The organism is Xanthomonas graminis pv. graminis (genome assembly GCF_030168915.1).
Taxonomy (GTDB): Bacteria; Pseudomonadota; Gammaproteobacteria; order Xanthomonadales; family Xanthomonadaceae; genus Xanthomonas_A; species Xanthomonas_A translucens.
Genome location: NZ_CP076255.1, coordinates 4,567,970 through 4,650,277, shown reverse-complemented (window position 1 = coordinate 4,650,277; position 82,308 = coordinate 4,567,970). Strand labels below are relative to the sequence as shown.

The window sequence follows — 82,308 nt, the reverse complement described above, 5'->3', positions numbered from 1 at the left end:
CAGATGTAATTCATTGAGAGACCAGGCGTGAGGCGCGAAACATCGCGGCGCACTCGGCCGGTGAAAAGAGGAAAGCAGATGGGCCAGACTACCATCGGCACGCGGGGTCGGGAATGGTTTTCCCGCATCTATTCACAGATTCATCCACAGGCTGCGCGTGGCGCCCCTCTCGGCGCCGGTGAAAGAGCAGTTGACCGCACCCCGGTTGGTTCTATAGAATTTCCGGTTCTTTCCGCCTCATTCAGAACAGAGCGCCCCGATGGCCACCAAGCGCACATTCCAGCCCAGCAACCTCAAGCGCAAGCGCGACCACGGCTTCCGTGCCCGGATGGCCACCGCCGACGGCCGCAAGATCCTGGCCCGTCGCCGCGCCAAGGGCCGCAAGCGCCTTAGCGCTTGATTGCGTCGCCGCCCCAGGCGGCGCCTGCAATCCGGACCGTGAATCATCCCGACCCGCGTAGGCGATTTCCTCGCTCTGCGCGGGTCCGCACGTCTGCGGAATACCGCGTCGTGTTCGATGCCGCACGCCGCTGCTCCGAACCGCTGATGAGCCTGCACTGGCGCAGCGCGGACCACCCCGCGCGGCTCGGCTTGGCCGTGTCGCGCAAGGTCGACAAGCGCGCCGTGGTCCGCAATCGCATCAAACGCGTCCTGCGCGACGCCACGCGGCATCTGTTGCCGTGGCTGGCGCCGGGCGACTATGTGGTGGTGGCGCGCAGCGCCGCCGCCCAGGCCAGCGGCGAACAGCTGCGTCAGGCCTATCTGCGCCTGCTGCGTCGCGCTGGTGCATTGCCGGCCCCGGCTGCGGACGGCACAATGCCGCCGCCCCTGCCTCCTTCTTCCCCCACTTCCAAGTCAGAACCCGTTTCTGGCTGAGCCGAGCTTGCCTGTCCGATGAACCAGACCCGCCTTTTCCTGATCTTTGCCTGGCTGATGGTCGCGGCCCTGTTGTGGATGGAGTGGAACAAGGAGCACGCCGCGCCTGCGGCCGATGCGACCGCCATTGCGGCCACGACCACGGTGCCGCCCGCGCAGGACGCCGATGCCGGCGCCAGCGCCACCCCGGCCGTGCCGCGCGCCACCGAATCCGGCGCTGCAGTCGTGCCCGGCGCCGCCAGCGAGACCGCCGCGCCAGCCGCCGCCAGCGCCGCGCCGCGGGTCACCATCACCACCGACGTGCTGCACCTGACCCTGGACGGGCGCAGCGTGTTCGATGCGGATCTGCTGCTGTTCCCGCAGACCAAGCAGCCCGGCAGCCCGCCGGTGGCGCTGCTGACCGAGGACCCGGTGCATCCGTATACCGCCACCAGCGGCTGGGTCGGCGAAAACAACGCGCCGTCGCCGGGCCTAGGCGGCTTCCGCCCCGAGCAGTCGGGCAAGGACTACGTGCTGGCCAAGGGTCAGGACGCGTTGCAGGTGCCGTTCGTATGGAACGGCCCGGATGGCATCACCATTCGCCGCGTCTACACCGTGCAGCGCGGCCACTACGCGGTGCAGATCAAGGACGAGATCATCAACCAGGGCAGCAAGCCCTGGCAGGGCTACGTGTTCCGCAAGCTGAGCCGGGTGCCGACCATCGTCAGCCGCGGCATGACCAACCCGGATTCCTTCAGCTTCAACGGCGCCACCTGGTTCAGCGCGCAGGACGGCTACCAGCGCCGTGCGTTCAAGGATTTCCTGGAAGACGGTCCGCTCAACCAGACCATCAAGGGCGGTTGGATCGCGGTGTTGCAGCATCACTTCTTCACCAGTTGGATCCCGCAGGCCGATCAGGATGCGCTGTTCGTGCTATCGAATGATGGCCCGCGGCATGTGGTCGAAGTGCGTGGCCCAGGTTTTACCGTCGCGCCGGGTGGACGCGCTAGTACTGAGGCGCGGCTGTGGATCGGCCCCAAGCTGGTTAATCAGATTGCTAAAGAGCAGGTGAAGGGACTGGATCGCGTGGTCGATTACAGCCGCTACACGCTGCCCGCATTGTTGGGACAGGGCCTGTTCTGGATCCTCAGCCATGTGCACACCCTGCTCGGCAACTGGGGCTGGTCGATCGTCGGCCTGGTGATCCTGCTCAAGCTGATGCTGTATCCGCTGTCGGCCGCGCAGTACAAGAGCATGGCCAAGATGCGCAAGTTCCAGCCGCGCATCCAGCAGCTCAAGGAACGCTACGGCGACGACAAGCAGAAGTTCCAGACCGCGATGATGGAGCTGTACAAGAAGGAGAAGATCAATCCGATGGGCGGCTGCCTGCCGGTGCTGGTGCAGATGCCGATCTTCTTCGCGCTGTACTGGGTGCTGGTGGAATCGGTGGAGCTGCGCCAGGCGCCGTGGTTCGCCTGGATCCAGGACCTGACCGCACGCGATCCGTACTTCATCCTGCCGGTGATCAACGTGGCGGTGATGTGGCTGACGCAGAAGCTGACGCCGTCGCCGGGCATGGACCCGATGCAGGCGCGGATGATGCAGTTCATGCCGCTGGTGTTCGGCGTGATGATGGCCTTCGTGCCGTCGGGCCTGGTGCTGTACTGGGTCACCAACGGTTCGCTGGGTCTGTTGCAGCAGTGGTGGATGACCAAGCGTCACGGCGAGGCGGCCACTGCGGGCGCCAGCGCCAAACCACCGGCCAAGACCAAGAAGTAGATTCAACAACGCCCGCCGCCAGGCGGGCGTTGCGTATGCGGCCGCGGCACTGCGCGCTCGCCTGTCCTGCCACCTCTCTGGAACTGCAACCGAGCGATGCCTCGGCGGCCTACGCGCGCAGCCAGCTGCAGACGTTGTAGCCTGCAGCGCCGCCGGGACCTTCTTCGCCATGCCGCACGCTGCCGATACCATCGCCGCCATCGCCACCGCCCCAGGTGCGGGCGGCGTCGGCGTGGTGCGCGTGTCCGGGCGCCTGGCCGCGGCGATCGGTACCGGCCTCGGCCTGGGCGCGCTGCCGCCGCGCACGGCGCGCTATGCGCGCTTTCGCGATGCGCATGGGCAGACGCTCGACGACGGCATCGCGCTGTGGTTCCCGGCGCCGCGCAGTTTCACCGGCGAGGACGTGCTGGAACTGCAGGCGCACGGCAGCCCGGTGCTGTTGCGGCAACTGGTGGTGCGCTGCTGCGAACTCGGCGCGCGGCCGGCGCGGCCGGGCGAGTTCAGCGCGCGCGCGTTCCTCAACCGCAAACTGGACCTGGCCCAGGCCGAGGCGATCGCCGATCTGATCGCTGCCGGCGACCTGCGCGCGGCGCGCGCGGCGCGCCGATCGCTGGACGGGGTGTTCTCGCGCCGCGTCGAGGCCCTGGCCGAGCAGCTGCTGCGGTTGCGCATCCACACCGAGGCGGCGATCGATTTCGCCGACGAATCGCTGGACACGCTCGGCGGCGACCAGGTCCGCGCCGGTCTGGCGCAGGCGCGCGCGGACCTGGCGCAGCTGCTGCTGGACGCCGAGCGCGGCCGGCGCCTGCGCGACGGCCTGCACGCGGTGCTGGTGGGGCCGCCGAATGCCGGCAAGAGTTCGTTGCTCAACGCGCTGGCCGGCAGCGAACGCGCCATCGTCACCGACATCGCCGGCACCACCCGCGACACCTTGCGCGAGACCGTGCGCCTGGACGGCGTGGAACTGACCCTGGTCGACACCGCCGGCCTGCGCGATGGCGGCGATGCGATCGAGCGCGAAGGCATGCGCCGCGCGCGACTGGAGCTGCAGCGCGCCGACCTGGCGCTGATCGTGCTCGACGCGCGCGCTGCGGACGCTGGCCGCGCCGCGATCGCCGAGGCCATCGCCGACGTGCCGCAGCGGCTGTGGATCCACAACAAGAGCGACCTGCTCGACGCCGTGCCCGAGTCCACAGGCGACAGCGTCTACGTTTCCGCCAGCACCGGCAGCGGTCTCGGACGGCTGCACGCGTGCCTGCGTGCGATCGCCGGGCAGGCCGCCGGCGACGGCAGCGATGGCGAATTCTCCGCGCGCGCGCGCCACGTGGAGGCCTTGCAGCGCGCCGCAGAACACGCCGCGGCCGCGGCCGCCGAACTGGGCTACGAGCGGCTGGAACTGGCTGCCGAGGAACTGCGCCTGGCGCACGCCGCACTGGGCGAGATCGTCGGCCATCTCAGCGCCGACGATTTGCTGGGGCGGATCTTCTCCAGCTTCTGCATCGGCAAGTGAGGCCCGCTGTGGGCGTTCGTCCTGCCACGTCATGCGTTTGCAGCCTGGCCGACCAGGCGGGCGTTCCCGGCATCGCCGCGGACACGTTCGTCGCGGTGGATGGCCGTCGTCGTTCATTCCGAGCATAGGCCGCTGTCGGTCAAACGGCGCAGCAGGGCAGCGGACTGTGGCGGTCTAAAAAAGCAATCAGGTGCCTGGTAGAGATCGCCGCAGGGCGATACACACGGCACTTTTCCCGCCCCTGATTATCTCAAGGTAAGCACCATGTCCGCTCCGTGCCCGCTGGCGCATTGAGCGGGGACGGGTCCGCGCCGCTGCCGCGCGCCTGTCCGCGCACGATTCACTCCAGTTCGGCCACGCGCGCGCTATAGGTCGCGCCGTCGCGGCGCACCCGCACCGGGCCGCCGAACACTGCCGACAACGGCGCATCGGCCAGCAGTTCATCGCGCCTGCCATCGGCATACACGTGACCGCCACGCAGGAGGATCACCCGCTCGATCTCCGGCACGATCTCCTCGATGTGGTGGGTCACCAGCACCAGGGTGATGCCCTGGTGTGCGAGGCCGCGCATCGTCGCCAGCAGGTGCTGGCGCGCGATCAGATCCAGCCCGGTGCTGGGTTCGTCCAGCAGCAGCGCCTGCGGCCGGTTGACCAGCGCGCGCGCGATCAGCACGCGCCGGGTCTCGCCGGCCGACAGCTCCGCATACGGCCGCTGCAGCAGCGGCAATGCATGCGCCAGCTGCAGCGCCTCGCGTGCGCGGTCGCGCATGGCCTGGGTCACCTCGCGATGCGGCGGCACCACGTAGCTGGCGAAGAACCCGGACAGCACCGCGCTCTCCACGTCCAGCCCAGGCATGTCGGCGAGATTGACGCTGAGGTCGCCGCTGACGATGCCCAACTGGCTGCGCAGCCGGTCCACCTGCCAGCGGCTCTGCCCCAGCACCCGCACGGGGGCGGCTTCGCCGGCGCGCGCCAGCGGATACAGCTCGCGCGTGATCAGCTTGATGAACGAGGATTTGCCGCAGCCGTTCGGGCCGAGGATCGCGGTGTGCTGGCCGAGCGCGATGCGCAGGCTCAGTTCGTGCAGCACGCGCACCTGGCCGCGCACCACGCTGGCGCGGTCCAGTTCGATCAGCGGCGCGGCGGCCGGCATGGGAGTTGCATCGGGGATGGCGACGGACATGGAAGTGAAACCGTTCTGAGATCAAGAGCGCGCAGCGGCTGAATACCGTACGCAGGCGATGGGTGAAGTTTGCCGCCACTGCCCCCATCATGTCTCCATACCAACCTGGCGCACGCCTTCACCGGCCTGGAGTTCTGGCAATGTCCGACGCGATCCTCGACTTCCTCACCACCGGCATGCTCGACGTCGGCTGGTGGGGCATGCTGGCGGTGCTGTTGGTGTTCACCCAGCTGACCATCTTCGCGGTGACCTTGTACCTGCACCGCAGCCAGGCGCATCGCGGCGTCGATTTCCATCCGCTGCTGTCGCACTTCTTCCGCTTCTGGACCTGGTTCACCACCTCGATGATCACCAAGGAGTGGGTGGCGATCCATCGCAAGCACCACGCCAAGGTCGAGACCGACGAGGATCCGCACAGCCCGCAGACCAAGGGCATCGGCCGCGTGTTCTGGCGCGGCGTGGAGCTGTACCGCGAAGCGCGCGCCATGCGCGGCGACATCGAGCAGTACGGCAAGGGCGCCCCCGACGATTGGATCGAGCGCCGCCTGTACACCGCGCACGCGAACTGGGGGCCGATCGCCCTGTTCGCCTTCAACTTCCTGCTGTTCGGCCTTCCCGGCATCGCCCTGTGGGCGTTGCAGATGGCCTGGATCCCGTTCTGGGCGGCCGGCGTGGTCAACGGCCTCGGCCACTGGTGGGGCTACCGCAACTTCGAATCGGCCGACACCTCGACCAACCTGACCCCGTGGGCGCTGTGGATCGGCGGCGAAGAACTGCACAACAACCACCACGCGTTCCCGAGTTCGGCGCGCTTCTCGATGCGGCGCTGGGAACTGGACATCGGCTGGGTCGCGATCCGCGCGCTGGCCGCATTGCGCCTGGCCAAGATCCTGCGCGTGGCGCCGACCCTGGACGTGCGCCCGAACATCGCCGTGCCCGATGCCGACACCCTGCGCGCGCTGCTCTCGCACCGCTTCCAGGCGATGACCGACTACCAGCGCAACGTCTTCACCCCGGCGCTGAAGGAAGAGGCCGCGCAGGCCGGCGCCAAGCTGCGCCAACTGCTGCCGCGGCGCCTGCGCAAGGGTTTGGTCGACGACGGCCGCTGGCTCAAGCCGGACGCGCGCGAACAGCTGCAGCACTGGGTTGCGCAGCGCCCGCGCATGCGCACCCTGGTCGAACACCGCGCGCGCCTGGCCGCCCTGCTGGAAGCGCGCAGCCACGACGCCAGCGAACGCCTGAAGCAACTGCAGGCCTGGTGCCACGACGCCGAGGCCAGCGGCATCGCCGCCCTGCAGGCCTATGCGGCCCGGCTGAAGGGCTACGCGTTGGCATGAGGCGCGGTGTCCCGCAGCCGTTTCGCGAACGCCGCCTCGTGCGGCGTTCGTCGTTCATGGCAGCGCTCGTTCTGCTGGCCACGCTCGGCGCGGCGATCGACACCGTCAGCGCGCAAGTCGTCGATACCACCGGCAGCTATCTGCAACGCATGGACCGCGACGGCGACGGCCGCGTCAGCCTGGACGAATACCTGGCCTGGATGAGCTACGCCTTCGACGCCCGCGACCTCGACCACGACGGCGTGCTCAGCCCCGCCGAACTCCCCGGCGGCCGCGGCAAGCCGATCAGCCGTACGCAGCACCAGGCCACCCTGACTGCCCGCTTCCGCAAGCAGGACAGCAATGGCGATGGGTACCTGAGCGCCAGGGAGTTGGCGGCGCCGCCGCAGTGAAAAACGCAAAACCGGAATCGACCAAGCGTGGATGGCTGCTGCCCACCTCCAGTTTCCAATGGCGCTGTGGGGTGTGGCGACAACGTCGGATTCCACCGGCTAAGCTTGTCGATCGCACGCCACCGCACTCCAGCACCCAGCCCATGCCCGAACTCCCCGAAGTGGAAACCACCCGACGCGGCCTGGAGCCGCATCTGCTGGGGCGGCGCATCCACGGCGTGATCCTGCGGCGGCCGGACCTGCGCTGGCCGATCCCGCCGGAGGTGGCGCAGCTGCTGCCGGGGCAGCGCATCGATGGCATCCGCCGCCGCGCCAAATACCTGCTGATGGACACCGACGCCGGCAGCGCGCTGCTGCACCTGGGGATGTCCGGCAGCCTGCGGGTGTTGCCCGGGGACACGCCGCCGCGGGCGCACGATCACGTCGATATCAGCCTGGAAGACGGGCGCGTGCTGCGCTTCAACGATCCGCGCCGCTTCGGCTGCCTGCTGTGGCAGGCGCCGGGCCAGGTCCACCCGCTGCTCGAGGAGCTGGGGCCGGAGCCGCTGTCGGACGAGTTCGACGGCGATTATCTGTTTCGGCGCAGCCGTGGCCGCAGCGCGCCGGTCAAGACGTTCTTGATGGACCAGCGCGTCGTGGTCGGGGTCGGGAACATCTATGCCGCCGAAAGCCTGTTCCAGGCAGGAATCAGTCCGCTGCGCGAGGCCGGCGAGGTCTCGCGGGCACGCTATGCGCGGCTGGCCGAGGCGGCCAAGGCGATCCTCGGCTATGCCATCGGCCGCGGCGGCACCACCTTGCGCGACTTCATCAGCCCGGACGGGGCGCCCGGCTATTTCGAGCAGGAACTGGCGGTCTACGGCCGCGAGGGCGAGGCCTGCAAGCGCTGTGGGCGGCCGCTGCGCCACGCCAGCATCGGCCAGCGCGCCAGCGTCTGGTGCGGGAGCTGCCAGCGCTGACGGACGGCCGCCCCTGGCCGCCGGCGCGCGCTATAGTCCGCGCGACTCCCGGCCGGAGGAGAGACCGCCGTGGTAGAGATCGCCCCCGAGATCACCGGGTGGCTGGATGCCGCGCGCGGCGGCGACCGCGCGGCGCTGGATCGCGTGCTCAGCATGCTCTACCAGGAACTGCACAGCATGGTCCGGCGCCAGTTGGCCGGGCAGCAGGCGCAGACCCTTGATGCGACCTCGCTGGTCCACGCGTCCTATCTGAAGCTGCTCGGCGCGCACGGCATGGCCCGTTTCGACGGCCGCGCGCACGTCTTCGCCTACGCCGCCTCGGCGATGCGCAGCGTGGTGGTGGATTACGCGCGCAATCGCCTGACCCGCAAGCGCGGCGGCGATCTCAAACGCGTTGCCGAGATCCACGAGGACAAGGGCGGCACGCTGGCGCACGAGGTGGCGGCGCTGGGTGCAGCGTGCGGCGTTCCGGCGCTGTTGACCGCTGCGCGCTGAGTCCTGACCGGGCGGCGACGCGATGCCGGTCGCTCCCGGCGCAGCGTCCCTCGCAGCCTGCCGTTGCTGCCGTCACCTCATCGCCGAGAAGCGGCGCAACGGCGGCACCTGCCGCAGCGATTTCGCCGCCCGCACCGGCTCACTGTCGCCACGGCCATGCAGTCGCCACAATCGGGTTCCCTTCCTCGATCGCAGGTCCGTCATGCGTACCGACAAGCAGAATGTGCGGTGGCAGTCGTGCGCGCTCGCGCTCGCGCTGGCGGGCGCAGGCGCGACCGGCAGGGCCGCGACGCCGGCAATGCCCACCGCTGCCGACGCGAACGCGCCGTGGGTCATGGACAACGGCGTGGTCCGGCTCACGGTCACCCCGACCCTGGGCGGGCGCGTGCTGGGCTTCCAGCGCAGCGACGGGCCGAACCTGATCAAGGTCGGCGCTGCGGTGCAGCGCCAGCCGCTGCCGACGGTCAGTGCGGCGGCCGACGACATTCCGTATTTCGGCCACGACGTCTGGGTCGGGCCGCAGAGCGCCTGGTGGCAGCACCAGCACGCCAATCCGGTGCGGCGCGCGGCGCATGCGAACTGGCCGCCGGACCCGTACCTGAGCTTCGCCACCACCACCGTCACCGCGCGCGCGCCGCGGCGCCTGCAACTGCGCGGCGTGGACAGCCCGGTCAGCGGGGTGCGGCTGCACAAGACCTTCGCCGTGTCGCCGCAGCGCGCCGACAGCGTGCTGCTGCAGGTGCAGGCGCGCAACGTGCGCAAGACCCCGCTGGCCTGGGATCTGTGGTTCAACACCCGGGTGAGTTCGGCTACGCGGGTGCTGGTGCCGGTCGCGGCGGCCGCCGACATCCGCGTGCAGCCCAGCGATGGCGCCGGCTACGCGCCGCCGCAGTACGTGCTGCAGGACGGGCTGATGGCGCTGGCGGCCGCGCCGCCGGGTAGCGCCGGACAACGCGGCAAACTGCTGCTGCAGCCATCGGCGGGCTGGATCGCCGCCTTCGCCGGCGGCCAGGCCTGGGTGATCCGCTTTTCGCATCAGCCTCGCGCACGCATCCATCCCGAGCAGGGCCAGGTCGAGTTCTACCTGGATGCGCCGGCCTCCGATGCGGGCGGCGGCCTGCTGGAAATGGAAGTGCACGCGCCATACCGGACCCTGGCGCCAGGCCAGAACATGCAGGCCGAGGAGCAATGGACGTTGCTGGACTACGCCGGCGGCGACGACCCGGCGCAGCAGCGCAGCTTCCTGTGCCGGCACGCCGCAGCGCTGGCGCTGCAAGGCGCGTGTGCCGCGCCCTAGCCCTCGCGTTTCACGCTGCTTGTCTATGATGGACACCCTTTCCGTTTCGATACGGCCCATGCAACGACGCGATTTCCTCAAGAACGCCGCCGCCGCCTTCGCCGCCATGGGCCTGCCCGCGATACCGATGCTCGGCCAGGCCGCGCCCGCGGTCGGCCTGCGCCGCCTCGGCAAGCCGCAGCCCTTCGACTACGCCTGGCTCAAGGGCCACGCCCGGGCCATGGCCCAGGCGCCCTACCAGAGCCACAAGCGGGTGCTGCCGGGACCGCTGGAATCGCTGAACTGGGACCAGTACCAGTCGATCCGCTACCGCCAGGACCATGCGTTGTGGGCGGTGGACAACGCGTCGAAGTTCCAGGCCAAGTTCTTCCACCTGGGCCTGTACTTCAAGTCGCCGGTGCACATGTTCGACCTGGTCGACGGGCAGGCGCAGGAACTGGCGTACGACGGCGCCGCGTTCGATTACGGCAAGAGCGGTCTGCAGGGCAAGCACCTGCCCCAGGAACTGGGCTTCGCCGGCTTCCGCCTCAACACCAAGCAGGACACCGACCGCGACTTCGCCGCGTTCCTCGGCGCCAGCTATTTCCGCGCGGTAGGCAAGGAAGGCCAGTACGGCCAGTCCGCGCGCGGCCTGGCGATCGATACCGGCACCGGTGGGCCGGAGGAATTCCCGGACTTCATCGCCTATTGGCTGGAGCAGCCCAAGGCCGGTTCGGACACCGTGGTGGTGTACGCGCTGCTGGATTCGCCGAGCGTGGCCGGCGCCTACCGCTTCGCGATCACCAACGGCGACGTGTTGCTGATGGATATCGACAGCGCGCTGTATCCGCGCAAGACCATCGAGCGGCTGGGCCTGGGGCCGTGCACCAGCATGTATCAGGTCGGCGAGAACGACCGCCGCATGGACTGGGACTGGCGTCCGGAAATCCACGACACCGACGGCCTGGCGATGTGGACCGGCGGCGGCGAGTGGATCTGGCGACCGCTGTGCAATCCGCCGCATCTGCGCTTCAACATGTTCGTCGACGAGAACCCGCGCGGTTTCGGCCTGCTGCAGCGCGACCGCAACTTCGACCATTACCACGACGATGGCGTGTATTACGAGAAGCGCCCGTGCCTGTGGGTGGAGCCGAAGCAGGGCTGGGGCAAGGGCTCGGTGCAGCTGGTGGAGATTCCCACCATCGACGAGACCTTCGACAACATCGTCGCGTTCTGGAATCCGCAGGACAAGCCGCAGCCTGGGCAGGAGTTGCTGTTCGGTTATCGGCTGTACTGGGGCGCGCAGCCGCCGGCGGCCTCGCCGTTGGCGCTGTGCGTGGCTACGCGCACCGGCCTGGGCGGCGTGGTCGGGCAGAAGCGCAGCCATTTTTCCTGGCGCTTCGTGGTCGACTTCGTCGGCGGCGAACTGGCCAGGCTCGGTAAGGACAAGGGCGCCAAGGTCGAGGCGGTGCTGCAGCTGAGCCGCGGCAGCACCGAGATCGTCTCGGCGCGGGCGCTGCACGAACTCTCCGGCTATCGCGCGATGTTCGACGTGGTGCCGCCGGACGAGGGCACCCAGCAGATCGACATCCGCCTGTTCCTGCGCGCCGGCGGCAAGCCGCTGACCGAGACCTGGCTGTACCAGTGGACGCCGCCGCCGGCGGCCGAGCGCAAGCTGTATTGAGGGTGGCCGGCGCTGTCGCGTCATCAGCCGCAGCGCCTCGCCGCGTGCAGTGCCCGGCTCCGCTCGTCGCGGCTGAAGCCGCTCCTACAATGGCCTGCGGATAGCCGGCTGGGTGCACTGTAGGAGCGGCTTCAGCCGCGACAACTTCCGAAGTCGGAAGGCCCGCCGCTGCGCACGTCGCGACTGAAGTCGCTCCCACAAAAGCGCGCGGCCAAGGTGCTGGGTGCACTGTAGAAGAGACTTCAGTCCCTGCGCTTTCTCGCGGCGCTACGCGGTGGCTGGCTTCGCTCGTCGCGGCTGAAGCCGCTCCTACAAAAGCTTGCGGTCAACGCGTCGGGTGCACTGTGGGAGGGCTTCAGCCCCGACGCGCGACGTGTCCGGCATCGCGCGTTGCGGCGCACTCAGGGCTTGGCCGGTTGCTGCGGCTTCGGCGCGGTGTCCTGGGTGATGTCCTCGACCTCGCCGATATCCACGCGGCCCGGCGTGCGCCCGTCCCAGACCCGGTCCTGCAATTTCCAGTACGCGGCCGGTTCCCAGAATTCCTTGGCGTAGAACACTTCCGGATCGATGCTGCCGCCGCGCGGGCCGTTGATCTGCACGCCGGAGGCGCCGGAGTGGCCGAGCATGCTGCCGGTGCTGCGCGCCGCAACACCGCTTCCTGGCGCGGCTTGGCCGCCTGGTCGCCGTACTCGGCCAGCATCTTCTTGTCCTGCTTGATCGCGCGCTGCCGCTCTTCGGGCGTCAGCTGGTTCCAGTACTCCATCTTGCGCGTGGTGAAGGCGTCGTAGCCGCGCTCGGAGGCCAGCGCCATCCACAGGAACCCCAGCGCCCGATCCTGCGCCACGCCCTGGCCTTCCCAATACATTTCGCCCAGCCGCGCCTGCGACGGCTTGTCCGCATAGCGCGCGGCGAGCAGGTAGTGCTTCTTTGCCTCGGCGAACTCGCCCTTCTTGTCGGCGCGGATACCGGCGCGGCGATAGAACAGGTCCAGGTGCGCTTCGAGGAACCCGTCGGTCATCACCTGCGCCGGAATGTCGTCGAAGGTACGGGCATTGTCGGCGGCGGCAGCCGGGCCGGACAGCGCCAGCGCAACCGCAATGACCAGCGCCGTGCAGCCGGCGGCGGCATATTCCTTGAACTGATGCATGTCTCTCTTCCCATGAGTACGATCGCCGCAGAGTTTAGCCGCGCGCTGCGGCGGCGATCCATAGACGAATGGCCTATGCGGCGGACGCCGTGCAGGCGCCGTCAATCGCCATTCATGGTCGGCGCATCCGCGCCCTGTCGCCGTGTTGACGCGGCGGCTGTCCGCACCAGATCAGTGCATCGCGCTCGCGGCCGTGGTCGCCTACGCATGCGCCCAAGGCCAGCGCTGACCGGGCGAGCCCTGCGTGCGCAGGCCCGATTCCGCGCTGCGCTACAGCCGCAGTGCGATCTGCAACGGGTCGATGCGGCCTTCGCCGCGCATGATCTTCTTGAATTCGGCGCGGCTTACCGACACGTAGCGCTCGTTGCCGCCGATCTCCACCTGCGGGCCGTCCTGCACGGCGTGGCCGTCGGCGTCCACGCGCACGGTCATCGTCGCCTTGCTGCCGGTGTGGCAGATGGTCTTGATTTCCTGCAGCTCGTCGGCCCAGGCCAGCAGGTACTGGCTGCCTTCGAACAGTTCGCCGCGGAAATCGGTGCGCAGGCCGTAGCACAGCACCGGGATGCGCAGCCGGTCGACCACCTCGCTGAGCTGCCAGACCTGCGCGCGGCTGAGGAACTGCGCCTCGTCCACCAGCACGCAATGCAGCGCGCCGTCGCGGGCGATGGCGTGCTGCAGCAGCGCCAGCAGGTCGGTGTCCGCCACGAAGGTGTTGCCGTCCGCGCGCAAGCCGATGCGCGAGGCGACCACGCCGCTGCCGTCGCGGTGATCCAGCTGCGGGGTCAGGATCGCGGTGCGCATGCCGCGCTCGCGATAGTTGTGCGCCGACTGCAGCAGCGTGGTGGTCTTGCCGGCGTTCATCGCCGAATAGTAGAAATACAGTTTCGCCATGGTCAGATTCTAGCGCGGCGGCGCGCCGCGCCGCAGGCCGCAAGCGGCCGGCAAAACCGGTTCAGCACCGGCGCCGCGGCGCGGCCATCGGCGCAGGCCGGCGCCCGTTACAATGCGCGGCCCAGGGAAGTCTTCATGCACGGTCTCAATCCCCCCCAACGCGCCGCGGTGCTGCATTGCGAAGGCCCGCTGCTGGTGCTGGCCGGCGCCGGCAGCGGCAAGACCCGCGTGATCGTGGAAAAGATCGCGCACCTGATCGCCACCGGCCGCTACCCGGCCAAGCGCATCGCCGCGATCACCTTCACCAACAAGTCGGCCAAGGAAATGCGCGAGCGCGTGGCCAAGCGCATCCGTGGCGATGCCGCCGACGGCCTGACCATCTGCACCTTCCACGCGCTGGGGCTGAAATTCCTGCAGATCGAGCACGCCGCGGTCGGGCTGAAGCGCGGCTTCTCGATCTTCGACGCCGACGATGCCGCCGCGCAGATCAAGGACCTGATGCACGGCGCCAAGCCCGATGCGATCGACGACGCCAAGAACCTGATCTCGCGCGCCAAGAACGCCGGGCTGTCGCCGGAGCAGGCGATGGCCGCGGCGCGCAGCAACCGCGAGCAGGAAGCGGCCAGCCTGTACGAGCGCTACCAGGCGCGGCTGAGCACGTTCAACGCGGTGGACTTCGACGACCTGATCCGCCTGCCGGTGCAGGTGCTGGAGGAGAACGAGGACATCGTCATGGCCTGGCGCGAGCGCATCGGCTACCTGCTGGTGGACGAGAGCCAGGACACCAACGACGCGCAATACCGGCTGCTGACGATGCTGGCCGGCCCGCGCGGCAACTTCACCTGCGTGGGCGACGACGACCAGAGCATCTACGCCTGGCGCGGCGCCAATCCGGAAAACCTGATGCAGATGGGGCGCGACTATCCGGCGCTGCAGATCGTCAAGCTGGAGCAGAACTACCGCTGCTCCAACCGCGTGCTGCGCGCGGCCAATGCGTTGATCGCGCACAACCCGCACGAACACCTGAAGACCCTGTGGAGCGACCAGGCCGACGGCGAGCGCATCCGCGTGTGGGAATGCCGCGACAGCGAGCACGAGGCGGAGAAGGTCGCCGCCGAGATCGCCTACCTGGGCACCGCCAAGCAGGTGCCGTGGAGCGATTTCTGCATCCTGTTCCGCGGCAATTTCCAGTCGCGGCCGCTGGAAAAGGCTTTGCAGATCGCCGGCGTGCCGTACCACATCACCGGCGGCACCGCGTTCCTGGAACGGCAGGAAGTGAAGGATGTGCTGTCGTGGCTGCGCCTGCTGGTCAATCCCGACGACGATGCCGCGTTCCTGCGTGCGGTGCAGGCGCCCAAGCGCGAGGTCGGCGCGACCTCGCTGGCCAAGCTGGCGGAACTGGCGTCGGCCAAGCATCTGCCGATGTCGCGCGCGGCCGAGTCGATGGGTGCGCTGCAGCAGTTGCCGCCGCGCGCGGCCAACGGCCTGAGCGATTTCGTCGATACGCTGCAGGAGTTGCGCACCGCGGCGCTGACCCTGTCTTCGGCCGACGTGGTGCGCCAGCTCGCCGAGCAGTCCGGGCTGATCCGCGAACTGCGCAGCCAGTGCAAGGACGAAGCCACCTTCCAGCGCCGCCGCGGCAACCTGGAAGAACTGGCCAAATGGTTCGAGGGCGGCCCGCGCGGCGCCACCGTCGGCGACCTGTCCGCGCAGCTGGCGCTGCTGTCGCGCAACGACAAGGACGACGGCGGCAACCAGGTGCGGATGATGACGATGCATGCGTCCAAGGGCCTGGAGTTCCGCTACGTGTTCATCGTCGGCTGCGAGGACGGCGTGCTGCCGCACGAGGTCAGCCTGGAGGAGGGCAACCTGCAGGAAGAGCGGCGCCTGCTGTACGTGGGCATCACCCGCGCCAAGGAACAGCTGTGGATGAGCTACAGCAAGCTGACCCGCAAATTCGGCGAGCACATCCGGCTCAAGCCCAGCCGCTTCTTCGCCGAGATCCCGGCCGAGGAAATGCAGCGCGACGGCGCCGACCCGGTGGCCGACGCCGAGCGCAAGAAGGAGCGCGCCAATGCGGGGCTGGCGGCGATCCAGGCATTGTTCGATTGAAGGCGGGGATTGTGGATTGGGAAGTGGGGATTCGTAGCGGCGGTGGTGTGTCGCACTGTGCGTGGCAGGCCTGAGTGAAGTATTTCCCGTCCCCCGTTGGGACCACGGCTGCCTTTTCGGGGGAGGGTGTCCCGAAGGGGCGGATGAGGGTACGGGCGAAGCCTGGCGCACCTAAACCTAGCGAGACGCTTCGCGCCGTACCCTCACCCCCAACCCTTCTCCCGAGGGGACCTGATTAGCGCTGTGTCTCAGCTGGTGATGCTGCCTTGGTTTAGAAATGCAGGTTCTTCAGTGAGATACGGCGATGACGCTCAATCGGATCCAGTTCCAAAAGGGGCTTTCGATTCCGGCTTTTCTGAGCCGCTACGGCTCCGAGGCGCAATGTGTCGAGGCCTTGGTTCAGGCCAGGTGGCCCAATGGCTTCGTGTGTCCGCAGTGCGGACACACGCATGCCAGTGGCTTTGAGCGGGGACGCCAGCACCTGTGGCAGTGCGCGCGCTGCCGGGTACAGACCAGCTTGACCGCCGGCACGCCCATGGCAGACACCAAGCTTCCCTTGCGGGTGTGGTGGCTGGCCATCTATCTGGTGAGCCAAGCCAAGAACGGAATTGCTGCGCTGGAACTGGCTCGGCAACTGGGCGTGTGCTATCGCACTGCATGGCGGATCAAGCACAAAGTGATGTCGGCGATGGCCGATCGTGAGCAGTCACGCCGGCTCGACGGAGAGGTCCAGATCGATGATGCCTATCTGGGCGGCGAACGCGCCGGTGGTCCAGGCCAACCGCAGTGGCGCAATAAAGTGCCGTTTATTGCAGCGGTTTCCCTGCATCAAGGGCGCCCGCGCTATCTCCGCCTGGATGTGGTCTCCAGCTTCCGAAGAAGCGTCGTGCACACGTGGGCTCAGCAGGCACTGGCACCGGGCACCCATGTCGTCAGTGATGGGCTGACAGCGTTCACCGGTGTGGGCTGGGCAGGCCTGACCCACGATGCCATCGTGACCGGAAGCGGCCGCAAAGGCGTCCAGCAGCCTCGTCTGCGTTGGGTCAATACGATCCTGGGCAATCTCAAAACGGCGCTTAGCGGCACCCACCATGCGGTGGACTTCCCCAAATACGGCGCGCGCTACCTGCATGCGCATGCCTACCGCTTCAATCGCCGCTTCAACCTGGCCGCCATGGTGCCGCGCCTGGCCAGTGCCCTGGCCGGCGCGGGAAGGCTCACAGAGCAGCAACTGCGTACGACAGCTGAGACACAGCGCTAATCAGGCCGAGGGGAGAGGGGCTCAAAAACAGGTGCTTGTACATGGCCGGCCGAGTGCACTGTAGGAGGGGCTTCAGCCCCGACGCTTTTTCTCAACATTGCAGGATTACGGCGTCGCTCGTCGCGACTGAAGTCGCTCCCACAAGAAGCGGTGTTGCCAGAGGCTGCGGCTCTTTCAAGTGCAGCCGATTGGCTGGCGCTCGCCGGTAGCCGGCCGGGTGCACTTTGGGAGGGACGTCAGTCCCGACACTTTTCACTTGGCTGTGGGATCGCTGGCTTCGTTCGTCGCGACTGATGGCCCAAGGCCACCCAGAGTCGCTCCCACAGAAAAAGCAGAGGCTGCTTTCGCAGCCTCTACATGCATTCATCCGCCGCGCGGCTTACGACGACAGATGCTCGATCGCCGCGACGCTGCCGAGGCGGTCGCCCAGGCGCTTGAGCAGGGCCAGGCGGTTGCCGCGCAGCTCTTGGTCGTCGACGTTGACCATCACCCCGTCGAAGAACGCGTCCACCTGCGGCCGCAGCCGCGCCAGGAAGTTCAGCACGGTGACGTAGTCGTGCTGGCGCAGCGCACCGTCGGTTTCCACGATCGCCGCTTCCACCGCTTCGGCCAGTGCGCTTTCGGCCGGTTCGCGCAGCAGGGTCGCATCGATCTGCGCCGGGATCGCGCCGTCGGCCTTGCGCAGGATGTTGCGGATGCGCTTGTTGGCCGCGGCCAGCGCCTCGGCCTCGGGCAGCGTGGCGAAGAGGCCGATCGCCTCGATGCGGCGGTCGAAGTCGTAGAGCGATCCGTGGGTGGCGATCGCGGCTGAAGCCGCTCCTACAGAAACCGCCGCGCTCCCTGTAGGAGCGGCTTCAGCCGCGACCGCGAACAAGGCCGCCACGGCATTGAAATGCGTCGCCGGGACGCCCTTGTCGGCGTAGTAGCCGCGCAGGCGGTCGAGGATGAAGTCGTAGAGCTCGCTGCTTTTGGGCGCCAGATCAGGAATGGTGAATCGCCGCGCCTGGATTTTTGAATTTTCTGGAGGAACTTCTTCTGCAGTGACACCACTTTCACCGAGATGCGACTTGACCGCCTTGGGCTCGAGAGGTGCACTGTTGATCAAAGCGTTGTATGCCGCATTCAAAGCGCGTACTAACAACCCGCGCACATCCACATCAAACCCACTCTCAATCACCGTCCGTGCCAACCCCAGCGCATTGCGCCGCAGCGCGAACGGATCCTTGTTGCCGGTCGGCTTCAGCCCCGCGGCGAAGCCACCGGCCAGCGTGTCCAGGCGCTCGGCAATCGCCAGCACCTTGCCCAGCGGCGACAGCGCGATGTCGTCGCCGGCGAAGCGCGGCTGGTAGGCCTCGTCGATCGCCAGCGCGATCTCGCCCGGCTCGCCGGCGGCCTTGGCGTAGTGGCGCCCGGCGATGCCCTGCAGTTCGGGGAACTCGTTGACCATGCGCGACTGCAGGTCGTTCTTGCTCAACTCGGCGGCGCGGCGCGCCTGCGCGGCGTCCACGCCGACCAGCGGCGCGATCGCCTCGGCCAGCGCGGCCACGCGCTGCACCTTGTCGGCGATGCTGCCGAGCCTGGCCTGGTAGGTCACGCTGGCCAAGCCTTCGCCCATCGCGATCAGGCCCTGCTTGAGGTCCTCGTCGAAGAAGAACTTGGCGTCGGCGAAGCGCGGGCGGATCACCCGCTCGTAGCCCTTGGCCACTTCGGCCACGTCGCGCGAAACGATGTTGGCGATGCCGATGAAGTGCTCGGTCAGCTTGCCGCCGTCGTCGAGCACCGGGAAGAATTTCTGGTTGCTCTCCATCGTCTCGATCAGCGCTTCCTGCGGCACCGCCAGGAACGCCGGTTCGAAATGGCACAGCACCGCCGACGGCCATTCGACCAGGTTCACCACCTGCTCCAGGTTGTCGTCGGAAATGCGCGCGCTGCCGCCGGCCTGGCGCGCGGCCTGCTCGACCTCGGCGACGATGCGCGCGCGGCGCGCGTCCGGATCCACCAGCACCTGCGCGGCTTGCAGCGCGGCCACGTAGTCGCCCGGCTGGGCCAGCGCGACCGGCGCGTCGTGCAGGAAGCGGTGGCCGCGGCTGACGCGGTCGGCCTGCACGCCGAACAGCTGCACCGGCACCACGGCGTTGCCGAACAGCAGCACCAGCCAGTGCACCGGCCGCGCGAAACCGTAGTCGTGGTCGCCCCAGCGCATCGGCTTGGGGATCGGCATCGCCGCGATCGCCTCGCGCAGGATCTCCGGCAGCAGCGCGGCGGTCTGCGCGCCCGCGGTCACCGCACGGTGCACGAAACGCTCGCCCTTGGCGTCGCTGGTGCGCTCAAGCGCGGTCCAGTCGATGCCGGCCTTGGCGGCGAAGCCGGCCAGCGCCTTGGTCGGCTGGCCGTCGCCGTCCAGCGCAATGTTGAGGTAGGGGCCGAGCACTTCCGAGCGCTGCTCCGGCTGCTCGGCGGCCACGCCCGGCAGCAGCACCGCCAGCCGCCGCGGGGTGGACAGCGGCTTGGCGTCGCCGCGTTCGACCGCGATGCCGCGCTTCTCCAGCCCGGCGATCACGCCATCGAACAAGGCCTGCGCCAGGCCCGGCAGCGCCTTGACCGGCAGTTCCTCGGTACCCAGTTCGATCAGCAGGGGATGCATGCTCATATCACGTCCTTACGGGTCGCCAGCAGGTCGCCGCGCCCAATCGATTTGTCTTTCGACTTGCCGCGGCCATCGCGGTCGTCGCCATTGATCGCCAGTAGCCATAGCCCAGCCACCGGCAGCAAAAGGAATCCAAACAGGAACCAGCCCAGCGCGCTGCGTCCGTGCTGCTGCGCCCACCAGGCGCAGAAATAGCCGAACGCCAGCGGCGCCGACCACAGCCACCCCAGGACCAGGAGCAGTTCGCTGTTTGGCCGCATCGGCCGCAGCCTCAGCGCTTCACGCCGGGGAAGCCCAGCTTCTCGCGTTGCGCGTGGTAGGCCTTGGCCACCGCCTGCGCCAGCGCGCGCACGCGCAGGATGTAGCGCTGGCGTTCGGTCACCGAGATCGCGCGGCGCGCGTCGAGCAGGTTAAAGGCGTGGCTGGCCTTGGTCACCTGCTCGTAGGCCGGCAACGGCAGGCCGAGCTCGACCAGCCGCTGCGCTTCGCGCTCGCAGGCGTCGAAGCGGTGGAACAGTTCGGCCACGTCGGCGTGCTCGAAGTTGTATGCGCTCTGCTCCACCTCGTTCTGGTGGTAGACGTCGCCGTAGGTCACCGGCGCGCCGTCCGGGCCGTAGGTCCACACCAGGTCGTAGACGTTGTCGCAGTTCTGCAGGTACATGCACAACCGCTCCAGGCCGTAGGTGATCTCGCCCAGCACCGGCTTGCATTCCAGGCCGCCGGCCTGCTGGAAGTAGGTGAACTGGGTGACCTCCATGCCGTTGAGCCACACTTCCCAACCCAGGCCCCAGGCGCCGAGCGTGGGCGATTCCCAGTTGTCCTCGACGAAGCGCAGATCGTGCACCAGCGGGTCGATGCCCAGCGCCTGCAACGAGTCCAGGTACAGCTGCTGGATGTTGTCCGGGTTCGGCTTCATCGCCACCTGGTACTGGTAGTAGCGCTGCAGGCGGTTCGGGTTCTCGCCGTAGCGGCCGTCGGTGGGACGGCGGCACGGCTGCACGTAGGCCGCGTTCCACGGCTCCGGGCCGAGCGCGCGCAGGAACGTGGCCGGGTGGAAGGTGCCGGCGCCCACTTCCAGGTCCAGCGGTTGGATCAGCACGCAGCCGTGCTGCGCCCAGAACTGGTTGAGGGTCTGGATCAGACCCTGGAACGTGATCGGAACGGACCGGGAGACGGGCATGCAGCAAAGGCCGGCAAAGGGGGTGCGCTAGTATAGCGATCGACTTGCGGGGACTTCCGCGCACCGGACCTGACCATGGATTCGCGACTTGCCGCGCAGCCGCCCGCCGTGCCTGTACCCGCCACCGTGTCGCTGCCGCCCGGGCGGCTGAGTTTCGAGCGCGTGGCCGCGGCGCTGCTCGCCGACGGCCTGGTCGCGCCGGGCGAACGCGGCCGCATGCAGTTCTCGGCGCAGTCCGCGCGCACCGTCAGCGACGTGCATCCGCTGGTGCTGTTGTCCAACCTGAAACTGGCCGCGATCCGTCCGCCCGGCAGCGAGCTGGGCCTGGAACGGCTGACCGAATGGCTGGCGCAGCGTTGCGGCCTGCGCTACCTGCGCATCGACCCGACCCGGGTCGACGTGGCCGCGGTCACCGCGGTGGTCTCGCATGCCTACGCGCGCCGCCACCGCATCCTGCCGCTGGCGCTGGACGGCGAACGCCTGCTGGTGGCGACCAGCGAGCCGCTGGCGCTGGACTGGCTGGCCGACGTGCAGCACCTGGCGCGGCGCCGGATCGAGATCGCGGTGGTCAACCCGCTGGACCTGCACCGCTACACGATGGAGTTCTTCGGCGTGACCCGCTCGGTGCGCGGGGCCAAGGACGGGCGCAACGAGCAGAGCAGCGGCCTGCACAGCTTCGAGCAGCTGGTGGAACTGGGCCGCGGCGGCGACGTCAACGCCGACGACCACCACATCGTGCACATCGTCGACTGGCTGCTGCAGTACGCCTACGAGCAGCGCGCCAGCGACATCCACCTGGAGCCGCGGCGCGAGGCCGGGCGCATGCGTTTCCGCATCGACGGCGTGCTGCACAAGGTGTTGGAAGTGCCGCCGGCGGTGATGACCGCCATCGTCAGCCGGATCAAGGTGCTCGGGCGCATGGACCTGGCCGAGCGCCGGCGCCCGCAGGACGGGCGCATCAAGACCCGCTCGCCGGGCGGGCGCGAGACCGAGATGCGCCTGTCCACCATGCCCACCGCGTTCGGTGAGAAGTGCGTGATGCGCATCTTCGACCCGGACGCGGCGTTCAAGAGCGTGGACCAGCTCGGCTTCAGCGTGCAGGAGGCGGCCGGCTGGAAGGCGCTGGTCGAACGTCCGCATGGCATCGTGCTGGTCACCGGCCCCACCGGCTCGGGCAAGACCACCACGCTGTATTCCACGCTCAAGCGCCTGGCTACGCCGGACGTGAACGTGTGCAGCGTCGAGGACCCGATCGAGATGATCGCGCCGGAGTTCAACCAGATGCAGGTGCAGACCAACATCGACCTGGACTTCGCCAGCGGCGTGCGCACCCTGCTGCGGCAGGACCCGGACATCATCATGATCGGCGAGATCCGCGACCTGGAAACCGCGCAGATGGCGGTGCAGGCCTCGCTGACCGGACACCTGGTGCTGTCCACCCTGCACACCAACGACGCGCCCTCGGCGATCACCCGCCTGCTCGACCTGGGCGTGCCGCACTACCTGCTCGCCTCCACCCTCAACGGCGTGCTGGCGCAGCGCCTGGTGCGCACGCTGTGCAGCCACTGCAAGCGCCCGCACGCGCTCAACGACCTCGAATGGGACGCGCTGCGCGCGCCGGGCGAGGCGCTGCCGGACGAGGTGCAGGTCCACGCCCCGGTCGGCTGCCTGGAATGCCGCCGCACCGGCTATCTGGGCCGGGTCGGCCTGTACGAATTGCTGCCGGTGACGCCGCGCCTGCGCACGCTGATCCGCGCCGACATGGACCTGGCCGGCTTCAGCCGCGCCGCGCAGGCCGAGGGCGTGCGCAGCCTGCGCCGCGCCGGCCTGGAAAAAGTCGCCGCCGGCCTGACCACCATCGAGGGAGTGCTGTCGGTGTTGCCGCCGCGCGAGTGAGACGCGCGCGTCTTGCCGCACCGATGCCGTCGTCGCACCGGGTACGCCAGGCGCCAGCGTGCGGGCCGGTCACACATGCCGGGTTCGCTGGCCGGCGGCCGCAAACGACTGTCGTGCAGCTGAATTGAGAGGCGCGATCGTGGCGCAGTGCGCCGCCGGCTTGGAAAAAGCCGCGAAGGTCTGTCTACAATCGGGTCACCCCCTCCGAGTTGCCGCCTGCCGATGACGCCTGCGCCCTTCCTGATCCTCGAAACCGGCCAGCCGGTGGCGACGATGCGGCGCTACGGGCGCTTTGCGCACTGGATCCGCGTCGCCGCCGGCCTGGCCGCGCGCGACACGGTGGTGGCCGATGTCGCCGGCGGCGCCGCGTTACCGGCGCGCGACGGCTTCGCCGGGATCATCGTCACCGGCTCGGCCGCCTTCGTGACCGACCGCGCCGACTGGAGCGAGCGCTCGGCCGACTGGCTGCGCGAGGCCGCCCACGCCGGCACCCCGCTGCTGGGCATCTGCTATGGCCACCAGTTGCTGGCGCATGCGCTGGGCGGGGAAGTGGCCTACAACCCGGCTGGGCGCGAATCGGGCACCGTGCATATCGATCTGCACCCGCCGGCATTCGACGATCCGCTGTTCGCCGGCCTGCCCGAACGCTTCCCGGCCCACGCCACGCACCTGCAGACGGTGCTGCGCGCGCCGGCCGGGGCCACCGTGCTGGCGCGCTCGGCACAGGACCAGTGCCATGCCTTCCGCTGGGGCGAGGCGGCCTGGGGCGTGCAGTTCCATCCGGAATTCGCCACCCATCACATGCGCGGTTACGTGCACGCCCGCGCCGAGTGTCTACGCAGCGCCGGCCGCTGCGCCCGTACCATCGCCCGCGAGGTCAGCGCCGCGCCATCGGCGCGCAAGCTGTTGCGGCGCTTCGTTCAGCACGCGCGCGGCCAGCAAACCGCCGGCGGCCAGGCAAAACCGCGATAATCTGTACACGCGCCGCGCTGTACGGCGTCCCCCACTTCGGATTGGCAATGATCGAGATTCGCAAGCTGCCGGCTTCGGCCGGCGCGGAATGGCTGTTGAGCGGGATTGCGCTGCTGCGCCGCGCGCCGCTGGCGTTGGGCCTGCTGGGCGTGATCTGGGGGCTGGCGGCGTTGCTGGCGCTGCTGCTGGGCGCGCTGAACCCGACCCTGGGCATGCTCGCGCAATTGCTGCTGGGCCTGGCCGGGCCGCTGCTGTTCGGCGGGCTGGTGTGGGCGGTGCGCGAGGTGGACCAGGGCCGCACCGCGCAGCCGGCGCACCTGCTGCAGGGCCTGCAAGACGGCCGCGCGCCGCGCCTGCTGGTGGCGCTGCTGCCGCAGGTGCTGGTCGGCCTGGGGCTGGGGGCGCTGGCGCTGGTGGTGGTCGGCCAGAGCGGCTGGGAGCAGCTGGGCACGGTGATGAACAAGCTCAACGAACTGGGCCAGTCCAGCGCCCAGCCGGATCCGGCGCAGGTCGAGCAACTGGTGGCCACGCTGCCGGCCATGCGCATCCTGCTGTGGCTGCTGCTGGTGTTCGTCGGCTTCGTGGCGGTGACGCTGACCCTGTTCGTGCTCGCCCCGCAGGTGATGTTCGATGGCCGCAACGGCCTGGCGGCGATGCGCAACAGCCTGCGTGCCTGCCTGCACAACGTGCCGGCGATGCTGGTGTTCTTCGTGCTCGCCTTCATCGCCATGTTCGCGCTGTATTTCGTGCTGGCGCTGGTGGTACTGCTGGTGCAGGCGCTGGCCGGGCCGACCATCGCCGCCTTGATGGCGCAATTGCTGCTGATGGCGCTGGCGATGCCGACGCTGGCCGGCGCGGTGTACGCGGCGTGGAAGCAGATGTTCGTGCACGGCGGCGATGCCGCGCCGGCGGTGCCGCCACCGCCTTCGAATGTGTTTGCGGCTTGAGGCTGGGAATCGGCAACGGCGAATCGGTAACGGCAACAGCAGGCGGCCCTTCGGGGCCGCTTCTGTTTTGCGCGATGTGCGGGCGCGATCCGCTGGCTGCTGCGGCACTGGCGGTGCCTGCTGGTGCGGAAGGGTTTCGGCCCCGGCGCACCACGCCGTTCCCGTTGCCTATTCCCTGGCCTCGATTTCCGGCTTCTTGGTCACCGCACTGGCGGCGATGATGCCGATCTCGTACAGCAGGCACATCGGGATCGCCAGCATCAGCTGCGAGACCACGTCCGGCGGGGTCAGCACCGCGGCCAGCACGAAGATGCCGACCACCGCATAGCCGCGGCCTTCGCGCAGTTGCTGCGGGGTGACCCAGCCGAGCAGGGCCAGGATCACCAGCGCCACCGGCAGCTCGAAGCTGGCGCCGAAGGCGAAGAAGATCGCCAGCACGAAATCCAGATAGGCGCCGGCGTCGGGGGTGAGCTGGATGATGTCCGGCTTGAACGTGGTCAGGAAGTGGAACACCGCCGGCAGTACCAGGAAATAGGCGAAGGCGCAGCCCACGTAGAACAGCAGCACCGCCGAGGCCAGCAGCGGCAGCGCCAGGCGTTTCTCGCGCTGGTACAGGCCCGGGGCGACGAACGCCCAGGCCTGGTACAGCAGCCACGGCACGGCGATGAACACGCCCACGAAGAAGGTCAGCTTGAGCGGGGCGAACACCGCGCCGGCCGGGTGGGTGGCGATCACGCTCTGCCCGATCGGCAGCTGCGCCAGCATCGGCGCGGCCAGCCAGGTGTAGATGCGCTTGGAGAAGGGCAGCAGCACCAGCACCACCACGCCCAGGCCGAGCAGCGCGCGCACCAGGCGTGCGCGCAATTCGACCAGATGCTCGATCAGGCTGCTTTCGGCTTCCGGATTCATCGGCGTGGCTCAGGATCGGCGCTGGGCGGTGTGGTGCAAGGCGCCGGCGGTGCGGGGGCCGGGTCGTGTGCGGCGGGTGAGGTCGGGTCGGCGGGTACCTGCGCATGCGTGGCCGGTGCCGCCGGCGCGGTGGCCGGCACTGCGCCGGCGGGAGCGGACGCGCCGGGCGGCGGCAAGGGTTCCGCCGCTGGCGCCGCTGCTGCCGGCGATTCGATGGCGGCAGGCACCGCGTCGGCGCGCGGTTCCGGCGCGGTCGGGTCGATCTCGCGGCGCAGCGCGTCGGTGTCGCGCTGCAGCTGCTGGCCGCTGTCGCGCAGCTGCGATTCGGCCTGGCGCAGCGAGGCCTGCACGTCCTGCAGGCTGCGCTTGAGTTCCTCGGCTTCCAGTTCGCGTTCCAGTTCCTGCTTCACCGAATCCCATTGCGCGCGCGCGCGGCGCACCCACAGGCCGGCGAAGCGCGCGGCCTTGGGCAGGCGTTCCGGGCCGAGCACCACCAATGCCACCACTGCGATCAGCAGCAGTTCGCTGAATCCGATATCGAACACGCCGACGGCTTCCTATTCAGCGCGCGTCGCGGTCGCGTTCGGCCTGGGTCTGGTGGGACGGTTCGCCGCTGCGCGACTCGTCGCCGAGCTGGCCGGCGGGTTTGTCCTCGTCGCGCATGCCTTTCTTGAATTCCTTGACTGCACTGCCCAGATCCTTGGCGCCGCTGGTCAGCCGCTTGGTGCCGAACACCAGCAGCACGATCACCAGCACCACAAGCCAGTGCCAGATGCTAAAACCGCCCATGATCCGCTCGCAGAGAAGTCGTAAGGAACAAGCAGGATAACGCACCGCGCCGCGGTGCGTTCAGTGCCGCCGATTCTAGTGGTTGCCGTCCAGCGACTCGGTGCGGATCTCGCCTTCGGACACCGGTTGGAAGCCCTGCTGCGGCGGCGTCTGCGGCGGCGCCTGCATGGGCGCGGTGCTGGCACCGTCGGCGGGGGGTTCGGCGACCGCTGGCGCTGCGGCCTGCGCAGACGCTTGCGGGCGCGGCGGCGGCGCGGCGCTGGCGGCGGTGCGGGCGCCGCCGCTGTCGGTGCCGCGGTTCTGCCGCGCCGCGTAGGTGGCTTCCTCGAGCTTGTCGCGGAACGCGACCACGTCGTTGGACGGCAGGCCGGTGGTGCGGCCTTCGAAGATCATGCGCGGGGTGGTGTTGCTGCCGTATACGTTGAGATCGGCGGCATCGTCGATCTGCAGCGCCGCGCCGTCCAGCGCCACGCCGGCGAACAGGCCGCGCGCGCGCGACCACGACCAGATCTCGGCCTTGAGCTGGCCGTCGGTGGCCGCGGAGGCATTGCGCCCGACCGGGCCGGCGGCGACGCCGGCATCGGCGCCGAGGGTGAACTTGCCGTTGACGATGTTGTCCAGGCTGCGGTCGTTGCGGAACACCAGCACCACGTCGGAGGACTGCACGCCGACCTGGAAGCCGATGCTGCCGCCGGTGAGCTTGACGAACACCGGGTTGGACCAGGTGCCGTCGGGACGCTTGACCGACATCAGGCCGTGGCCGCGGCGGCCGCCGATGACCAGGCCGGCCTTGAGCGTGTCCGGGATCACCACGATCGCGCGGCCCTCGTCGAGCAGCTTGTCGGGGATGGATTGCTCCGGGATCTGCTGGATGTCGGTCAGCACGCGCAGCGCGTTGCGGGCGCGCTCGTCTTCTTCCGGGCCGGCCACGGCGTGACCGACGAACAGCGTGGTACTCAACAACAGCGCGAGGCGCGGCAGGCGGGGCATGGCGGGCTTCCGAAATAGGTCCGCAGCAAGATACTGCAAGTCCTTGAATCTAGTCACAGCGCAATGAATCGGCAATGAGCGCGTGAGGCCACCATGCGCGCTGGCGATCGTTGCGATCGACCGCATCGCCACGCGCGCGGCGGGCGCCTCTGCCACAATGCACGCATGATCGACGCCCCCGAGACCGCCGTACTGGTGGTGAACCTAGGTACGCCCGAGGCGCCGACCGCGCCTGCGGTCGCCCGCTACCTGGCCGAATTCCTCGGCGACAAACGTGTGGTCGCCATCCCCAAACTGTTCTGGTGGCCGCTGCTGAACTGGGTGATCCTGCCGCGGCGCTCGCCGCGCTCGGCGGAGAAATACGCGCTGGTGTGGCTGCCGGAAGGTTCGCCGCTGGCGGTGTATACCCGGCGCCTGGCCGAGGGCATGCAGCGTGAATTGCCCGGCCACCGCGTGGCCTGGGCGATGCGTTACGGCACCCCGGCGCTGGCGCCGGCACTGGACGCGCTGCGCGACGCCGGTGTGCGCCGGATCGTGGTGCTGCCGCTGTACCCGCAGTATTCGACCACCACCACCGCCTCGATCGAGGACGTGACGCAGGCCTGGCAGGCGCGCAATCCGCAGCTGCCGGTGACCCTGATCGAGGACTATCCCACCGACCCGGCCTGGGTCGAGGCGGTGGCCGACAGCGTGCGCGCGCACTGGGCGCAGCACGGCCGCGGCGAGACCTTGTTCTTCTCCTTCCATGGCCTGCCGCAGCGCGTGGCCAACAACGGCGACCCGTACCCGCAGCGCTGCGAGGCCAGCGCGCAGGCGATCGCCGCGGCACTGGGCCTGGGCGCGGGCGAATGGCAGCTCGGCTACCAGTCGCGCTTCGGCGCCGAGCGCTGGCTGCAGCCGTATGCGGAGCCGAGCCTGTGGCAGCTGGCCGAGCAGGGGACCAAGCGGGTCGATGTGATCTGCCCGGGCTTCGCCACCGACTGCCTGGAAACGCTGGAAGAAGTGGCGATGGGCTTCGTCGAGACCTGCGCCGCGCGCGGCATGCAGGTGCGCTACATCCCCTGCCTCAACGACGCTCCGGCGCACGCGCGCGCGCTGGCGCAACTGGCCGCCCGCGCCGCATGACGCTGCGCACGTTCGCCTGCCCGTCGCGGGTGGGCACGCTGGCCGGGCTGCGCAGCGGCGATCCGCACGGCCCCAAGCTGCTGGCGGTGCATGGCTGGCTGGACAACGCCGCCAGCTTCGTGCCGCTGAGCGCGCAGCTGCCGCAGCTGGACCTGGTGATGCTGGACCTGCCCGGCCACGGCCACAGCGTGCCGTTGCCGGCCGGCGCCGACTACCTGCTGACCGGCATGCTGCATCCGCTGCTGGACGCGGCCGACGCGCTGGGCTGGCAGCGCTTCGCGCTGATCGGCCATTCGCTGGGCGCGGCGATCGCCAGCACCCTGGCCGCGGCGGCGCCGCAGCGCATCGAGAAGCTGGTCGCGATCGAGATGCTCGGCGGCCTGGCCGAGACCGTGGAAGGCACCCTGGAACGCCTGCGCGACAGTGTCGCCGTGACCCGCCGCGACACCGCCTCGCCGCTGCGCCTCTTCCCCGACCTGACCGCGCCGGTACGCGCGCGGATGCTGGCCAACCAGCTCAGCGAGCCGGCGGCGCGGCTGCTGGTGGAACGCGGGGTCGAGGCGGTGGAGGGCGGTTACGTGTGGCGCAGCGACCGGCGCCTGACCCTGCCCACTGCGGTGCGGCTGAGCGAGGCGCAGGTGCAGGCGCTGCTGGCCGGCATCGACTGCCCGACGCGGGTGATCTACGCCGACCCGGCGCAGCCGTACTTCCCCGAGGCGTTGCGCAACGCGCGTGCGGCGCGGCTGCGCCACGGCCGCGTGCACGTGGTGCCGGGCACCCACCACCTGCACATGGAGCAGCCGGCCGCGGTGGCGGCGCTGTTGCACGACTTCTTCTGAGCCGGCGGCCGGCGCCATGCGGGGGAGCGGTCGGATGGCAGCTGAATGCGGCGCCGACACAAGGCTCGTGAAGCTTGTGTGTAGAAAAAATTTCGCTTAAGTTCCCGCCACGCCTGCCGACAAAACAGGCATAGACGCGATACGTCTTGCGTACGCGGCCCGATCCCGGCGTCCTGACATGCCGGCGTAGCGCCGTTCGGACCGTATCGTTCGCTGGCGCCGGAGGTCGCGCCAGGTGTGAGGTAGGCGGGGAGAGGGGGCCTGCCGGGCGCTGCGCATGGAGTGCTTCTTCCGCAGCGCTGAGGCGAAACCCGCCGATGGTCCGCTGCGTTGCAGCGCGACTCAGCTCAACAGCCGCCGCAATTGCGCCTTCAGGCGCCGTCCCTGCGCATGGAAATAGTCGCGCTCGGCCCGCCAAGCCGGGAACCGCGCTTCCACTTCGTGCCAGAACGCCGGCGAGTGGTTGGCCTGCAGCAGATGGCACAGTTCGTGGACCAGCACGTACTCGAACGCCGACGGCCGCCCCAGCACCAGCGCCAGGTCCAGCGCCATCGAGCCGTCCGGTGCCAGCGAGCCCCATTGCGAGGACATCACCTTCAGCCGCACCCGCGCCGGCGCGCGCGGCAGCGACGGCAGGTACCTGGGTAGCCAGCGGCCGACGTCGGCGCGCGCCTGCGCTTCGTAGAACTCGCGCAGCGCGCGCGCAATCGCCGCATCGGTGGCGCGCGCGGGCAACTGCAGCAGCGCCCCGTCGGCATCGACCTGCAGCCGCGCGTAGCGGCCCTCGCTCCAGCGCAGCGGCAGGCGTTCGCCGCGCAGCGGCAGCCAGCCGGGCACGCCGCGCTGCAGGCTCGGTTCGTCGTCTTCGGCCTGGTAGCGCGCCAGCTGCTCGCCGAGCCAGTGCCGGTGCTCGAGCAGGAAACGCTCGCCGGCCACCAAGCTGGCGCGCAGCGGCAGGGTCAGGCGCGCGCCGCGTTCGTCGACGCTGAGCTTGATCCGCCGCGCACGCGGGTCGCGCACGCGCAGCACTTCGATCTCGCGCTCGTCCAACTGCAGGCGGACGAGGTCGCGTTCGACGGCCACGGCGGGCGGCGCGAGCAGGCGACGAAGGAAATCGGGCATGCACACAGCATACCGCTCATGCACGCGCGCCCGGTGACAGCGCGCACCGATCGTGGTGCATGCTTCAGCTGAACTCCCGCGGCAACTGCCCCGGACCGTTTGATGGAACCGAGCAGTGCACGCCGCGGCCCTGCAGGAGCGGCTTCAGCCGCGACGAACGCAGCCAGGAGGTTGTCCGGCTTCGGCAGGTGCCGGTCGGGGCTGAAGCCCCTCCTACAGTGCATCCAGCCAGCAGGCGCACGGCTTGTGTAGGAGCGGCTTCAGCCGCGACGAACACAGCCAGGAGGTTGTCCGGCTTCGGCAGGTGCCGGTCGGGGCTGAAGCCCCTCCTACAGTGCACCCAGCCAAGCAGGCGCACGGCTTGTGTAGGAGCAACTTCAGCCGCGACGAACGCAGCCAGGAGGTTGTCCGGCTTCGGCAGGTGCCGGTCGGGGCTGAAGCCCCTCCTACAGTGCACCCAGCCAAGCAGGCGCACGGCTTGTGTAGGAGCAACTTCAGCCGCGACGAACGCAGCCAGGAGGTTGTCCGGCTTCGGCAGGTGCCGGTCGGGGCTGAAGCGCCTCCTACAGTGCACCCAGCCAGCAGGCGCACGGCTTGTGTAGGAGCGGCTTCAGCCGCGACGAACGCAGCCGGGAAATGGGCCGGCTGCGGTGCCGGTCCGGGCCGATGGCTCCAGGCGCGATCCGCCGGGATGTGCCGGCCTCGCCTCAGGTCTCCGCCTTGCTCAGCTTCAACGCCTCTTCCAGCAACAGGAACAGGCGCCGCACTTCGGCGCTCATCAGCGCGAAGCGCGCGTCCAGTTCGGCGCGTACGCCGTCCTGGTCGGCGTTCTCCAGCTGGTCCAGGGCGCCGTCGAGGAACTTCAGCTTGCGGATCACCAGGTCGTCGCCGAGCACGAAGGAGACGTGGTCGTCCAGGATCAGCGCCAGCTTGGTGACCTGCTTGCCGGCTTCCAGGTGCTTGTCGATCTCGTCGCAGCGCAGTTCCTGGTGCTGGCACTTGACCACCGCGCCGCCCTCGATCGGATCCTTCATCTCGCACTCCTCGCCCAGGTTCAGGCCTTCGGGCAGGGGCTCGCCGGCGATCCAGCCGGTCAGGATCGAGCGCGGCGCCACTTCCGCGTTCAGCGGCAGCGCCGGGAAGCTGCCGAGGACGCCGCGGATCTCGGACATCACGTTCTCGCCGGTCTTGCGGCTGGAGGTGTCCACCGCGACGTAGCCGTGCTGCAGGTCGAGCATCGCGTCGGTGCGCGAGGACTTGACGAAGGCGCGCGGCAGCAATTCGTGGATCAGGTCGTCCTTGAGCCGCTTGCGCGCCTTGCCGCCGGGCCGGCGCCCTTCCTTCTCCTCGATCTCGGCGACCTTGCGCTCGAGCAGGTCGTTGACCACCGAGCCGGGCAGGATCTTGTCCTCGCCGCCGACGGTCAGCCACAGGAACTCGGCGATGCGGTGCGACAGCACTTCGCGCTCGTCGCGGCCGAACGGGGAGATGAAGCCGCGCGAGCTCATTTCCAGCGGGCCGACCGGCTTGAGCTGTACCTCCGGCAGGAGCTTGTCGATCTCGGACAAGTCGAGGGTGGTGGGGAAGCGGAACAGGGTCAGGTTGCGAAAGAACATCGAGCATCCAGCAGAAGGAAACGGAACGGCCCGGCGCCGTGCGCAGGGTGGGCGGCGGGCATTGTCGCATCGCTCCCGCCCGGATACCGCAACGCGCGGTTCAGCGGCGCGCGCGCAGCGCCGGCGGCGGCCTCACGCGTCTTCGTCGAGCGGCCAGGCCGTGGCCGCTGCGGCGTCGGCAGCGCCGAGCGTGCGGAAATCGAACAGCGCCGGGTCGGCCAGCTGCGCCGGCTGCACGTTGCCCATGGCGCGCGCGATCTGCTCGATGCGGCCGGGATGCTCGCGGTCCCACTGCTGCAGCATCCGCCCGACCTGGCGCCGCTGCAGGTTTTCCTGGCTGCCGCACAGCGTGCACGGGATCAGCGGGAAGCCGCGCGCCTGCGCGTAGTCGGCGATGTCGGCCTCGCGCACATAGGCCAGCGGCCGGATCACCACGTGGCGGCCGTCGTCGCTGCGCAGCTTCGGCGCCATCGCGGCGAGCCTGGCGTGGAAGAACAGGTTCATGAAGAAGGTGGCGACGAGGTCGTCGCGGTGATGGCCCAGCGCGATCTTGCTGATGCCGTTTTCGGCGGCATACCGGTACAGCGCGCCGCGGCGCAGCCGCGAGCATAGCGAGCACATGGTCTTGCCCTCGGGCACCACGCGGCTGACCACCGAATAGGTGTCCTGCTCGATCACATGCCAGGCCACGCCGAGCGCGCGCAGGTAGTCGGGCAGCACCTGCGCGGGAAAGCCGGGCTGCTTCTGGTCCAGGTTCACCGCGACCAGTTCGAACGGCACCGGCGCCTTGCGCTGCAGCTGCAACAGGATGTCCAGCAGGGTGTAGCTGTCCTTGCCGCCGGACAGGCACACCATCACCTTGTCGCCGGCTTCGATCATGCCGAAATCGGCAATGGCCTGGCCGACCTGCCGGCACAGGTGCTTGCCCAGCGCCGACGGCGTGCGCCGTGCGCGCGGGGCGGGATCGGCGAGGCGTTGCGGCTGGGGCAGGGACGTAGGTGTCATCGGCGCGCATTGTAGTCGGCGCGCGCCACGGATCGCGTCGCCTGGCGCCGTGCAGCGCCAAGCGGGAAGGTCGGCGCGCGAGTGTGCTGGCGCGCACGCTGTGCGCAACGATGGCGCAGCGCAGCAAGCGTTTCGCCGATGGGCTGGGTAAAGTCCGCCTATCCCCCGGCTTGCGAACCGCATCTGATGGCCCCGTCGGCTTCCCTCTGCAGCGCCGCTTTTTTTAGCGCGGTTTCTGGTAGCGCTACCATAACGTCGCGTATGGCGCGGCGCGCGAGGCGATCAGGTTGCCGAGCGGAACCGTATGTTGGATCCTGCGTCGCTGTCCAGGGCTGCGCCTGCATCACCCGCAGCACGGCTGCGCTGGCCGACCACGGCGATCGCGCCGCGCGCATGCCGGTGCCGGCGCCCCTGTCTCCCTTCGCGCCCGCGTCCCTCCCGCCGATCGCCGCCGCTGCGGCAGCGCGACAGCAACGCGCATCCTCTTCCTCCCACTCGACAGGATTCCCTTTCCCATGAGCCACTCCCCCTACATCGGCGCCAAGGAATACTTCCCCGGCATCGGCCGCATCGCGTTCGAAGGCAAGGCCTCGGACAACCCGCTGGCGTTCAAGGTCTACGACGCGCACAAGCGCATCGGCGACAAGACCATGGCCGAGCACCTGCGCTTCGCCGTCGCCTACTGGCACAGCTTCTGCGGCAATGGCGCCGATCCGTTCGGGCCGGGCACGCGCGCCTATCCGTGGGACGCCGGCAGCGATGCGCTGGGCCGCGCCGAGGCCAAGGCCGATGCGGCGTTCGAATTCTTCACCAAGCTCGGCGTGCCGTACTACTGCTTCCACGATATCGATCTGGCGCCGGACGCGGACGATGTCGGCCAGTACGAGAAGAACCTCAAGCACATGGTCGGCATCGCCAAGCAGCGCCAGGCCGACACCGGCATCAAGCTGCTGTGGGGCACCGCCAACCTGTTCTCGCACCCGCGCTACATGAACGGTGCGGCGACCAACCCGGACTTCAACGTGGTCGCGCGCGCGGCGGTGCAGGTCAAGGCCGCGCTGGATGCCACCGTCGAGCTGGGCGGCGAGAACTACGTGTTCTGGGGCGGCCGCGAAGGCTATGCCAGCCTGCACAACACGCAGATGAAGCGCGAGCAGGACAACATGGCGCGGTTCCTGACCATCGCCCGCGACTACGGCCGCAGCATCGGCTTCACCGGTAATTTCCTGATCGAGCCCAAGCCGATGGAGCCGATGAAGCACCAGTACGACTTCGACAGCGCCACGGTGATCGGCTTCCTGCGCCAGCATGGGCTGGACAACGACTTCAAGCTCAACATCGAGGCCAACCACGCCACGCTGTCGGGCCACAGCTTCGAGCACGACCTGCAGGTCGCCTCCGATGCGGGCCTGCTCGGCAGCATCGACGCCAACCGCGGCAACCCGCAGAACGGCTGGGACACCGACCAGTTCCCGACCGACCTGTACGACACGGTCGGGGCGATGCTGGTGGTGCTGCGGCAGGGCGGGCTGGCGCCGGGCGGGCTGAACTTCGACGCCAAGGTGCGGCGCGAGTCGTCCGATCCGCAGGACCTGTTCCTGGCCCACATCGGCGGCATGGACGCGTTCGCGCGCGGGCTGGAAGTGGCCCATGCGCTGCTGACCGCCTCGCCGCTGGAGCAATGGCGCGCCGAGCGCTACAGCAGCTTCGACAGCGGCGCCGGCGCGGCGTTCGCGGCCGGCAACAGCACGCTGGCGGAGCTGGCGGCGCACGCGGCCAAGGCCGGCGCGCCGAAGCAGGTCAGCGGCCGCCAGGAAGCCTACGAGAACCTGATCAACCAGTATCTGATCCGCTGATGCGGACGCTGCCGCCCGCCGTCGTGTCAGCGCCGTTCGGGGCGCGCGGCGGCCGGTGCGGCGACCGAATCGCGCTTGATCAGCTGATGAGCGAGCACATGATCGATCTTCGTCCGAGCCGTGCGTTCCTTGCTGCGGATGCTGCGCAACAGGATGTCGATCGCCGCATCGGCCATGGCCGCGATCGGCTGGCGGATGGTGGTCAGCTCCGGCCACACGGTGGTCGCGGCGGAGGTGTCGTCGAAGCCGACCACCGACAGGTCGCGCGGCACCTCCAGGCCGCGCCGGTGCGCGACCGAGATCGCGGCGGCGGCCATGTCGTCGTTGCTGGCGATGATGGCGCTGGGCCGATGGCGGCCAGACAGCAGTTTTTCGGCGGCGTCCAGGCCGGAGCGGTAGGTGTAGTCGCCCGGCTGCAGCAGGTGCCGGTCCAGGCGCAGGCCGGCCTGGGCCAGCGCCGCCTGGAAGCCTTCGAAACGGCGCGCGCTGGCCGACAGGTTGGAGCGGCCGGCGATGTAGCCGATGCGGGTGTGGCCCTGCGCGATCAGGTAAGTGGTGATGTCCTTGCTGGCGTTGAATTCGTCGATGCGCACGCAGGCGACCTGGTCGCTGAAGCGGTCGGAGGCGATCGCCACCACCGGCACCTTGGCGCGTACCAGCTCGCGGATCGCCGCATCCGATTCGCACAGCGGCGGCGGCAGGATCACCCCGGCCACGCCGCTCTTGACCAGCTTGCGTGCGGCCTTGCGTTCGGCTTCGGCGCCGAGGTCGTCCCAGTAGTCCATCACCACCTGGATCGAGGTGCGCGAGGCCGCGCGCAGCACCCCGACCAGCAGTTCGCCCAGGTAGGCGCCGCTGGGATTGCTGTAGATCAGCGCGACCCGGGTGCTCTGCGCGGCCGCCAGCGCGCTGGCCGCCAGGTTCGGCGTGTAGCCGAGCGTATCGACCGCGCGCATGACCTGCTCGCGGGTGCTGTCGCGTACGTTGCCCTGGCCGTTGATCACCCGCGATACGGTCATCGGCGAGACCTTGGCCAGTGCGGCCACCTCGTCGATGGTCACGGCGAGGCTCTTGCGGCGAACCGATTTCCTGACCTTCTCCAAGATGCGCCTCTTCGTTGGCTTGCGGGCGTGGATCGCGACCGGGAACGTGCTGCGCCAGCCGCGTCTGCGGCGCCGCCGCGACACGGTGTGGATCCCGCCACGAGTGAGGCCTGCATGGTACCGGGAAGCCGGGTGAGCGGCGACCGCAGGGGTGCGCCGGCAGCGTGCCAGCGGGCGCGCGCATGAGCGGCCACCGGTGGTTGCGCGCGCTGCAGCGTCGGCGCCCGCGACGCGGCGCCTGGCTGCGCAGCGCCTGCCTGTGGCTGGCGCTTCTGGTGCCGATCGCCGTGGCGCAGGCCGAGGACGGCTACGACCTATGGTTGCGTTACCAGCCGCTGGCCGAGGCGCAGGCCGCGCCGTGGCGCGCGGCCGCCACGGAGTTGGTGGCCGGCGCCGATACGCCGATGCAGCGCGCCGCGCGCGACGAACTGCGCCGCGGCCTGGGCGGCCTGCTCGGCGCCGCGCCGCCGCTGGCGGCAAGCGCAGACCGTGCCGGCGCGATCGTGCTCGGTACCCCGGCCACGCCGGCGATCGCGCGGCTGCGGCTGGACACGCGCGGCCTGGGCGAAGAGGGCTACCTGATCCGCAGCGTGGTGGTCGATGGCCGCCCGCTCACCGCCATCGTCGGCGGTGGCGAGCGCGGCGCGCTGTACGCGGCGTTCCGCTTCCTGCGCCTGCTGCAGACCGGGCAGGCGCCGGCGCCGCTGGCGTTGCGCGATGCGCCGCGGGTGAAGCTGCGCGTGCTCGATCACTGGGACAACCTGGACGGGCTGGTCGAACGCGGCTACGCCGGCGCTTCGCTCTGGGACTGGCAGAAACTGCCCGATTACATCGACCCGCGCTACACCGACTACGCACGCGCCAACGCCTCGATCGGCATCAACGGCGCGGTGCTGAACAACGTCAATGCCAAGGCAGTGAGCCTGACCGCGGCCTACCTGGACAAGACCGCGGCGCTGGCCGCGGCGCTGCGCCCGTACGGCATCCGCGTCTACCTGAGCGCGCGCTTCAGCGCGCCGATCGAGATCGGCGGGCTGCGCAGCGCCGATCCGCTGGACCCGGCGGTGCAACGCTGGTGGCGGGCCAAGGCGGACGACATCTACGCACGCATCCCCGATTTCGGCGGCTTCCTGGTCAAGGCCAATTCCGAAGGCCAGCCCGGCCCGCAGGACTACGGGCGCAGCCACGCCGACGGCGCCAACATGCTCGCCGACGCGCTGGCGCCGCATGGCGGGGTGGTGATGTGGCGTGCGTTCGTCTATTCGCACGCGCAGCCGGACGACCGCGCCAAGCAGGCCTACCGCGAGTTCGTGCCGCTGGACGGCAAGTTCCGCGGCAACGTGGTGGTGCAGGTCAAGAACGGCGCCATCGATTTCCAGCCGCGCGAGCCGTTCCATCCGTTGTTCGGCGCGATGCCGAAGACGCCGCTGATGCTGGAATTCCAGATCACCAAGGAGTACCTGGGCTTCGCCACGCACCTGGTCTATCTGGGTACGCTGTACCAGGAAACCCTGCAGGCGGACACGCGGCGCGGCAAGCGCGCGACGGTGGCGCGGGTGGTGGAGGGCGCGGTCGACGGGCATGCGCTCAGCGGCATCGCGGGAGTCGCCAATATCGGCGCCGACCGCAATTGGTGCGGCTCGATCTTCGACCAGGCCAACTGGTACGCGTTCGGACGGCTGGCCTGGGATTCGCAGGGCGATGCGCAGGCCATCGCCGAGGACTGGGTGCGGATGACCTTCGGCAACGAGCCGGCGTTGGTCGCGCCGGTAGTCGGCATGATGATGGCCTCGCGCCAGGCGGCAGTCGATTACATGACCCCGCTCGGCCTGCATCACCTGATGGGCCGCGGCCACCACTACGGGCCGGCGCCGTGGGATGCGGGCAGCGCGCGCCCGGACTGGGACCCGGTGTACTACCACCGCGCCGACCGCAACGGCATTGGTTTCGACCGCAGCGCGACAGGCAGCAACGCGGTGGCGCAATACGCGCCGCCGCTGGCGCGCCGCTTCGGCGACGTGCGCACGGTGCCGGAAGACTATTTGCTGTGGTTCCACCACGTCCCCTGGGACCATCGCATGGCCTCGGGGCGGCCGTTGTGGCAGGAGCTGATCGGCCGCTACGACCATGGCGTGGCCGAGGTGGCGCGGATGCGCGCGACCTGGGCCGGGCTGGCGCCGTACGTGGATGCGCAGCGCTATCGCCAGGTCGCCGATTTCCTGTCGATCCAGCAGCGCGAGGCGCAGTGGTGGCGCGATGCCAGCATTGCGTATTGGCAAGAGGTGTCCGGACGCGCGCTGCCGCCGGGCACCGCGCCGCCGCCGCATCCACTGGCGTATTACCAATCGCTGTCGTTTCCGTACGCACCGGGAAATCCGAAATGACGCCGCACCGTTCCGCTGTCCACATCGCCCGCCGCCTGCTGTTGGCGGCGCTGTGCGTGCCTGCGTTCGCGCATGCCGACGACGCACCGTTGTTGAATGCCCTGTTCCAGGACCACGCGGTACTGCAGCGCGACGCGCCGATCCGCGTCTGGGGGCAGGCCGCGGCCGGCGAGACGGTGACCGTGCAGCTGGCGCAGCAACGCGGGCAGGCGCGCGCCGACCGCCAGGGCCGCTGGCAGGCGCAGCTGGCGCCGCTGCCGGCGGGCGGGCCGTACGTCTTGCAGGCCAGCACCGCGCATGGCCGCGTGCAGCGCGCCGACGACGTGCTGCTCGGCGACGTGTGGCTGTGCTCGGGCCAATCGAATATGGAACTGCCGGTGCAGCGCACGCTGGATACACGCAACGAGATCGCCGACGCGCAGCAGCCGGCGATCCGCATGTTCAAGGTGCCGGCGCAGTCCAGCCCGACCCCGCAGGCACAGTTCGGCGGTGCGGCCGCATGGCAACCGACCACGCCGGAGACGGTGGGTGCGTTTTCCGCGGCCTGCTATTACTTCGCCCGCGAACTGCGCAAGACCGTGGACGTGCCGATGGGGTTGATCAATGCCTCCTGGGGTGGTTCGCAGATGCAGGCGTGGATCGGCGACGCGGCGCTGCGCAAGGTGGACGGCACTGCGCCGGCGCTGGACGTGCTGGCGCGCTACGCCACCGATCCGCAGCAGGCGGCGCCGCGCTGGGGCACATTGTGGGAAGCGTGGTGGCGCGCGCACGGCCGCGGTACGCCGTGGCAACCGGACGATGCCAGTGACGACTGGCGCGCCGCACCCGCGGCGCTGGGCGCCTGGGACGACTGGGGCGTGCCGCAGCTGGTCAATTTCAACGGCATGGTCTGGTACCGCAGCACGGTCACGCTGAGCGCAGAGCAGGCCAGGCAGCAGGCGACGCTGGCGCTGGGGCCGGTGGACGAACTCGACCAGACCTGGGTCAACGGCCAGGCGGTGGGCAGCAGCTACGGCGCCGACCAGCCGCGCAGCTACCGCCTGCCGCGCGGCGTGCTGCACGCTGGCCGGAACACCGTGGTGGTCAACGTGTACAACAGCTACCGCCGCGGCGGCCTGCTCGGCGATGCGCAGGCGCAGCAGCTGCAGCTGGGCGACGGCAGCCGGGTGGCGCTGGCCGGATGGCAGTACCGCAGCGTGCCGCCGCAACTGGGCACGCCGCCGCGCGCGCCGTGGTCCTCGGCCGCGGGCCTGACCACGCTGTACAACGGCATGATCGCGCCGCTGGGCCGGGTCGGCCTGCGCGGCGTGCTGTGGTATCAGGGCGAATCCAACACCGGCGATGCGGCCGGCTATCCGGCATTGCTCGACGCCTGGCAGCGCGACTGGCGGCAGCGCTTCGCCGCGCAATTGCCGCTGCTGCTGGTGCAGCTGGCCAACTACGGCGCGCCGCCCACCCAGCCCGGCGACAGCGGGTGGGCGCAGCTGCGCGAGGCGCAACGGCGCTTCGTCGCCGCCGACCCGCATGCCGGCCTGGCGGTGGCGATCGACATCGGCGACCGCTACGACATCCATCCGGCCAACAAGCAGGAACTCGGCCGGCGCCTGGCGCGCGCGGCGCGGCACGTGGTCTACGGCGAGGCATTGGCGCCGTCCGGGCCGGTGCCGCGCGCGCTGCGCCGCGACGGCGCTGCGCTGGTGGTCGATTTCGACGACGTCGATGGCGCATTGCAGACCTACAGCGCGGCCGCGCCGATCGGCTTCGAACTGTGCGGCGCGGCGCCCGGCAGCTGCCGCTACGCGCAGGCCGAACTGCAGGGCCGCAGCGTGCGCCTGCCGGTGCCGGCCGGCACCGCGCCCACCCGCGTGCGCTATTGCTGGGCCGACAGCCCGGTGTGCACCCTGTTCGACCGCGCCGGGTTGCCCGCCGGTCCGTTCGAACGTTCCCTCCCCCCAAGCGAGTGACCCCCGATGACCCAGACGTCCGACAACGCTGCTTCCGCCCAAGGCTCGGCCCGCGATCGCGAGATCGTCGAGGCGCGGGTGATCGTCACCTGCCCGGGGCGCAATTTCGTGACCCTCAAGATCGTCACCCGCTCCGGCGTGTACGGCCTGGGCGATGCCACCCTCAACGGCCGCGAACTGGCGGTGGCCTCCTACCTGCAGGACCACGTGGTGCCGAACCTGATCGGCCGCGATGCCGGCCGCATCGAGGACATCTGGCAGTTCTTCTACCGCGGCGCGTACTGGCGGCGCGGCCCGGTGACGATGACCGCGATCGCCGCGGTGGACGTGGCGCTGTGGGACATCCTCGGCAAGATGGCCGGCATGCCGCTGTACCAGCTGCTGGGCGGGCGCTCGCGCGAGGGCGCGCTGGTCTACGGCCACGCCAACGGCCGCGACATCGCCGAGACCAGCGAGGAAGTCGCCCGCTTCCGCGAACTCGGCTTCATCGCCATTCGCGCGCAGTGCGGCGTGCCCGGGATCAAGAAGACCTACGGCATTTCCAGCGGCGGCAAGCCCTACGAACCGGCCGAGAGCGAGCTGCCGACCGAGACCGTGTGGTCCACCCCGCGCTATCTCAGCGTGGTGCCGAAGCTGTTCGAACAGCTGCGCGCCGACCATGGCGACGAGATCGAACTGCTGCACGACGCGCACCACCGGCTGACCCCGATCGAAGCGGCGCGGCTGGCGCGCGATCTGGAGCCGTACCGGCTGTTCTGGCTGGAAGACGCCACCCCGGCGGAAAACCAGCGCGCCTTCGAGACCATCCGCCAGCACTCGGTGACGCCGCTGGCGGTGGGCGAGGTCTTCAATTCGATCTGGGACTGCAAGCACCTGATCGAACAGCAGCTGATCGACTACATCCGCACCACCATCGTGCATGCCGGCGGCATCACCCATGTGCGCCGGCTGGCCGACTTCGCCGCGCTGCACCAGGTACGCACCGGCTTCCACGGCGCCACCGACCTGTCGCCGGTGTGCATGGGCGCGGCGCTGCACTTCGACACCTGGGTGCCCAACTTCGGCATCCAGGAATACATGTTCCATTCCGACGAAGCCAACGCGGTGTTCCCGCACGACTACAGCTTCCATGCCGGCCGCCTGCATTGCGGCGAGACGCCCGGGCATGGCGTGGACATCGACGAAGCCCTGGCCGCACGCTATCCGTACGCGCCCAAGCAGCTGCCGGTGGCGCGGCTGGAAGACGGCGCGATGTGGGACTGGTGAGGCGCATGCGCTGGGGACGCGCACTGCTGTGGGCGCTGCTGGGAATCGTGGCGATGCAGAGTGCATCGGCGCAGCGCGGGCGGGCCGCCAACAGTGCCGAATTCGATTGGTTCGAATACCGCGGCGACGATGCGGTGTTCGCCACGCCGCTGCCGCCCGGCCACTACCGCAACCCGGTGCTGGCCGGCTTCCATCCCGACCCCAGCGTTGTCCGTGCCGGCGACCGCTACTACCTGGTCAATTCCAGCTTCGCCTATTTCCCGGCGCTGCCGGTGTTCGAGAGCCGCGACCTGGTGCATTGGCGGCAGGTCGGCAACGTGGTCGAGCGTGCCGGGCAGCTCGATTACGACGGCTTGCGCGTGTCGCGCGGCATGTTCGCCGCCAGCATCGCGCAGCATGACGGCCGCTTCTACGTGGTCGGCACCGCGGTGGACAGCGGCGGCAACTTCATCGCCAGCGCGGACGATCCGGCCGGGCCGTGGTCGCCGTTGCACTGGCTACCGGACATCGACGGCATCGACCCGTCGCTGTTCTTCGACGACGACGGCAGCGCCTACCTGCTCAACAACGGCCCGCCCGACGGCGCGCCGCTGTACGAAGGCCACCGCGCGATCTGGATGCAGCGCTTCGACCTGGCGCGAATGCAGCCGGTCGGCCCGCGCCAGGTGTTGGTCAATGGCGGCACCGACCTCGCCAGCAAGCCGATCTGGATCGAAGGCCCGCACCTGTACAAGCGCGACGGCTGGTACCTGCTGTCCTGCGCCGAAGGCGGCACCGGCCCGCAGCATTCGCAGGTGGCGCTGCGCAGCCGCACGCCATGGGGGCCGTACCTGCCGGCGCCGCATAACCCGATCCTGACCCAGCGCGACCTGCCCGCCGAGCGCGCCGACCCGATCAGCAACGCCGGCCATGCCGACCTGGTCGAAGGCCCCGACGGGCAGTGGTGGGCGTTGTTCCTGGCCAGCCGCCCGTACGCGGGCGAGCGCTACAACACCGGCCGCGAGACCTTCCTGCTGCCGGTCAGCTGGCACGACGGCTGGCCGTCGATCCTGCCCGCCGGGCAGCCGATTCCCTACATCGCGCCGGGGCCGCCCGGGCTGCGTGCCGACGCCGATACCGCGCCGCTGAGCGGCAACTTCACCTGGCGCGACGATTTCGATGCGCCGCGCCGCGATCCGCGCTGGCTATTGCTGCGCACGCCAAAGCGCGACTGGCTGGACCTGCGCGCGCGCCCGGGCTGGTTGACGCTGCAACCCGATACGCAAGGCCTGGACGGCAGCGGCAATCCGGCATTCCTGGCCTACCGGCAACAGCACATGCGCTTCGAGGCCAGCACCGCCGTACAGATACCGGCGCAGCCGGGCCTGGTCGCGGGCCTGGCCGCGTTCCAGAATGCCGATGCCTGGTACGTGCTCGGCGTGCGCCGCCGCGGCGCGCGCGCCGACGTGTTCCTCGACAAGCGCGACGGCAAGCGCACGACCACCGTCGCGCGCAGTACGGTCGATGCCACGGGCGCGCTGCGCCTGAAGATCGCCGGCGACGGCGGCCGCTATGCCTTCGCCTTTGCCGCCGATGGCCAGGACTGGCAGTGGCTGCGCCGCGACGACGATGCGGCGATGCTCAGCACCGCCGTGGCCGGCGGTTTCACCGGCACCACCCTCGGGCCGTACGCCCGCCGCGAACCGGATCGATCCAGCAAGGAGTAGGCAATGCACACCGAGACTGCGCCGTACCAAGGACGTGGCCGCCGCCTGGCGACGCTGGCGCTGCTGTTGGCCATCGCGCCGTGCGCGGCGCCTGCCGCCCAAGCGCCGCCGTACCTGGACACCCAGCGCAGCTTCGAGCAACGCGCCGCCGACTTGGTGTCGCGGATGACGCTGGAGGAAAAGGCCGCGCAGATGCAGAACGCCGCGCCGGCGATCCCGCGCCTGGGCGTGCCGGCCTACGACTGGTGGAACGAGGCGCTGCACGGCGTGGCCCGCGCCGGCGGCGCCACCGTGTTCCCGCAGGCGATCGGCATGGCGGCCACCTTCGACCTGCCGCTGATGCACGAAGTCTCCACCGCGATCAGCGACGAGGCGCGCGCCAAGCACCACGAGGCCCTGCGTCACGACCAGCACCAACGCTACCAGGGCCTGACCTTCTGGTCGCCGAACATCAACATCTTCCGCGACCCGCGCTGGGGCCGCGGCCAAGAGACCTACGGCGAGGATCCGTTCCTCACCGCGCGCATGGGCGTGACCTTCGTGCAGGGCCTGCAGGGCGAGGGCGCGGATGCGCCGAAGAACGCGCAAGGCGAGGCCTACCGCAAGCTGGACGCCACCGCCAAGCACTTCGCCGTGCACAGCGGCCCGGAGGCCGACCGCCACCACTTCGACGCGCACCCCTCGCAGCGCGACCTCTACGAGACCTACCTGCCGGCGTTCGAAGCGCTGGTCAAGCAAGGGAAGGTGGATGCGGTGATGGGCGCCTACAACCGCGTGTACGGCGAATCGGCCAGCGCCAGCAAATTCCTGCTGCGCGACGTGCTGCGCGACAGCTGGGGCTTCGACGGCTACGTGGTGTCCGACTGCTGGGCGATCGTGGACATCTGGAAGAACCACAAGATCGTCGCCACCCGCGAGCAAGCCGCCGCGCTGGCGGTGAACAACGGCACCGAACTGGAATGCGGCGAGGAGTACTCCACGCTGCCGGCCGCAGTGCGCAAGGGCCTGATCAGCGAAGCCGACGTCGACAAGGCGCTGCAGAAGCTGATGTATTCGCGCATGCGCCTGGGCATGTTCGATCCGCCGGACATCCTGCGCTGGGCGCAGATTCCCCTCTCGGCCAACCAGTCGCCCGAACACGACGCACTGGCGCGGCGCACCGCGCGCGAATCGCTGGTGCTGCTGAAGAACGACGGCGTGCTGCCGTTGTCGCGCGCGAAGATCAAGCGCATCGCCGTGATCGGCCCCACTGCCGACGACACCATGGCGCTGCTCGGCAACTACTACGGCACGCCGGCCGCGCCGGTCACCGTACTGCAGGGCATCCGCGAAGCCGCGCCCGACGCCGAAGTGCTTTACGCGCGCGGCGCCGACCTGGTCGAAGGCCGCGACGATCCCGCCGCCACGCCGCTGATCGAACCGCAATACCTGCGCCCGTCGGCCGATTCGCCCGAGCGCGGCCTGCGCGGCGAATACTTCCGCAACCGCGACCTGTCCGGCACCCCGGCGCTGGTCCGCACCGATGCGCAGATCGGCTTCAAGTGGGACCGCGGCTCGCCCACCGACAACCTGCTCGCGCGCGGCGAAGCCGGCCCGGACCAGGCCATCCCGGCGGACAACTTCAGCATCCGCTGGAGCGGCACGCTGGTGCCGCCAGCCACCGGCACCTATCACCTGGAAACCGCGGCCGACGACGGCGTGCGCCTATACCTGGACGGCAAGCGCGTGATCGACCGCTGGAGCGCCAGCGACCGCCTGCATGTCGACGGCGTCGATGTGCACCTGGAAGCCGGTCGCAGCTACGATCTGCGCCTGGAGTACTACGAAGGCGAGCGTAACGCCGGCATCCGCCTGGCCTGGCGCCAGCCCGGCGCCAAGCCGCCGCTGCAGGACGCGCTGGACGCCGCGCGCCGCGCCGACGTGGTGGTGTTCGTCGGCGGCCTCACCGGCGACGTGGAAGGCGAGGAGATGAAGGTCAACTATCCCGGCTTCGCCGGCGGCGACCGCACCGACCTGCGCCTGCCCAAGCCGCAGCGCGAGTTGCTCGAAGCGCTGCACGGCACCGGCAAACCGGTGGTGGCGGTGCTGACCACCGGCTCGGCGCTGGCCATCGACTGGGCGCAGCAACACGTGCCGGCGATCCTGCTGGCCTGGTACCCCGGCCAGCGCGGCGGCAGCGCCGTGGCCGACGTGCTGTTCGGCGACGCCAACACCGGCGGCCGCCTGCCGGTGACGTTTTACAAGGAAAGCGAAAAGCTGCCCGCGTTCGACGACTACGCCATGCGCGGCCGCACCTACCGCTACTTCGCCGGTACCGCGCTGTACCCGTTCGGGCACGGCCTGTCGTACACGCAGTTCGCCTATTCCGACCTGCGCCTGGACCGCAGCAAGCTGGTAGCCGACGGCAGCCTGCACGCCACGCTGAAGGTGAAGAACACCGGCCAGCGCGCCGGCAACGAAGTGGTGCAGCTGTACCTGCACCCGCTGTCGCCGCAGCGCGAACGCGCGAGCAAGGAACTGCGCGGCTTCCAGCGCATCGCCCTGCAGCCCGGCGAAACCCGCGAAGTGCGTTTCGCCATCTCCCCGCAGAGCGACCTGCGCCTCTACGACGAAGCGCGCAAGGCCTACGTGGTGGACCCGGGCGACTACGAACTGCAGGTCGGCGCCTCCAGCAGCGACGTACGCGCACGCCAGCGCTTCAGCGTGCAGCCGTCGCCCGCCGCGGAGGCAAAGCCGCACCCGTGACCGCGATCGGTGGTGCGAGCCGTCAACGCTCGCACCACCGAAGCCGTAGCCGTGGATGGCCGAGGTCAGCCCCAAGCACGTTACCGACCATGCACCGGCCCCACGCGATCCCCTGTAGGAGCGGCTTCAGCCGCGACCGCCTCACCGACCATGCTTAAGACCGAAACCGCCCTCCTGGATCTCCCGTGACCGAACCACGCCTCACCGCTGCCACGCTCCCCAACCTGCCGCCGGCCATCGCCCGCCCCACCTACGCCCTGGACCGCACCCGCATCGGCATCGTCCACCTCGGCGCCGGCGCCTTCCACCGCGCCCATCAAGCGGTCTACATCGACGACCTGCTCGCCAACGAACCGGACTGGGCGATCAGCGCCGTCTCCCTGCACAGCCCGCAGGTGCGCGACGCCCTGCGCCCGCAAGACGGCCTCTACACCCTCGCCCTGCTCGACGAACCACCCCAGCTGCGCATCATCGGCGCCATCCGCGAAGTGCTGTGCGCGCAGGACCAGCAGTCCGCCGTCCTCGCCCGCCTGGCCGACCCGGCGGTGCGCCTGGTCACCCTCACCGTCACCGAGAAAGGCTACTGCCTGGCCGGCGAACACCTCGACGTCGCTCATCCGGACATCGTCCACGACCTCGCCGCCGCGCACGCCCCGCGCAGCGCCATCGGCTACCTCGTCGCCGGCCTGCGCGAACGCCAGCGCCTGGGCATTGCGCCGTACACCGTGCTCAGCTGCGACAACCTGCCCGACAACGGCGGCAAGCTGCGCCGCGCCGTGCTGCAGTTCGCGCACGCCGTCGACCCGACCCTGGCCGCCTGGATCGAAACCGAAGCCAGCTTCCCGCGCTCGATGGTCGACAGCATCACCCCGGCCAGCGACGACGCCCTGCGCGAACGCGTCGCCGCGCAACTGGGTTGCCACGATGCCTGGCCGATCCAGCGCGAGCGCTACAGCCAATGGGTGATCGAAGACCGCTTCTGCAACGGTCGCCCGGCCTTCGAGCGCGCCGGCGTCACCCTGAGCGACGACATCGCCGGCTTCGATCGCGCCAAGCTGCGCCTGCTCAACGGCCCGCACTCGGCACTGGCGTATCTGGGCGCACTGCTCGGCCTGGACACCGTCGCCGACGCCATGCGCCACCCGCAACTGGCCGCCTTCGTCGAAACCCTGATGCGCGACGACATCGCACCGACGCTGCAACCGACGCCCGGCTTCGACCCACAGCGCTACACCGGCGCCATCCTCGCCCGCTTCCGCAACCCCGCCATCGCCCACCGGCTGGCGCAGATCGCCTGGGATGGCTCGCAGAAACTCCCCGTCCGCCTGCTCGGCACCATCGCCGATGCGCTGGCCGCCGGCCGCCGCATCGACCGCCTGTGCCTGCCGATCGCGGCGTGGCTGCAGTTCGTGCGGCGGCAGGCGCGCGATGGCGTGGCGCTGGTGGACCCGATGAGCGACGTGCTGACCGAGATCGGGCGCGGCGCAACCGGCGACGCGGGGCACGATGCGGGCGTCTTCCTCGCGCTGGATGCCGTGTTCGCGCCGCTGTCGGGCGATGCGCGCTTCGTGGAGGCATTGCGCAGCGCTTATGCTGCGCTGGGCGACGGAAGTCCCGCGAGCACACGACAAGCACTCGTGCCGACATAAATTCCGTAGGCCAACAAAGGGGCCAGAGGATATATGCGTTTGAAATGCATATTCCCTCTGGCCCTGAGGTTTCCAACGGGGGGCCAACAACCGGACCGGAGGAGGTATGCGTTTCAAGTGGGATATTTCCTCTTGCCCTTTTGTTTGGCTGCTTGATTGGCGTGGGTTCGGGCGCCGGAGTTAAGCTATCCAACCTCCCGACACCCGAGTGTGGGCCATGGATTCCTTTCACCAGGGACGCTGCATCGCTAACGCACTTCTAACAGGCGCACTGCTGTTGGGATTGGCCGCGTGCGCAGAGTCGTCCAACGCACATCAGGAGAAAGCTATGAAGGAAGCGAGCTCCACCGATATTCAGCGTGAGCAGGACCGCGTCGCCGCAATTGTCGATGCCGCCGCTCCTGAGAGATCGGCACCTGCGGAGCAGTGGAAGGGCTATCCCGAGCTTTCGTCTGGTCCCGAGCTCACGCCCAGCCAGCTGTTGCAGCAGGTCCAGGCGATGGCCAAGGCCTTCCGCGTTTACCACGATTCCGACCCGAGGAAGGTGGAACAGGTGCTGGGCATGGCATTGCCTCCCGACGCGAAGCAGGAGCGGAACGGCGTGAGCGGGCGGGTGGGAACGGGAAGCTACTCCTGGGCGGTCTGGAAGCCGTATCCAGAGAGTCCCGGCCATATTGTCGAGCTCACTCTGACGCAGCACGCTTGCCTGGCTTACGACGCAATCAAAGCCCCGTTGATCGCGAGCGGCTTCCGCATCTACGTGCCCACGTTCGGCGACGACAAGCGGATCTCGTTTGATAAGGAGGTGGGGCCTTCGCTGGGCCTTTTCATCGCAGCAACGCCCGACCGTCGGGAATCGCCGACGTGCGTCACCGTGGTGAGCTTCGAGCTGGATCGCCGCGATGCTTGACCCCCGCATCGAGCGCATGCTCCAAGAAACCGAACGGCAATCTTCATTGTCCCCGGGGGCTGCTCGCGATCTCCGGGAGGCGGTGGAGTCGTCGCCTTATTTGATCGAGGTGATGACCAAGGCCATGGACAAGGGCGATCTGGCGCATATCAGCGTGTCGAAGACCCCGAACGAAGGGGGGCACTACAGCCATGACACGAAGTCGATCAGCATCAACGCCGATGTATTCTTGAGGACAAGACCGGAAGAGCGGGTGGATCAGCTGACCGGCATCTTGGGGCATGAAACGGGTCACGCGTTGATGGCCCGCTCCAACGAGATCAGCACCTACAAGCTCTCCTATGGCATCGAACAGTCCCTCAGAGAGGGCAGACGCTATGGTGATGCCACCGTCGATATCACCCCACTGGCAAAGGACTACATCCAGGCATCGCGCCAGAACGAAGCGTTAGCCGAACTGGTCTCAATGAACTCGGTCGCTAGCCGTGTCAAGCACCAGCACCCCAACGCAAGCGAGGGCTACTTGTTGCGGCGGATGGAGCCCACCACCCCATGCGTCACCAACGGCCGATTGGAACCGGGCATACGTTTGGACAGCGAGGGCATCCAGCACACCGACAACCGCATCAACAGTCCTGCGGTGGAGGCCGTGGCCGTCTGCCAGTTCGATCGGTCCGGCAACAGCCTGGGGGCGCTCGGCCAGTCCGATTACAACGCTTTCTACTTGTCCTACATCGTGTCCGCTGGCGCTGCCGTGTCCCGTGACTTGGACCGTGGTTCTACTCAGTCGATTCCGAGCCTTGGGTTAAACCTGAAAGAGCTTGGCAGTTCGGCGGAAGAGATCCAGGCGGCCGGCATCGCCCTGGGTGGGCAAGGCAGGGCATTCGGCTTCACAGACACGTCCGGAGGGCAGCTGCGACCGGTGGAAGTGCGCCAAATGGGGCGCGATGGCGCCGGCCAACCGGACATCGACCCCCAAGCTGTCTCTCGCGACCAAGCTGTGTTGGCTGACAACCCCGCGCATCCAGATCACCCCACCTACCAGCAGATCCATTCCTGGGTCAGTGGAACCGGGAACTGGAACGAGCAGGAGAGCCGCAACGTCACCGCAGCGCTCTACAAGCAGCAGGCCGAAGATCCGCTGGTGAAGCGGGTTGATCGTGTGACCGGCGCGCTGGGCAAGGACGGGGCCGAGAACGTGCTTGCGGTCTACGCGCCGTTTGGCGACAAACTGCCGATGTTCCATGCTCGGGTCGATGGACGCGAGGCGGCCCAGCAGCCGGCGGAGCAGAACCTTGTGCAGGCCGAGCAAATCAGGATCGAGCAGGTCCGCCAGCAGCAAGTGGAGATGAGCAAGCAACAAGCCCCGCAGCAAGAGCAGGGGCCGCGGATGACGATGTAGCATTCTGAATATGTTCGTGGAATGAAGCACTTCACTGGGCCATGATGCGAGCGGGACAATAGGGTTGGAGGAAATATAGGATTGAGCTGGATATTTCCTCTGGCCCCGTTGTTGGCTGTCGATGGCCATCGTGCCGGCCAGGGCAAATGGTCTGGATGGAAGATGTGTTTGGAACGGATATTTTCTCTGGCCTCATCATTGATGGTGGCTAGAGAATTAATTGGAACACTTGATTTGAGTCCATTGACAGGGTTCCGCGGCCGGTCGCATGATTGGATTGTTGCGGCACATTCCGCAGCCGGGATTGACAGCCTGAAACCACAAGGCGCACCAGCGCCCATTGCTCGATGTCGGCGCTTTTCTTTTGTCCGGCTTTTGGGATGGGTCGCGTGCTCGCCCTTTGGCGGGCGGTGTGCGGAGGCCGAAAGGTCTGCCGGTTCCTTGTGGCCGGTCTGTCAACCGCGCACCGTCCGCCACCTCGGTTGACAGCGAGTAGGTGGATTCCTCAGCACACAAGGAGTCCGACATGCACCGTTTCAACAGAACCACCTTCACTCCCCCCAAGGCAGCATCCGCGTCGCGTACACCCAAGCGCCGCGCTCGATCAGCCGACACGCAGGCCGCTGAGCACCCGGCGACCGCCGATGCCTCCCCATTCGTCGCACCCGCCGCGTCGCGCCTGCGCTTCCGCGTGCCCGAGCGCTGCACGATGGGTTACCAGCATTACGATGTGCGCCGCGCCGAGGACATCGTCGGCTGCGCCGTGCCCAAGCTGCGCCTGTCCGGGCGCTGGCTGGAGCAGTACGGTTTTGCTGTGGGCGATGCGTTGCGGGTGACGGTGGGGCGCGGGGTGTTGTTGATCAGCCGCGTGCCGGCTGCGGTCGTGCCATCGGCGCGGGCTGTGGGCAAGAAGAAGTCGCGGGCAGCGCGCGCCGCTCCAAATCCGCTGCGATCCAAAGTCTGACGCCATTGGTAGGCGCACGCGCGTGTTGCGTGCGCCGCCGGGGCCACGCCAGCGTCGCGTTAGGCGGCGACTGGCGTGGTGGTGGTGGTCGGTTTCTTGCAGTGATGGCGCCGGCCTCGATGCCGAGTGTCACGCGGCATTGCCAAGACCGAAACATCGCTCTGTTCCTGGGAATCGTTGGATTGCAGAGCGTCCACTGCGGATGCCTGCCGTGAACGCAGCAGCCTGACGCGGCGTGCAAATGCCTCGGTCGGATGTCCCCTCATCCGGCGCTGCGCGCCACCTTCTCCCGGTGGGAGAAGGGAGGGGCTTTGTCGGGGTCTTGCCGCGATTGATGACCTGGGTCCACTCGGAACCCTTCCTGCAAAAGCGCCGCCGCCGCTACGGCGCAAACCCCAACCCCGTCGCCTTCACCCGCACCCGCGCCAGGATCGTGTGCGAGGTCATGTACAGGGTGCGGCCGTCGTCGCCGAAGGCGCAGTTGGCGACGGGGCCGCCGGTTTCGATGCGGCCCAGGCGGCGGCCGTCGGGCGCGAACACCAGCACGCCGCCGGGGCCGGTGGCGAACAGGCGCCCGTCGCTGGCCACGGCCATGCCGTCCGGCAGGCCGGGGTTGGCGTCGCCGACGATGTCGGAGGCGTCGGCGAAAATGCGCTTGCCGGTGACCGCGCCGCGCGCGTCGAGCGTGTAGGCGGTCCAGATCGGCCGCGCCGGGTCGGAGTTGGCCACGTACAGGGTGCGTTCGTCGGGCGACAGGGCGATGCCGTTGGGCAGCTTCAGGCTATCGTCCAGCAGGTGCACGCTGCCGTCGGGGTCCAGCCGGTATACGCCGTTGAAGCGCAGTTCCTTGACCGGGGAGGTGTCGCCGCCCTTCAGGCCGTACGGCGGGTCGGTGAAGAACACCACGCCGTCGCGGCGCCGCACCAGGTCGTTGGGGCTGTTGAAACGGTGGCCGTCGTAGGCGCTGGCCAGCGGGGTCTTGCGCCGCGTGGCGGGATCGAGCCGGGCGATGCTGCGGTTGCCCGAATCGGCGAGCAGCACGCTGCCGGACGGTTCGGCCTGCAGGCCGTTGGCGCCGGCCTCGCGCAAGGCCTCCAGCGGCGGACCGGCGTAGCCGGACGGCTTGAGGAACACCGACAGGCCGTCGCGCTCGGACCAGCGGTACATGGTGTTCTGCGGCACGTCGTTGAACAGTAGGTAGCCGCCGTCGCGCACCCAGGCCGGGCCTTCGGACCAGGTGAAGCCTTCGGCGATGCGCTCGATGCGCGCGTCCGCGGCCACCGTGTCGCCGAACGCGGGATCGAACGCGGTGACATGGCCGATCACCGGAAAGGGCGGCGCAGGCGCCTGGCGCGTCGCACAGCAGGCAAGCAACACCAGGACGGCGGCGGCAAGCAGGACGCGGGCCGGAAATCGCATCGGAGCATTCCTGGGTGGTGTGGGGGCGATGATGCCATCTGCCGGGCGCGTGCTCTTCACCTCCGCGCGCACGCGCGACTGGGTATGCTCGCGGCCACGGTGGCGTCTCCCAGTTGCAAATCCCGGCCACCGCCTAAGGAGATGGGTGATGGCGAACGACGATGAACTGAAGAAGACGGTGGACACGGTTGACGCGACCGACGCCAAGCCGGGCCAGGCGCAGCGGCAGACGCTGGACAACACGCCCGAGGCGCGGGTGGAGCAGCCGTCCGGGTTCGAAGCGCACGCCGCCGCGCCCGCGCCCGCGGCCGAGCCGACCGGTGCCGACCGCGCCCTGCACGACAAGGTGCGCAGCGGCGTGGCCCAGGCCGAGCAGGCGCTGGGCAAGGACTGGGACGACAACAGCGAGCGCCTGACCGCCAGTCTGACCCTGCTGGCCAGGCAGAGCGGCTTCAGCGAGCGCGACCAGCTGTCGGTGGGCTTCAACCGTCCCACCGCGGCGCTGCAGGGCGGCGAGCTGGCGTTCGTGTACCGCGACGGGGCCACGGCGTCGCCCGATCCCTATGCCAACCGCGCGCACATGACGACCAGCGAGGCGATCGCGCGGCCGGCGCAGGAAACCTACCAGCAGTTGCAGGCGTACACGGCGCAGCAACAGGCCACGCAGGCGCAGACCCAGGCTCAGTCGCCGCAGGTGCCGACGCGCTGAGTCGGCAGCGGCGCCTCGGCTCTGGCAGCCGTGCGGCCAGCTGCCTGGCAAACGCCAGGGCGCGCCCTGGTGGTGGCGGCTGTTGCGGCTGCGCCAGCGGGCGCGTTATTGCGCCTGCGCCTGGGCCGGCACCGCCAGCACCGCGTCGAACGCAGGCTTGGGCTTGCGCTCGCGGTCGAACAGCAGCGGATAGTTGCGGCGCCCCGGCACCGGATAGTCGTTCTTCCACGACATGCCATCGTCCACGCCCCACAGGCTGACCCGGGCCAGCTTGTCGCGCTTGCGCCAGAACAGTTGAAACAGTTCGGCGTAGCGATCGCGCAGCCGCGCCTGCACGTCCGCCGGCAGGCCGTCGCGGTACGGATCGAGGTAGCGCTTGAACTCGGGCAGCTGGAACTGCTTGTGCGCCATGCCGGTGCCGATCACCTGGCCTTCCTTGGTCAGCGGCAGCACGTCCACGTCCAGTTCGGTGATCATCACCTTGACCCCGAGCGCGGCGTAGGCGTCGATCGCCGCCTCGATGTCGTGCAGGCTGGGGTAGTCCAGGCCCCAGTGGCCCTGCATGCCGACGCCATCGATGCGGATGCCGGCATGCTGCAGCATCTTCACCATGCGCACGATGCCGTCGCGCTTTTGCGGGCGCCAGGCGTTGAAGTCGTTGTAGTACAGCTGCGCATCCGGCGCGGATTGCGCGGCGACGCGGAACGCCTGCCGCACCAGCTCGTCGCCGTCGCCGACGCGCTCCACCCACTTGGTGTTGCGGTAGCTGCCGTCCTCGTCGATCACTTCGTTGACCACGTCCCAGGCCTGCACCTTGCCGACGTAGCGCCCGGCCACGGCCTGGATGTGTGCGCGCATGCGTTCGAGCTGCGCGTCGCGGCCGTTGGGCTTGCCCTGCGCATCGACGAAGAACCAGTCCGGGGTCTGGTTGTGCCAGACCAGGGTGTGGCCGACCACGAACATGCCGTGGCGGCGGCCGTAGTCGACGAAGGCATCGGCGGCGGCGAAGTCGAAGACGCCGGGACGCGGATTGACCACTTCGGCCTTCATGGCATTCTCGGCGGTGATCGCGTTGAACTGCCGCGGCACCAGCGCGGCGGAGGCCGCGTCCTTGCCGGAGACGATGTCGGCGTTAACCGCGGTGCCGATCAGGAACGCGCTGGCGTAGGCGTCCTTGAGGCCGCGGGTGGTCGCCGCCGCCGGCGTGCCTGCAGCGGTGGCGGCAGCATCGGCCGCCTGCGCTGGCGCAATGCCGCACAGACCGGCCAGTAGAAGCGCCGCGAGCAGGGGCTTGCGCAGGGCCGGCATGGCGTTGGTCATCGTTCGATGCTGGCGCTCGAGTGCGGCGCGCTCACAGCCGGTACGCCCGCTTCGGCAAGCGGTAGGCCAGGTCGAGCGCGACCTCGGCGGCCTCGTCCTCGTCGAGGCGATGCTCGGCCACAAGTTTGGCCAGGAACGCGCAATCCACGCGGCGGGCGACGTCGTGCCGCGCCGGGATCGACAGGAACGCGCGGGTGTCGTCGTTGAAGCCGACCGTGTTATAGAAACCGGCGCTGGCCAGGGTCTGCTCGCGGAAGCGCCACATGCCTTCGGGCGCATCGTGGAACCACCAGGCCGGGCCGAGCAGCAGCGCCGGATAGTGCCCGGCCAACGGCGCCAGTTCGCGCGCGTAGGTGCTCTCGTCCAGGGTGAACAGGATCAGGGTGAAGCCCGGGGTGTTGCCGAAGCGGTCCAGCAGCGGCTTGAGCGCGTGCACGTAGTCGGTGCGCAGCGGCAGGTCGGCGCCCTTGTCGCGGCCGTAGCGCGCGAACAGGGCGCGGTTGTGGTTGCGGAAGCAGCCCGGGTGCAGCTGCATCACCAGGCCGTCGTCCACGCTCATCGCCGCCATTTCGGTCAGCATCTGCGCGCGGAACAGTTCGGCATCCTCGGCGCTGGCGCCACCGTCGCGCACGCGCGCGAACAGGCGCGCCGCTGCGGCCGCGGACAGGTCGGCGGTGGCGGCGCTGGGATGGCCGTGGTCGGTGGAAGTAGCGCCCATCTGCGCGAAGAACGCGCGCCGCTGGCGATGCGCGCGCAGATAGCCGTCCCAGGCATACACGTCCTCGCCGGTGAGCTCGCCGAAGCGGCGCAGCGCGTCGGGGAATTGCTCGTGCTCCGGATCGATCACCGCATCGGGGCGGTAGGCGGTGATCACCCGTCCGCTCCAACCGCTGGCGCGGATCGCGGCATGCTGCTGCAGCGGGTCCAGCGGCGATTCGGTGGTGGCGATCACCTCGATGCCGAAACGATCGAACAGCGCGCGCGGCCGGAACGCCGCGGTCTGCAGCGCCTCGCCGATGCGGTCGTAATACAGGTCGGCGCTGGCCGCATCCAGCCGCACGCGCAGGCCGAACACCTCGTGGAACACATGGTTCAGCCACAACGCCGAGGGCGTGCCGCGCAGCAAGTGGAAACGCTCGGCGAACACGCGCCAGGCCGCGCGCGGGTCCACCGCGGCACGGCTGCCGTCGGCGCGCGGGATGCCCAGCGCGTCCAGGTCCACGCCCTGGCTGTAGAGCATGCGGAACACGTAGTGGTCGGGCACCAGCAGCAGTTCGGTGGCGTTGGCGAACGCTGCATCCTCGGCGAACCAGGCCGGGTCGGTGTGCCCGTGCGGGCTGACGATGGGGAGCGCGGCGACCTGTGCGTACAGGCGCCGCGCGATCGCCCGCATCCCTGGCTCCGGCGGCAGCAGGCGGTCGGGGTGCAGGGACAGGGCGGGTGAGGACATGATGGAGTCTAGGTCCGGGAAATGGACAAGGTTAACGCGCCGCGTTACGGCTTGCCCGCCACATAGCTGCGCAGCCAGGTCAGTGCCGGGCGTTCGCTGTTGTCGTCGCGCACCAGATAGGCGCCTTCCTTGTCGCGCCACAAGCCGCGGCGGAAGCCCCACAGGGTCACGCCACGCACGCTCGGGTGCTCCCAGAACAGCGGGAACACGCGCTGGTAGTTGGCCAACTGCTGGGCGTCGGTCGGCCCGTCCAGGTCGAACTCGGTGACGTAGATCGGCAGGCCGGTCGTGGCCAGCAGGTCGAGGTTGGCGCGATGCACCGGAATCGGCGCGTACGGTTCGGTCTCGAAGGCGTGTTCCTGCAGGCCGATCGCATCGATCAGGTGTTCCTGCTGCAGCAGCTGGATGGTGTGCAGGTACTGGCGCGTGGCGTTGTTATCGCTGGTGATGCCGAAGTCGTTGATCATCAGCTTGGTCCTCGGGAAATACTGCCGTGCCAGACGGAACGCCTGCAGCACCCAGTCAACGCCGGTGCTGCCGGTGCCGCCCAGCGCCTGCAGGTAGTTGCCGCTGTCGCTCTTCCTGTTGTCGGGCTGATTGTGGCCCGGCAGGGTTTCGTTGGCCACCTCAAGCAGATCGATGTCCGGATAACGCTGCGCGACCGCGGCGAACCAGTGCTCGATGGCAGCGCGCTGCTCTGTCGGCGACAGGGTCCGCATCCATAGCGGCTGTTGGGCGCCCCAGACCATCACGTGCATCTGGAACGGCATGTTGTTGCGCTTGGCCAGGTTGTAGGCTTCATCGAGCGCGCCCCAGTCCATGCGCCCGCGGACGGCTTCCACGCTGCCCCATTTGCCGGCATTCTCGGGGGTGACCTTGTTCCAGTAATTGGTGAAATCCCGTGCCTGCGGCGGACTATAGGCGCTGCCCAGGAAGCGCTGTTTGCCGGCCGCGATCGGCGCGGCGCCCGCTGCAGCGGAACAGACCAGCAGTAACGCAAACAACAGCGAAGTCAGTGTTTTCATCATGGCACCTCGATGGTTGTGGTGGTGGGTGGGGGTGGGGGAAAGGGTGGGGAACGATCTAGGCAGGTTCTTGCAGCCGCGCCGGCTGCAACCGCGGCGCCAGCCATTGCAGCAGCGCCAGCGCCAGCAGGTAGGCCGAGCCGGCCATCAGGAACACCGGCACATAGCTGCCGGTGGCCTGCAACAGGAAGCCGATGAAGGTGGCGATCAGCATGCCGCCGACCGCCCCGGCGAAGCCGCCGATGCCGACCACGCTGGCCACCGCATGGCGCGGGAACATGTCCGAGGTCAGGGTGAACAGGTTCGCCGACCAGCCCTGGTGCGCGGCGGTGGCCAGGCCGATCAGGCCCACCGCCAGCCACAGGTTGTCGGCGCGCGCGGCGAACACGATCGGCACCACGGCCAGCGCGCAGATCAGCATCGCGGTCTTGCGTGCGCGGTTCACGCTCCAGCCGCGGGCGATGAAGCGCCCGGCGATCCAGCCGCCGGCGATGCTGCCGACGTCGGCGAGCACGAAGATCACGATCAGCGGCGCGCCGAGCTGCAGCAGGCTCAGCCCGTACTCGGCATGCAGGAACTTGGGCAGCCAGAACAGGAAGAACCACCAGATCGGGTCGGTGACCAACTTCGCCACCACGAACGCCCAGGTCTGGCGGTGGCGCAGCAGCTGCGCCCAGCTCAGCCGCTGCAGCGGTTCCGGCGGATCGCTGCGGATATGCGCCAGTTCCGCCGCGCTCAGCCGCGGCTGCTGTTCCGGCGCGCGGTAGTTCAGCCACCACACCAGCAGCCAGGTGGCGCTGAGTGCGCCGGTGAACAGGAACGCCGACTGCCAGCCCCAGGTGCTGGCGATCACCGGCACCAGCAGCGGCGCGACGATGGCGCCGATGTTGGAACCGGAATTGAAGATGCCGGTGGCCAGCGCGCGCTCGCGCCGCGGGAACCATTCGGCCACGGTCTTGATCGCCGCCGGGAAGTTGCCCGACTCGCCCAGGCCCAGGAAGAAGCGCGCGATCGCGAAACCGACGACGCTGGTCGCCAGCGCATGGCTCATCGCCGCCAGGCTCCAGATGCCGATCGCCAGCGCATAGCCGGCGCGCGTGCCGAAGCGGTCGATCACCGCGCCGCTGCACAGCAGGCCCAGCGCGTAGGCGGCCTGGAAGGCGGTGACGATGTAACCGTATTCGATTTCGTTCCAGCCGATGTGTTCCTGCAGGAACGGCGCCAGCACGCCGAGCACCTGGCGGTCGATGTAGTTGATGGTGGTGGCGGCCAGCAGCAGTGCGCAGATGCGCCAGCGCATGCGGCCCAGGCGCGCGACGGTGTTGTTCACGCCCGGCGCCGGGATCATGGCCATGCCGCCGGCACGGCGGCAGCGAGGTGCGCCGCGCTGGAGGTGCACGTCTGTCGGGTACTGCAATGCAGTATGCAATCTGCGCTGTGTCCGGCTCGGTGCATTCGCTTCGATCCTCCAGGGCGCGGCGCTCGCCGCGGTTTGGTAGCGCTATCATTAACATGCCGGCGCAAACGATCCATCGTGCACAGCAACACGAAACACGGTGGCGAGATGCGAAGCGTGATGTGGATCCGCCAGAACTGGGCACAGGTTTTCAGTAATGTATCGATGCTGTCCGGCATTATGTTACCGTGCAGCGTGACAGCCATCTTGTTAGCGCTACCATCCGCGGCCACGGCCCATGACATGGGCATCCGAAGTTGCTGCACGTTTTTCCGTCGCTCGGGCAATTCGTCGGCTGGCCGCTCCGCGTGGCATCGCAGGGCCGCAGGTCACCTGTTTTGGGGAGAATCACGGTGAAGAACAGTTACGCGCGCACCACGTTGTCGCATGCATTGGCCACCGCATTGCTGGGCATGGCGGCCGGCAGCGCCTGGGCGCAGGCCGCGCCACCGGCGCAGGCGCCCACAGCGACGCAGGCGGCCCCTGCGCCCGCCGCGGCCGGCGACGAGACGGTCAAGCAGCTGGATACGGTCACCGTCTCCGGCTACCGCCGCAGCATCCAGTTCTCCACCGACGCCAAGCGCGATTCGGTCACCTTCAGCGATACCGTGTTCGCCGAGGACATCGGCAAGTTCCCGGACATGAACATCGCCGAGTCGCTCAACCGCATCCCCGGCGTGCAGCTCTCGCGCGACGTCAACGGCGAAGGCCTGAACATCGCCATCCGCGGCCTGGGCACCAGCTTCACCAAGACCACGCTCAACGGCGCCAGCATCGCCACCGCCTCGATCGGCATCAACGCGCAGAACCAGAACCGCGAAGTGGATCTGAATCTGTTCCCGACCGAGTTCTTCACCCAGCTGACGGTGAGCAAGACGCCCACCGCGAGCATGCTCGAAGGCGGCGTGTCCGGCGTGGTCGACATGCGCAGCGCGCGGCCGTTCGACCGTCCCGGCACGCACCTGACCTACCAGTTGCAGGGCGACTGGAACAGCACCAGCGAAAAGACCAGCCCGCGCGGCGCGCTGATGGGCAGCTGGACCAATGAAGCCGGCACCTTCGGCGCGCTGTTCGGCGTGGCCTCGGTGCGCAGCAAGCTCGGCGTGGAAGGCTTCGAGAGCATCGGCTGGACCAACCCCGGCCTGACCTACGCGCAATGCGGGCTGACCCCGCCGGCCGGCACCCCCTCGAGCAACCAGCCGGCCGCGTGCAACGCCAACGGCGGCGGCAACTGGCGCATTCCCGACACCGTGCCGGTTACCGCCGGCGCCGGACTCACCCCGGGAGAGAGCATCGACGCCGCCTGGCTGCTGGCGCACAACCCCGGCCTGAGCATCGCGCAGATCAGCGACGCGCTGATCCCGCGCCTGGGCCGCCGCGTACAGATGCAGGGCGACCGCGACCGCGACGCGTCGGTGATGTCGCTGGAATGGCGGCCCAGCGACACCGCGCATTTCTACCTGGACACGCTGTTCTCCAAGGCCAAGCGCACCACCGAGCGCACCAGCATGAATCTGATCGGGCGCAACGGCAACATGCTCCCGTTGGACATGCAGCTGGACGACAACAACGTCGTCACCGATGCCACCTTCACCAATGCGCAGTACTTCCTGGAAGCGCGGCCGTACCGCGAACAGGTCAAGTTCTGGAGCGTCAATCCCGGTGCCGAACTGCTGTTCGGCGCCGACCAGGACATCAAGCTCAACGTGCAGGCCAATGCCACCCGCAGCTGGCTGTACCGGCAGTCGCCGAGCGTGCTGGTGACCTCGCCGTTCACCACCGTGGACTACCGCAACAGCGGCGGCGACCAGCCGTCGATCACCAGCCCGTTGGACCTCGACGATCCGAACCTGGGCTGGAGCTGGACCGGCGGCCGGCTCAACATCAGCAACGAGAAGCGCGAGACCGAGACCCGCGGCGCGCGCGCCGACCTGCAGTTCGGCGAGGACAAGCGCAACATCAAGGTCGGCGTCGCCTACGACCAGGCCGAGCGCCGCATCCGCGGCTTCGACAACAGCACCGCATGGGAAACCCTGGTCTGCCGCGGCGCGGCCACCACCTGCACCGGCGGCGCCGGTTCGCTGATCCCGCAGTCGGCGCTGGCGTCCTACCTCAAGCCCGGCCCGGGCGGCTTCATCACCGTGGACTTCGACCGCTTCCTGCGCGACAGCGGCTACTACGGCCTGAGTGCCAGCGCGCCGGAGACCAACGCCGCCAACACCGGCGCCTCCACCGGCGGCATCCTGGAAAAGAACTGGGGCTTCTACGTCGAGACCAACGCCGAGACCGACGTGTGGAACCGCGCGCTGCGCTTCAACGCCGGCGTGCGCTACGTGACCACCGACCAGACCATCAGCGGCCCGGTCACCATCGGCGGGGTGCGCCGCTACCAGGTGCTGAACTCGAACTACAACGAACTGCTGCCCTCGTTCAACCTGGCCTGGGACGTGGCCGACAGCGTGGTGCTGCGCCTGTCCGGCTCGCGCACGCTGACCCGTCCCGATCCCAGCGCGATGCTGCCCAACACCAACTTCAGCGATCCCTCCGCGCAGACCGCCACCCAGGGCAATTCGAACCTGGCGCCGTACCGCTCCACCAACGTGGACATCGGCGGCGAGTGGTACACCGGCGGCGAGGGCTTCGTCGGCCTGACCCTGTTCGACAAGCGCATCGACGGCTTCACCGTCAACGGCGTGCGCCGCATCCCGTTCCTGGACCTGGGCGTGGACTACAACAACCTGAGCGCGACCCAGCAGGCCGCGCTCGACCAGCGTGGCGGGCCGAACGCGGCCACCGTGGACGTGCAGACCCAGGTCAACGCCGACGGCACGCTCAACATCCGCGGCCTGGAAGCGATCTGGGTGCAGCCGCTGGACCGCCTGCTCGACGGGCTGGGCTTCAGCCTCAACTACACCCACGTCAAGCAGGAGTCCGAGGGCGACGGCATCCAGGCGGTGGCGGTGGGGGTGGCGCCGAACCTGTGGAACGGCACCGTGTACTGGGAGAAGAACAACGCCTCGGTGCGCCTGTCCTACGCCTGGAACGACGACATGATCATCTCCGGCGCCAACCAGAACGGCATTCCCGACGCGCGGCTGATGGCCGATGCGCGCGGACAGCTGGACCTGTCGGCCAGCTACACGCTGGCGTGGATCCGCTCGGCGCCGCAGATCACCCTCAACGTCACCAACCTCACCAACGAACCGCTGCGCACCACCTTCCAGTATCCGAACGCCACCTACGACCTGTACCAGCCCGGCCGCACCATCATGCTCGGCATCCGCGGTTCGTTCTGATCCTGCGCGCCGGCGGCGTGGTCTCCTCGGGGCCGCGCCGACCGGCGTGCAGATTCGCCGTACCCTTGTCCTCCGCCCCCTCTCCCGGCGCAGAGGGCAGCACGCTCCCCCCGCGACTCCCAGGCCCATGACCAGCACGCACCGCCTCCCGCTCAGCGAAAAGATCGGCTACAGCCTGGGCGACCTGGCCGCCAACCTGATCTTCCAGACCCTGATCACGTTCCTGGCGTTCTTCTACACCGACATCTACCGCATCCCCGCCGGCACCGCGGCCACGCTGATCTCGGTGGTCGGCCTGTTCGGCGCCTTGGTGTTCACCCCGCTGGTGGGCATCCTCGCCGACCGCACGCGCACGCGCTGGGGCAAGTTCCGGCCGTGGATCCTGTGGACCGCGCTGCCGTTCGGCGCGATCTCGCTGCTCGCCTTCAGCACCCCGGCGCTGAGCGCGCAGGGCAAGGTGGTCTACGCGTTCGTGACCTACAGCTTGCTGGTGCTGATCTACGTCGCCAACAACCTGCCGTATTCGGCGCTCAGCGGCGTGCTCACCGGCAACATGGAGCAGCGCAACAGCCTGTCGGCGTACCGTTTCTTCGCGGTCACCATCGCCCAGTTCGTGATCCAGGTGCTGCTGCTGCCGCTGGTGCTGATCCTGGGCAACGGCGACAAGGCGCAAGGCTTCCAGCGCACCATGGCGCTGTTCGCGGTGGTCGGCACGCTGTGCTTCCTGATCACCTTCCTCAGCACCCGCGAGCGGGTACTGCCGATCGCCGCGCAGCGCTCCAGCGTGCGCAAGGACCTGGGCGACCTGGTCGGCAACAAGCCGTGGCTGGTGATGCTGGCGCTGACCATCCTGGTGTTCGTCAACCTGGCGATGAAGGGCGGCATGTACGTGTACTACTTCAAGTACTACCTGGATGCGGCGGCGCTGACCCGCTTCCTCGACCAGGCCGGGTTCAACGGCTTCATCGCCGGCATCAACGGCTTGCTCGCCAGCGCCGGGCTGACCGCGCTGCACTGGCCGCAGGACGCGCCGACCTCCGCCTTCAGCGTGTTCAGCGCCGGCGGCATCCTGGCGATGATCGTCGGCATCGCCTGCTCCAAGCGCCTGGCCGACCGCTACGGCAAGCGCAACGTGTTCGGTGCGGCGCTGCTGGTGTCCACGCTGTTCCTGCTGGCGTTCGCGGTCTATCCGCCGCAGGCGATCGGCCTGGTGTTCGGCTCCTACGTGCTGCACGGGTTCTTCTACGGCATCACCATCCCGCTGTTGTGGGCGATGATCGCCGACGTGGCCGACTACTCGGAGTGGAAGAACCACCGCCGCGCCACCGCGATCATCTTCTCGGCAATGCTGTGCGGGCTGAAGGTCGGCCTGAGCGTCGGCGGTGCGCTGGTCGCCGGCCTGCTCGCGTTCTACGGCTACGACGCCGCACTGCCGCAGCAGAGCGCGGCGGTGACCGGCGGCATCCGCCTGGCGGTCAGCGTGTACTGCGCGATCCCGTTCCTGCTCGGGGTGGCGCTGCTGTTCCTGTACGAGATCGACAAGGCGCTGGAATCGCGCATCGAACACGAACTGGACGCGCGCCGCCTGCAGGCCGCCGCGCTCGGCAACTGACGTTTCTTCCCCTCACGCTAGGTACGCCATGTCCGCCGACACCGATGCCGCAGACCTGCAGAGGCTGGCCCGCAAGGCCATCTCGCAGCCCCTGGTCACCCACATGTACACCGCCGATCCGTCGGCGCACGTGTTCGAGGGCGCGTTGTACATCTATCCCTCGCACGACATCGACGCCGGCATCGCCTTCAACGACGACGGCGGCCATTTCGACATGGAGGACTACCACGTGTTCCGCATGGACAGCGCCGACGGCCCGGCGGTGGACTGCGGCGTGGCGCTGCACGTCAGGGACGTGCCGTGGGCCGAGCGGCAGATGTGGGCGCCGGATGCGGCGTGCAAGGACGGACGCTATTACCTGTATTTCCCAGCCAAGCGCGCCGACGGCATCTTCCAGATCGGCGTGGCCATCGGTGCGCGCCCGGAAGGGCCGTTCACTGCCGAGCCGCAGGCCATGGAAGGCAGCTATTCGATCGATCCGGCGGCGTTCGCCGACGACGATGGCGCGCATTACCTGTACTTTGGCGGGATCTGGGGCGGACAGCTGCAGAAATACCGCGACAACGTCTATGCGCAGGCGCACGAGGAACCGGCCGATGCCGCGCCGGCGCTGGGTCCGCGCGTGGCGCGGCTGCGCGCGGACATGACCCAGTTCGCCGAGCCGCCGCGCGAGGTCAGCATCGTCGACGAACACGGCCAGCCGCTGCTGGCCGGCGACCATGCGCGCCGTTTCTTCGAGGCGCCGTGGCTGCACAAGTACGGCGGCCGCTATTATCTGTCGTACTCCACCGGCAACACCCATCTGCTGTGCTACGCGATCGGCGATTCGCCCTACGGCCCGTTCACCTACCAGGGGCCGATCATGAGCCCGGTGATCGGCTGGACCACGCATCACTCGATCTGCGAATTCCAGGGCACCTGGTACCTGTTCTATCACGACGCGATGCTGTCCGGCGGCGTCACCCACCTGCGTTCGATGAAGCTCACCGAACTGCAGCACGATGCGCAGGGGCGCATCGCGCTGGTCCATCCCTACGGGCAGTAAGGCCGCTGCCGGGCCGGCGCGCCGATCCGTACCGCAGATGCGGACGATGGGAATTGGCGCCGCCTCCGCCGCGGCGCCGGGGACAGTGTGCCGGCAGCGCGCCGCGCCGACAAAGTGTCCGTCGCCGCCTACGGTGACGGCAGACCCGTTGCCTGTGTATGCTCGGAGCTCGTGGAAGACATGACGCCCGCCGAGATCTCCCTGCGCCTCGACGCCCTGCGTCGCGAGCACCGTGCGCTCGACGAACAGATCCAGCGCACCCCGGCCAACCTCGACGACGAGCTGCAGGCCAAGCGGCTGAAGAAGCGCAAGCTGCAGCTCAAGGACTGCATCATGCGCCTGGAAAACCTGCTGATTCCCGACGAACCGGCGTGAGCGCGGCGACGTTGTTCAGCGTCGGCCATTCCACCCGTCCGCTGCAAGCATTCCTGGACATCCTGCACGGCGCGCAGGTCACCCAACTGGCCGACGTGCGGGCATTCCCGTCGTCGCGGCGTTTCCCGCAGTTCGACGGCCGCGCGCTGGCGCACAGCCTGGCTGCCGCGGGTATCGGCTACCGGCACTTCCGCGCGCTGGGCGGGCGCCGCGCCGCGCAACCCGGCATCGACCCGCAGCGCAACGGCCACTGGCGCAGCGCCGGCTTCCACAACTACGCCGACTACGCGCTGGGCGCCGACTTCGGTGCGGCGCTGGCCGAGCTGCGCGCGCTCGGCAGCGTCGGCGCTTGCGCAGTGATGTGCGCCGAAGCCGACTGGCGCCAATGCCATCGCCAGATCGTTTGCGACCACCTGCTGCAGCATGGCCACCCGGTGATTCACCTGCTCGACGGCGGGCGCCGCGAGCCGGCCGTCCTCAATCCTGCCGCGCGCAGCGATGCGCACGGGCAATTGGTCTATCCGGCGGACGTCGCGCCTGCCGGGCCAGTCACTGGCGATCTGTTCGGCGGCTGAGCCATTCGCTCCGCACGCTGTCCTCTGTAGGAGCGGCTTCAGCCGCGACAGGGTCTTGCCGGGTGGTGTCTGTCGCGGCTGAAGCCGCTCCTACAAGTCTGTCGCTAGCGGCGAGAAAGCAGCATGCGGCCGCCTCAATCCTGCGGTACCGGAATCTCTTCCGGCTTCGCCGCCTCCGGGCTGACCCGTTCGATCGTATGGCGCAGTTCGCGGCCAAGAATGAACTTGGCGTCCTTGGCCCACGCGTCCAGGCGCTCGTCGAACATCAGCTTGCTGTTCGCGTCCGGCCACACCAGCTTCAGTTCGCGCAGTTTCTGGATGAAGCCGCGGAACAGGGTCTTGTCGAAGAACTCCGGCGCGGCCGGGGCGTACAGCAGGCTCAGGCGTTGCGCGGCCTGCTGGCACAGGCTTTCCAGTTCGCCGGCGCCAAGCTTGCCGGGGCCGTTCTTGACCAGCACCGAAATGGCGATGTAGTAACGCTCGAACGCCTGCTGCAGCGAATGCCCGATCGCGCGCAGGCGGAATACTTCGTCGGTCTGCCCGGTGTTGCGCGCCAGCATGCCGCCATCGTCGTCGTTGACCTGCAGCAACAACCCTTCGCGCGCGAACACCTCGATGGTGCGCTCGATGCGTTCGGCGAACTGGTCCTCGCTCCACGGCAGGAACAGCTCGGCCTGCAGGAACGGGTACACGGTGCGGCCCAGCCGCAGCAGGCCGGAGCGGCTCATGCGGCGGTTGTTCTGGAAGCAGCACGCCACCCACGAGGACGCGGTGAACAGGTGCAGCACGTTGTTGCGGAAGTAGCTCAGCAGCACCGCGTTGTCGCCGTTGACGCTGAGCACGTCGCCGAGCGGATGCGGCGTGCGGGTCAGCACGTTGATCTCTTCGGCGTGGGCGATGATGCGCTCGGGCGAATGCGGCGTGACGGTGACCCGGTCCGAGTACGGCAGTTCGGCCAGCAGTTTCTTGCACAGTTCGATCTGCGCGATCAGGTCGGCTTCGCCCATCGCGTGCTTGGGCGTGGACAGCAGCGCCAGCGCCAGCAGGTTGACCGGATTGACGTCGGCGGCGGCATTGATATGCACCTGGATCTGCTGCGCCAGCGCATCGACGGTGCCGTTCAACCAGTTCGGTTTCTCGTCCTCGCCCAGCGGCTGGCCGTCCCAGTCCGGCGCGCGCTGCGCCAGCACCTGGCGCAGCGCGATCGGCTCGCCGAAGTTCACCACCACCTGGCCATAGTTCTGCTTGAGCACCTTGGGGATGCTCCACAGCAGGCCCCAGATCGATTCCTTCTCCTTGGGCCGGCCGCTGAGTTCGTCGAGATAGCTGCTGCCTTCCATCAGCTTCTCGTAGCCGACGTAGATCGGCTGGAACAGCACCGGCTTGCGCGGCTGGCGCAGGAACGCGCGCAGGGTCATCGCGATCATGCCGCCCTTGGGCTGCAGCAGCCGGCCGGTGCGCGAGCGCCCGCCTTCGACGAAGTATTCGATCGAGTAGCCGCCGGCCACCAGCTGCGCCACGTATTCGCTGAGCACCGCCGAATACAGCGCGTTGCCGCGGATCGAGCGGCGGATGAAGAACGCGCCGCCCTTGCGCAGCAGGGTGCCGACCACCGGCAGGTTGAGGTTGATGCCGGCCACGATGTGCGGCGGCACGATGCCGCGTTCGTACAGCAGGTAGGACAGCAGCAGGTAGTCCATGTGGCTGCGGTGGCTGGGCACGTAGATCACTTCGTGCCCAGGCGCGGCTTCTTTCAGCTTGTCCAGGTGGTGCACCAGCACGCCGGCGTAGATGCGGTTCCACACGTGGGTGAGCAGGAAGCTGGCCGAGCGCACCACCGGGCTGGAGTAGTCGGCGGCGATTTCCCAGGCATAGGCGTGGGCCTTGCGCCAGGCGTCCATCGGCTTGCTGGTGTCGCGCTTGGCCTGCGCGGCGATCGCCTCGCGCACCGGCTCGGCGGCCAGCACCTGGTCCACCAGCAGCCGCCGGGTCGACAGGTCCGGCCCGATCACCGCCTCGCGGATGCGCCGGAAATGGGTGCGCAGCACGCGCTGCAGCTTGCGCACGGTGCGTTCCGGCGGCAGCCCTTCCTCGATCGTCAGCCGCATCGACACCGGCGGGGCGAAGCGCACGATGGTGCTGCGGCCGTTGAGCAGCACGCCGAGCAGGCGGCGGAAGCTGCCGACCAGCGCCCAGTTTTCCGAGAACAGCACCGCGAACCAGCCGCTCTGTTTGTCCGGGGCGCGGCCGACGAAGATCGACACCGGCACCAGGTGGATGTCCAGGTCCGGGCGTTCGCGGTGCGCCTGCAGCAGCTTGGCCAGCGAATCGGAATGGGTCTTGGCGCCGCGCTGCTCGGGAATCAGCGCGGTGCTGCTGCTGCGCCGCGACAGCGCCAGGTAGGCGCGCTTGCGCCCCAACGGGTCGCCGGGCAGCGGCACCAGCGGCGACGGCAGGCCGGCTTCGCGGCAGGCCTTGTCCAGGATCAGCGCGTTGGACAGGCCGTAGTCCTCCAGCACGTAGACCACCGGGCGGCCGTCGTCGTACTGGCCGGGTTCGGCCGGTTCGATGTTCAGGCCCAGCCACGGATCGGCCACGCGCCCGAGCAGGCGCGCCCACAGCGGCCGCTTGGCGGCGCGCGCGGCGAGCGCCGGGCTCGGCAGCGCGGCAGCGCCGGTGGCCGGCGGCACGCTGCCCGCGGCATCGCCACTGGCAGCGGGGGCGGGCGCGGACGCCGGGTCCGAGGCGCGCGCAGCCGCGGCGTCATCGGGGAAGGGGAGGGGGTTTTGTTCTGGCATCGACGGCATTATCGCTTAGCCGGCGTTGCGTGGTCGGCGGCAGGCGGCGCCGGGGGCTCGGCAGGGGCGGCGGCGGGTGCCGCGACGGCCAGCAGCGCGTCCACCGCGTGCAAGGTATCGCGCAGGTACCAGTGGCCGTGGCGGCGTACCAGCACCGCAGTGGTGTCGATCTGCGCGCTGCCCAGCGGGTACTGGATGCGCACCACGGCCTGGTCGCCCTGCTGGCTGACCAGCCCGGTGCGCAGTTCGCGCGCGCTGTCGTCCAGGTCCAGGCGGTAGCCGGCCAGCACCGTCTTCAGCTCGCCCAGGAACGGGCCGAGCCGCTGCAGGCTCTGCTCCATGCCCAGGCCGTGCAGGTCGGCGTCGCTGCGCAGGCCGGTGCGGCGTGCGGCGGCGCTGAGCTGCGCGATCGCCGCCTGCGCGCGCTTGCGCTCGGCCAACGGCGCGTGTTCGGCCCAGCCGCTCAGCCCCTGCACCAGCTGCACGTAGTGGCCGCGCTGCTCCGGCGTGTAGTCGCCCTGGTTGCGCAGGTACTGCACGCCGAACAGGCCCAGCGAGTGCGCGGCCTGGCGCAGGCTCGCGGTCTGCCCGCCGAACTGCGCGTCGAAGGCGCGCTGCAGCTGGCGCTCGGCGTCCGGCGCGGCCAGGCTGTCGAGCACCTCGGGCAGGCGCTCGGCCAGCGGCAGCTGGCTCAGCGGCCAGCGGCTGCGGTCCTCGCTCCAGGCCTGCTGCAGGCGTTGGTACTGCTCGGGCGGGACCGCGGCATGGGCATAGCCGGCCAGGTCGTTGCGCTGCAGCGTGCGCGCCAACTCGCGCACGGCCGCGGCCGGTTCGGCGCTGGCGCCGGGCAACTCGGCGGGGCTGCGCTTGCAGCCGGACAGGGCCAGCGCGGCCAGCAGCAGCGCTGGAACGACATGCAAGGGCGTGAACCGGGTCGGGCGTGGCGGCGACATACTCTATTCGGCTCGTTCCCCAAAACGTTCCGCATCTTGCTGGGCGCGCGCGATTCCGGCAAGCCGCGCCCGCGTGCGCTGCCGTCGCGGCGGTCGCGGGACGCGATGCCGATGTCGCAGCAGGACAATGCTTGACCCGATCGGCCTTGCCGAGACCTTGCCGAGACAACGCTATCGGCGCATTGTCGGCGGATAGCACCGTATGCCGCGCCATTGCGCAATGTTGCGGCGCATCATGTAACCGCTTGCAGTTGCTGTTAACGTCCGCCAACCTCGGCTTGAGGTGGTACTGGACGGGGGTCCCAGTGCGATACCCATCAAAAATTTTCCGCGCACTGCGTCACGCTGGCATCGCCCGTGGCGACGTAGCGCTGGGCAAGCCGTGGCGGACCCTGGAGGCACCCTGGTGAATCCGCGCATCGCACACCCGCCGGAACAGCGCGCAAGCATCACCATCAAAGACGTGGCACGCCTGGCCAACGTCTCGGTGGCGACCGTCTCGCGCACCATGAACGGCCACCAGCACGTGGCCGAACCGGTGCGCGCGCGCGTGCTGGAAGCCGCGCGCACCCTGCACTACGTGCCGCACCATGCCGCGCGCAGCCTCAGCAGCCGCCGCACCCACACCGTCGGCGTGGTCCTGCCCGACCTGCACGGCGAGTTCTTCTCCGAACTGATCCGCGGCATCGACCTGATCGCGCGCGAGCGCGGCCTGCACCTGCTGGTGTCCAGCTACCACGGCGAGCCGGAGGAGCAGCGGCTGGCGGTGCGGCGCATGCCCGGACGCGTGGACGGGCTGCTGCTCATGTCGCCGTCTCTGGGCACCGGTAGCGAGGACGCCGCGGACATGCTGCCCGGTGCGCTGCCGGCGGTGCTGATGAACTGCGCCGAGCGCATCGCCGACGCGCAGGTGCTCAACGTGGACAACTACGGTGGCGCGCGCGCGATGATCCGCCACCTGCTCGACAGCGGCCACCGCCGCATCGCCTTCATCGCCGGGCCGGACGACAACTTCGATGCCCGCGAACGCCTGCGCGGCTACCGCGACGAGTTGCGCGCGCGCTGCCCGCAGGTGCCGCCGCGGGTGTTGCCGGGCGATTTCGACGAAGCCTCCGGCTACCGCGCCGGGCAGGCGCTGCTGCAGGGCCAGCGCCCGGACGTGGTGTTCGCCGCCAACGACATGATGGCGCTCGGTTGCCTGTTCGCCTTCACCCACGCCGGCCTGCGCGTGCCCGACGACATCGCCCTGGCCGGTTTCGACGACGTGCCGATGGCGCGCTACGTGCACCCGGCGCTGACCACGATGCGCGTGGACATCGCCGGCTTCGGCGCGCGCGCGATGCAACTGCTGATCGCCGCGTTGGAACCGCACAGCGCGGCACCGGCCGCGGAAGCTGCGCTTGCCACCGATATCGTTCCGCAATTGATCATCCGCGCGTCCAGCGGCCAGCGAGGGACCGCCATGGACTGACACCGCCCATCGCGTTTTGCCGTCACTGTCTGCATCCAACTAGAAGAAACAACGAATGAACCCGTTTACTGCCCTGGGAGGGGTTTCTGTCATGAAGAGAAAGCGTTCCGCGTCCACTCTGCCCGCACGCAGCCTGCTGTGCTGCGCCCTGGCCACCAGCCTGTTCGCGACGATGCCGGCGATGGCGCAGACCAGCACCGCGATCCTGCGTGGCCATGCCCAGGCCGGCGCCGAAGTGGTGGTCACCAATGCCGCCACCGGGTCGGTGCGACGCACGCCGGCGGGCGCCAATGGCAACTACACCGTGATCGGACTGCCGCCGGGCAGCTATACGGTCGAGGCCAACGGGGTCAAGCGCAACGTGACGCTGCAGGTCGCCTCCTCGTCCACGGTCGATCTCGACGCCGGCACGGCCGCCGCGCCGGGTGGCGACGCCACCACGCTGAGCGCGGTCAACGTCACCGCGCCGCCGTCGCTCAAGGACGTCAAGACCTCGGAAGTGGGCAACGTGGTGTCGCTGCACCAGATCCAGCAGCTGCCGCAGGCCACGCGCAACTTCCTCGAGTTCGCCGACACCGTGCCGGGCATGGTGTTCCAGATCGACGGCAACGGAAATACCAAGCTGCGCGGCGGCGCCTCCAACGCCAGCGCCGGCAACCTGTACATCGATGGCGTCGGCCAGAAGAGCTACGTCAAGGGCGGCGGCATCGCCGGGCAGAGCGACACCCAGGGCAATCCGTTCCCGCAGCTGGCGATCGGCGAATACAAGGTCATCACCTCCAACTACAAGGCCGAGTACGGCCAGATCAGCGGCGCGGCGATCACCGCGGCGACCAAGTCCGGTACCAACGAGTTCCACGGCGAGGCGTTCTACCGCTATACCGACCAGGATCTGCGCGACAAGCGTCCGGACGAGCAGAAAAACGGCAAGATCGATTCGCAGACCAAGGAATACGGCTTCGCCTTGGGCGGCCCGATCATCCAGGACCGCATGCACTTCTTCGTTGCCTACGAGGGCAAGGACAACATCGCGCCCAAGAGCATCCAGGCCGATGCGAACGCAGGTTCCTACACGGGCTTTCTGCCCTCCAACCTGAGTAGCCAGTATGGCGCGGCGAACATGCCGTTCTCGGAAGACCTGTATTTCGGCAAGATCGATTTCGAGCCGACCGATCGCGACCGCATCGAGCTGAGCGGCCAGTACCGCGACGAAACCCAGGTCGCCAACGTCGGCGGCACCAGCGCTACCGACCACGGCACCAACAAGATCAACAAGGACAAGCGCGCCAGCCTGCGCTGGCAGCACAGCGCCGACAACTGGTTCAACGAGCTGATCGTCGGCACCGAGAACTCGGAGAACAACCCCACGCCGATGAGCATCGGCAACGGTATCGCCTACAAGTATCTCAACTACAACGACCCGAACATCGGCGAGTACACCTTCCTGGAAACCGGTTCGACTGGCGGCTTGAACGTGCAGCGCAAGAGCCAGAAGGGTTGGTCCCTGCAGAACGACCTGACTTTCACCAGCTTCCAGTGGCACGGCGAACACACCATCAAGATGGGCGTGAGCTACAAGGACATCAAGCTGACCTCGCAGGACGCGGCCGCGTTGAATCCGCAGTTCAGCTACTCGGTCGATGCCAATGGCATCGCCTCCATCCCGTACCGCGTGGATTTCGTCGCGCCGTACGCCACGCCGGGGCAGAAGGCTACGGTGGAATCGCCGTCCAAGCAGTACGGCATCTACATCCAGGACGATTGGGCCGCGACCGACAAGCTGATGATCAACGTCGGCGTGCGCTGGGACTACGAAAAGAACCCGGCCTATACCGACTTCGTCACCTCGCAGGACTTCGTCAATGCGCTGTACGCCGATGACCCGCAGAACCCGGGCCATCCGTGGGCCGACCGCCTGCTGCCCAGCGGCATCAATGTCGCCGACTACATCAGCACCGGCAACAACCGCAAGAACTTCAAGGATGGCTGGGCGCCGCGCCTGGGCTTCTCCTACGACTTCTTCGGCGACGAGAGCGCGGTGCTGCACGGCGGCGCCGGCCGTTCCTACGACCGCAACCTGTTCGAGCAGCTGGCGCTGGAAACCAGCAAGGCGGCGTTGTCGCCGGTAGTGGTCTACTTCAAGGACCCCACCGCCAGCGCGTGCTACAAGGCCGACCGCGCTTGCGCCGATTGGGATCCCCGCTACCTGCAGGGCGTGGACCAGCTGAACACCATTCCTGAGGTCAGCGGCAGCGCCGAACTGTTCATGTTCAACAACAAGATCAAGACCCCTTACAGCGACCAGTACAGCATCGGTATCAGCAACCAGGTCGGCGACTGGCTCACCGATGTGACCTTCCAGCGCATCCTCAGCTATGACGGCTTCGCGATGTCGCTGATCAACCGCTACCCGGACGGGTCTTACTTCGATGCCACCGGCAGCGCGCCTTGGGGCGAGCCGGTCCCCGGCTACCAGAACACGATTCTGGGCAGTAACGGCCTGGAGCAGCGCAGCAGCCAGGTGCTGTTGTCGGCGGAGAAGCCGTACACCAAGGAATCGGGCTGGGGCCTGACGCTGTCCTACACCCACACCAGCGCACGCCAGAATCGCAACATCGACGAAGCGTACGGGTTCGACAAGGCGACCATCCACGATTACCCGTTCGTGAAGTCCGATGCCGCGGCATCGCACCGCTTCGTCGCGTCCGGTTCGATCGACGGACCGTGGGGCATCACCTTCGGCGCCAAGGTCGTGTTGGCCACTCCGGAACCGGTCAATACCATCGCCTGCTTCGGCCACACCGATGCCGACGGCGCCACCTGCCAGCAAATCGGCTTCGTGCCGCCGGGCAGCGGCAAGTTCCTGGTCGGCGGCAAGATCTGGGGCTATCGCACGGTGGACTTCCAGGCCACCAAGGACTTCACCGTGTACAACGACTTCAAGCTGTCGGCGCGCATCAATCTGCTCAACGCCTTCAACTTCAAGAACTACTCGAGTTACATCTACGGTGGCCCGGATGGATCGGGCAACTACTTCGGCACCGGCGGACGGTTGGACACCAGCTATGTGGGCTTGAACACCACCGGCGACATCAACTACGTCCCGCGCACCGTGACCTTCGAAATCGGCGCCAAGTTCTGATCCACCGCATCGCCCACGCGCGTGCCCGACCGGCGCGCGTGGGGTTTTTCCGGACGGGGCCGCTTGGCCCCGTTCGCGTATCGGATACTCTCTTTTTCCGTACAGGACCGCGCACGCATGATCGCCGCCCCTCTCCGCAATCTGGTCATCGTCGGCGGCGGCACCGCCGGCTGGATGGCGGCCGCCGCGCTGGCGCGCGTGCTGGGCCCGGACTACCGCATCACCTTGATCGAGTCGGAACAGATCGGCATCGTCGGCGTCGGCGAGGCCACCGTGCCGCACATCAAGGCCTTCAACAACCTGCTCGGCATCAACGAAGCCGAGTTCGTGCGCCAGACCCAAGGCAGCTTCAAGCTCGGCATCGAGTTCGTCGACTGGCACCGGCCTGGCACCTCCTACATCCATGGCTTCGGCACCGAGATCGGGCATTCGCTCGGGTTGCTGCCGTTCCAGCAGTACTGGTTCAAGCAGGCGCTGGCCGGCAAGGCCAAGCCGCTGGGCGCCTACATGCTCAACACCGTGGCCGCCAGGCGCGGCAAGTTCATGACCTCGGCCAGCGACGCGCCGCCCAATTCGCCGCTGGGCAACATCGCCTACGCCTACCATTTCGACGCCTCGCTGTACGCGGCGTTCCTGCGCCGTTTTTCCGAGCAGCGCGGGGTGACCCGGCGCGAAGGCATCGTCGAGCAGGTGCAGCTGCATCCGGAATCGGGCGATGTGCTCTCGGTGCGGCTGGCCTCGGGCGACACGATCGCCGGCGACCTGTTCATCGACTGCTCCGGGTTCCGCGGCCTGCTGATCGAACAGGCGCTGCAGACCGGCTACCACGATTTCACCCACTGGCTACCGTGCGACCGCGCGCTGGCGGTGCCGTGCGCCAAGGTCGGCCCGCCGACGCCGTACACCCGCGCCACCGCGCGCGCGGCCGGCTGGCAATGGCGCATCCCGCTGCAGCACCGCACCGGCAACGGCTACGTGTATTCCAGCGCGCACATCAGCGACGACGAAGCCGCAGCCACGCTGCTGGCCAACCTGGATGGGGCGGCGCTGGCCGATCCGCGCCCGCTGCGTTTCGTCACCGGCCGCCGCAAGCAGGTATGGAACCGCAACGTGGTCGCGCTGGGCCTGGCCAGCGGCTTCATGGAGCCGCTGGAATCCACCAGCATCCACCTGATCCAGTCCGGCATCTCCAAGCTGCTGGAGCTGTTCCCGCGCGAGGGCATCAGCCCGGTGCTGGTGCAGCGCTACAACGACCGCATCGCCTTCGAGTTCGACCGCATCCGCGATTTCCTGGTGCTGCACTACACCGCCACCGAGCGCGACGACAGCGACTTCTGGCGCCAGTGCCGCGCCATGGCGATCACGCCCGAACTGCAGGCGACGCTGGACCTGTTCGGCGACAGCGGCCGTTTCTACCGCAACGGCGATGAGATGTTCGCCGAGATCAGCTGGGTGCAGGTGATGGTCGGGCAGGGCCTCCTGCCGCGCGCCTACCACCCGCTGGTGGACCAGGTGCCGGCCGCGGACATCGAACGCTTCGTCGCCAGCATCGAGCAGACCATCGGCCATTGCGTGGACGCGATGCCGCCGCACCAGGCCTTCATCGACCGCTATTGCGCGGCCGCGCCGCGCTGAGCGGGCCGCCCGGCCGTGCGCCGGGCAAAAAAAAAGAGGCCTCGCGCACCAAGGCGCGGGCCTCTTCAAAATCCGACCGAAGCCGGAGAACGGTTTGTGGCGCATCTCCGGCAACGCCGGACGCTGCGCATGCTACCGGCAGTGCGCAGCTAATGCAATGGTTTAAGTTTTATTGGCTAAGTTGTTGATATTTATTGATCGATCAGTGCGCCGGCGTATTTGCCAGGGTGGCGGCGATCTCGCGCTGGATCGCTTCGGCCGCGGCGCGCGGGTCGGCGGCCTGGCGGATCGGGCGGCCGACCACGATCGCATCGGCGCCATCGGCGAAGGCCTGGGCCACGCCGACGGTGCGCTGCTGGTCGTCGCCGACCGGGCCGCCGGGACGGATGCCCGGGCACACGATCGAGAAGCCGGCGCCGGTGGCACGGCGGATCGGCGCCGCTTCCTGGCCGGAGGCGATCACCCCGTCGATGCCGGCGGCCTGCGCGGCCAGGGCGCGCTCCACCACCACCTCCTGCGGTGCGCGGTCGATGCCCATCGATGCCAGGTCGGCGCGACCCATCGAGGTCAGCACGGTCACCGCCAGCAGGCGCATGTCGCCGCCGTTGGCTGCGGCCGCGGCCTGCATCATCGCCGGGTGCCAGCCGTGGATCGTGCAGTAGTCCACCGGCCACTGCGACAGGCGCCGGATCACCCCGCCGACGGTGGCCGGGATGTCGAAGAACTTCAGGTCCACGAACACGCGCTTGCCGCGTGCGGCCAGCGTCTCCAGCACGTCGAAGTATTCGCCGGAGGCCAGCAGCTCCATGCCGATCTTGTAGAACGCCACCGCGTCGTCGAGCCGCTCGATCCACTCGATCGCCTCGGCGCGGCCGGGCACGTCCAGGGCGAAGATCAGCCGTTCGCGCGCGTCCAACGCCAGCGGCGCGCGGCTCACTGCGCCAGCTCCAGCGCGTCGCGCTTGGCCTGGTGGCGCGCGGCGCGCGGCTGCGCGAAGTCGTTGTTGAACAGCGCCGGTTCCCAGGCGCCGTAGCTGGGGTTGGGCAGCATCCACCAGCGCTCGCCGAACCAGGCGTGGTACTGCTGCAGCAGCTGCGCGCGGCTGTCCGGGGTGTTGGCCACGACCTGCACGAAATCGCCGAGCTGGTCGCCGAACTGCATCAGCACGCGGTACTGCTGGCCGACCAGCTTGCGCCGGCAGTTCTTCTCCGCGCCGTTCTGCTCGCAGCCCTTGACCACGGTGCCCAGGCCCAGCAGCACGCTGTTGTCGGCCACCGGCAGGCCGGCGCTGCGCAGGTTGGCCAGGGTCGCGTCGGTCAGGTGCACCGCGCGGTTGGACACGTACAGCACGGTGATGCCCTTGGCGCTGGCCGCCTTGGCGAAATCGACCACGCCGGGGATCGGCTTGGCCTTCTTCTCGGCCACCCACTGGTCCCAGCTGACCTCGTCGTATTCCTTGCCGTTGCGGATCAGCCGCGCCTGGTACGGCGCGTTGTCGAGCACGGTTTCGTCCACGTCCATCACCACTGCCGGCTTCAGCCCGGCCGTGGCGTTGCCGCGCTCCTCCGGCACCAGCGCGTCCCAGTTCTGCGCCTTCAGCGCCGCATCCAGGCGGTCGGCGGCGGCGCGGTAGGTCTGCTCGGCGACGGCCCGGTACTCGGCCGAGCGCTGCATCCACAGCACCGCGTTGAGGTTGTCGTCGCCGGCCACTGCGGCGTCGGCGCTCTTGGCGGCCGGCGTCGCCGCGGCATCGGTGGCCGGCGCCTGCGGCTTGCAGGCGGACAGGGCGAGCAAGGCGCAGGCCAGTGCGGTGCGGGCGATCGGGGTCATCGGGCGCGGAAACCTAGGCGGGGAATCGGCCGATTTTAGCGGGTTGCGGCGGCGCTCGCGGGCGACACCGCCGTAGCGGCTGTGCCTGACCGTTGCCGCCACGCGCATCCGCGCTGGCAGCGAGGCGGACGCGTCCGGCGTCTTGCTGCATGCGCAGCGCGCCCAATCCCCACTAAAAGCGCGACCCAGTTAATGCAAGCGCGCCAAGGCTAGGGAATTTCCCGACATGGCGTCAGGGCGCTCCGGATTGTGCGATTGCTGGGGTATGCACCACAGCGTGCCTGGCCTGCGCGCGATGCGCAGTGCACTCGGAAGGATGCGATCGATGCCCTGCGCCTAGCGGGGATACGCCGGATGCGTGACAGGGGAAGATGTGTGAGTGTGTCCAGGAAAAGACGTTGCCTGATGGTGGTGGCGGTCGGCGTGCTGGCGTGCCTGGCCGTTTCCGTGTGCGCCCAGGAGCAGCCGACCACGCTCGACCGGCAGGAACAGTTGCGCCAGGCCGAAGAGGTGCAGCGCAAGCAGGAGCAGGACCGCCAGGCGCCGTTCGCCGGCCCGCGCGAGCCGGCGGCGCCGGCCGACATGCGCAGCCTCGCGCTGCCTACCGAAACCCTGTGCTTCCCGATCCAGCGCATCCAGCTGGGCGGCGCCGGTGCCGATGGCGCGCGCTTCGCCTGGCTGTGGCTGTACCTGCGCCAGTACCAGGGCCGCTGCATCGGCCGCGAGGGCATCGACCTGATCCGCCGCCGCGCGCTCGACCAACTGGTCGCGCGCGGTCTGGTCACCACCCGCATCGGCGTGCCCGAGCAGGCGCTGTCCAGCGGCCAGCTGCGTTTCGAACTGATGCCCTGCCGGCTGCGCCAGGTGCGCGTGCAAGCGGCCGACGGCCGTGCGTTCTGGCGCAACGCCTTGCCGCTGCGGCCGGGCGACCTGGTCGATCTGCGCGCGATCGAGCAGGCCGTGGAGCAGTTCAAGCGGGTGCCGTCGCAGGACGCCAAGATCGACATCGCGCCTGGCGAGCAGCCCGGCGAATCGGACCTGGTGATCACCCTGCAGCAGGGCCGGCGCTGGCGCAGCGTGCTCAACGCCGACGACTCCGGCGTGCGCGCCACCGGCCGCGCGCAGGGCGGCATCGATGTTGCGGTGGACGCGCCGCTGGGCATCAACGATCTGCTGTCGATCGGCTACAACCACGACCTGGTGGATCGCGGCGCCGAGCGCGGCACGCGCGGCAACAGCCTCAGCTACAGCGTGCCGTGGGGCTGGTGGACGTTCGCGCTTTCGCTGTCGTCCTACCGCTACCACCAGCGCGTGGACGGCTATCTGCAGAGTTTCCAGTCCAGTGGCGCGTCCAACAGCGCCCAGCTCGACCTGCAGCGGGTCATCCATCGCAACGGCAGCAGCAAGACCACCGCCGGCGTGGTGGTGGCCAAGCGCGAGGCGCGCAGTTACCTGGACGGCGTCGAGATCGGCATCCAGCGCCGCCACACCACCAGCGCCGAGGCCTATCTGAGCCACCGCCGCTACCTGGGACCGATGCAGCTGGACCTGCGCCTGGCGCACCGCCGCGGCACACCGTGGTTCGACGGGCAATGGAGCGGTTACGACCCGGCAGTGGGTTTCCCCAGCTTCCGCTACGGCGTCACCACCCTGGATGTGAGCACCGGGCTGCCGTTCAAGCTCGGCAGCGTGGCCACCAGCTGGGACAGCAGCCTGCACGCGCAGACCGCCTCGCAGCTGCTGCTCGGCTCGGAATTCATCAGCATCGGCGGGCGCTACAGCGTGCGCGGCTTCGATGGCGAACGCACCCTCGGTGCCGAGCGCGGCGCGTACTGGCGCAACACGCTCAACCTGCCGGTGCAGCGCCTGGGCATCGTCCCGTACCTGGGCGTGGATGCCGGCCGCATCGGCGGCCCCAGCGCCAGCGCGCAGCGCGGACGCAGCCTGGTCGGCGCCTTCGTCGGCGTGCGTGGCGCGCGCGGCGGACTCAGCTGGGACGGCTTCGCCGGCTGGGATCTGCACGCGCCGCGCGACTTCGATACCGCGCAGCCGGCCTACGGCGTGCGTGTGACCTATCAGTTCTGATCCCCTGGCCGCCGTCGGGCGGACCGGGTTTTGTTTTTTGAGCGCCGGTGGCGCGATGAGAGAGATGGCGATGGACAAGGATTGCGCTGGCATGGGCACCACGATGGCCGAGCGCTGCAAGCGCGCACTGGCGATGCTGCTGTGCTGCACCGTCACCTGGACCTCGCTGCCGCTCTACGCCCAGGTCGTGCCGGTCGCCAATCCCGGCGGGCAACAGCCCGGCCAGCAGGCCGCGGCCAACGGCGTGCCGGTGGTCGATATCGTCGCCCCCAACGCGCGCGGCGTCTCGCACAACCGCTATTCGCGCTTCGACGTCGGCAACAACGGCCTGATCCTCAACAACAGCGGCAACATCTCCAAGACCGAACTCGGCGGCTATATCGCCGGCAACGACAACCTGAAGAACAGCGGCGCGGCCACGCTGATCCTCAACGAAGTCACCTCCAGCGCCAGCCGCCTGCAGGGCTATACCGAAATCGCCGGGGCCAGGGCGCAACTGGTGATCGCCAACCCGAACGGCATCAGCTGCGACGGCTGCGGCTTCCTCAACGCCTCGCGGGTCACCCTGGCCACCGGCACGCCGCAACTCGGCAGCGATGGTGCGTTGAACGGTTTCAGCATCACCGGCGGCGCACTGAGCATCGGCAGCAACGGCCTGGACGCGTACAACGTCGATCGCCTGGACCTGCTGTCGCGCCAGCTCAGCGTGGGCGGCTCGGTGTGGGCCAAGGACCTGCTCGCCAGCACCGGCACGCAGCGCATCGGCTACGACGGCATGCTGCTGGAACTGCTGCCGGGCAGCGACGGTGCGGCGCCATCGATCGGCATCGACGTGGCCTACCTCGGCGGCATGTACGCCGACCGCATCCGCCTGATCGCGACCGAAGCCGGCGTCGGCGTGGTCAGCCGCGGCACCCTGGCCGCGCAGAGCGGCAGCCTGCAGATCGACAGCGCCGGCCAGCTCAGCCTGAGCGGCAACACCGTCGCTCGCGACGACGTGGACCTGCGCGCGGCAGGCGCGTTGACCCAGCAGGGCACGCTCGGCTCGCAGCAGGCCGGCATACGCCTGCGCGCCGCGCAAGTGAGCCTGAGCGGCGACACCGTCGCCAGCGGCGTGCTCGACGCGCGCGCCAGCGGCAGCGTCGACCATCGCGGGCGCAGCAGCGCCGGCGCGATCAGCCTGTTCGGCTCGGAACTCGACGCCGGCGGCACGCTGTACAGCAGCGGCACGCTGAGCCTGGACGCGAGCGGCAGCCTGCGCAGCAGCGGCGTGGCCTACGCCGGCGGTGCAGTGGCGCTGCGTGCCGGCGGCAGCTGGCTGCAGAACGCCGGGACGCTGCAGAGCGGCGGGGCGATGAACGTGCAGGCGGCGCGGATCGATGCTGCGGGAACGCTCGATGCCGGCACCGGCCTGGGCTTGCGCAGCGATGGCGACATGCGCCTGTCCGGGTTGGTGCAGTCCTGGCAGGACGCCGCGCTGCAGGCCGGCGGCCGCCTCGACAACGCCGGCCAGCTCAGCGCCGGCGGCCGCGTGGACATCACTGCGGCGGCGATCGGCAACGGCGCCAAAGCCGTACTGTCCGCCAGCGGCGACCTCGCCCTGGCGACCGCCGGTACGCTGGACAACGCCGGCACCGTATACGCTGGGCGCGACCTGCGGATCGACGCGGCGGCCTTCGCCAATGCCGGCAGCAGCTATGCCGGCCGCAATGCGGACATCGCCAGCAGCGGCGCCATCCGCAGTGGCGGCAGCCTGGTCGCCGGCGACGCTTTGCGCGTGGACGCGGCGCAATTCGCCAGCAGCGGCGAACTCGGCAGCCAGCGCGGCGCCACCAGCCTGCGCAGCCGCGGCGATCTCATGCTGGACGGCGCGGTGGCGGCGAAGGGCGCGCTGACCGCGCAGGCCGCAGGCGACCTGCACCAGTCCGGCACGCTCAATGCAAGCAGCGCGCAGCTGCAGGCCGGCGGCGACGCGCTGCTGGATGGCACGTTGAAGACCGACCGCGCCTTGCAGTTGAGCGCCGACGGGCAACTGCGCAGCACCGCGACCATCGTCGCCGGCGGCGACGCCGATCTGCACGCGCAGGGCGCGCTGCTGCAGGCCGGACAAGTCCAGGCGGGCGGCGCGCTGCGCCTGCAAGGCGCGGACATCGACCAGTCCGGCGTGCTCGACGCAGGCACCACGCTGTCCCTGCGCAGCGGCAACGGCATGCGCCTGGCCGGCACGCTGCAGGCGCGCGGCGACGTGTCGCTGGACAGCGCCGCGGCGCTGCAGAACCAGGCGCAGGTCGTGGCTGGGGGCAACCTGGCGCTGGCCGCCGGCAGCCTGGACAACGCCAGCGGCGCGGCATTGTCGGCGAGTGGCGATGCCACCATCGCCAGGGTCTCCGCGCTGCGCAACGCCGGCAGCATGCATGCCGATGGCGTGCTGCGCCTGAGCGCCGGCAGCTTCGCCCAGACCGAAACCGGCAAGGCCTACGGCGGCGCAAGCCTCGACCTCGCCGCGACCGACGCGGTGGACAACCGCGGCGACCTGATCGGCGGCGGCGACGTGCACATCGCCGCCGGCAGCATCGCCAGCAGCGGCCAGCTGGGCAGCCAGCATGGTCAACTCGCGCTCGACAGCCGCGGCGACCTTACCCTGGACGGCGTCGTAGTCGCGGCCGGCGCCCTGCGCGCCGCGGCGCTCGGCGACTTGCAACAGCGTGGCAGTCTGCAGGCGCAATCGGCGCAGTTGCAGGCGGGCCGCGATCTGACCCTGGCCGGCACGCTGCGCAGTGCGACGACGCTGCAGCTGCAGGCGCAGCGCGCGCTGCGCGTGGACGGCCAGGCCGTCGCCGGCGGCGATCTGGGCATGCGCGGCGACAGCGTCGCGCTCGGCCAGGACGCCGTGGTGCAGACCGCCACGGCGCTGCAGCTGGACGCGGGCACCATCGACAGCCGCGGCGCGCTGGATGCCGGCACCGATCTGACCCTGCGCAGCCGCGGCGCCCTCTCGCTGTCGGGCATCGCCCAGGGCGGGCGCGATGTCGCGCTGCAGGCAGATCAGAATTTGGACAATCAGGCCCGCGTCTTCGCCGGCCGCACTCTGAGCCTGAGCGCGGCCAGTGCGACCAATCGGGCGCAGGGCGAACTCTCGGCGCAGGCGGCGCTCGACGCCCACGTGCAAGGCGCACTCGACAACGCCGGCACGCTGCAGGCCGGACAGGCGCTGAGCCTGAGCGCAGGCAGCCTGCAGCAGAGCGGCC

General features: G+C 69.1%; 61 protein-coding genes (1 of these 61 running past the window's edge). 38 read left to right on the top strand and 23 right to left on the bottom strand.

Going from position 1 to position 82,308, the window contains the following annotated elements; translation table 11 throughout:
- Nucleotides 1-259: 259 nt before the first annotated feature.
- The 4 genes from rpmH to mnmE all read left to right on the top strand — a co-directional run bounded on the left by rpmH (nt 260) and on the right by mnmE (nt 4,144).
- Entirely contained in the window at nt 260-400 is a 141-nt protein-coding gene (gene rpmH / locus KHF85_RS20090; protein ID WP_003469983.1) for a 50S ribosomal protein L34, read from the top strand.
- 38 nt (nt 401-438) lie between these two features.
- Nucleotides 439-876, top strand: coding sequence for a ribonuclease P protein component (gene rnpA / locus KHF85_RS20085; protein WP_081274997.1), 438 nt, complete (start codon nt 439-441; stop codon nt 874-876).
- A gap of 18 nt (nt 877-894) precedes the next feature.
- On the top strand, nt 895-2,634 hold the full coding sequence (yidC, locus tag KHF85_RS20080; RefSeq protein WP_284568026.1) for a membrane protein insertase YidC: 1,740 nt from the start codon (nt 895-897) through the stop codon (nt 2,632-2,634).
- A gap of 169 nt (nt 2,635-2,803) precedes the next feature.
- Nucleotides 2,804-4,144 carry a tRNA uridine-5-carboxymethylaminomethyl(34) synthesis GTPase MnmE gene (mnmE, locus tag KHF85_RS20075; RefSeq protein WP_284568025.1) on the top strand — a complete coding sequence of 447 codons (1,341 nt, stop codon included), beginning with the start codon at nt 2,804-2,806 and terminating at the stop codon, nt 4,142-4,144.
- Between the two features lie 340 nt (nt 4,145-4,484).
- On the opposite strand, the gene KHF85_RS20070 is transcribed toward mnmE, so the two are convergent.
- Nucleotides 4,485-5,327, bottom strand: a complete 843-nt coding sequence (locus KHF85_RS20070) for an ABC transporter ATP-binding protein (protein ID WP_284568024.1) — start codon at nt 5,325-5,327, stop codon at nt 4,485-4,487.
- A 140-nt stretch (nt 5,328-5,467) separates the two neighbouring features.
- Here KHF85_RS20070 and KHF85_RS20065 point away from each other — a divergent pair, with 140 nt between their 5' ends.
- The 6 genes from KHF85_RS20065 (at nt 5,468) to KHF85_RS20040 (ending at nt 11,467) form a co-directional block, all read left to right on the top strand.
- On the top strand, nt 5,468-6,664 hold the full coding sequence (locus KHF85_RS20065) for a DesA family fatty acid desaturase (protein WP_284568023.1): 1,197 nt from the start codon (nt 5,468-5,470) through the stop codon (nt 6,662-6,664).
- Between the two features lie 56 nt (nt 6,665-6,720).
- Nucleotides 6,721-7,056, top strand: coding sequence for an EF-hand domain-containing protein (locus KHF85_RS20060; RefSeq protein WP_284568022.1), 336 nt, complete (start codon nt 6,721-6,723; stop codon nt 7,054-7,056).
- A gap of 143 nt (nt 7,057-7,199) precedes the next feature.
- On the top strand, nt 7,200-8,012 hold the full coding sequence (mutM, locus tag KHF85_RS20055; RefSeq protein WP_284568021.1) for a bifunctional DNA-formamidopyrimidine glycosylase/DNA-(apurinic or apyrimidinic site) lyase: 813 nt from the start codon (nt 7,200-7,202) through the stop codon (nt 8,010-8,012).
- 69 nt (nt 8,013-8,081) lie between these two features.
- Nucleotides 8,082-8,507, top strand: a complete 426-nt coding sequence (locus KHF85_RS20050) for an ECF-type sigma factor (RefSeq protein ID WP_284568020.1) — start codon at nt 8,082-8,084, stop codon at nt 8,505-8,507.
- Nucleotides 8,508-8,841: 334 nt separating this feature from the next.
- Nucleotides 8,842-9,804 (top strand): DUF4380 domain-containing protein, encoded by a 963-nt coding sequence (locus KHF85_RS20045; RefSeq protein ID WP_409976721.1) that lies wholly within the window; start codon nt 8,842-8,844, stop codon nt 9,802-9,804.
- Between the two features lie 58 nt (nt 9,805-9,862).
- Nucleotides 9,863-11,467: a glucan biosynthesis protein gene (locus tag KHF85_RS20040; RefSeq protein ID WP_284568018.1), complete on the top strand. Its 1,605-nt coding sequence runs from the start codon at nt 9,863-9,865 to the stop codon at nt 11,465-11,467.
- A gap of 355 nt (nt 11,468-11,822) precedes the next feature.
- Here KHF85_RS20040 and KHF85_RS20035 read toward each other — a convergent pair whose 3' ends face one another.
- Both KHF85_RS20035 and KHF85_RS20030 read right to left on the bottom strand, forming a co-directional pair.
- Entirely contained in the window at nt 11,823-12,614 is a 792-nt protein-coding gene (locus KHF85_RS20035; protein WP_284568017.1) for an SEL1-like repeat protein, read from the bottom strand.
- Between the two features lie 270 nt (nt 12,615-12,884).
- Nucleotides 12,885-13,505: a thymidine kinase gene (locus KHF85_RS20030; protein ID WP_284568016.1), complete on the bottom strand. Its 621-nt coding sequence runs from the start codon at nt 13,503-13,505 to the stop codon at nt 12,885-12,887.
- Between the two features lie 135 nt (nt 13,506-13,640).
- On the opposite strand from KHF85_RS20030, the gene KHF85_RS20025 reads away from it, so the two are divergent.
- Together KHF85_RS20025 and KHF85_RS20020 are read left to right on the top strand one after the other, a co-directional pair.
- The gene (locus tag KHF85_RS20025) at nt 13,641-15,617 is read left to right on the top strand and encodes a UvrD-helicase domain-containing protein (RefSeq protein ID WP_053836193.1); all 1,977 of its coding nucleotides are present in this window, start codon (nt 13,641-13,643) and stop codon (nt 15,615-15,617) included.
- Nucleotides 15,618-15,921: 304 nt separating this feature from the next.
- The gene (locus tag KHF85_RS20020; protein WP_284566649.1) at nt 15,922-16,878 is read left to right on the top strand and encodes an IS1595 family transposase; all 957 of its coding nucleotides are present in this window, start codon (nt 15,922-15,924) and stop codon (nt 16,876-16,878) included.
- Between the two features lie 379 nt (nt 16,879-17,257).
- Here KHF85_RS20020 and glyS read toward each other — a convergent pair whose 3' ends face one another.
- Genes glyS through glyQ form a run of 3 tightly spaced genes read right to left on the bottom strand, consistent with a single transcriptional unit; the run spans nt 17,258 to nt 20,705 of the window.
- Nucleotides 17,258-19,528 (bottom strand): glycine--tRNA ligase subunit beta, encoded by a 2,271-nt coding sequence (gene glyS, locus KHF85_RS20015; protein ID WP_284568015.1) that lies wholly within the window; start codon nt 19,526-19,528, stop codon nt 17,258-17,260.
- Nucleotides 19,525-19,785, bottom strand: a complete 261-nt coding sequence (locus tag KHF85_RS20010) for a hypothetical protein (RefSeq protein WP_284568014.1) — start codon at nt 19,783-19,785, stop codon at nt 19,525-19,527. Before KHF85_RS20010 ends, glyS begins: the two co-directional genes overlap by 4 nt.
- An 11-nt stretch (nt 19,786-19,796) precedes the next feature.
- On the bottom strand, nt 19,797-20,705 hold the full coding sequence (gene glyQ, locus KHF85_RS20005; protein WP_003469925.1) for a glycine--tRNA ligase subunit alpha: 909 nt from the start codon (nt 20,703-20,705) through the stop codon (nt 19,797-19,799).
- A gap of 75 nt (nt 20,706-20,780) precedes the next feature.
- Between glyQ and KHF85_RS20000 the strand changes: the two genes are divergently transcribed.
- The 3 genes from KHF85_RS20000 to KHF85_RS19990 all read left to right on the top strand — a co-directional run bounded on the left by KHF85_RS20000 (nt 20,781) and on the right by KHF85_RS19990 (nt 24,520).
- A complete protein-coding gene (locus KHF85_RS20000; protein ID WP_284568013.1) occupies nt 20,781-22,601 on the top strand; it encodes a GspE/PulE family protein in 1,821 nt (606 codons plus the stop codon).
- A gap of 222 nt (nt 22,602-22,823) precedes the next feature.
- The gene (locus KHF85_RS19995) at nt 22,824-23,573 is read left to right on the top strand and encodes a glutamine amidotransferase (protein ID WP_284568012.1); all 750 of its coding nucleotides are present in this window, start codon (nt 22,824-22,826) and stop codon (nt 23,571-23,573) included.
- Nucleotides 23,574-23,620: 47 nt separating this feature from the next.
- Nucleotides 23,621-24,520: a BPSS1780 family membrane protein gene (locus tag KHF85_RS19990; protein WP_284568011.1), complete on the top strand. Its 900-nt coding sequence runs from the start codon at nt 23,621-23,623 to the stop codon at nt 24,518-24,520.
- A 168-nt stretch (nt 24,521-24,688) separates the two neighbouring features.
- Here KHF85_RS19990 and tatC read toward each other — a convergent pair whose 3' ends face one another.
- The 4 genes from tatC to KHF85_RS19970 form a co-directional block, all read right to left on the bottom strand.
- Entirely contained in the window at nt 24,689-25,429 is a 741-nt protein-coding gene (gene tatC / locus KHF85_RS19985; RefSeq protein ID WP_053836185.1) for a twin-arginine translocase subunit TatC, read from the bottom strand.
- Nucleotides 25,426-25,974: a Sec-independent protein translocase protein TatB gene (tatB, locus tag KHF85_RS19980; RefSeq protein ID WP_284568010.1), complete on the bottom strand. Its 549-nt coding sequence runs from the start codon at nt 25,972-25,974 to the stop codon at nt 25,426-25,428. Before tatB ends, tatC begins: the two co-directional genes overlap by 4 nt.
- A 16-nt stretch (nt 25,975-25,990) precedes the next feature.
- Nucleotides 25,991-26,218: a Sec-independent protein translocase subunit TatA gene (gene tatA / locus KHF85_RS19975; RefSeq protein WP_064542653.1), complete on the bottom strand. Its 228-nt coding sequence runs from the start codon at nt 26,216-26,218 to the stop codon at nt 25,991-25,993.
- Between the two features lie 75 nt (nt 26,219-26,293).
- Complete coding sequence (locus KHF85_RS19970) at nt 26,294-27,208, bottom strand: lipid-binding SYLF domain-containing protein (protein ID WP_284568009.1); 915 nt, start codon at nt 27,206-27,208, stop codon at nt 26,294-26,296.
- A 165-nt stretch (nt 27,209-27,373) separates the two neighbouring features.
- Between KHF85_RS19970 and hemH the strand changes: the two genes are divergently transcribed.
- The gene (gene hemH / locus KHF85_RS19965; RefSeq protein ID WP_053836187.1) at nt 27,374-28,333 is read left to right on the top strand and encodes a ferrochelatase; all 960 of its coding nucleotides are present in this window, start codon (nt 27,374-27,376) and stop codon (nt 28,331-28,333) included.
- Nucleotides 28,330-29,172, top strand: a complete 843-nt coding sequence (locus KHF85_RS19960; protein WP_284568008.1) for an alpha/beta fold hydrolase — start codon at nt 28,330-28,332, stop codon at nt 29,170-29,172. Before hemH ends, KHF85_RS19960 begins: the two co-directional genes overlap by 4 nt.
- 342 nt (nt 29,173-29,514) lie before the next feature.
- Here KHF85_RS19960 and KHF85_RS19955 read toward each other — a convergent pair whose 3' ends face one another.
- From KHF85_RS19955 to ttcA, 3 genes are all read right to left on the bottom strand, one after another.
- The gene (locus KHF85_RS19955) at nt 29,515-30,294 is read right to left on the bottom strand and encodes a M48 family metallopeptidase (protein WP_284568007.1); all 780 of its coding nucleotides are present in this window, start codon (nt 30,292-30,294) and stop codon (nt 29,515-29,517) included.
- A 707-nt stretch (nt 30,295-31,001) separates the two neighbouring features.
- The gene (locus KHF85_RS19950; protein WP_284568006.1) at nt 31,002-31,910 is read right to left on the bottom strand and encodes a recombination-associated protein RdgC; all 909 of its coding nucleotides are present in this window, start codon (nt 31,908-31,910) and stop codon (nt 31,002-31,004) included.
- A gap of 132 nt (nt 31,911-32,042) precedes the next feature.
- Complete coding sequence (gene ttcA / locus KHF85_RS19945) at nt 32,043-32,915, bottom strand: tRNA 2-thiocytidine(32) synthetase TtcA (RefSeq protein ID WP_284568005.1); 873 nt, start codon at nt 32,913-32,915, stop codon at nt 32,043-32,045.
- Between the two features lie 515 nt (nt 32,916-33,430).
- On the opposite strand from ttcA, the gene xylA reads away from it, so the two are divergent.
- Nucleotides 33,431-34,771: a xylose isomerase gene (gene xylA, locus KHF85_RS19940; RefSeq protein WP_284568004.1), complete on the top strand. Its 1,341-nt coding sequence runs from the start codon at nt 33,431-33,433 to the stop codon at nt 34,769-34,771.
- A 26-nt stretch (nt 34,772-34,797) separates the two neighbouring features.
- Here the strand turns inward: xylA and KHF85_RS19935 are convergent, their stop codons facing one another.
- Nucleotides 34,798-35,874 carry a LacI family DNA-binding transcriptional regulator gene (locus KHF85_RS19935; RefSeq protein ID WP_284568003.1) on the bottom strand — a complete coding sequence of 359 codons (1,077 nt, stop codon included), beginning with the start codon at nt 35,872-35,874 and terminating at the stop codon, nt 34,798-34,800.
- 209 nt (nt 35,875-36,083) lie between these two features.
- Here KHF85_RS19935 and KHF85_RS19930 point away from each other — a divergent pair, with 209 nt between their 5' ends.
- The 9 genes from KHF85_RS19930 to KHF85_RS19890 all read left to right on the top strand — a co-directional run bounded on the left by KHF85_RS19930 (nt 36,084) and on the right by KHF85_RS19890 (nt 50,864).
- Nucleotides 36,084-38,258: an alpha-glucuronidase family glycosyl hydrolase gene (locus KHF85_RS19930; RefSeq protein ID WP_409976720.1), complete on the top strand. Its 2,175-nt coding sequence runs from the start codon at nt 36,084-36,086 to the stop codon at nt 38,256-38,258.
- A complete protein-coding gene (locus KHF85_RS19925) occupies nt 38,255-40,222 on the top strand; it encodes a sialate O-acetylesterase (protein ID WP_284568001.1) in 1,968 nt (655 codons plus the stop codon). Before KHF85_RS19930 ends, KHF85_RS19925 begins: the two co-directional genes overlap by 4 nt.
- Before the next feature lie 6 nt (nt 40,223-40,228).
- Nucleotides 40,229-41,488, top strand: a complete 1,260-nt coding sequence (manD, locus tag KHF85_RS19920; protein ID WP_009610739.1) for a D-mannonate dehydratase ManD — start codon at nt 40,229-40,231, stop codon at nt 41,486-41,488.
- A 53-nt stretch (nt 41,489-41,541) separates the two neighbouring features.
- On the top strand, nt 41,542-43,194 hold the full coding sequence (locus tag KHF85_RS19915; RefSeq protein WP_284569609.1) for a glycoside hydrolase family 43 protein: 1,653 nt from the start codon (nt 41,542-41,544) through the stop codon (nt 43,192-43,194).
- Nucleotides 43,195-43,197: 3 nt separating this feature from the next.
- Entirely contained in the window at nt 43,198-45,939 is a 2,742-nt protein-coding gene (locus KHF85_RS19910) for a glycoside hydrolase family 3 protein (RefSeq protein WP_284568000.1), read from the top strand.
- Nucleotides 45,940-46,124: 185 nt separating this feature from the next.
- Nucleotides 46,125-47,588: a mannitol dehydrogenase family protein gene (locus KHF85_RS19905; RefSeq protein WP_284567999.1), complete on the top strand. Its 1,464-nt coding sequence runs from the start codon at nt 46,125-46,127 to the stop codon at nt 47,586-47,588.
- A 328-nt stretch (nt 47,589-47,916) separates the two neighbouring features.
- Nucleotides 47,917-48,498, top strand: a complete 582-nt coding sequence (locus KHF85_RS19900; protein WP_284567998.1) for a hypothetical protein — start codon at nt 47,917-47,919, stop codon at nt 48,496-48,498.
- A complete protein-coding gene (locus KHF85_RS19895; RefSeq protein ID WP_284567997.1) occupies nt 48,491-49,900 on the top strand; it encodes an XVIPCD domain-containing protein in 1,410 nt (469 codons plus the stop codon). Before KHF85_RS19900 ends, KHF85_RS19895 begins: the two co-directional genes overlap by 8 nt.
- Nucleotides 49,901-50,426: 526 nt before the next feature.
- The gene (locus KHF85_RS19890; RefSeq protein WP_284567996.1) at nt 50,427-50,864 is read left to right on the top strand and encodes a SymE family type I addiction module toxin; all 438 of its coding nucleotides are present in this window, start codon (nt 50,427-50,429) and stop codon (nt 50,862-50,864) included.
- A gap of 381 nt (nt 50,865-51,245) precedes the next feature.
- Here KHF85_RS19890 and KHF85_RS19885 read toward each other — a convergent pair whose 3' ends face one another.
- Entirely contained in the window at nt 51,246-52,283 is a 1,038-nt protein-coding gene (locus KHF85_RS19885) for an SMP-30/gluconolactonase/LRE family protein (RefSeq protein ID WP_284567995.1), read from the bottom strand.
- Nucleotides 52,284-52,431: 148 nt separating this feature from the next.
- On the opposite strand from KHF85_RS19885, the gene KHF85_RS19880 reads away from it, so the two are divergent.
- Nucleotides 52,432-52,992 (top strand): XVIPCD domain-containing protein, encoded by a 561-nt coding sequence (locus KHF85_RS19880; RefSeq protein WP_284567994.1) that lies wholly within the window; start codon nt 52,432-52,434, stop codon nt 52,990-52,992.
- A gap of 105 nt (nt 52,993-53,097) precedes the next feature.
- Here the strand turns inward: KHF85_RS19880 and KHF85_RS19875 are convergent, their stop codons facing one another.
- Genes KHF85_RS19875 through KHF85_RS19860 form a run of 4 tightly spaced genes read right to left on the bottom strand, consistent with a single transcriptional unit; the run spans nt 53,098 to nt 58,141 of the window.
- Nucleotides 53,098-54,312 (bottom strand): endo-1,4-beta-xylanase, encoded by a 1,215-nt coding sequence (locus KHF85_RS19875; protein ID WP_284567993.1) that lies wholly within the window; start codon nt 54,310-54,312, stop codon nt 53,098-53,100.
- Between the two features lie 31 nt (nt 54,313-54,343).
- Nucleotides 54,344-55,762 carry a glucuronate isomerase gene (uxaC, locus tag KHF85_RS19870; protein WP_284567992.1) on the bottom strand — a complete coding sequence of 473 codons (1,419 nt, stop codon included), beginning with the start codon at nt 55,760-55,762 and terminating at the stop codon, nt 54,344-54,346.
- Between the two features lie 44 nt (nt 55,763-55,806).
- Nucleotides 55,807-56,787: an endo-1,4-beta-xylanase gene (locus KHF85_RS19865; protein ID WP_284567991.1), complete on the bottom strand. Its 981-nt coding sequence runs from the start codon at nt 56,785-56,787 to the stop codon at nt 55,807-55,809.
- A 58-nt stretch (nt 56,788-56,845) separates the two neighbouring features.
- Nucleotides 56,846-58,141 carry an MFS transporter gene (locus tag KHF85_RS19860; RefSeq protein ID WP_284567990.1) on the bottom strand — a complete coding sequence of 432 codons (1,296 nt, stop codon included), beginning with the start codon at nt 58,139-58,141 and terminating at the stop codon, nt 56,846-56,848.
- Between the two features lie 455 nt (nt 58,142-58,596).
- Here KHF85_RS19860 and KHF85_RS19855 point away from each other — a divergent pair, with 455 nt between their 5' ends.
- From KHF85_RS19855 to KHF85_RS19835, 5 genes are all read left to right on the top strand, one after another.
- Nucleotides 58,597-61,539 (top strand): TonB-dependent receptor, encoded by a 2,943-nt coding sequence (locus tag KHF85_RS19855; RefSeq protein ID WP_284567989.1) that lies wholly within the window; start codon nt 58,597-58,599, stop codon nt 61,537-61,539.
- A 127-nt stretch (nt 61,540-61,666) separates the two neighbouring features.
- A complete protein-coding gene (locus KHF85_RS19850) occupies nt 61,667-63,151 on the top strand; it encodes an MFS transporter (protein WP_284567988.1) in 1,485 nt (494 codons plus the stop codon).
- 28 nt (nt 63,152-63,179) lie between these two features.
- The gene (locus KHF85_RS19845) at nt 63,180-64,196 is read left to right on the top strand and encodes a glycoside hydrolase family 43 protein (RefSeq protein WP_284567987.1); all 1,017 of its coding nucleotides are present in this window, start codon (nt 63,180-63,182) and stop codon (nt 64,194-64,196) included.
- A 180-nt stretch (nt 64,197-64,376) separates the two neighbouring features.
- Nucleotides 64,377-64,571 carry a YdcH family protein gene (locus tag KHF85_RS19840; RefSeq protein ID WP_409976631.1) on the top strand — a complete coding sequence of 65 codons (195 nt, stop codon included), beginning with the start codon at nt 64,377-64,379 and terminating at the stop codon, nt 64,569-64,571.
- Complete coding sequence (locus KHF85_RS19835) at nt 64,568-65,146, top strand: DUF488 domain-containing protein (RefSeq protein WP_284567986.1); 579 nt, start codon at nt 64,568-64,570, stop codon at nt 65,144-65,146. The genes KHF85_RS19840 and KHF85_RS19835 overlap by 4 nt, the downstream gene beginning before the upstream one ends.
- Before the next feature lie 134 nt (nt 65,147-65,280).
- On the opposite strand, the gene plsB is transcribed toward KHF85_RS19835, so the two are convergent.
- Both plsB and KHF85_RS19825 read right to left on the bottom strand, forming a co-directional pair.
- Nucleotides 65,281-67,953, bottom strand: a complete 2,673-nt coding sequence (gene plsB / locus KHF85_RS19830; RefSeq protein ID WP_284567985.1) for a glycerol-3-phosphate 1-O-acyltransferase PlsB — start codon at nt 67,951-67,953, stop codon at nt 65,281-65,283.
- Nucleotides 67,953-68,897: a hypothetical protein gene (locus KHF85_RS19825; protein ID WP_284567984.1), complete on the bottom strand. Its 945-nt coding sequence runs from the start codon at nt 68,895-68,897 to the stop codon at nt 67,953-67,955. The genes plsB and KHF85_RS19825 overlap by 1 nt, the downstream gene beginning before the upstream one ends.
- A gap of 406 nt (nt 68,898-69,303) precedes the next feature.
- Here KHF85_RS19825 and KHF85_RS19820 point away from each other — a divergent pair, with 406 nt between their 5' ends.
- The 3 genes from KHF85_RS19820 to KHF85_RS19810 all read left to right on the top strand — a co-directional run bounded on the left by KHF85_RS19820 (nt 69,304) and on the right by KHF85_RS19810 (nt 75,145).
- Nucleotides 69,304-70,368, top strand: coding sequence for a LacI family DNA-binding transcriptional regulator (locus KHF85_RS19820; protein ID WP_284567983.1), 1,065 nt, complete (start codon nt 69,304-69,306; stop codon nt 70,366-70,368).
- Between the two features lie 91 nt (nt 70,369-70,459).
- Nucleotides 70,460-73,510: a TonB-dependent receptor gene (locus KHF85_RS19815; protein ID WP_284567982.1), complete on the top strand. Its 3,051-nt coding sequence runs from the start codon at nt 70,460-70,462 to the stop codon at nt 73,508-73,510.
- Between the two features lie 117 nt (nt 73,511-73,627).
- Nucleotides 73,628-75,145 (top strand): tryptophan halogenase family protein, encoded by a 1,518-nt coding sequence (locus KHF85_RS19810; RefSeq protein ID WP_284567981.1) that lies wholly within the window; start codon nt 73,628-73,630, stop codon nt 75,143-75,145.
- Nucleotides 75,146-75,347: 202 nt separating this feature from the next.
- Here KHF85_RS19810 and pyrF read toward each other — a convergent pair whose 3' ends face one another.
- Together pyrF and KHF85_RS19800 are read right to left on the bottom strand one after the other, a co-directional pair.
- Complete coding sequence (pyrF, locus tag KHF85_RS19805; protein ID WP_284567980.1) at nt 75,348-76,082, bottom strand: orotidine-5'-phosphate decarboxylase; 735 nt, start codon at nt 76,080-76,082, stop codon at nt 75,348-75,350.
- Nucleotides 76,079-76,975, bottom strand: a complete 897-nt coding sequence (locus KHF85_RS19800; RefSeq protein WP_284567979.1) for a 5'-nucleotidase, lipoprotein e(P4) family — start codon at nt 76,973-76,975, stop codon at nt 76,079-76,081. Before KHF85_RS19800 ends, pyrF begins: the two co-directional genes overlap by 4 nt.
- Nucleotides 76,976-77,380: 405 nt before the next feature.
- Between KHF85_RS19800 and KHF85_RS19795 the strand changes: the two genes are divergently transcribed.
- Both KHF85_RS19795 and KHF85_RS19790 read left to right on the top strand, forming a co-directional pair.
- Complete coding sequence (locus KHF85_RS19795; protein ID WP_284567978.1) at nt 77,381-79,060, top strand: ShlB/FhaC/HecB family hemolysin secretion/activation protein; 1,680 nt, start codon at nt 77,381-77,383, stop codon at nt 79,058-79,060.
- 70 nt (nt 79,061-79,130) lie between these two features.
- A protein-coding gene (locus KHF85_RS19790; RefSeq protein ID WP_284567977.1) for a two-partner secretion domain-containing protein crosses the window boundary here: on the top strand, nt 79,131-82,308 show its 5' end (the start). 6,392 nt of this gene lie beyond the right edge of the window; the window shows 3,178 of its 9,570 coding nt (coding positions 1-3,178); its start codon is at nt 79,131-79,133; its stop codon lies beyond the right edge, outside the window.

What these genes read in the sequence shown, in the direction of transcription:
- KHF85_RS19970 (WP_284568009.1), bottom strand. Translation starts at nt 27,208, where the DNA reads ATGCCCCGCCTGCCGCGCCTCGCGCTGTTGTTGAGTACCACGCTGTTC.
- KHF85_RS19850 (WP_284567988.1), top strand. Translation starts at nt 61,667, where the DNA reads ATGACCAGCACGCACCGCCTCCCGCTCAGCGAAAAGATCGGCTACAGC.
- KHF85_RS19995 (WP_284568012.1), top strand. Translation starts at nt 22,824, where the DNA reads ATGACGCCTGCGCCCTTCCTGATCCTCGAAACCGGCCAGCCGGTGGCG.
- KHF85_RS19955 (WP_284568007.1), bottom strand. Translation starts at nt 30,294, where the DNA reads ATGCCCGATTTCCTTCGTCGCCTGCTCGCGCCGCCCGCCGTGGCCGTC.
- KHF85_RS19865 (WP_284567991.1), bottom strand. Translation starts at nt 56,787, where the DNA reads ATGAAAACACTGACTTCGCTGTTGTTTGCGTTACTGCTGGTCTGTTCC.
- mnmE (WP_284568025.1), top strand. Translation starts at nt 2,804, where the DNA reads ATGCCGCACGCTGCCGATACCATCGCCGCCATCGCCACCGCCCCAGGT.
- KHF85_RS19890 (WP_284567996.1), top strand. Translation starts at nt 50,427, where the DNA reads ATGCACCGTTTCAACAGAACCACCTTCACTCCCCCCAAGGCAGCATCC.
- KHF85_RS20010 (WP_284568014.1), bottom strand. Translation starts at nt 19,785, where the DNA reads ATGCGGCCAAACAGCGAACTGCTCCTGGTCCTGGGGTGGCTGTGGTCG.
- KHF85_RS19845 (WP_284567987.1), top strand. Translation starts at nt 63,180, where the DNA reads ATGTCCGCCGACACCGATGCCGCAGACCTGCAGAGGCTGGCCCGCAAG.
- KHF85_RS19800 (WP_284567979.1), bottom strand. Translation starts at nt 76,975, where the DNA reads ATGACCCCGATCGCCCGCACCGCACTGGCCTGCGCCTTGCTCGCCCTG.
- rpmH (WP_003469983.1), top strand. Translation starts at nt 260, where the DNA reads ATGGCCACCAAGCGCACATTCCAGCCCAGCAACCTCAAGCGCAAGCGC.
- KHF85_RS19925 (WP_284568001.1), top strand. Translation starts at nt 38,255, where the DNA reads ATGACGCCGCACCGTTCCGCTGTCCACATCGCCCGCCGCCTGCTGTTG.
- KHF85_RS20045 (WP_409976721.1), top strand. Translation starts at nt 8,842, where the DNA reads ATGGACAACGGCGTGGTCCGGCTCACGGTCACCCCGACCCTGGGCGGG.
- KHF85_RS20030 (WP_284568016.1), bottom strand. Translation starts at nt 13,505, where the DNA reads ATGGCGAAACTGTATTTCTACTATTCGGCGATGAACGCCGGCAAGACC.
- KHF85_RS20025 (WP_053836193.1), top strand. Translation starts at nt 13,641, where the DNA reads ATGCACGGTCTCAATCCCCCCCAACGCGCCGCGGTGCTGCATTGCGAA.
- KHF85_RS19875 (WP_284567993.1), bottom strand. Translation starts at nt 54,312, where the DNA reads ATGACCAACGCCATGCCGGCCCTGCGCAAGCCCCTGCTCGCGGCGCTT.
- KHF85_RS19990 (WP_284568011.1), top strand. Translation starts at nt 23,621, where the DNA reads ATGATCGAGATTCGCAAGCTGCCGGCTTCGGCCGGCGCGGAATGGCTG.
- xylA (WP_284568004.1), top strand. Translation starts at nt 33,431, where the DNA reads ATGAGCCACTCCCCCTACATCGGCGCCAAGGAATACTTCCCCGGCATC.
- KHF85_RS19825 (WP_284567984.1), bottom strand. Translation starts at nt 68,897, where the DNA reads ATGTCGCCGCCACGCCCGACCCGGTTCACGCCCTTGCATGTCGTTCCA.
- KHF85_RS20000 (WP_284568013.1), top strand. Translation starts at nt 20,781, where the DNA reads ATGGATTCGCGACTTGCCGCGCAGCCGCCCGCCGTGCCTGTACCCGCC.
- tatA (WP_064542653.1), bottom strand. Translation starts at nt 26,218, where the DNA reads ATGGGCGGTTTTAGCATCTGGCACTGGCTTGTGGTGCTGGTGATCGTG.
- KHF85_RS19960 (WP_284568008.1), top strand. Translation starts at nt 28,330, where the DNA reads ATGACGCTGCGCACGTTCGCCTGCCCGTCGCGGGTGGGCACGCTGGCC.
- KHF85_RS19815 (WP_284567982.1), top strand. Translation starts at nt 70,460, where the DNA reads ATGAAGAGAAAGCGTTCCGCGTCCACTCTGCCCGCACGCAGCCTGCTG.
- KHF85_RS19880 (WP_284567994.1), top strand. Translation starts at nt 52,432, where the DNA reads ATGGCGAACGACGATGAACTGAAGAAGACGGTGGACACGGTTGACGCG.
- KHF85_RS19810 (WP_284567981.1), top strand. Translation starts at nt 73,628, where the DNA reads ATGATCGCCGCCCCTCTCCGCAATCTGGTCATCGTCGGCGGCGGCACC.
- KHF85_RS19895 (WP_284567997.1), top strand. Translation starts at nt 48,491, where the DNA reads ATGCTTGACCCCCGCATCGAGCGCATGCTCCAAGAAACCGAACGGCAA.
- ttcA (WP_284568005.1), bottom strand. Translation starts at nt 32,915, where the DNA reads ATGACACCTACGTCCCTGCCCCAGCCGCAACGCCTCGCCGATCCCGCC.
- manD (WP_009610739.1), top strand. Translation starts at nt 40,229, where the DNA reads ATGACCCAGACGTCCGACAACGCTGCTTCCGCCCAAGGCTCGGCCCGC.
- hemH (WP_053836187.1), top strand. Translation starts at nt 27,374, where the DNA reads ATGATCGACGCCCCCGAGACCGCCGTACTGGTGGTGAACCTAGGTACG.
- plsB (WP_284567985.1), bottom strand. Translation starts at nt 67,953, where the DNA reads ATGCCGTCGATGCCAGAACAAAACCCCCTCCCCTTCCCCGATGACGCC.
- KHF85_RS20020 (WP_284566649.1), top strand. Translation starts at nt 15,922, where the DNA reads ATGACGCTCAATCGGATCCAGTTCCAAAAGGGGCTTTCGATTCCGGCT.
- KHF85_RS20040 (WP_284568018.1), top strand. Translation starts at nt 9,863, where the DNA reads ATGCAACGACGCGATTTCCTCAAGAACGCCGCCGCCGCCTTCGCCGCC.
- KHF85_RS19795 (WP_284567978.1), top strand. Translation starts at nt 77,381, where the DNA reads ATGGTGGTGGCGGTCGGCGTGCTGGCGTGCCTGGCCGTTTCCGTGTGC.
- KHF85_RS19950 (WP_284568006.1), bottom strand. Translation starts at nt 31,910, where the DNA reads ATGTTCTTTCGCAACCTGACCCTGTTCCGCTTCCCCACCACCCTCGAC.
- KHF85_RS20035 (WP_284568017.1), bottom strand. Translation starts at nt 12,614, where the DNA reads ATGCATCAGTTCAAGGAATATGCCGCCGCCGGCTGCACGGCGCTGGTC.
- KHF85_RS19910 (WP_284568000.1), top strand. Translation starts at nt 43,198, where the DNA reads ATGCACACCGAGACTGCGCCGTACCAAGGACGTGGCCGCCGCCTGGCG.
- KHF85_RS20070 (WP_284568024.1), bottom strand. Translation starts at nt 5,327, where the DNA reads ATGTCCGTCGCCATCCCCGATGCAACTCCCATGCCGGCCGCCGCGCCG.
- KHF85_RS20060 (WP_284568022.1), top strand. Translation starts at nt 6,721, where the DNA reads ATGGCAGCGCTCGTTCTGCTGGCCACGCTCGGCGCGGCGATCGACACC.
- glyQ (WP_003469925.1), bottom strand. Translation starts at nt 20,705, where the DNA reads ATGCCCGTCTCCCGGTCCGTTCCGATCACGTTCCAGGGTCTGATCCAG.
- KHF85_RS19885 (WP_284567995.1), bottom strand. Translation starts at nt 52,283, where the DNA reads ATGCGATTTCCGGCCCGCGTCCTGCTTGCCGCCGCCGTCCTGGTGTTG.
- tatC (WP_053836185.1), bottom strand. Translation starts at nt 25,429, where the DNA reads ATGAATCCGGAAGCCGAAAGCAGCCTGATCGAGCATCTGGTCGAATTG.
- KHF85_RS20065 (WP_284568023.1), top strand. Translation starts at nt 5,468, where the DNA reads ATGTCCGACGCGATCCTCGACTTCCTCACCACCGGCATGCTCGACGTC.
- glyS (WP_284568015.1), bottom strand. Translation starts at nt 19,528, where the DNA reads ATGAGCATGCATCCCCTGCTGATCGAACTGGGTACCGAGGAACTGCCG.
- KHF85_RS19840 (WP_409976631.1), top strand. Translation starts at nt 64,377, where the DNA reads ATGACGCCCGCCGAGATCTCCCTGCGCCTCGACGCCCTGCGTCGCGAG.
- KHF85_RS19860 (WP_284567990.1), bottom strand. Translation starts at nt 58,141, where the DNA reads ATGGCCATGATCCCGGCGCCGGGCGTGAACAACACCGTCGCGCGCCTG.
- mutM (WP_284568021.1), top strand. Translation starts at nt 7,200, where the DNA reads ATGCCCGAACTCCCCGAAGTGGAAACCACCCGACGCGGCCTGGAGCCG.
- KHF85_RS19915 (WP_284569609.1), top strand. Translation starts at nt 41,542, where the DNA reads ATGCAGAGTGCATCGGCGCAGCGCGGGCGGGCCGCCAACAGTGCCGAA.
- KHF85_RS19900 (WP_284567998.1), top strand. Translation starts at nt 47,917, where the DNA reads ATGAAGGAAGCGAGCTCCACCGATATTCAGCGTGAGCAGGACCGCGTC.
- yidC (WP_284568026.1), top strand. Translation starts at nt 895, where the DNA reads ATGAACCAGACCCGCCTTTTCCTGATCTTTGCCTGGCTGATGGTCGCG.
- uxaC (WP_284567992.1), bottom strand. Translation starts at nt 55,762, where the DNA reads ATGTCCTCACCCGCCCTGTCCCTGCACCCCGACCGCCTGCTGCCGCCG.